We start from the raw sequence: 111,744 nt of genomic DNA on the forward strand, positions 1-111,744 counted from the left end.
CATGGTCGAGCCCGCGCTCAAGTGTCTGCAGTGCCAGGACGCTGGAGCCGAGCACCTTCTTGGCGATCGTCTCGATCGGATCGCTGGGCGAGACATCGCGGTGCACATAGGGAGTACCGGATACGATCGCCTGCCCGGTCATCAGCACGATCTGTAGGGGCGGGTTTGACAGATAACTTATAGCAACAAACCGATAAATTAACTAAACCCGCCCTGTTGTCGGGGTGGCTCACTGGATCAGGGCGGGTTTAGTTACATTGGTGTCAAACCAAAATGATTGTTGTAAAACCCGCCCCTACTGGTGGTTCGGGTTCCGGTGGTCGGGGGGGCTCACGGGATCGGGGCGGGTTTAGTTACATTGGGGTCAAATCAAAAGGATAGTAGTAAAACCCGCCCCTACAGGTGGTTAGGGTTCCGGTTGTCGGGGTTGATCACGCGATCGGGGCGGGTTTAGTTACATTGGGGTCAAACCAAAATGATAGTAGTAAAACCCGCCCCTACAGGTGGTTAGGGTTCCGGTTATCGGGGTTGATCACGGGATCAGGGCGGGTTTAGTTACATTGGGGTCAAACCAAAATGATAGTTGTAAAACCCGCCCCTACAGGTGGTTAGGGTTGGTTTTGAATAAAGGTGATTATTATGGCAACTGCTGAATTGAATTTTCTGGCAGAATTGAATTATTTTTTGCCTCCAAACAAGCGTCATGTTAGCTTTCCTCATGCGTTTAAAGGGCGAACCTCGATTAAGGATATGATTGAATCCTTGGGAGTACCTCATCCGGAAGTGGATGCGATTTTGGTTAATGGAGAATCTGTTGATTTTTCCTATATTGTCCAAGATCGCGATCGCGTCACGGTTTGTCCAATTTCAGTGTTAGATGACATCAATCCTAGCATTCGGGTGAGTACCCCTGAACCCCAGGAGTATCGATTTGTCTTGGATATTCATTTAGGGAAATTAGCCAATGCGTTGCGGTTGTTGGGGTTTGATACGCTTTACCGCAATGACTACGCTGATCCAGAGTTAGCCCAAGTTTCGGCGGATGAGCAACGGATTCTGTTAACTCGCGATACCCGCTTACTGATGCGTTCTCTGGTGAGGTATGGGTATTATGTGCGCTCCAAAAATCCAGATGAACAAATTGTGGAAGTCTTGCGTCGCTTCAATTTATTTGATGCTATTTTACCCTTTCATCGGTGTATCCGCTGTAATGGCGTATTAGAACCTGTTGAAAAAGACGCGATCGCGGATCAGTTACCGGAGAAAACGCGACAATCCATTGATGAATTTCATCGCTGTAAAACCTGTCAGCAGATTTATTGGCAAGGGTCACATTTTGAGCGAATGCAACAGTTTATTGAACAAGTTATTTCTGCACAACCTAAACCTGATAATTTCTGACAACAGATGAAGCTTAAAATATTACCCCATAAGGATTGCTACTGCAAAATTAGTGACTCTTTATTACTATGATTTTTATTAATCCTAAACACGATCAACGTAATGCGATTCGACGGGCATTGAGACAGGGGAAAGAAGAAACCCGTCGAGAAATTGCCAAGCAACTTCTGGATGTGTTAGATGAGGAAACAATTAGTCGGAAAACGGGGTTGAGTTTGGAAGAAGTGCGACCGTTCAAAATCGATGAATTAAATGATGAATAATAATTGGGTTTGTAGTAAGAAGCATCAACCCAACCTACTGGCGTGGGTTAAAAAATTGAATGACGCCCCATTGTCCATTAGTTAACCATTGCGGATCATCTTGATTCAATCGCTTAATTTGATCCGGTTTTAATCCAGCAGCGACTTCAGCTTTGAAGGTGCGTAGGGCGGCAAATGGTGCGGGAAAATAGCAAACAATATCCTTCCATGGCGTCGTATAATCCCATTCGCGATCGCCCAGTAAACGGCGATAATTGGCATCTCCTTTAATCATCACAAGTTGGGATTGATTCAATTCACTGCGCCATCGTTCTGGCATATCCCAAAAGGGAAGAGGTGCTGTCCAATAGGAATCCTCGCAGCAGATTATGTTCCCGTTGTCAATATAATTCTGGAGACGTTTTCCTAAAGATTGGACATCCTGATGGCTATGGTGACAGAGAACGTTGATCGTGTGCTGAACATCCTTAATCATGGCATCAGACACCAATACTGGGTGAGGCTTCAGATGTAAGTAAACAGGTTGAGCAATTCCACTGTTGACGAAAAAGTCAGCTACACATAAATCACAGAACAACTCAAACCCAGCATTATCCACAATTAAATCAATGCGAACGCCCTTAAGGTGAGAAATGTGATCAGCAATTTGGGGTGTATGATCAACTAAAAGATTTGCCTGTTCGCGATAGGCTTCAATATTCATCCGCTGACTTTCTCCCGCGTCAGTGGGGAACAAGCTTAAGTCGATGCGATTCCCCCAAAGGGCAAAATAAAAGAGGGCGATTAAATCGATGTGCTTCCATTGTCCTTGAGCATCAACAAAGGTGTTAATTTTGCCACTCATTGTCTCAATCGCGGACATTACCTTTGCCAAACTGCTGTGTTTTTGCGGTTCAAAGGGATCGACTCGATGCCATTTTCCCGGTTGAAAGTAGTGGGTGGCTTCTAAGATGCGACGGTAGAGATAGACTTCTGCGGGATACCAGGGGATGTCAATCCAGCGCTTTCCCTGGTAGGGTGACATATAGGTATTCCAAGCCTCTAAATCCGGTTGAGTTTCATCCTCAAGCGATCGCACGATTCCGTAAGGCAATTCCTGACGCAGATTCTCTAGATTTTGGGTAATCGAAGCGGGATAATGGTTGGATGCGATCGCACGTTCAATAATCGTCACCCAGCGTTGCGTCAGTGTCTGGTGAGCAAAAGAACCCTCCTCTGACATCATCAGGGGTGGTGGGATGGGGATACAGGGTTTAGTGGGGGACATAATGAGATGAGCGCGATCGCACCGGCTTGTAGTAGGGAACCTTAGTCCTATATTCCGTTACAGATTACCATAGGCGATCGTACAAAATAATTATCCCAGATTCCCCCATCACCGTAATTATGGGTATTCAACCGGACATGATATTACTACGAACCCAAGCTAATCTACCAAATTAGGCGTGCGCCCCTACAGTTGACATACCGCTACAACTTAGCCACCGCACCATCTCGACGGTTGTCGCCAGCACCGACAAGTAAATTATCAGACGTTTTCATCACCGTATGAACCCCGCCAAAAAACAAATTCTTTTCCCGCCAACGCACAACCTGTTGGTTCGTCAATAATGGATGAAGTACTTCCGCTTCCGTTAAACCGGGTTCGACATGAAACCGACCATTTTCTCCATGGGTTCTCGGACTATTCACTGCTTGCTCAACCGTCATATTAAAATCTAAAATATTAGAAATAACCTGTAAAATAGCCGTCCTAATTCGATTAGAACCCCCTGACCCTAAAACAACTTCTGCCTGATTAGGCTGCAAAACAATCGAGGGAGACATCATCGACGAAATCCGCACATTTTTTTGCCACTGATGAAAGCCTTGGGGATTTAAGTCTTCCTCTCCTAACATATTATTCACCATAATCCCTGTCCCCGGAATCACATAACCTGATCCTTCCCCGTTAGATGTGGTAACACTAGCGGCATTGCCTACCTCATCGATGACACTAATATGGGTGGTACTGCCCCATTTATTTACCGTTTCTGCTAAGTCTTGTTGATACTGGGCAATAGAATCGTCAGCTAAAAATTGCTCACCAATATGCTCTTGATACAAATAATTATTCAACCTCGTCTGTCTGGCTGCATTTGTCAACTGCATAACCTGTGCCAAAATTTCTAAATGACGCGCACTGCCAAAGCCCAGATTCGCTAAATCAACGGTAGATAATAATTTTAATGCCCAAGCTATCAATGTTCCACCGGAACTGGGAGGCGGGTTGGTGAATAAGGTATTACCTCGATAATTAACCGTTAAAGGTTGCCGTTCGATCACCCGATAATGCTTTAAATCTTCTAAGGTTAAATATCCGCCAAATTCCTGACAATCGTTGACTAATTGATGAGCAATATCTCCTTGATAAAATTCCCGAACCCCCTTTTTCGCTAAATACGCTAATGTATCGGCAAAGGCGGACATGATTATTGTTCCATTGGGTTCGATAGGTTTCCCGGTGAGAATAAAAACATTTTGTCCGTTTTGATTCGCCATAAGAATTGGCGTCAGAACTGAGGTTAAACAATAGTATTGAAATCGATTTAATTTAACCCCATGTTTCGCGTAGTGAATCGCTGGTTCGGCTATAACGTGGAAGGGTAAACTACCCAATCGTTGGTGAACGTGAAACACGCCCGCCATATTTCCGGGAACCGCCATAGAACCCAGCCCAATATGAAACTCTTGGATAGCACCCCCAAAATTAACATCAACGGGATAAAAATTAATTTCATCCTCAGGACGTTTTTGACGTGGGGTTTGGCTAAAAAAATCAAAGAGAATATTGTGATTCGTTTGGGTATGGGCTAAGAGGAAACCACCTCCCGCTGCTGAGGTGAGTCCCGGTTCCGTGACAAAGGAGGCAAGAATCGCTGCAACCGCCGCATCAAACGCATTACCACCAAGGCGAAACATTTCCCTACCCGCCTCAGCCGTTTTGTCATGTCCAGCCGCGATCGCGCCGCGTGTTTTTTGTGTCATAACGGTTAATGTCTAGTCCGAATAACCACCAGAAGCTTTTGAGTTATAGCAGTTATTCACATCATCATAACTAGCATCAGGATCAGCATAGGGTTGTGACAGTTACCAAATTGTCTGGTTTTTCAGCCATCAGAGTGAGGGTTCGAGTGGCTTGTAGTAACCGCTTTAGCGGTTCTAAGGTTAGACAGTCTCCCTGAGAGGAGAAATAGATTCAGTCGCCATTGACAACTTATAAAAGTGGCACATACCTTTGCGCGTGAATTCCATTCAAACGTTTAGCGTTGAATACAACATAAACTTAGCGCCACAGAGGGTCAAATGCTAACTACTCATCCCCGTAAAAAAGCATTTTTTGCGTTGCTACTGCTTGTATCTGCTGCCAGCCTAGGGATAACCATGGCATTATATATTGCACCAGGCTCTCTAGGACAGATGATATTTTCCCTGTGCAAAGTCTGGTTATTGGCACTCCCCCTAGTCTGGTTTATTTGGGTGGATCATGGCAAATTTAGACTATCCCTGAGGTATTGGTATCTGGGACAAAAGCCGTATTCTTGGCGGCGATGCTATTCACTCTCCATCACATTATTGCCTTAGCCGCTTATACTGCTGATTGGGGCGTCGTCCTATTAGGTTCCTTGGGCGTATTCATCGCTGGGGCAGTATGGTCATGGTGTTATCTCACCTATCGTACCTTATGGTCAAGTTACATCAGCCACATTCTGGCAGATTTAGCGATCGCAATTGTGGGTTGGCATCTGCTGTTTGGGTAGCTACGATGATAACAATGAGATTTCTAACTGTAAATTCTGCCTAGCGCGTTCCTCGAATTGATTGAACATCGGATTCGTTAAATAGAGTCGTTCCCGTTGGCAAAAGTTCTGTAAAATCTGTTTTCGTTTTGGACGATAAATTTGATCGGGAATCCAGGAATATTCTTGTCGAATAGCGTAAGCATAACTATAATAGTCTAACTCGGCTGCACCCAGAATGGCTAAATCAGCATCTAAGAGAATTTGGCAGTCCAGTTCATTCGCTGAAGCTTGATGAGTTTTCGTTTGCAAAATTAGAGTTTTGATTCGCCTTATTGGTGCAATTGGCAGTTTTAATTGGCTTAATGCCAATTCTGCGTAATTAGCGCTTTTTTCTTCATTGTCGTCTGACTTTGGGTGATAAATGATATCGTGAAACATAGCCGCAACACGAATGATCGAGAAATCCAGGGTAGTAAGTTGGGGTGCGAGCCTATGTTGACGGATGTCTTCAATCGTTGTTAAAACTTGTTGAACATGGTTGAGGTTGTGATAGAATCGTTTAGGATTAGAATAAGCAGCAACTAATTCAATAAATACGTTCTGGCTAAGGTGGGGATTAACTTGAAACGGTTTCATCGCTCTATCCCATTGAGATTTTAAAGCATGAATTGAGCCGGTAAAATGCTGCATAAATAGTGTTACTCTAACTTTTTAGACCAGAAGCACAGGAGTTACGATGAACAGATATCTGGATCAAATCTTGAAGCGGCGTCGCTGGTTACTGCTGAGTCTGTTTGTCGCTCTAGCTATTCTCACCTATTTTAGTCAACACGTTTAACAGAACTATTTCCTTTGTCTCTCTTGTCCCTTCTCAGAACGACTTTGGCAATGTAAGGGATGCACCCATTCCTTATTTTATTGCCTATTGCCGTGACCACTACTTATCGAGTTTGGCGCTTCCGCAGAGAAGGTCTACCCAAAACAGCCATCATCAGTAGACCTAACACTGAAGTAGATTCAGGAACAGGTTGAGGATCTGAGGATTCAAACTGATGGGGGATCTGATCATTCGCTAGAGTTTCAGATTCCAACGCTGGAGTTTCGGATTCCAAGCGGCGAGCAACCTCAAAATTCGCTCCAGTTTCCGGCTTGGTGGCTAGAAGAGTGCTGAAGAGTAATTCTCCCTGTTGTAGATTTGCTGTCGATTTTCCTGACCAGAAAAGTGAATCATCAACTCCAGTCGGTGTCCAGTCTGCTAAGACACTACCGTTAGGATAATTCTCATCTCTACCATATAGAGTTACGCCATTATGACTTCCCGTTGTGGTTTTGAAGCTAGAAATCCAGGGTGAAGAGTTGGCTAGATCCCCTATCCAATCGGTCAATGGACTGGATGAACCAGAAGGAGCATCTCCCAATACAATCCAACGCCATGATTGCTCAGGTTCATAGCTGCCATCATTGTTATCAACGGAAAGCTCAAAGTCATACTTGAACCATCCTTCATCTTCAGCTTCAACCGTATAATCCAACCGCAGAGGTGTGGCTTGGACACTAGAAGAAGTAAGACTAACGACTCCCAATGTCATTAAAGTGGCGCTAGCAGTAGCCATCGATAAAGTTTTCAGGACAGTTGCAGTGAACATGGTTGCTGGAAACTAAAGGTTTACAAGGACTCTTGTTGGAAGGGAGCCAGCTTGGGAAAGCTGAACTGGATACAAAATAGATGGCTTACATCAGATGAACTTTTCTGGCTTTATGTACGTCAATATTTGTATTTATCGATTAATTTAATCGTGTCATATACGTAGTTATACCGTCTACTTAAACTACGCAACTTTGCTAAATCTTTTAGGTTTATAGCTAAACATCTTGAGTGCTTTAAGCGCTGTGTTTCTTGCTATAGGGTTATTACAGCCGTTTTTGCTGATTTAATTTTATGTTTTTTTTATAAAGACAAAAGCAAAAAAATAGAATTATGAATTTATGAAAAGTTTATGTAATTGATAAAGTCTTTATGAAGACTTAACACAACGCTCACAATTGAAAAACAGCCTAGATTTCATTGAATAATGAAAATTAGGGGAACAGGTTCTTCATCAAAACTTTGTAAAGTGCAATTATTTTTTATCCGAAGAAAATTTAAGTGAAGTTAAGCGTTCTATTTTTGGCGCAACGCAGCAGGTCTTGTAGCTGATTAAATAGAAACAGCGAACCTATTCAACATGACCCGCTCCTCTATGTAGATACTGCTGGCGAATTGGAAAAACCTAACCCCCCCTGCTCCCCCAGCTCCCTCTGCTCCCCCAGCTCCCTCTGCTCACCACAACACTTATTCAGCAAGCCCTATGTATCACCTTGGCTTTGGGCAAGATGACCTCGGTTCACCGCCGCCTACCCTGACGCTGTTATCCGGTGATCCGCAACGCGCTTCTCAGATTGCTCAAGACTATTTGCAGGATGGGCGTCTGCTCTCGGAAAATCGGGGATTAAACAGTTATTTGGGCAAATTGTCCAATAATCGCCCAATTTTATCGGCGACGAGTGGCATGGGCGCACCGTCTCTGAGTATTGTGGTGAATGAGTTGGTGCAATTGGGGATTGAGACAATTATTCGCGTGGGGACTTGTGGCTCGATTCAAGAGTATGTTCCGGTGGGTAGTCTAGTGATTACTCGTGCGGCATTATGTCGCCAAGGTGCAGCTAATGATATTGCCCCAATTGAATATCCGGCGGCGGCTGATCCGTTTCTCACGGTGGCATTAGTTGAGGCGGCGCGGGAGTTAGGGATTGAGCATTATCTGGGGATTACCGCGTCGGTGGATACGTTTTATGAAGGGCAAGAACGTATCGATTCGGCGAATCCTTATTTAAGGCGTCGGCTTCAAGGCATTACTCAAGAATATCGTCGTTTGAATGTTCTCAACTATGAGATGGAATGCGGCACATTATTGAAAATGGCAGGGGTGTATGGATTTGCCGCCGCTTGTGTCTGTGGTGTTATTGCCCAGCGAACGGCGGGAGAGGGGGTGATTGTCGGGGAGAAAGAGGTAGCTGTGCAGCGTGCGATCGCGGTAGCAGTACGTGCAGCCGAAAATGTTGACAATAGGGCTTGCTGAATAAGTGTGGGTAGGGAACAGGGAACTGGCAACAGGGAACAGGGAATGGACAACACCTCACGGGGTGACAAGCTAGCTGAAGTTTTGAGCCATCCTGCTTTTAGCCCATTTCGTTTTTGTCACCATGAGATTCGATAACGCCAACGGGTGTTTTCTGGAGACGCGATCGCACGTTGGCATGACTCAAGCATACCGCCGTTTGAACAGTCGAGGGCGATGAGATGAAATCAGCAAGAGGTAGCTGTGCCGTCTGCGATCGCTTTTGCCTACACTGGAGAGATTAGTATAATTTCTGGCGGCAAAATTCCCAGGATGTTAAAGACTTTTAATCAAACCAAAACCTTTTATCCCTTTTTCCTATTCCTATTTACCTTATTCCTAACGCTCTCACTTGCTCTCCCTTGGGTTAGCGCTCAAGAACCGTCCAAGCCTAAGGCACAACCCTGGCATATTGATGGGATAATCGCTGCCCTCGACGATGGGCATGACAAAGTTAAAGACTATGCATTCTGGCAATTAATTCGATATGAGCCACAGGACTTACAAGCTGTCATTGAAAAACCAGATGATGAGGATATTGCTGAGAAAGCTGCCAACATCCTTCAGGATAAAACCGTTGATTCACACATTCGTCACCTGATGGTTTATGCATTAGTCAATCTGGGGGGAACGGGTGTCAACTATATCCCTGATATGCTCAACTTTCTCCAGGATGAAACCGTTGACTTATGGGTTCGTCGTTCGGCGGCTGATGCATTAGTCAATCTGGGGGAAGCGGGTGTCAACTATATCCCTGATATGCTCAACTTCCTCCAGGATGAAACCGTTGACGGGTTGGTTCGTGGCTCGGCGGCTGATGCATTAGTTAGACTCGGAGAAGCGGGCGCTATATACGCTCCTGAGATTGCCAACATCGTTCAGGATGAAACCGTTGACGAGTGGGTTCGTGGCTCGGCGGCTGATGTATTAGGCAATCTGGGAGAAGCTGGGGCTATATATGCCCCTGAGATTGCCAACATCGTTCAGGATGAAACCGCTGATTCAGGAGTTCGTAGTCGGGCGGCTAATGCATTAGTCAGACTGGGAGAAGTTGGGGTTGTATACATCCCGGACATTCTTAACTTCCTCCAGGATGAAACCGTTGATTCACTAGATCGAAGCTCGACGACTTATGCCTTGGCTTATGCCTTGGCTTATGCATTAAGGAATATGGGAGAAGCTGGGTTGGCATACATCCCTGAGATTTTCAAGGTTCTCAAGGATGAAACAGTTGATTCACTAGTTCGTAGCTGGGCGGTTGAGCAATTAGGTAAACTGGGCGAGACTGGCGCTGTATACATCCCAGAGATTCTCAACATCTTTAAGGATGAAACCGTTGATTTACGAGTTCGTGAATCGGCGGCTGATGCATTAAGGGATATGGGGAAAGTCGGCGCTGCCTACGCTCCTGATATTCTCAACATCTTTAAGGATGAAACCGCTGATGCAAAAGTTCGTGGCTTGGCGGCTGAGGTATTAGGCAAACTGGGGAAAGCTGGTGCTGCTTACGCCCCTGAACTTGTCAACATTCTCCAAGACAAAACCATTGACGCACAACTTCGCGAATCGTCGGCTTATGCATTAGGTGAACTGGGAAAATCCGGCGCTGCTTACGCCCCTGATATTGCCCAAATAGTCCAGAATGAGACCGTTAACTTGTGGATTCGTTCTTCGGCAGTTAAGGCATTAGGTAAACTAGGAAAAGCTGGCGCTGTATATATCCCGAAAATTCTTAACATTATCCAGGATCAAACTATTGATTCACACATTCGTAAATCGGCGGCTCAGGCATTAGGCAATCTGGGGGAAGCTAGCGCTCCATACATCCCGGAAATTCTCAAATTCCTCCAGGATGACACCGTTTCTTCAGATTATCGTGGCTCGGCAGTTGTTGCATTAATCAAACTGGGGAAAACTAGCATTCCATACATTCCTAAAATTTTCAACTTCCTCCAGGAAGACACCGTTGATCCAAGACTTAGTGGCTTCTTGGTGAGTGAGGTATTAGACAAACTGGGGGAAGATAGCGCTCAATACATTCCTGAAATTTTCAATTTCCTCAAGAATGAAACTGTTGATTATGATGTTCGTCGCTTCTTGGCGGTTGAGGCATTAGGTAAACTGGGTAAAGCTGGCGATCAATACATCCCGGAAATTCTTAGCTTCCTTCAGGATGAAACCGTTGACTCATACATTCGTAACTGGGTAGCTCTGGCATTAATTAATATCCGCAAACTGGAGTTAACTGAAATTTTTTTTATTTTGAATAATGTCTATGAACCTAATCAACCAGATTTTGAACAATGGCGGTTTGCCACCTATTTATTGAGTGGGGGTACTGATGAAGTAAAAATCCTGCTGAAATGGCTAGGCTATCCTCAATCAACTCCCACTGCACTCAACTACGAAGAGGGCAAAAAAACACTGGAACTGTTTCTCCAAGTCTGGGAAAATGCTCAGGATTTGCCACGACTACAAAAGGACTTAGCCGAAAAGATAGCTGTAGTTACATCCTTAGTTTCTTGGAAACCCCAGGATATTGATTTACTGCGACGCCACTACAATAACCTCAAAGCCGGAAACTTCTCTCAAGCTGATACTTTTGAGTCAGTTATTCTCAACCTGAAACGATAAGATGAGGCTCAAACCGTTAAGCTAAAAGCTGACATTCATCTCAAGTTGAGGAACTGTCTCTTGTCGGTGCTAATATAAATAAAACTTTTAGTTTCGAGGTTTAAGTTTTAATATTGTAAAGACAAGGGGACTTGGGGCGGGCAGAAAACGTCACCGATGAATCCTGATTTGACCTGGGTTTGAGGTTGTAGTATTCTATGATTTAAATAGTATATTTTGGTCATATTACGGTCAATTTTAAATAAAAAACGCTTCAACGCCTGAATTCGGCGTTATTTTATTCGGGCTAGCGTCGGAAAAATTCCAATAATACAAGTATGCTGCATCACCCAATTGTCTGGACTCACTCCGAGGCTGATTTGACAAAAAAACAGTTTAATGCATCTAGTGCCTAGTTAGGGTTTGCTGCAGGGAGTTTTGTGGTAAGGGTAGGTATTCGGTGTTAGGTGTTAGGTGTTATAAGCTGTTCGGCATTTAAACCATAATGTCAATAATGGAGAAATCCTTGCCGTAGTAGTGCGAGCATCTTGCTCGCTACCCATTCGCATCTTGCTCGCTACCCATTCGCATCTTGCTCGCTACCCATTCGCATCTTGCTCGCTACCCATTCGCATCTTGCTCGCTACCCATTCGCATCTTGCTCGCTACTCATTCGCATCTTGCTCGCTACCCATTCGCAATTTAAATGCATGACAGCTTACCAAGTTGCGTTCTAACGTGTCTAGGAAGAGCGAAGCTTAAGGCTGGTGGGCATTGCCCACCCTACGGTATATCAAGGGTTTCGGCGAATCATTTCCGGGTCAATTCCCAAGGCTTGAAGTTGTTCTGGAGTGAGGGATTGAAGCTGCTGTGCTAACTGCTGTCGTTTCTGTCGCTCTTGTTCCAACTCCTGCAGCGCTTGCTGCTTCTCTAGTGCAAGAAGGCAGAAATAACTGAACAGCTAATATCTCCCCCCGCTTCCCTTAACCGAACAGGATTGATCTGACGTCCTCCTCCCTCATCGGGATTTTAGTATAAAATGTTACTCAACTCGTTTCCCCTACTTTCTCCATTAGACGAAAATAAGAGAATAGGGATATAAGAGAAGAACGGGAACTCTTGAATGTACATCTATCGCACCTCTGGGTTTAATGAGAAAGCAGAACGCTATGGAATTCGCGATCGCATCGATGATCTGTGTACTCAACTGCAAACTCAACGACTCGATCAAGTGCAATCCCGGTTTGAGCGAGTTTATCCTTATCTGAAGCGCCGCATCCTCAACCGCCGCCTGATTGGTCGTATCCTGCATCTGGATAATCAGCAACTCTTGTGCTTCGTTGATATCTTTAAACGGGGTGATCACGACTATGAACAGTTTCTCGAATCCCCCCTTGATTATGGTCGCACCCATCTGGAATCCCAACTCGACTTGCAACAGATTCGCGATTGGCTAACCCAAGCCCAATCTCAGCAACAGGCGGTTGCACCCTTACCCCCACTCCCACAACGCTTGCGCCCTTGGCTTGAACCGCCGGGATGGGAACGGGATATTGTCCCCGATGATTGGGTGATCTATGAGAGTGAAGAATGGGTGAGACAGTTTACCACGGTGAAACGGCAACAAGCGTGGAAAACCTATTATCAGATTATTTCCCAGATTAATACCAATACGGCTACATCTACAGGAAATGGCAATGGTAATCGTACCGCCATCCCAACCGATAGCTTCGCCGAAACCCTGATCGTTTCCCGTAAACCCCAGCTTCCCGAAAATGTTAACCTGTGGGGGGAAAACAATTGTTATGTCCTCTACAGCCAGATTGAAACCACCGACGCCAGTGTTCGCGGTGTCCTATTTCTCTTAGCCGCCTTTGATCATCCCCCCTCCAGCGCCGAGATTCGGGAAGTGGGAGTGCGAACCACCCTATTTAATGGTGCAAACAGCCCCAACCGCTTATCCCAACCTCTAACCATCCACGAATTAACCCCCTTCGCCCGTCGTTCCTATCCCGCTTACCTCTTAGCCGATGACGAAAGTTGGCTGGCAATTGAACGGGGGAGAGAGGCAAATCTCGCCCTTTCCCCAGAAGAAGAGGAGATTCTCCAATCGGTGTCTTGCGCTACCCCCGAAACCGACTCACTCCCCCTCTTTATTAATGGACGGGCGGGTAGTGGCAAGTCCACGATGCTAATTTATCTGTTTGCCGACTACTGCTACCGTAAATATTACACCCCCCAAGGACATCGCCGTCCCGAACCGCTTCCGGGTAAACCCCTGTTTCTTACCTACAATGAACGGTTATTAGACATTGCCAGAGATGGAGTCAACCGACTCCTGCGTTCCCACCACCGCTTTGTCGCTGAACGCAGTCCCGGCGATCACATTCCCAATTGCGATCGCTATTTTCAACCCTTCGGTAAATTTCTGTTAAGCTTACTCCCCCCCCAGGAACGAGAACGGTTTAATCCAGACCACTATATTTCCTTCCATCGGTTCAAACAACTGTATCAGGGAACCAGTCTCGAACCCGCCCTTGCCAAACTGATCTTGCATCTTCCCCAATCCCGCCACTATTCCCCAGAAATTTGTTGGCACATTATCCGCAGTTTTATCAAAGGCTATGGTCAATCGGACGACATGACACCGGACGACTATCAGCAGGACGTTCCCCGCAAAGAACGCACGATTGATGGGGAGAAATTTCAGGGAATATATGAGACCATTTGGCAACATTGGTATCAGTATCTAACCACTGAACTGGGATATTGGGATGACCAAGATTTAATTGCCAGAGTCTTGGAATTGAAGTGTTATCATCCCCACTATACCGCTATCTTTTGCGATGAAGCCCAAGACTTTACTCGCCTAGAGTTACAGCTAATTATGCGGTTGTCTCTGTTTTCCCAGTACCATTTGGGATACCAACCGATTCCGAGTTTACCCTTTGCCTTTGCGGGTGATCCGTTTCAAACCTTAAACCCCACCGGATTCCATTGGTCTAGCACCCAAGCCGCGTTTAATGCCGAAGTGATTACCGCCCTTGATCCGGCGGATCAGTTAAAGTTGACGGTTAATTTTCAGGAATTATCTTATAATTATCGGTCGAGTCTATCTATTGTTCAATTCACCAATTTAATTCAGCTTTGGCGTCACGTTCTGTTTGAGATTCCCGAACTCCAACCCCAAACCGCATGGCATCCAGGTGATTTCCCTGAACCGCAACTGTTTATTCTCAATCAGACTATTAGTGCCGAGGAATTAATCACTTATATCAAAGATACGATTATCATTGTTCCCTGTGAGGAAGGGGAGGAATTGGCGTATGCCCAAACCGATGAAGTATTATCTCAAATCTTTGGGCAGTTGGATCAGAGGGAACAGGGAACAGGGAACAGGGAACAGGAAAGTTCTAGGGAACAGGGAACAGGGAACAGGGAACCGGGAACAGAGGAGATGAGGGAATTAACTCAACACTCCACACTATCCCCAGAACCCTTAAAAAATGTTTTAAGCGCTATTACTGCCAAGGGATTGGAATTTAAACGGGTAATTTTGTATAAATTTGGTGAAGAGTGTAGCGATAATGTCTGGAACCTACAAGGCGTTGATCAAAAAGTTAAGGTTGAATACTTTTTCAATAAACTCTACGTCGCCGCTAGTCGGGCAACGGATTATTTATTTATTGTCGATTCAGACACAGGAAACCGTCAACTGTGGAACTATGCCAGTGATGAAGCTTTGTTACAGGCAATGTTAGGACATGCTAAACAGAAAGCCTGTTGGCAAGATAATGTGAAAACCCTAGCACCGGGTATGCCGAATATGGTAGAGACAATGCGTGAGGATGACCCGGGTGCGATCGCGCAAGAATTTCAGCTTAAAGGATTACACGCAGAGAATCCCAGTTTACTACGCCGAGCCAAACAATTCTATCGGGATTTAGGGGATATCACTCAAGCCAACTCTTGTCAGGCGTGGGCGCTGAAGTTTGAGAGGCAGTATCGAGACGCGGGTCATTGTTTCCTGGAGTTAGGGGAATCGGATCAGGCGTGGGATTGCTTCTGGCAGGGGCTATGCTGGTCAGAATTGGTGGCTTGGTATGATTCGCACCCCCACCATCAATCAGCGCCTGAGGGCATTCTGGCGCGGTTTATGGTGACACCTGCTGATGATTTAGCCGCGCTGAATAGTTTTACTCGGTATATTATCAGTCATGAATCATGGGTTATTCAGGGAAATCAACAGGTTAATCAGCAAAAACAATGGCAGCAAGGAATTAAGGACTATGCCCGTCGCATTGAAATAATTTCCAATGATTCCTCAATACCCTCATCACAATGGCAGCAGTTTGGCGAAGCTTTAGCTATCTTAACCTCAATGGGTTATCCAGAACTAAAGGTGCAAGCAGGAACCTGTTTTTATCGCGCCCAAAATTATGATCAAGCGATACAGTATTGGGACGAAAGTAATGCAACTCAAACCCCAGACTATCATCGGGCAAAAGCCTTTACTGTCGGTATGCCAGAGGGATTAGCGCATTTGGCAAAAGCAGGGGAAGCTGATCAGATTATCCACCAATGGCGGCAAGCTAGCAAACCGCGCGATCGCAAATGGCTGCGCTATGTCGCCCAGGCGTTAGAAACGAAGCAGGAATACCAACAAGCCTGCGTGGTTTATGTGGGGTTGGATGACTTAGCCAAAGTCAAAGACTGTTTTCGACTGGCGACGCGGGATGGGATCAGAATCAAGCTACTACGGCTACTGTTCCGTTATTTCTTCCGCCAGAAATACTGGCAAGACGCCCTGGAATTGCTAGAAACCAATTTACCCAATGTCATTGGTTCAACCCAGGAAAAAGCCGCGTTAAATTTCGACATTGTTTATGAACTAGCAGGTTCAGAATTAATCCCCCAAAACTTGAGCAAAGAGCAACGCCAACACTATGAACAATTTATGAAAGAGGAGGTTTTATCCAATTCCGACTGGCAAGATTACCTGTTGATGCCACAGATAGGAATTGCTCTGGAAAAAATTGGAATATTGGTAGAAACATTAGCATTCTACGAGCAATTTGTCAATGACACTAACCTACAACAGCGTCAATTTGCCCGAGAACGTTGGATAGGGACGAAGAAAAAACAAGTGGATTATGTGACGAATCAGGGAAAGCTGAGGAAAGCAGCAAAATTGCAGTCAAATTTGATTAAAAAAGCACAGCAGTGGGTAATTAATCCCGATGGTATCTCTGTGATTCCCCCATTAGCGCCAAGAGAACGTCCTTTGAGAGATAAGGGAGTTAACTCAAAACCTAGTCAGGGCGGGTTTGGCACAAAGGTTACTATCAATAGCGAAAAGAAAGTTTCATTACCCGCCCCTACACACTCAATACTTCCCCAATCCCCTAAAACTGAGCAACTCACAATTACTGGATTCCCCCCGGAAATAAGAGTAGAGGAATTCGAGAATGGGGTAATCGGATTCACGGTGCGTCACTTGGCAATTAAGGTAATGAAATCAATCCATCACATCTTAATTACTGATATTCTCAGTAATCGAGAGGTACGTGTGGATTGGGAAAAATGCCAGGTAAATTTAGGAGACGCGACGGTGGAAGCTAGGGAGAGTCAACAGTTATCCTTTACGCTGGTTGCCAGTGGTTATCGGGGTGTTCTATTCTGTAATCAGCCAGAACCGCGACTGGAATTGGAGATTCAGGGGTGTGAGGATCGGATGGCGATCGGTTTGTAGTCAGCACTTTAGTGCTGGAAAATAGAGCATCTGAAGCCACTAAAGTGGCTACTACAAACGGACTGGGTTATAACGGGGGTAACAAATTAGCGGCAATTTTTGTGTCTGATTAAAATTGCAACCCCACGCCACCCTGCACCGAAACCGCTGTTCCGCCTCCGTTACGATAGGCATCAAAGGCAATAATCGCATTCCCAAAAAGCACTGTACTGCCCCCAGGAACAACATAATCAATCCCCGGTTGCAAAGCAAAGCTAGTTTTATCTCCCACCGGCGAGGGCGTATCACCACTGGCAAATGCCGCACCCGCCCCCAGATAAACATCTGTTTGCCAGTTGAGGGGAAAATCATAAGAAATGGTTGGCACCACCGCCGTACCTGCACCAATCAAGGCTTGGGCTCGCAGAGAGACAGGAAGTTCTAAGAGTTTGTACCGTGCCGCCAAAACTCCCCCAAATTGCCGCCCTTCACCGCGATCATCTTCTTCAATACCGAATGTACCACCAACTCCCACATAACTGCCGTAAGCGGCTTGAGCTGATGCTGATGTGGGCATAAAAGCAACACTCGTAAATACCGCTGTGGCAAGGGTTACGCTGATGCCAATCAAATGTCGCATATTCGGACTCCTCAGTACTGATGTCGCTGATTTTAGCTTGTGATCTACCTGACTTTCCATGGGGTGTCTTGAAACGCGAGCAAATCAAGGAGATTAAGGACTCTGGTTCAAGCGTTTGAATCACTTAAAACCCCACTAGGAGCCTATTAGGGAAAGTCGGGGGGGCTTTGATTCATTGGGGTGAGAGAAAAAACGAGAGTCGTAAAACCCGCTCTTATATCAGGTATATGGGAGAATGAAAAAATCCGAGAAGAGATTATTTTGCAGAGGATGAGTTAACATCAATGCCTGATATTGTCGATATTGCCGTTAGTGCGGATTCATTTCAAACCCTGGTAGCTGCTGTACAAGCGGCTGGTTTAGTGGACACTCTCAAAAGTCCTGGTCCTTTTACGGTTTTTGCACCCAATGATGCCGCTTTTGCTAAGTTGCCACCAGGAACCATACAAACGTTGCTCCAGAATATTCCCCAGCTTACGCGAATTCTGACATATCATGTCGTTTCCGGGAAATTGACTCAAGCTGATTTAGCCAAGGTCGATTCGGTAACTTCTGTTGAGGGTTCGTCTATCCGAATTGACTGTTCTGATGGTTTTGAAGTCAAAAATGCCACAGTTGTTGCCCCTGACATCGAAGCAGATAATGGTATTATCCATGTTATTGACACGGTAATTCTCATGGGGTGAAGTCACCATCAAAAGGAGGATCAGACCCCATTGAGTAAAGGGCGACCCGACCCGATTGAGTGGGCGGGTGTTGTTAATTGATGTAAGCGGGTCGCCCCTACAGGTTGTTAATTGATGTCCTATCGAATCAGGTTGATTGCACACAGAGGTAATCACCTCATAATGAGAGTTACAGCCATGTTTCGTGAGGTTGTTTAACCCGATTTGATGTCAGATTTAAATTTCAGGTGGGCAGTATTCAATTGACTATGTTAACCTGTTGATTTTGATGCTAGTTTAGAGTATTGAGCGCCTGTAAATCCGGCAACGTCCGAAGATATTGAGAAAAGATATTGAGAAAAATTCTATTTTGGCAGCAGCCTGTTGAATTATACCAGAATTTTGTGGACTAGACGACCCCCACGTTTCATTGGCGAAATGAAAATAAAAGTTAACCGTCATCCGGATTGTGCCGTTTCCCTAATGAAGACAAAAGGAAAGCCAAACTTGTAAGGTTGAAGCAGTCATGACAATGAAGAATGGTCAATGCCACTCCTGTGGATCTTATCAGATCAGAAGTAACAAAAACCGAAAATTTCCCGCACTGAATACGATGACGCTAGGATTAGGAAACTCCAGCGCTCGTTATGCTTCACTGGATACCTATGTTTGTGTCAATTGTGGCTATGTTGAAAGCTACGTGGCTTCGGCGGACGATCTAAACTACATTCAAGAGAACTGGGCAAAAGTTGAAGCGCCGTGTGAGAATGGAAAGCGATCGCCCAAAAAAGTTGAATCGCTTCCTTCTAGAGCGCACGAGGAGTTCAAGCGCCGAGCCATGCACGGTTAATCCTGTAGATGGCATAATTTGAGGATATCATTCTTGCCAATACCCTAGATGCTTACGAGCCGCGTCTGTAGCAACCCGCCCGCGAGGGGTTCGATGTAAGTAACCAATCTGTAATAAATACGGTTCATACACTTCCTCAATGGTTTGAGCATCTTCTCCAGTGGCGGCGGCTACGGCTTCTAAACCCACGGGTCCTCCCTGGAATTGTTCAATCATCACACTTAACACTAGCCGATCCGTCCAATCCAAACCCGCCGGATCAACATTAAAGACTTCCAAGGCTTCGGCGGCGACGTCTGGGTTAATCACACCCATCTTTTTCACCTGAGCATAATCCCGCACTCGCCTCAGTAAACGATTGGCGATGCGGGGAGTTCCCCGCGAACGACGGGCAATTTCTATCGCCCCTTCTTCGCTCATCGGCGTTTGTAATAATTGGGCGGTGCGTTGCACAATTAGACTCAATTCCTCGGGTTCGTAGAATCGTAAGCGCTGGATCAACCCGAAGCGATCGCGTAACGGGGAGGTGAGTGATCCTACCCGTGTCGTCGCGCCCACCAGGGTAAACTGAGGTAAAGGAATACTCCGAGTTCGCGCTGATTGCCCTTTGCCAATCGTAATATCTAACCGATAATCCTCCATCGCCGGATACAACAGTTCCTCACTCATACGTGTGAGGCGATGAATTTCATCGATAAACAAAATATCCCCCGGTTTCAGATTCACTAAAATCCCCACAATATCCCGAGGTCGTTCCAAAGCCGGAGCCGCTGTAATTTTACAATTCGTCCCCATCTCCGTCGCCAAAATTAGCGACATCGTGGTTTTCCCCAATCCTGGCGGTCCATACAAGAGCAAATGATCTAAAGCCTCATTTCGCGCCTTCGCCGCCGCGATCGCGATTTCTAAAACATCTTTGAGTTCTTTTTGCCCAATATAGTCGGCTAACCGATGGGGACGAATCCCTTCCTCTTGGTTCTCCGTTTCCTCGGCTGTCGCTGTCGCCAGTAACAAGTCTGTTTCCAGATCCTGCTGACGTTTCTTACGGCGACCCTTTTTTTTCTGACGGGATTGGGGTTGTGGGTCGGGTTCTTGAGATTGTCGAAAGGAGGTTATAGCCATGATTTCAGCCTATCATTTCGTCGGCGACCAAGACACTCAGGCGCAAAAGGTTTAGATTAGTTAAGGAACTCAGTATTCTCCCATCACACAGCGTAAGACATCTGACATGCTAGCTAAACGAATCTTACCGTGCCTGGATGTAAAGGCGGGGCGGGTAGTCAAGGGTATCAACTTTGTAAATTTGCAAGATGCGGGTGATCCGGTGGAATTGGCACAAGCTTACAATCAAGCCGGTGCCGATGAACTGGTGTTTTTGGATATCACTGCCACTCATGAAGACCGGGATATTATTATCGATGTTGTCTACCGTACCGCAGAACAGGTGTTTATTCCCTTAACCGTTGGCGGCGGTATCCAATCCTTAGAGACTGTTAAGTTATTGTTAAGGGCGGGTGCCGATAAAGTCAGTATTAATTCGGCGGCTGTCCGTAATCCAGATTTTATCAATCAAGCCAGCGATCGCTTTGGCAATCAATGTATTGTGGTGGCGATAGATGCCCGTCGCCGTGTAGATCCCAGCCATCCGGGTTGGGATGTTTTCGTGCGCGGCGGACGAGAAAATACCGGACTGGATGCGATCGCCTGGGCAAAAGAAGTCGAACGACGCGGTGCGGGAGAATTACTGGTGACCAGTATGGATGCGGATGGAACTCAAGCTGGGTATGACTTAGAGCTAACCCGCACCATTGCCGACCAGGTGGAAATTCCGGTGATTGCCTCAGGGGGTGCGGGAACCTGTGATCACATTTATCAAGCCCTGAGTGAGGGGAAAGCCGAAGCCGCCCTCTTAGCCTCTCTACTGCATTACGGGCAACTTAGCGTATCGGAAATTAAGCACTATTTGCAGGATCATCAGGTTCCCGTCCGGATGTCATGAGGGTTCTCAAATCCTTGCCGAGCTGCCGTAAACTTTTGTGACTAATATCACACAATTGGATCGTTTGCAGCTACATAGACCACTGCTAGAATAGACTAGATGTTACATTTCTTAAATTATGTTGATTGCTATTTTAATATTCGATATTGCTCTAGTTGCTTGGTCACTGCACTTAATGCAACAGGCGTTTGACACACGAGAGTTTTCTTTTATGCTGGCTGGCACTTTAGTGGCGATGTCTGCGGCTGCCATGTTAGTCGTGTATTTCTTGATGGACAGCTATTTGGGCTACTTGAGTCGGATTGCGGCGGTTTCGGGTTCGTTTTAGTCAGGCTTGGGTTTTATAACTCAATAATTTCTCACCAGGCAATAATTTAATCAGACTTGACGAAAGGACAGAATCAAGGCATGATGGAAGATGCTGCACGGGGCTATAGCTCAGCTGGTAGAGCACCTCAATGGCATTGAGGGGGTCAGCGGTTCGAGTCCGCTTAGCTCCATTAACACAGAATTAAGAGTTGCTGAATAACTCTTATGGTGATAACTCTTATGGTGAGGTTAGGAAATTCTTCACAGGGAAGAGGGAACAGTTTTCATAAATTCAAAAACGGCATTCATTTTTATCGTATCAAGGCTTATTCTGGGTATTTTATAAACCTTTAATTGTTCTGGAAACCCTTATTTTTAAGGGTTTTGCGAGTTTTCCAGCCAGCCCAATTTTGGGTGTTGGTGACGCGATCGCCGGACGACTCATCATGAGTACAATACAATTGATGTGATCATTGAAAGTCAACCCAACAGCTATGAATGCGACTGAACAAGCTCCTCTAGACGAACAAACCTTGAGCCGATGCTGTTTGGCACCACTATTTGCTGACATCATGTGTAAGGGTCAGATCAGTTTGTCTGACTGGCGTGAATTGATAACAGCGCCTTGGGATAATTCTTTCACAAGTAATGATGAAGCTATCTTAATGCGCCTGATCTATGGGGTGCATCGTGGACTCGTGAAAGTTGTTGAATGATGAACCCCGAAGTATGACGAATGACGTAGCTTGCTTCTCAAGGGAGCGAGTATGACGATCTCCACCTTTAACTTTAATTGTGTCCACCTATCATAAATTTCGTTTGGCTTCCTGAGCCACTTGCTCAACCGAGTCATTGGCTAACGCTTCTAAGGCGGATCGAGCCTCTGAAGTATCGAAGGGCTTGAGCGCCTGGGCGACTCGGTAACGCACTTGCCAGTCAGAGTCGGTGGCAAAGGGAACTAATAATGGCACAGCACGGGGATCACCCAGTTCTCCTAATGAACTAATCGCGGCGGTTTGAATCAAGCTGGTTTCGGAGGAGAGTGCTTCTTCTAAGAGGGGAAAAGCACGGGAGTCGCCTAGTTCGCCTAATGCGGCAACAATACTAAACTGTAATAACCATTCCGATGATTGGTGGTATAACTGTTTCATCTCCTCAAACGCCTCGGTCATCTTCAGGGCACCCAAAGCGTCAGCGGCGGCGGCTTGGACATCGGGTTCTGAGTCGTTCAAGAGGCGATCGCGCAACAGGGTTAAGGTGCGTGATAAATCCTGATCCCCAAGGGTATCAAGCTGGCTAACAGCGGCGTACCGAACCCGAGCATTGGCGTCAGTCACAATCGGCTGGATTAATTCATAAGCTACCGATGGTTCTAGCTGGCGTAGTAGATTTACCCCACTCAGGCGGTTGCCAAAGTCCTCGGAACTCAGCAACTGTTGAACAGACTCACGAGAAACAGTCATTGTAACGTATTAAGTAATCAGTAATCGGACAAAATTAAAATTGACGGTGGGTTGATTAGATTATGACTCTTCGAGTTCAGCAATCATTGCCCGTACAATATCTCCCGCCGTGAGGACACCAATCACTTTTCCTTGGTTGTCAGTCACCGCTAAACGGCGTAGGGATTTGTCCTGCATCAGTTTCGCGGCTTTGCGTAAGGGTTGATCGGGCTTGACAACTACGGGTGCGTGGGTCATAACTTCGCCAACGGTTTGCCCTAGAGCCTTGTGTAGTTCTTCTTCATACCGGGCTGGGTTTTCTAGATAAATCACACTGTCTAGAAATACGATGTAAACTGGGGGTTCGACTCCTGTCTGTTGCCACAACAAATCTGTTTCTGAAATAATGCCCACCAATTTGCCGGCATCATTGACCACCAGCAAACCACTGATACGGCGTTCGGCAAGAATTTTCATCGCCTCTCTGATGGGCGTTTGGGGAGTAACCGCGATCGGGTCACGGCTCATGACTTCGGCAACGGTTTTGGGCATACTCAGGCTTGGTGTTTTTTCGGATTTACTCATCCTATTGTAGGGGTAGAGGGAATGAGGGGGATCAATTTCTCTTGAATGGGGAGCTTTTAAGCGGGAATAGGGAACAGGACAAGGGATTGAGGATTTTTACAATTCTTAACTCCGCCCGACAGAATTTATAGTCAGGTACTTAGTGATAGGGATGAAATTTCACTTGCATAGGGCTTGGGTTACCATTGCGGCTACGAATATCGAGCCACTGGTTGAATTTTATAGTCAATTACTGGCTGAATCTCCCCATTGCCATAGTCCCAATACCTATGCTGAGTTTCAGCTACCTGGATTGCGACTCGGATTATTTAAGCCCAGGGATAATCATCGACAGGAATTTGAGCAGTCTGAGCAAAGTGGGTTGAGTTTGTGTTTAGACGTTGATGACTTAGACGCCGCGATCGCACAGTTGAGTAACATGGGATATCCGCCACCGGGCGAAATCATCGTCGCGTCCCATGGGCGGGAAATCTACGCTTACGACCCCAACGGCAATCGTTTAATTTTACACCAGCCGCCGTCTTAACTAATCGCTACGTCATAAGCAACATTGGCAAAGGCATAGACGCTATAGAGAAGCAAGACAGTAATCGCGACAACCATAACCAAACGGGGACGTGGTGACGGGACAAATGCTTCCCTAACCCACATGGATGCGGCTGCACCAATCGCAAAGCTAGAACTGAGGACAAGGTATTGCCAGTCCGGTTGAAAGACCCAATTTAAGCCCAAAGCCAGGGTTAACAATACCATCAAATGTTCGATAGACTCCGGTGGATTTTGCTGCGTGGAAAGCACCAAGGTGCGCCAACAGAATTGTAAATGTCTCGTGAAAAAACTCATTAGCTAGAACTATTGATTAAGAGAAGGAATTGGGCTACTGTTGGTAAGGAAGATGATTGTACTCTTGCAAATAAGCCAGTGCCTCATCCGTGTTGACCTGAGGAAATTCCTCATAGAAACGGCTGACACTGAGAAAATTATCCGGTGTTTCCAGGATAACCAAGCGATCGCAAAAACGACCGAGCCTCTTGATCAGTCCGCCTGGTGCGACGGGTGTACAAATCCAGATCTGGTGAGGATGATACTCTTTCAACGTTTGAGTCGCCGCGATTATGGTCATCCCCGTAGCAATTCCATCATCAACCAAAATGGCTAATTTTCCTTGGGGGTTAACCTGAGGACAACCTGGGGCAAATTCAGCAAGTTGAGCTTGAGCTTTATCTTGAGCATGACGCAGGGCGGTTTGTCGCAGGGTCTCCTTCAGTCGTCCCCATAATCGTTGTTGCGCCCACAAAACTTGTCCGTCTGAGGTGACAGCACCAATGGCTAATTCCGGATTTTGGGGCGTGGTAATTTTTTTAGCCACCACGATATCCAGAGGAGAATTTAACTGACGAGCAATTGGTACGGCGACAGGAATACCGCCACGGGGAAGTGCATACACCATTGGTGATACAGTCTCACCCGTCGTCATTTCCAGTGCAGCAATCTGGGTAAGCAGCGCTTGAGCTAGCTCCTCACCGGCATGAGTGCGATCGCTAAATAGCGGAGCCGATGGCATAGGTTCCTCCAGCTTTTAACGGGGCTGCCCTAATCATGCCTGATTTTGGTCATGGTTTCAGGTCAATCCCTTCTGATTCTTAACATAAGGTCATACGTCACCACTTATCCTTGGCTCTATGGATAAAAGGATCGTTAACTCATCCACCTACGGTGCTAATTTTATAATGGGAGTCCTACTTCGTCATTCTCTTTCCATGAACACCGTTTTAAGATTCCGCCGGGTAGCCATTGGCAGAATGTGCGAGAGGTGCCGACGAATGTGGGACGAGCGCTCAAGAATGCCCTCTACGCGATTCAGTCTGCCAACTATGACCATCTCTGGGGTGTGTTTGGGGATACGGAATGGACAAACAAAGACCGTTTACCCGATGCCCTCCTGAAAGATTTGCTTGAGCATTTTTCTCAATTGTCTCTGCGTCCGAGTCGCATTGAAAGCGATATTTTGGGGGATGCTTACGAGTACCTGATTAAGAATTTTGCGGATACCACCAAGAAGAAAGCTGGAGAATTTTACACCCCGCGTAGTGTAGTACGGCTGATGGTGGCGATGTTAGACCCCCAGGAAGGGGAAACGGTATATGACCCCGCTTGCGGGACAGGAGGAATGCTGTTGGCGGTGATTGATTATATTAAACGTAAGGAAGGAGATCCGCGATCGCTCTTCGGAAAACTCTATGGTCAAGAGAAGAATATTACCACCGCAGCCACCGCAAAGATGAATCTGCTGCTACATGGCATCGAAGACTTTACCATTGAGCAGGGCGATACTTTACGCGACCCTAAGTTCACCGATGCGGGGACAGGAAAACTAGCGACCTTTGATTTAGTTATTGCTAATCCCCCCTTTTCCTTAGAAAGATGGAGTCGTAGAGGGTAATTCCCTGCAATCGCTTTAAGACTAACGCCCCATCTTGGGCATACAGACACTCGGAAAAGGCGGGATGAGAGCCTAAGCGACGGTAAACCTCTACTTCTTCTTCAAAGCCAGGTCGTCCAGGGGCATAGATTTTAACTACGAAGTCGGGATGGTCTTGGTGATACACTACGGCAGCGTAGTTTCCTGTTCCCAAAAGTTGCCAGGGGTTAGGCAGATGAACTACCACTACTGGGTCGTGGGGATTGAGGCTTTCTAGATGAAGCTCAGGCAGTAGTTCAGTTTCAAGACTAGAAATCAACTGATTGATAGAGGATGTTTTTTTCTCGGTCATTTATCTTTGTTTGGAACCCCCTTGAGCTGGGTCAAATTAGGGAAGATAAGATTCTCCTTTTTGCGGACTCGCTCTTTGAGCTTAATCTGAATCAGTCCAAAAGTTCTCGAATTGATTCAGATTAAGCCGGGTATAGTTAACTCTAAGTCAAATCATGCACGATCTGTTTAAGAAAATATCACTGCTTCTTTTTCGTTCCGTCCCCAAATATTTACTGCCTGTACTTTTAACCATCAGGTTTTTAGGCTTTGTCTTAGCAGGGCTGGCGTTGTGGGGTTTTGCAGAAATTTCTGAAGATATTTTAGATCAAGAAAGTTTCGCTTTCGACCAGCAAATTCTTCTTACTCTCCAAGAGTGGCATACGCCTTTACTCGATCAAATTATGGTTGGGGTGACATTTCTAGGGAATACCAGTGTTCTAGCTGGCTTAATCATTGTCACCACTTCGGCTTTGATCTACTTAAAAAAACGCTCAGAAGCAACAGTTTTTGTTATTGCTGCCTTTGGTGCATCGGGACTGAATGTGTTGCTAAAAAAGATATTTGCACGGGATCGTCCTCAACTATGGGAGCAAATTGTGGATGTGCAATTTTATAGTTTTCCGAGTGGTAACGCCATGATTTCTCTAGTGATCTATAGCATGATTGCTTATATCTTGGCGATTAACTTTCCGAAATGGCGAGGGGTACTTTGGCTTCTTCTCGTTCCCTTGGTTCTCGCGATTGGTTTTAGTCGCTTATACTTAGGAGTCCACTACCCCACTGACATAATCGCTGGTTACGCAGCGGGGTTTGTGTGGTTAGCTGCTTGTATCTCCAGTTCGGAACTTTGGCAAGCCCGACGCTCTTTTAAAAGCTCTTTAAAACAATGGTTGAAAGCCGAATCGGAATCTTAACGGCACTCAAATAACTTGGTAAACCACTACACCATCAGACTCACGATTATGGGAGCGTACTAAATCTGAGTGTTCTAACTCCATCAGGGTTTCTTTGACTTGAGCGGGTGGTAACTCAGTGGCGACGACAAAATCAGTAACGGTCATCTCCCCTTGTTGCTTGCCAACTTTAATAATTTGGACTTGAGCCTGGGGAAAGGAGATAGGCGCAGTTGACAAAGGCGTTAATCCTGGTTTTCGGGTTAGTTCTCTGGCTTTGCGGACTGATAAAGAGTTTTCTACCGCAGCACTAACGGCAAATAAGCCATAGAGAGGACTAAGGACATCATCATCTACTATCTCCATCTCCTCTGCTGAAAAGAGAAACATCGTTGCTAAGAAGGTAAGAACCGCAGCCGTGTAACGGAGTGTGTAAATGTAACCGCCAAACGGGACAAATAGGGTCAATAGGGCGGTAATCCCTAGATTCTTATCAGCACGTTTCTGGATTCCCTGGGAGTTTGGGTGGGGGTTCAACATGATTGACTTCAGCTTTGCACTCAGGTTAGGGTTGGTTTAGTCATCGTCGGAATCAGGGACTTGGATGCTCCCTTGGGGTCGAGAAGCTTCAGAGATTTCATCCTCATCGTCTTCGTTTTCGGTATAAAGGACAGTTCCGTTACCTGCATCAATATATACTTCGGTCTGACCGATTTCAACTTCGTACACTAAGCTACCGTCTTCAGTTTCTAGCTCAACGCTGTTCGCCGTTCCTCCTACCGCAGATTCAGCAGCTTGCTGGGCTTCTTCGAGGGTAATTTTGGCTAAAGATTGTAAGCGTTCAGTTTCTTGTTGATTTTCGAGATTTTGGGCGAAAGCCACCGCAGCGATTCCGCCTGCTCCGATTACCGCTGTTAAGGTAGTAGCGAGGGCGATTTTGATTGAATTTTTCATGATTGTCAGTCTCCTATTCGTTGGATAACTCTAAGGTAAAAAGAAAATGTCAAGAACTCGATAAGATGCTTTTAGAATCAAGATAATGAGCTTAAGGTTAAGCACAAAAAAGTAGAGACAGCGAAGAAAAGAACTATACTCTGAGAATGAAAATTTTATTAGTGGAAGATGATGATCGCATTGCTAAACCTCTGGCAGAAGACTTACGACATCAACACCACGTTGTGGAAATTGCTCAGGATGGCGTTGAGGGATGGGAATATGCCCAGGCGACGGAATATGACCTAATTTTGTTAGATTTGATGTTACCGAGATTAGATGGCATTAGCCTCTGCAAAAAGCTACGGGCAGCTCAATCTCCAGCGTTGATTTTGATGCTGACTGCTAAAGATACGACCAGCGATAAAGTCATGGGGTTAGATGCGGGGGCAGATGACTATTTAGTGAAACCTTTTAAACTTCAGGAATTAGCTGCCCGAATTAGAGCCTTGGCTCGTCGAAGTTCTGAAACGAAGCCTGTGATTTTGAGCTATGGTGACTTAAAGCTTGATCCGAGTACCGCAGAAGTCACCTATGGAGACAATCTATTATCCCTAACCCCGAAAGAGTACCTAATTTTAGAATATTTTTTACGCCACCCCCGACAAGTGCTCACGCGATCGGTGATTCTTGAGCAACTCTGGGAGTTCGAGAACTCCTCAATGGAAGGAACAGTAAAGACCCATATTACTAACCTGCGACGTAAAATTAAAGAGGCTGGAGGTTCAGGCTCTGAGATTGAAACGGTTTATGGGATTGGTTATCGTTTAGGTTCAGCTTGAGAGTTTTTGTTTTTTGAATCCATGTACTCAAACCTTCCGAACTGGTTCACTGACAAAACTTTTGAAAGCTTGGTTCTATCGTAGGATGGGTTAGTGATCGCGTAACCCAACGAAACGCTTGCTGGTATTGAATTACTCTACGAGAAGGCTTCGCCTACGTTACCTCAATCCAACCTACGCGAAGATTTTTGGTCAGTCAACCAGCATTCCAAAAAACTCAACAGAAATGAAGGAGAAGTTTTTATCAGTTGTCTAACTTCAAACAAATTAGAATTCGGCTGCTTTTATCTAACCTACTGGTGTTTGCCATCGTCCTGACGGGGTTTGCTGTTGCTGTCAGATTCGTTTTTGTCCGCAACTTGAGGCAACAACTGACCAATCAATTGGTGACTTTGGGACTAGGAGCAGCAGCCGGGGCGGAATTAGAGGACGGAGAGATTGAGCTAGAAACAAACTTCTCAGAGGGAGCATTAGAGGAGCAAGACCAAACCTTACAGGTGTTTGACGTTCAGGGGCGTTTGCTTGAACAGCGAGGTGAGCCGATGAGAACTCTACGCTTTAGCCCTACCTTAACGGTACAGGTTCAAACCCAAGCTCGGTCAGTGCAAGCGGTTACTTTACCTGTTTTTGATAATGAGGATGAACAGTTGATTGGCTATATTCGAGTTAGCCAATCTCTCGAAGAGTTAAACGAAACTATCAACGAACTCGATTGGGGGTTTGGATTTGGGGCGTTCGTTGGGTTGCTTCTCTATGCTATTGGAGGAAGCTGGCTCAACCGTCAGGTGATGCAGCCCATTGAGGAAAGCTATGAGCGCTTAAAACAGTTTACTGCCGATGCCTCCCACGAATTACGCAGTCCGCTCATGGCAGTTAGCACGAATGCTGAAGTCGCTTTGACTTATGCTCAAGGTATGCGAGCTACTGATGAAGAAAAGTTTCGCGCGATCGCGTCGGCAGCGAATCAAATGTCTCAACTCACGGAGGATTTGTTGCTGTTAGCACGAACGGGTCAAGTTGCTGATTTTGAATACCAAACTATTGATCTGACGGCTTTGCTGGTGGATTTGGTTCGCTTATATCAGCCCCAGGCAGAAGCTAAAGAAATTGAATTGAAGCTAGAAGCTAGGAATCACTTGGAGTTAGTGGGTGATGAAGCGAAACTAATACGAGCTTTTACGAATTTGATTCAAAATGCGCTTCAGTACACTTTGCCAGGAGGGAAAGTAGAAATTATTGGGGTTGCGCTTAATCGGGAGATTCAGGTAACGGTGGCGGATACGGGAATTGGGATTGCTTCTGAAGATTTGAATAAGGTTTTTGAACGGTTGTGGCGGGGTGATAGCTCTCGCTCTTATGCTCAGGGTGGCTCTGGTTTAGGATTGGCGATTGCTCAAGCGATTATCCGTCAGCACGGTGGGGGAATCACTGTCACCAGTCAAGTCGGTATCGGTAGTTGTTTTCAGGTTTGCTTACCCGCTAGTTCCTGAAAATCCTCTGAAACTAAGCTCTGTACTTGGGCTAGATAAGTCTCTAAAGTTATCCCCTAGAAAACACGACTGATAGTATTCTTAAGGATTTGTTAGAGCATTTTTCCACTGTATAACTTTCCCTGGGGAATGTCCCAGAGGATGAGTTAGGGAATGCGTATGAGTATTTGGTGAAGAAGTTTGCTGATGATAGTGGACATACGGCGCAGGAGTTTTACACCAATCGCACGGTGTTTCACTGGATGGTGCAAATGCTAGAACCCCAGTCGGGAGAGAGTATCTATGACCCCACCTGCGGAACGGGGGGAATGTTGGTGTCGGCGTTGGCGGAGGTGAAGCGCAAGGGGGGAGAGTATCGTACCCTCAAACTCTTTTGAAGCCGGAACACCAGGAACGGATTTTAGCAGCCTATCGGGATTTTACCGATGAGGAAGGCTTTGCGAAGGTGGTGACGGTAGAGGAGGTGCGTCAGCAGGATTATAGTTTGTCAATTCCGCTTTATGTGCGTCGGGTATTAGAAAATGGGACGGAGACAGACAACCGTAGTTTACCGGAACTCTGGTCAGATTGGCAGGAGTCTGGGCGGGAGTTTTGGCGACAAATGGATGAGGTGGTTGAGATGTTAGATGGGTTGGTGCAAGGATAATGGCAGGAATTGCTTATGATTTAGCAGTAAAATTAGGGGGAGTTGGGGCTGCAAAGGGTTTACCTGGTGACCTTAGTTTTAACCTAGCTTATTTGAAGTATTTTGGAGGAAGTATGAGTCCACAATTAAAAGATTTTTTCACCCAAATTGACAGTTTGAATAAGGAGGAACGGCTTGAAGTTTTACATTATTTAGAACAGCGTGTTCAGGAAGATGATACGGTTGATAAAGGTCAAGGGATTGATGCAGATTATGAACATTTGCTGCAATATATTGCTGAAACCAAGAATACAGAATGTAGACGACCTTTACAAGAGTTTCGCGGGATTGCACCCAATTTATTAGCAGGTCAAGATGCTCAAGAATGGGTTAGTCAGATGCGGAGTGAATCAGACGAACGTGAGCAGGTGTGGAGGAAGTCAGAGTGACCTTAGATGAGGCGTTGCAAGGAGTCAAGATCATTTTCCTTGATACGGCTCCGGTGGTTTATTATGTAGAGAATCATCCCCTTTTTGCTGATGGGGTAGAAGGGGTTATCAAGAAATTAGATAGCGGAGAGTTACAAGGAACTATTTCTCCGGTAACGTTGGCAGAATGTTTGGTCTATCCTTTGAAGAATCAAGATAAAAAGTTGCAACAAGAGTTTGTGGATTTTCTTATGTGTCGTCAGTAAATCCAAATGATAGAGATTGATACGGTAATTGGTCTTTTATCTGCAAGGTTACGAGTCAAATATAACTTGAAACTGCTGGATGCTTTGCAGGTGGCGACAGCAATTAGAAGCGGGTGTGAGACGTTGTTAACCAATGATGACCAATTCCGACGGGTTTCTGAGTTACGGGTTTTGATGATTGAGGATTTTGTGGAAGGGGATGTGTCTTAATGGGTGAGGAGAAGCCGTTAAAGTCTGGGTGGCAAAAGGTTAAGTTTGGTGATGTGGTTCGCCTCAGTAAAGAACGCAGCAAAAACCCTGAAGCAGATGGTATTGAGCATTATATTGGACTTGAACATATTGACCCCGATGATTTAAAGATTCGCCGTTGGGGATTGGTTTGTGAGGGAATCACCTGTTGCACCGCCTCACCGCCTCGATAGAATGAAAAGCAAAGAAACATGAATAAACGCAAGGAGTCTTTAATCAGCTATGCGAATGCTACATACAATGCTGCGCGTCGGTGACTTAGATGAGTCTCTCAAATTCTACTGTGATGTGCTAGGCATGAAGTTACTGCGGAAAAAAGACTATCCCGGCGGGAAATTTACCTTAGCGTTTGTCGGCTATGGTGATGAGTCTGACCATACTGTGTTAGAACTCACCTACAACTGGGGTGTTGACCAATACGAGTTGGGTGATGCCTATGGTCACATTGCGATTGGCGTGGATGATATTTACGGCACCTGTGAGCAAATCAAGGAACGGGGTGGTAAAGTCGTGCGGGAACCTGGTCCAATGAAACATGGTTCCACTGTCATCGCTTTTGTCCAAGACCCGACTGGCTATAAGATTGAGTTAATCCAATTGGGGACTCAAGGCTCAGCCAAACCTCAAGAAAAAGCTACAGCGGCTAGTCATTAAATAGGGGCTGCTGAATAAGTGGTGAGGTGAGGGGGAGATGGGGGAGATGGGGGAGATGGGGAAGATGGGGGAGATGGGGAAGATGGGCGAGATGGGCTTTCATTTCGCGATTTAATGATCACCTAACATCAAACCCGCCCTGTCCGAGTGTGTAGGGGCTTCTTTTGACGACTATCGTTTCTTCCCTCACAAGAGATCTAAACCCGCCCCGACGTAGAGACGTAGCATGCTACGTCTCTACATCCCCCTGTTCCCCGTTCCTTACAAATTCTGTGAAATTTGAGCAATAATCTGATCCTCCTTCCCCATCACCCATTGGGCAAAGCGTTGGGCTAACGGTGGCACATATACCAGAGGGTTGGTAAATCCAGAGAAAATATAAACACCCTCTACGCCCTCAATTGCTCCCACTACAGGTAAATTATTACCACCAAACGCCACTAAACAGTGATGCCAAGTTCCTGGTAGTTTAGCTAAAGCAGGTAGGACATTCCCTACCTGAGTACGAATCCCAGACTCACTCGCGGCTGAGTTTATAGCGGCGAAGGGTTGAGTCAGAACACGACTAATTTGACCCATCCGTAAACTGCCATCTAGAAACTGAATCGCCCCAGCGTCTAAAATCGGCGGCATAGGTTCATAACCCCGTTGATCCCAAAAGGGTTCTACCTCCGCACTGCTGGCTTGCGCTTCAAGTGGAAAGCGTTGTGTATAGGCGGGCATGACTAATGTTCGCAGGTTCAGGTCAACCGTTGGCGTTTCAATCATTTCCGCATGGGTGAAGTATACGCGCACCTGAATCCCGGCGGCGTTGAGCAAGGCGCGGCTGAATCCACCGGCACAAATAACTGTATTGGCAGCATGATAGGTTTGATCATCGGAGGTTTTCACCCCCTGCACTCTATCCCCTTGGCGCAGGAGTTCCACCACTTGAGCTATCTGCTGTTCACCCCCAGCACGACAAAAGGCTTGGCGATAGCCTTGGGTGAGCTGTTCCGGATGAATATGACCATGACGAACCGTAAGAACGCCCGCGATCGCATTAGGATTGAGTAGGGGTTCTAACTCACAAGCCTCCTCGACTGAGAGTAATTTGGGTGGAATGGCACAATCAGCATAAGCCGCTGCCATTTTTTCTGGGTCTTGGTTGGCGGAAATAGTCAGGACTAAATCCAATTCCCGGAACTGGGTATCATGGTCTAATTCCGCTGATAAATGCCTGTGGCGTTCAATTCCCTCAGCACACATTACTCTCGTCAGGTCGGATTTCCCTGACCAATAGGCTAAACCGCCATAACTGTACCGAGTCGCGCCTTGAATTGCTGTGTCTGAATCGACCAACATAACCCTTAACCCTGCTTGGGCAAGTTCATAGGCGAGTGCTGCTCCGGTAATACCCCCACCAACAACAATCCAATCGTAGGTTTTCATGGTTTTTTGCTCATTCTCCACATCTTCCATTGTTATCGGGATTAACCCCTTAGTTAAGGGAATCAGGATTTACCAGTCTCCATCTGTAGGTGGGCATTGCCCACCCTACCACTTCCATTTTGATTGGGATTAACGTCTTAGTTAAGGTAATGTCTAACGACCGATAGCTGCATTATTTTTCAGATGTTTGGATGATGGAATAGAAAGCTTGTATAGTAAGACCTCTTGAATTGAATTTATGCTTAGCCGAATCAAAGACCTCGCCCAAGAACTCGCACCGCGTCTGATTGAAATTCGCCGCCATATCCATGGTCATCCGGAATTGAGCGGTCAGGAATACCAAACGGCGGCTTATGTCGCGGGTGTGCTGTCGTCCTGTGGCATTGTTGTCCAAGAAGGGATTGCCAAGACGGGCGTGATTGGTGAGTTAGTTGGGGGGACTAATGAACGCTTAGTGGCGATTCGCACGGATATGGATGCGTTACCGATTACCGAAGCCGTTCCTCTGGAATTTGCCTCCCGCAAGATGGGGATAATGCATGCCTGTGGTCATGATGTTCACACCACGGTTGGTTTAGGCACGGCGATGGTGTTGTCCGGATTAGGCGAACAATTACCGGGAAATGTGCGCTTCTTGTTTCAACCTGCTGAAGAAATTGCCCAAGGCGCGAACTGGATGGTGCAGGATGGGGCGATGAATGATGTCAGTGCCATTTTTGGGGTTCATGTGTTCCCGTCGATTCCGGGAGGTTCTATTGGTGTCCGGTATGGCGCACTTACGGCAGCGGCGGATGACTTGGAAATCTTTATTACCGGGGAATCGGGTCATGGTGCCCGTCCCCATGAAGCCGTGGATGCGATTTGGATTGCGGCTCAGGTGATTACCACTTTACAGCAAGCGATTAGCCGCACTCAGAATCCTTTACGTCCGATAGTCTTGACAATTGGACAGATTAATGGTGGACGCGCCCCGAATGTGATCGCCGATCAAGTCCATTTAGCCGGAACCGTGCGATCGCTCCACCCCGAAACGCACGCGAATCTGCCAGAATGGATTGAGTCAATTGTGGCAAATGTCTGCCAGATGTATGGCGCTCGCTATGAGGTAAGTTATCGCCGGGGTGTGCCTTCGGTGCAAAATGACTTAGCTTTAACTCAAATCTTAGAAGCATCTGCCAAAGAAGCCTGGGGAAGTGATCGAGTGCAAATTTTACCCGAATCCTCTATGGGAGCCGAGGATTTTTCCATGTATCTAGAACATGCTCCGGGTACGATGTTCCGCCTCGGCGTCGGGTTTAAGGATAAGCCTAATTATCCCTTACACCATCCCCAATTTGAAGTGAATGAATCGGCGATTATTACAGGTGTGGTAACCCTGGCTTATTCTGTCTACAAATATTGGCAACAGTCTGTTTTGTAGATAAGGGAGTTTTAAGTTTTATCGATTGTAGGGGCGGGTTTGACTATTACCGTTTATTGTTGCTCCAGATGCGACTAAACCCGCCCCATCCCAGTGGAATAATTTATCGATTGTAGGGGCGGGTTTGACTATTACCGTTTATTGTTGCTCCAGATGCGATTAAACCCGCCCCATCCCAGTTTCTGCAAATTTTGGGCGATTGAATTGGCATATAATCAAGGCTGGCAATTGCCAGGTCAGATGAGTGGGTCTTACAATGAATTTGCACAACGCTGGGGAAATCCTGGATTTACTGAGTATGTCACTTTGTTGGAAAAGCAAGCGAATCAGGTATTGCCAGAGGCGTCAGAATCCATTCAACAGCAAGCCGAGTCTGCATTTTTGCAAGTTGCAATTAGAAGCCGAGTTTTGGCAAATGGCGTTTAATGCTGAAACGGATTGTGCCGAATAATGGAACCCATTCCCCAGTTTCACTCAACCCTAACAACATATCACACGCAAGGAAAAAACTATGACCCGCGCCATTATGGAAACGGAAAAAGGTACAATTCATCTAGATTTATTCGAGCAAGATGCTCCGAATACGGTGAAAAACTTTGTCGATCTCAGTGAAAAAGGATTCTATGACGGACTGAATTTTCATCGCGTTATTCCCGATTTTATGATTCAAGGCGGTTGTCCTCTGGGAACGGGTACGGGGGGTCCTGGCTATACGATTAACTGTGAAATTAACCCCAATAAGCATTTAGCTGGGTCATTATCCATGGCACATGCAGGTCGCAATACGGGCGGAAGTCAATTTTTTATTTGCCACTCGTCTCAACCCCATTTAGATGGCGTCCATACTGTTTTTGGTAAAACCGAAGATATGGATGTGGTTAATGCGATTCAAAAAGGCGATAAAATTCTTTCGGTGAAGATTGAAGAGTAATTGCCTGCTCATTTAGTTGGAGGGCAACGCCAATTCAGAAAGGGGATTGATGGGGTGAATCACGATAACATTTTCATCCTGATCATCCCCATTGTTGTACAGATAGTCAAAGGCGGCGGTATCATTTAGTAGCCTTGAGCAATGGTGCGTTACACAACGCTTACGCACCCTACAATTTTGGGTTCATCTCATTAGAATTATTTTTTAGATTATCAAGTTTAATACACGACAATTTTTCTGGCGCAAGCCTGGCGCACCTACGGTGAAACGCTTAAATAATTGAAAAAGGCATTAGATTTTTACCTAATGCCTTTTTGGTCGATTATAGCTTCATATAGCTAACAGGTTAACCCACTGTCACTTGAGTCGTATCAACATCCTTGGCACCATTGACACCTCTAGCAACCTTCACCATCTTGTCTAAAATAGCCTGATTCGGAACCTTACCTTTCAACACCACAGTGGTACTCGTTTGGGCGACATAAAGCGTATTGATGTCATCTAAATCCGGATCTTCATCAAACGCTAAAGCGACCCGCTTCGCTAAACCACTTTGGTCATATTCTCCATGTAAACCAAGACGTTCGGGAGGAGTGGTGGACAGTTTCGTCGTGGCTGGGGCTTCATCTGTTTTTGGGCGACTGGCGGCGGATGAAGGTTGCTGCTGTGTTGGAGGGTTTACTTTTGCCTCTTTTGGCTTGTCCATGCCAAATAGTCGTTGTAACCAACCCATATTCTGTTAAACTCCTCTTATACTTTGATGATTGATCCAACTATTATCGATTAAAGCTAGGAGTTTGAACATCTATCAATAAGAATAGTTATGGGTTATCAGTGGATGATTCGCTTTTATTGCTCAGGGTTTAAATCTACACTTTAATTAATCTATTTGAATCGGGGGTAGCATGGTTGAAAAAATCGAGGCGTCGCACCCTATCAGTGACAGGGATAATCCGAATCATCATCAATCTTCTCTGGGACTATCCGCATTGACTCAGGATCAACTTAATACTTTAATCGCTAAGGCAAAAGTACAATGTAAAGGGGGACAATTGCCAACCTATATCCCCTTACTAGCGCAGGCAAATCCAAACTGGGTGGCGGTACAGGTACAAAGGATTCAGGGTGAGAGAGTAGCAGGGGGTGATATTAATCGCTCATTTCCCTTGATGAGTGTGATTAAGCCGTTTGTCTTGCTATTTTTGCTGGAACAATTGGGAACAGAGGCGGTATTTTCTCAGGTGGGGATGGAAGCGTCAGATCAGCCATTCAATTCCTTAGCGCAACTGCAAGCGGATCGGGGAAAGCCGCGTAACCCAATGATTAATAGTGGCGCGATCGCACTCGCTGGGCGTTTACCGGGTAAGGATGGGGCGTCTCGTTGTGAAAGCCTGCGCCAGTGGCTAAATCAGCGATCCCAGTCTCAGTTAGTTTTAGATGAGGCGATGTTACAGTCGGTGCGTTCTCTCCCCAATGAACGGAATCACGCGATCGCGAATCTATTAGCCACCTCTGGCTATCTGGATCATCCAGAAATTGCCCTGGATACCTACAATCACATCTGTTGTCTATCGGGAACGGTGACGGATTTAGCTCAACTGGGGATGCTGCTGGTGCAGGATAATAGCATGATATCACCTGAACACTGCCGCATGGTTAACGACATTCTGATCACCTGTGGATTGTATCAAGCCTCCAGTCGCTTCGCGGCGGATGTTGGATTACCAACCAAGTCAGGGGTGAGTGGGGCGATGGTTTCTATCGTACCGTCTCAGGGTGCGATCGCCTGTTATTCTCCGGCGTTAGATGAGATGGGGAATTCTCAAGCCGGGTTGTTTATTGTTCAGCAATTGGCGCAGGATTTAGAGTTGAGTGTTTTGGGTTAATTTTCAGCATCGGAATGATATTTTTTTAACGCAGAGAGACGCAGAGGGAAAGCGCAGAGGTTCGCAGAGGGGTTGTTTGATCAAGATTGTGTAGGGTTTTGAAATTGTTGGAAATACTAGGTTAGTCGTCTTTAGACGACTTTAGCTTTTAGCCTTGGGTTTTAACCTAAGGCGGGTTAATGGGACAGTGCAAAAAGTAATTATTAATACAATTCATATTTCAGGAATGTGCAAGAAATAGACCCGTTATACACCGGAATCCGTCGCGATGCTTTTAATCCTACTCGCTTTGCCAACTGCTTATTCCCAGTTAAAATAAATGCTGTCCAGCCTTTAAACCGTTGTTTAAAAATATCACCGAGTAATTTATATAACTCTCCCAGTTCCTGAGCATTCCCTAACCGTTCTCCGTAAGGAGGATTGCAGATAATTATTCCGCGATCGCCTGGCGGTTCTAGTTGGGAAAGGTCTTGTTGAAGAAAGGTAATCTGATCTAAAATGCCACAATCCTGGGCATTACTCCGGGCTTGGTTGAGGATATCCGCCTCGCGATCGCACCCTATAATCGGTGCGGCTAATTCCTGGTGCTGACAGGCTTTTGCCTGGTTGAGGAGTTGTTGCCAAAGGGTGGGATTAAAGTCTAACCAATGCTCAAATCCAAACTGTTCTCGAAACAAGCCAGGAGCAATATTTAAACTGATTAAACTAGCTTCTAAAGGTATCGTTCCTGAACCACACATGGGGTCTACTAACGGTAACTGGGGATGCCATTCTGCTAATTCTAACAATGCAGCCGCTAAGGTTTCTTTCAGGGGAGCAAGCCCCATGGCAGATCGATATCCGCGTCGATGTAGACTGGTTCCTGAACTATCTAAACTGAGAATACATCGATTTTGATGAAGATGAACATTAACTAACAAGTCAGGCTTGTCTATATTAACACTCGACCGCTTCCCAAACTGACTGCGTTGTTGATCAACGATCGCATTCTTTACCTGGAGGGCGGTAAAGTGGCTATGATTAAGCTGTTCCGTCTTTCCGGTTGCATTCACAGCCAAGGTTTGCTGCGGTTTCAGGTATTGTGCCCAGGGGATAGTTTGCACTCCCTGATACAGTTGTTTCGCATTCGCACAAGGAAATTCGGCTAAAACAACCAGTACCCGGAAAATCGTTCTCGCCCAGAGATTCACCCGATACATTAACGCCGTATCCCCCTGAAAATGCACTCCCGTAAAATCCGGATGCACCTCCTGCGCCCCTAGGTGTTCAAGTTCTTGCGCCGCAATGGGTTCTAATCCACGGGCGACTGTAGCAAAGTAATGGTTCACGTTTTATGCAGGTGGGGATTGTCATTGGTCATTGGTCATTGTAGGTACGAAGCGTGTCAGAAGCGCGAGTCATCAGAATCATCAAATAACTGGGTCATGTAGTCAAAGTTTCCTTCACCGACATTTTTTCGCAAGATGTTGATAATCGTTTCTGGGTTATCGTAAGGACCACTAATATAAAAGGGTTTACCATTGCGACCCATTTGAATTTTGGGTTGACCACTCCACTTACCTAAATGAAATCGCGATTGCTGAAAATCTTGATGGGGTTTAAATCCTAATTGTTCGGCATAGTCTACGGCACTATACACTAGGGCTTGGGCTTGTTCAAGGGTAATTTTTTGAGAACCTTCGGGAAAGCCTTGATAGGCATAGTCTAACATCTGTTTATATTCACTGGAATTGAATTGGCGCGGACCCATGGTATCTTTGACGCCGAGACACCATAAATCCAGTAAGTAAGTACAAACGGTGAATCGGTCATACTTGGCTTTGCGGGTAATACAGACTAGGGCTAACCCTCCGTCAAGATTGTCCTCAGTTTCTTCAATTGGCTCTGAATTGTCATGGAGATAATAGTCCGCACAGTTAGCGTTGACGAAGCATTCACAAACGGGTTCTAATTCCCCTGAAGCAACACGGGAAAGTGTTTTTTCCTCCGCCTGTTCTTTGATATAGGCGGTGACTTCAGCCGCCCGTAATCCTAATTTGCGAGCAATTTGTTTGGGTGTTAAGTTGCGATCGCGTAGTTCGGTGATTTCCTGTTTTTGTTCGGGTGTCATAGTTTTGTCTTATGTTATTCGTCATACTCGAAGAGTTTTGTCGAGCAGTGATCGGTGAGGTAGGGCGGGTTTTGTTTTTAGTCCCTAAACCCGCCCCTACAGATTCCCTAAACCCGCCCCTACAATTGTGGCTAAACCCCCTCCTACAGCTATAGGTTTCATTGTTCAATCAATCTCCAGAAGCGATCATCTTGAGCGATCGCGTCAAAATCCAAATCAGTTCTGGCTTCCTGACGATACGCCGGATTCAGGGCGATCGCTTTCTCTAAGTTGTCGATACTGAAGTGAGCCTGACGTTGGTGAGCATAGCCGATGGCTTTCTGATAAAAAGCCGGAGCATAATCGGGTTGAATGGCTAATGCCTGATCATAGCTCTCTAAGGCTTCCTGCTCTCGTTTTAACTTGAGTAACATATTACCCTTATATGTCCAAGCCTTATAAGAATCGGGTTTCAGTTCAATCGCCTTCTCAAACGAGGTTACCGCCTCTTCATACCGTTCCAATACCGCCAAGGCTAAGCCGCGATTAAACCAGGCGACGCCATCATCCGGTTGCACTTGCACGGCTTTGTCAAAGGAATTATACGCCTCTTCGTGTTGTTGGAGTGCGCCGAGTACCACGCCCCGATTCACCCAGGCTTCATGGTAATCGGGTTTGATTTCCAACGCCTGCTCAAAGGATGCGATCGCATCTTCCCGGCGTTTCAATCTCCCTAGCATCATTCCCCGATTTAGCCATGCTTTGTAATCATCAGGCTGGATTTGAATCACCTTATTGAACGCCACTAACGCCCCTTCATAGCGCTGTAATTCTCGCAAAGTTAATCCGCGATAGTACCAGGTATCCGGGGCTTCGGGGGCGAGTTCTAGTCCCCGATCCAAGGATGCGATCGCGTCTTGGTAGCGTTGTAATTCCCACAAGGCGACACCGCGCTGATGCCAGAGATTCGAGTTATCGGGTTGTAGTTCTAAGGCTTGATCATACCGGGCGATCGCCTCTTCATAGTCACCTTGGGTAAATAAATTATCTCCCTGATTAATATAGTCCTTGACATTCAAGAAAAACTCTGGATGATTCTCATTCAATCGTTCCAGTTGTTCAGTCAGGGGTTGGATTTGTTGCAGGACATCAGATAAGGCGGATTCGGCAATTTCCGTGGGCGTAATCTCTGCCAACTTTTGCAGGATTTCCTCTTTTTGTCGCTTAGCATCAGATTGGATATCTGTCAACTCATCGGTTAACATAGACTCCAGTTTTTCCAGGCTTTGGAATGCCTGATCTTTGCGTTCTTGAATCGCCGACTGGAATTGGGAAAATTGGCTGGTAAACTCGCTTTGGATTTGACTCAAGCGTTGCCGGGTTTGGTCGCGGTTTTCTTGTAACCCCGATTGCGTCGTTGAAAGTTGACTGGTTACCTCCTGTTCCAATTTTGTCAAATTGCCCAAGGTTTGATCAATCTCTCCTTGAATTTGCGATTGGGATTGTTCCAGTTGGCGTGTCACATCTTTGCGTAATCGTTCCACATCCTCAAACGCTGTCGCTTGTTGCTGTTGCGCCCGTTGTTCAGCTTCAGTTTTAATCTCCGTCAATTGGGGCGAGAACTCTGAGGCGAGGCGTTGCAGATTCTCTAGAATACTCTCCCGTTCTTGTTTCGTGGTGGTTTGCAGTTGGGTTAATTGCTGTTTAAACTCGGTTTCCGCCTGTTGCAAATTCTGTAAAATCGTCGCTTTTTGATTATCCAGTGACCCTTTCACTTGGTCAAGCTGGGGGGTAAACTCCTTCTGGAGTTTTTCTAAGTTCTGGAGAATCCTATCCCGTTGTTTTTGTGCCTGGTTTTGCAGTTGGGTTAATTGCTGACCAAACTCGGTTTCTGTTTTTTGCAAGCGCTGGATAATCGCCGCTTTTTCCCCTTGAGCCGCCTGTTGTAGTTTCGAGAGTTCTGGGGCAAATTCGGCACTCAGTTGTTCTAAACTCTGGAGAATTCCATCCCGTTGGCTTTGGGTTTGGTTAAACAGTTCCGCCAGTTGATTACTAAACGCCGTTTCTGAATTTTTCAGGTTTTCCACCACCCGATCTTTTTCGGTGTGGGTATCCTGTTGCAATTTCGCCAGTTCCGGGGGAAATTTAGCGCTTAATTGTTTCAGGTTCTCCAGGGTATCTGTTTGTTCCGATTCAACCTGAGAACGCAGTTGGGATAAATGATCAGAAAACTCGTTATCGGTTTTAGCCAGGGCTTTTTGGGCGTCTTTAATATGGGTATTTAAATCCCGCAGTGCTTGTTGTTGAGAGTCCGAGAGTTCACTCAGAAGCTGGGATGACTCCTTCTGCTTCATGCCAATATCTTCATAGAAGTCATCAGCTTCTCGATTCAAATCATTGGCTAAATCTTCGGTACGTTCCAGAATCGCTTGTACCTGTTGATTCGCTTGATTAATCTTCCCTTCCAAGTCGGTTAATTCATTCAGATGCGCCCGCACCAAATCCGCCACCTCACGAATTACCGCCCGTCGCAACAGGAATAAGCCAACAATCGCCGCAACTAACAGCAGCGCTAAAACCGCCAGGAGGACATTAAACAGGGTGGTGGTGCGACTAAAGGCGCGATTAGCTTCCGCCTGCACCTGTTCTTGGATACGTTGTTCCTCCCGCAACTGTTCCAACTCTTGTTCCTCAGAATCAGACAGCGCTTGAGATACTGGCGCATCTTGGGCGATGGATTGAGGCTGGATAACGCCAACAGACAATAGGATAGTCGAAAAGACGACCGTACTTAACGATAGGAATGCCAAAGTCACCGAATTTATGCGCTTCATCAGAACGTCCTTTGCCTATTGCTCTCCCGTTGCCATCTGATTTCTAACCTTACCTCAAAATCACTATCGCTGACTCAAGCTAGTGGCGTGGCACAGCTAAAATGGTGGAATAGATTTGACCATTGAATCGGGCGCACGTCTGTGCGCCCCTACATTTCCGGGCGTAATTCTAATTCAATTCACCCAATGACTTCACTCCCTCCCAACCGCGCTACCACCCTGAAAGCAGCTTTTCGGGCTTGTGATGTGGGTCCCCTGCTGGGTCCAGATGTGGAACGATATTATGTGGATTTGTCAGCAGTACGGAATACGGAAGCAATTGAAGGAGTTAGCGCCCGTTTAGACTTTCTTGAACCTGCTGAATTTAGCTCAATTTTATTTACAGGACATCGAGGATGTGGTAAAAGTACCGAACTGCGGCGGATTCAGCAAGGGATAATTAAAGTTAACCAGGGGGAATTTCAGGACGCGATCGCTCTTTTTCAGCAATCTTTAGACTTAACTCAACGCATTGGTGATGTTCAAAATAAAGCCGTCACCTTAGCCATGCTAGGACAACTATTAGCGGATGAAAAAGGAGAAGTTGAAACCGCCCTCAACTACTTACAGCAAGCCCTAGACATTTTGCAGCGCCTGCAATCTCCTGAAGCTGAAACAGTCTCTAGAATTCTGGATAGAGTAAAGCGTGATAGTTATCCTGTGGTGGGCAAGAACAACGAACGAGAATAAAAGCTTCAATGTTTATAAGACTTGCCCACCCTACATAAAAATATGGGTCTATAAAATTTTTGTCTAAATCCTCTAACGTCCTCTGCGTCCCTCTGCACTAACCTCTGCGTCCCTCTGCGTTAAAAAAATACTTCCAATGCCAAAGGATATAATATAACCCCCAATCAAACTACAAAACCTGCCGATATCGCCGCGAACGATTGTTCCTACCATATAAACGATACCATTGTTGAGAACTGCGAATCGCTAGCCACAATAGAATCAGCGCAATTAATCCCCCTTGTTGAGGCGCATCAAAGGCAAAGACAACCAACGCCACACACAAAACATCTTGACAAAAAACCACCCATAACGGTAAACCTCGCAATCGAAAAAACCAGCCAACTTGTACCAATTGCAGGACAAAAGCCAATAATCCACTAACTATCCCGACAATCCAAATAAATTCCCCAGGGGCATTAGCAAACTGGGCGACAGCAATACCCATAATTGCCCCAACCCCAGGACTCAACAAGAGTTGGACAATTTGCAAGACTCGCTGTCCCACCAGCTTCTTGGAGGCAAATAATTCAAATAACGAGAAGGTGGTCAAAATACCGACTAAAACCGAAGGGTGAATGCGAGACAGCAGGGGAATTTCATTCCAGAGGTTATCGCTTTGCAACAAGCCAATCACCAATAAAGGCAAAGCAATCCTCATTCCTACTGCTGCTGCTACCGAAAGTACGGCTAGGAGTTCAATCATTGTTATCTGATGCCTGAAAGAGAAATCAATTGGTTATACCCCTGTCCTCAGTTTAACGTTTGTAGACAATTTCACATTCTTTGATGCCCTTTCTCCGATAGGATGAAAACTGACCTAAAAACGTAAGCCACCTATGCCAACGGCAGCCTTTTTTCAAGGAATTCTGGGCGCGTCTAGTTTAGCCTTAGGCGCGTCAGTGGGAGTCTTTTGGCAACCGAGTCGCCACTTATCGGCGACGATTATGGCATTTGGGAGTGGTACACTACTGTCTGCGATCGCGTTTGAAATCACGATTCCGGTCTATCGTCACAGTGGCTTTGTCCCCCTATTAATTGGGTTTATGGCAGGAGGGATGTTATTTACCGGACTGACATCCTATATTGACCAACATGGCGGATTCTTGCGTAAACCAGCATCCAGTCGCCGCTACCTGGTTGAACATGGTGCTGATCAGGTGACAGATGTCCTCAATCGCATCGCCCATATTGAGGTGATGCAAAATTTACCCCCGAAAGAACGCCAAAGAGTCGCCCTGTTTCTGAATCCAATTCACGCCAACCCTGGAGACGTAATCTGTGAAGACGGAACCCCTGGTGATTATTTTTATATGATTGTTGACGGTGAAGCCGAAGTGCGAAAGGGTCAAAAAGTTCTCGGTACGATGAAACCAGGAGAAGTGTTTGGTGAGATGGCACTCCTGACAGGAGAACCGCGATCTGCCACCGTGGTTGCCCGCACCCAAATGGAATTGTATCAGTTACACCAGGAACATTTCAACACCATGCTAACCTGGTCGCCCCATCTGGCTTGGTCACTGAGTCGCGCCTTAGCCCGACGACTGCAAGTGGCAACAGAGTCACGCATGGTTGTGGAACATCGTTTAGATCGGTGGCGACAGCAGGTTATAAATCAAGTTGAACTGGATCTGTTACTCCGGGACGATCAAATGACCCTGGAAAATTTGGTGAAACAGTCTACATCGTTTGCCATTCTGGTGGGTACATTAATTGATAATATACCAGAAGCGGCGGTAATTGGCATGAATTCTGGCAATAGCGATTTGGGCTGGTCTTTTTTATTGGCGGTATTTATTTCTAATTTTCCAGAAGCCTTATCCAGCGCCACAGGAATGAAACAAGCGGGAACGAAAACGAGTCAGATTTTAGGATTATGGATAGGTGTGGTGATTCTCAGTGGTTTATGTGCCATTGGGGGTTATTTTTTACAAAATAATACATCTGAGGTCGTTGTCGCGATCGCACAGGCTATTTCGGGCGGCGCTATCTTAGCCATGGTTGCCAGTACAATGATGCCGGAAGCTTATGAACTGGGAGGCAGTTCCGTGGTTTTCTCCACAATTTTAGGATTCCTGATTGGGTTTTTTATCTCATCCGGTCATTTAGTATAGGTAGGGACAGTTAAAGTTAACGGTGGTGATCGTCATTTGTCATTTGTCATTCGTCATTTGTAAGGGTTTGAGGTTTATTTACATAACTTAATATAGATAGCTTTATTGACACCGACCTACTTAGAATACTGTTAGTCAATTGAGCGATCGCACGATTACCCTGGCTTATCCAGATCTGCCAATACCTCGGCGGTTTGTGAGGGTGTCACCAAGGTATTGGCGCAAAGAATACCCGAACCCGCCACGGCTGGAACACCTATTCCTGGCATTGTACTATCCCCCACCCGATACAATCCCGGAATCGGTGTGTGATAACTGGGAAACATGGCTTTACCAGCCGCGATCGCAGGACCATAGGTGCCTTGATAGCGACGTAAATAATAGGAATGAGTTAGTGGTGTACCAATCAGTTCTAAAGTAATCCGTTCTCGAATATCCGGAATCACCCGTTCTAACGCCCGGAATAAGGATTGCGATCGCGCTTTTTTCTTCTCTTTATAGGTATCATCACGCTGCCAACCCTGGTAGGGTTCTAAGGTATAGGCATGAATTACATGATGACCGATTGGGGCGAGATTAGCATCCCATACCGAAGGAATGGAAATCATACACGTATTACCCGGTTCGGTAATATCCCGATTGGCATCGTGAACCACAACATGATGTCCTGTCAACCCCTCTAATCCCTCCGCCCGAATCCCTAAATGTAGGTGCATAAAACTCTCGACGGCTGGGGTTTCTAGGGACTGTTCCCGGTACGCTGTCGGTAAATCTTCTGGGCGCAATAATTGGCTGTAGGTATCCCAAATTGTGGCATTAGAAATCACCACCGGGGCGTTTACCACCTCTCCCCGTTGTAACCGTACCCCAACGGCTTTACCCCCTTGGACTACAATTTGGTCAACATGGGCATTTAGGCGCAACTCACCCCCCCAGCGTTCTAACCCGCGCACCAACGCCTCCACAATCGCCCGACTTCCCCCGACTGGGTACTCCACACCCGCACGGGAACGTTCCCCTAACATAAAGGCTACCTCAGGCGCGATCGTTCCCTGTGCTTTTAATCCCGATAACAGAAAGCATTCCACATCAATCAGCCGCCGCACCCAAGGATCACGCACGGTTTCATCCATGACTTTACCCACAGAATTCTGGACAAGTCCCAGATGGGGCAGTAATTTTAAGAGTGAGGGTAAATAACGTCCCACTAAAACTGGAATCACTTGCCAATCGGATCGCAAAGCAATTGTGGGAATCTCTCGCAACCCTTCATAGAGAGAAAGCAGGCGTTTTTCAAACTCTGCCAATTCTTTCGCGCCTTGAGGTGTAATCTCGGCTACAGCTTCTCGATATCGTTGGGCGTCACTATACACGGGTAACGTCGCTTCGGGAAAATGGTAATGTCCTAGGGGGTCATAAGCAACCGTTTCTAACGACTCGCCCAGGACATCCAAAACTTGCCGTAAGGGGTTAAGACTGGGGCGTTGGTGACTTAATCCACAATAAAATGAAGGACCCGAATCAAACTCAAACCCCCGGCGGTGGAAACTATGCGCCGCACCGCCGGGAATAGCATGGCTTTCACAGACTAGCACCCGTTTGCCATAACGGGCGAGTAAAGCACCCGCCGTCAATCCACCAATTCCGCTACCAATAACAATTACGTCTAGACTCATCAGTTTACGCGATCGCTTGACTTAATTTTTGCACCATTTTCGACCAGGCGAGTTCGTCTATCATTGTTATTCTAAGCTGTAATATTGATCAGTAATGCCATGACATCAGGAGTAATTTATCCACATATTGAGAAAGTAGACGGTGAATCAGCACGGTTGCAGCGGATACCCCGCGTGCGTGTGGCTCAGATTGTCATGGATTACCTCGCTTACGGTTGGTCAGTTGAGAAAATATGCCGTCAACATCCTTATCTAAAGCGATCAGAAGCTCATGCAGCAATGATGTACTATTTCGATCACCAAAATGAAATCGATAGTGAGATTCGCCAAGAATGGGAGCAAGCACAACAGGCAAAATCTCAAGCCTCCCTTTCTCCTTTCTTTGTACGGATGAAGGCAAGAGGGATTTTATAAGTGACTGTCGCACTATACATGGATGTTCACGTTCCTCAAGCTATTACGGAGCAATTGCGTCGTCTCGTGGATGGTGTCATGATAGGTATGCATTTTTGGGTCTTCCGTATACACTTAGACTACATGAAATAAGTTTTAAGAGATTGCAAAATGCCAAGTCAAAATATAGATTCAATCAAAACTATCTTCCAAAGCCGTCTCACGACTCTCGAACACCTCCTAAAGTCAGCTCAGACTCATTTCAGTGATAGTGAGTCGTTTCTTCAGAAGCGTATTGCGACTGATATGCTTCCCTTCGGTACACAGGTTGCTTTCACCTGCAATCAACCACGCAACTTTGCTTTATGGTGTAACGGCAAACCGATGGATAATCTAGATCCAGAAGTCACATTTATTGCACAGGCATACGAACATATAGCGAATACCAAGGGACTTCTTTCGGGCGTTAACGTCGAAGATGAAAAGCTAAGTGAGTTGACGCGCATTGATCTCGACCAGGGTCTTTATATAGAAATGTCTGGTCGCGCCTACGTGAACGACTTTCTAATTCCAAACTTCTACTTCCATCTGGTTACGGCTTACGACATTCTTCGCATGGCTGGTGTACCCATTGGCAAACGGGATTACATGATGCACTTGGTTCCATTTCTCAAGAAGGCGTGAAGCCTAACTATTCAAATGCAGCGGGCGGATCGAGAGTCACTCGGAACGGTGTAATCATCCTTAGCATCCTCCACGTCGCGGGTTTTCGCCTGTCCCGAGGGGGATAAACGGGTTTACCTCGCTTACGGTTGGTCAGTTGAGGAAATGTGCCGTCAACATCCTTATCTGAAACGATCAGAAGCTCATGCAGCAATGGTGTACTATTTTGATCGCCAAGATGAAATCGATAGTGAGATTCGCCATTAGCTTGTCCCCGGTAGCTATAAGCATCAGCTAAATTGGGATCTCGTTCTATAGCAGTATTAAATCTTTTAATTGACCTTTGGTAATTATTTTCTCTATAGTGAATAATTCCTCGTTCTAAATATCTTTCTGCCGAAGTATTGTTGTTGGAATTTAAATAGTGTCTTATTTCGTCAATAGGATCATCAAAATTTGCCGTTAAAAATAGAATAAAAAGAGATTCAAAAGTCTGTTTAATCTGACTCGCTAATTGTTCGCTAGAATAAAGTAAAACTTCATTGGGTTCAAGATGCACACTAGCTTGAATATCCTTTGTACGACTGTTCTGCCGAGTCAGAAGCTTTAACCACTCTCCCAAAGGATTAATGGGATCAAGACTTTTACCAGAAGATGAAAAGTGTAACTCACAGTTATCAGGTAGAGAAGTATTCTGAAAAATAATTTCTTTATTAAAGCTCGTCTTCAAATTTTCAATAAATCGCTTTTTCCCATTGGTTTCATCAGGGATAAGCAATCCAAAAATTAGCCGATTTGAATCAATATATATAAACAATTGAGCAAAATCATTTTTCATCGAAAGCCTTGTTATTTCGTCATAAAAAATACCTAAACAGCAGATTTAATTATAAGAATTTTGAGATACCTCAACTTTCAGTTCTAGACGCTTAATAATCTGATTGGGTAGTTGAGCCGCCACTTGACGGCAAAGCTTTTGAACTGGCTGTTCAACATACTTTTTGAATTCTGCTTTATGCGGTATACAGAAATCTTGTTCCGGTGGTGCAAGAAGGTTAAATGTTTCTTCTGAAAAGGGGCATTCCGGGTGTACAGTAACATCTGCCATTTTTCCTTATAATAACCACTAAAGTTCTTACTGCGACTGATGGCAGCAAGCCTAACTAATGACTTGCTGGTGTTAAAGCGCGATCGCACTCTTCAATCCCACCCTAAACTCCATCTGGCTCTTACCCTAGCGTAACTGATGCCAGCTAGAAAAAAGCGCGATCGCACTCTCAATCCCATCCCTAAGCTTCATCTAGCTCCTTTTGTAGCGTAATTGATGACAATCGTCGATATCAGACCCTATACAGGTTATGCTGGGGTCTAGCATTGGTGTCGCGATCGCACGATTTTGGTAAAGCTGCTGTTTAATATCAGATGTTTAATACTGATTAACCGAAGTAATTTATTGGTGATTGTACTGGTTGTCTCCGATACCATGGAAATTTTCGGGGATAGCTATTTTAAATGAGTCGTGAAACCCAACAGATGTTAGTCCATTAAAATGGACTTGAGTTCTTAGCCCGGAGTTTGAACTCCGGGCAGATGCTATCGCCTTCTCTCCTGTAACTTGCGATAAACATCCCGCACATCAATCTGGTGATGCGCTAAGGCGACTAGGGTGTGATAAAACAAATCAGCCGCTTCTGAGGCGATCGCATCTTTCTGATCATCCTTACACGCCATTACCACCTCGGCGGCTTCTTCACCAATCTTTTTAAGAATCTTATTATCCCCACCGTCAAATAGCTTACAGGTATAGGATTCAGCAGTAGGATTATCTCTGCGATCGCAAATCACCTCAAACACCTGAGACAATGTATCAGCAGGCGGTGCAGCCTTTGTCCCATCCACCTGATGAAAACAACTACGTTCCCCCGTATGACAGGCAATATCCCCCACCTGTTCCACACCAATCAGCAGCGTATCACTATCACAGTCATAACGGAGCGATCGCACATATTGCAAATGACCCGATGTTGCACCTTTGTGCCATAATTCCTGACGCGATCGACTCCAGAACCAGGTTTCCCCCGTGTCCAAGGTTTTCTGCAAGGATTCCCGATTCATCCACGCCATCATCAATACCGTACCATCCAGATAATCCTGGACAATGGCGGGGACAAGCCCCTGATCGTTATAACGGATTTTCTCAACCGGAATCGCTTGGCTAGAAGTAGAGGATACAGTCGATGACATAGTGCAGTAACGAAAGCGAGCAATAATAACTAACTTACCAGTGTTCGCCAAGAACATGGATTTTGTTGAAGCCTTTTAGCCGCCATAACACCATTGATATCCCGTAGGGTGGGCATTGCCCACCAACCTTAAATTCATCAATGGCGAAATCATTGTAGTGCGTTTAGCGAAGCCATGCCGCAGGCTTTGCATCTTGCTCGCTACTCACACCCAATTTAAATACATGACAGCTTATCTTGCCCTATATATTATCTGGATCAATCCCTAATTCTCGCAACCGTTGCGCCAATTGCTGGGCGCGTTCCTCAGCCGCAAGTGCCTGTTCTTCAGCTAATTGTGCGCGTTGGGCTTCCTGTTGGGCGCGTTCTTGGGCTAATCGAGCAAGTTGGGCTTCCTGTTGGGCGCGTTCTTGGGCGGCGATTGCCCGTTGTTCAGCCAATACAGCCTGTTCATTATCCGTGGGAATCAACTCGCCTGAAGGGGTCATCCATCGCAACCAACGTCCGTTAATCTCCCGAAACCGTCCTGACCATAATCCTAAGCTTAACCCTAATTCGGGTATCACCAACCGATTATCGGTTAAATTCACCCGTTGATATTTCCCCTCAACTAAATGAAAGATTTGCAGTTCCAAGGTATAGCGGCTAAAAATCACATAGTACGGTACCCGCAAAATCTTTTCATAAACCTGCCATTTTGTCGGTGGACTTCCAACTTGGGGGTTCGTCCGTCCAAAATCCTCATCCTCCGTACCCGGAGATAGTAATTCCACTACCACAAAAGGACTAATTTGCTCTTGCCAAATCACATAACTTAAACGCAACTCTCGCTGTTCATACAAGCGAGGAATTCCCACAACGCCAAACCAATCGGGACGCTTGTACCAGTGAGTATGATTAACATCATAATAAAGATTCAAATCGCAGGCAGAAAACACCTCCTCCCAATTCCAATTAGTTGGTTGAAAGGTTAAAAGCAGTAGCAGGGGTTGAAAAAAGTGAAACTCATCGGGCAATCCAGGGTCCTCCGGATTATCACTGGGTAAATCATACATGGTCGGCAAGGTTTGCCGGGGAGAATCTGGGGGATTGGATTGGGTGGGCAGACGAATCATGATCAGAGGTGTTGATTACTGTAAATCTATTCCATCATTTTAGCGGCGTTACAGCGTTTTCAGGCTCGATGTGATACACCGTTTTAGAAGATGCTGTATCCGAGCCGTATTGGGACTGACGCTGGCTCTACTGTTAAACCTCCATCTGTAGGGGGAAAGTTTAGGTTAAGCTAGTATCATAGTCAACAGAAAACAGAGATTCACTGATCATAATGATTGCTCAAACAATGGTGCAACCCTCATCCTGGGTTGAAACTGGCATTAAGATTCAGCGAGTACGCAATTTATATCTGTTCAAATTCACAGATGCCCTTCAAGTTCGTTTGGATGAGCTTTCTGAACGCCAAAAAGAGGTAAGTCTTAATCAAGATGAACAAGCTGAACTCAGTGGGCTTTTGGAATTAGATCGTATCTTTACCCTGTTGAATGCCCGTATTATCGCTGAATCATGACGTTGAATGATAATGTTAAGCGACAGGTACGGAAAAGGGCAAACTATTTATGTGAATATTGCCACTCCTCAGAAGAAGCCAGTGCTGCTAATTTTGCGATTGACCATATTATGCCTCGTTCATTGGGAGGGGCTGATGATTTAGGAAATCTAGCCTTAGCTTGTCAGCGTTGTAATGGATATCGCTACAATTTCGTAACAGGGATCGATCCAATTACTCAAGAAGAAATTCAAATGACAAATGACAAATGACCAATGACTAATGACTAATGACCAATAACTTACCAGGTTGGATCACTATAGAGATTAATCGTAAGCTGTTCCTGACCCGGTGGTACAGCCGAGATACAGGCGCAAATTGTTTCCCCGTCGTTAATCTCAACCTCACAAGCATGACAGGAACCCATCAGACATCCTGTGGGAATGAAAACGCCAGCGCGTTGAGCCACTTGCAGTAGCGGTTCTCCCACTTCTGCATTAATCGTGACATCATCGGGTAAAAATCGAATGGTAACACTCATAAACAGGTTTGCTATTAACTCACGTCAAGTTAGGTATAATAGTGCTTAAATCCAAATGAGTCTCTACGCTATCAGCTAAGGAATTCAAAACCACTTCGCGCTGCTCTCGATAGTCGGGAATACCCGTTGGCAAAGACGCAAGTCCACGTTGATGTCGCAGTTGATTCAACCACGCCCGTCGCCAAGGACCATTATCAAATAAACCATGAAGGTAGGTTCCCCAAATGGACTGAGTGATATCGACTAACCCTAAACCAGGATCATCAAACAGGGGTTGATAGGCAGATTTATTATCCGTGGTTTCTGAGTCAATCAGTCGAGAACGCCCTTGATGGATTTCGTAACCCGAAACAGGTAAACCGACTTGGGGATAGTTAGAGGTTACGAGACGCTGACGTGCTACTTTTCTGGCGGTAATAATTGTTTTAATCGGTAATAATCCTAATCCTTGATATTGTCCCGGTTCATCTTCAATGCCATCGGGATCAAGCAGGGTTTGACCCAGCATTTGAAACCCACCACAAATCCCTAAAACGGTACCCCCCGCAGCGGCATAGTTTTTAATCTCTTCAAACATGCCTGTTTTGTGCAACACGAGTAAGTCGCTAATGGTGGTTTTTGTCCCCGGCAAAATCAGGGCGTCGGGATAGCCGAGGGATTGATTCGGTGTTAAATATTTGACACTGACCGTCGATTCAGCTTCTAGGGCGTCAAAGTCGGTAAAGTTAGAGATGCGGGGAAAACGAATGACCGCCACCGTTAATTCACTATCCCGTTTTCTCTTATTGTAGCGATCCAGTAATGCCAAAGAGTCTTCGGCAGGAAAGAGCTCATTGATCCAGGGAATCACCCCAATGACAGGAATTCCGGTGCGTTCTTCGAGCCAAGTGATCCCTGATTCCAACAGCGATCGCTGTCCTCTAAACTTATTAATCACGATACCTTTAATCAAGACTCGCTCATCCGGTTCCAAGAGCTCCAGAGTCCCAATAATATGAGCAAATGCGCCGCCGCGATCAATATCTACTACGAGTAACGTTGATGCATTTAAATGCTTCGCTACCCGCATATTGGTTAAGTCACGGTGCTTCAAATTAATTTCTGCTGGACTCCCTGCACCCTCACACACGACAAAATCAAACTCATGACTCAAACGCCGCAGCGACTCTTTAATCGCTTGCCAACCCCGATCAAAGTACTGTTCATAATAATCCGCCGCGCCGACTTTACCCGCCACTTGACCCATGAGAATGACTTGAGAGGTCATATCCCCCTGGGGTTTAAGTAAAATCGGGTTCATTTCGACACAGGGCGTCACATCAGCCGCCCAAGCTTGAACCGCTTGAGCATGTCCAATTTCGCCTCCATTGGTAGTGACATAGGCGTTGAGCGCCATGTTTTGTCCCTTAAATGGAGCCACACGCCAACCGCGCCGGGAAAGAATACGGCACAAGGCGGTAGTAATAAAGGATTTTCCTGCGTGGGAGGTTGTTCCCACCACCATCAGCGATTTCATAAAGCGGGTTAAGAGTTATCGGGTAATCAGAACGAATAGAAGCAACCCTCAGACTATGCACTTAGATTGAATGTCACTGACTTAAGCGTTTGTAGTGAGCGCTTTAGCGCTTGAGGCACGCTTCGTGCCGACTACGAACTCATATTATTTCAGTGCTATTCTACTTAGATTGGTAATCGCAACCAACGGTTCCAGGCGTGAGCGATGCGATTCCAAAGGGATGGCGGAGGTAATGACTCGCCTCGGCTTGCCCATTTTTCCACCAGTTGACGACCCAAGGGTGTGAGACGAAAACTGTCGGTAATACCTTGACCATCAACTTCTCGCCGCAAAACGCCGACTTGAATCAACCACAGTAAATCACGTTCGGCTGCCAACTCGGATAAGGGACTTTTAGTATAGCCCTGTTCTATCCCTTTTTGCGTCGCGATCGCGAGTAGGGAAACACTGGTTGAACGCATCTCCTTATACAAGGTTAACTGGAAGGGCAGACAGCGCAACGCTTGTTCAGCGCGTTTTATGGTGCGTTCTGGATAGTGAACCGACTGGGCTTTTTCAGAGGAAATAGATGTCATTGCAACTGGATTAGCTCCTGGAAACGCTGGTAAATCCTACGTTTAGACCTCTTTTTATCTTACCAGGGGGCTTGGGGAAGCCTACACCATAATCTTTGATTTGGTGTAGGAGGATGTCACCTTAACCTCACAGGAGAGGGCGACCCGAGTTTATTGAGTGGATTGGTGTTGTGAATTGGTGCCATGCGGGTTGCCCCTACACGGCATCTAGACTGAATAAAGCTTCCGAAGGTAGTAGGATGAAAAATAGTTAAGTAGTCAACACAGGGAAAAAGACTTATGGCTTTAAGCATTGGTGATAAAGCTCCGGCATTTACCGCCAAAGATGATGCAGGGAAGACCGTTTCCCTGTCCGACTTGGCGGGAAAAACAGTAGTTCTCTATTTTTATCCCAAAGACGATACCCCAGGTTGCACCAAGGAAGCTCAAAGCTTCCGGGACAACTATGCTGAATATCAAGGCAAAGATATGGTTGTTCTCGGTGTCAGCATGGATGATGAGACATCCCATAAGCAATTTAAGGAGAAGTATGGCTTGCCTTTCCAATTGCTCGCTGATCCGGATGGCACGCTTACCAAAGCTTACGATGTTGAAGGCGGTGGTTACTCCAAGCGCGTCACTTATGTGATTAACGGTGAAGGTACGATCACTTATGTTGATGAGAAGGTGAAAACCGATTCCCATGCTCAGGATATCCTAGCTAGCATGAGCTAGCCGCCTTGTTCCCAGGCAAAGCCTGGGAATGGTTTCAGGACGGTTCTACTTCCAGTTATCTAATGCCTCCCCCAGCCGGAGTAGACGAGTTATTGGGTTGAACGGGCTGTTGATTTCTTAACCGTTCTCGTTGTAGCTGTCGGAACTCTTGCGTGGCATTGTCTAAGTTTTGATCCAGTTCGCTGTTAAACGCCTCAGAATCAACGCCTAAACGGGAGCGATGGATAAAATCAAAGACATTAAAGCCACTGTTACCCGTTGTTCCCGTAAGTGAATCTCGCTCATTTTGGCGATTATCCATATCTTCGAGGGGATTTACCCGTTCAGTAGTCTGTGCGATCGCTCCTTCAGGGATAATGATTGAGGTCATGCTAACAACCACTCCTAACCCTAGGGAAGCGAACAGGGTTGAGGTGAGTGCCGGAGTCAATAGGGTGCTGATCTTCATGGCAATTAACCTGTTTATTTAGAAATACAATTAGATTTCCATAAGGACACGGCAGTGCCGTGACCCTACTATAGCGCCTCCAATTATTTTTATCTGGGATTTTTTCCCGATCGCTATCATCAGCCATCTCTTTCTTAACACGTTTCGAGAGCGATCGCTCTTTTAATTTCCGGTAGGGGCGACCCGCTTGCACAAATTGACAACTGTGTCCACTCAATTTTATCGGGTCGCCCTTTCTTTTAACAGGGAGTCTAGATACCTGAGTCGGGGCGGGTGTAGTGGCGTGACACAGCTAAAATTGTGGAATAGATTTGACGTTTAAACCGGGCGCACGCCATGCGCCCCTACAATTCTAATCCACCAAATAAGGTGTGCCACGCCAGTAGGGTGCGTTAGCGTTCGCGAAGCGTTCCCGCAGGGTAGCGTTCCCGAAGGGTAGGGTAGCGTAACGCACCTTTGCAACCCAAAAGATAGTCGTGAAACCCGCCCCTACACTAATTGTGCCAATTTTTTCTGGGCAAACTCTCTAACTTTATCATCAGGATCATTTTCGGCTCTGTCGCGCAGCAAGGGTAGAGTCTGGGGATTATCAGGATATTGTTTTATAATGATTTCAATGGCTAATTGCCGAGGATTTCTTTGCCTGTCTTTCTCGCGCACAAAGGGATCATTGAGAGCGCGATCGCGTAATAATTCAAATAGCCATGGCTCATATTTCCATCCTTTGGCTATTTCTTTCACCGCTACAAATCGTACATTATCGTCATCATCATATTGGGCTTTTTGTTTCAGCATAGGTAAGGTGTCTGGGTCATACTTCCAGCCTTTAGCTATTTCTTCCACCGCTGCACGTCGCACAAACTTATCGTCATCAGATTGGGCTTTTTGCTTCAGCCAAGGTAAGGTGTCTGGGTCATCTTTCCAGCCTTTGGCTATTTCTTCCACCGCTGCACTTCCCACAGCCGAATCGTCATTAGATTGGGCTTTTTGTTTGAGAATAGGTAAAGTGTCTGGGTCATTTTTCCAGCCTTTGGCTAATTCTTGCACCGCTGCATGTCGCACAGCCGAATCGTCATCAGATTGGGCTTTTTGTTTCAGCATAGGTAAGGTGTCTGGATCATTTTTCCAGCCTTTGGCTAATTCTTGCACTGCTGCACGTCGCACAAACTTATCGTCATCAGATTGGGCTTTTTGTTTCAGCATAGGTAAGGTGTCTGGAGAATCATGCCAGGTTGTCGCAATTGCCGCAACCGCTTGAATACGAATTTCTCGAACTAAAATGAATTCCCTGATAGATGATTTGTAATAGTCAGGTAAGTCATACTGAATTAACCCCTTAATCTGGTTCAGTAATTGATTCGCTGTCGATATGATAACCGAACGATTCCTCACCTCAGACAGGCAATCCGCCGCTAGAAACACATTAATAAACTTTTCCGCTTCTCCCGACTGATTCCTCAAATAATCTATAATCTCCCCAGCTAACCTGGGTTCAATCATCCCCACAATCAGCCGTAACACTTCATGCCAAGACTCATCCTGCCAATGCTTGCCAAAAACCTCTGTTTTCAACCCCTCCAGAGAAATTGTTCGTTCCTTCTCAAACCGCCAAACATATTCCCAAGCGCAGAAATACTCCAAAAACGTCCGATGCACAAAGGCATAATAATCCGCCCCCATGAAACATAAGATAAAATTCCGTTCCCGCAGTTGCTTAATCATCACCCTCGCCACCGCCCTGGAATTATTGATATCTAGCGTTTTCAGATACTTGGTCAAAATTCCTTCTAACTCATCCGCCGCAATCAGATTACCCGCTAAACCTTTCTCTGCTGCTTGCATCTGATAAGCTACCTGACGCAACATCTCCTGCTTATCTTTATAATCAATGGTTTGAATCTCTAACTGCTGATGTTCTACTAACGCCCGTTCCACATCCCATTGATGCAGCAATACCCGCGACGCTTGGTTGTATAATTCAGGTCTATCTCTGGGTAATTCCTGATTGCGATTTAATATTGCCATCATTGTCAGCAATAAGGGATTTCCAGCCAGTTCGCGAATCGCTTTTGAGGTATCAATTGCCCGTTGGAGTCGTTCCCGCTTCCTCTGTTTATCCACTTGATTGGTAAAGGTTAAATCATGCCAACGGGTAATAAACTCCTTAACCTGATTTGCCTCCAAATCTTGCAACATAAAATGATAAAACTCGGCATCTCGTAACCGCTGCGGTTTATAGCCAATCACGCGAGACGTAACAATTACCCGCACATCAGGATAGTCATTGGTGAAGCGATGAATATCGGTAATCACATCTTCCCGTTTTCCCGGATCAAATACCTCATCCAAGCCATCAAACATGACCAAAGCATTTCCGGCTTTTAACTGTTCCACCAGTTCACGCTGATTCAGATGACAGACAATCCCACTGCTATCATGAAAAAATTCCAGGAAATTCTTACATTGTCCCGCGTCGCGATTCCGCATATAGGTGCGTAATTCAATCAGCAGCGGTATCGGCTGAAAATTGGCGTCATTGGGGGTATAATTTGCCCAATCTAATGCCAAATATTGTAACAAGGTAGACTTGCCAGAACCCGGATCACCCAGAATTACCAGATAACGATAATTATCTTTATCGTTAATAATTTCATTGATGGGGCAGATTGGCTGTTGAGAATAAACCTGTTTATAGTCGGTTAACTCTTCCACAGACACATCCGCGTCAAGTAGATGACTCTCTCGCAGTCGCCGTTGATGTTCTTTGGGGAGTTCATAAACTTGGGGTAATACCTGATGAACTTGTCGCACATTTTGGGGAATAAAAACTTGCCCAAGTTTCAGTTCATTATAGGCGCAGCCTGTGGTGTCTAAACTGGATAGGTTTAAATGACTGTAGCGTTCCCGTAATCCTGTTTACTATTTAAATTAAAGTGGGTGGGACCCTGCCCACCCTACGGTATATCAAGGGTTTTAACGCTCCCAAACTGCCAAGTTTCAATGCCATTAAGCAAATCGACGCCGCAACAATGGACTAATTAGAACTAAGGCGATAGTGGCAAAGCCAAACAAGACTAAAACAGCCCCGCCAAATGTAATTGAAGCCCAAGGTGCTTCCATGACAACACTACCTAAAGACCAATCTCCGTGAAGGTAGAGATAGCGAATTGGTTCAATCGCATAACTCAAGGGATTGAGACTGGCGACAAACTGCAACCATTTTGGCATAAAGGATAGCGGCGCTAGGGCGGTGCTGGCAAATAAGAGGGGTAAGTTGGTGACAAAAATGACGGCAATTAGTTCAATATGACCCGGAAGCACAAATGCGAGTCCTAAACTTAATGCTGTCATCCCGATTACCAGCAAGAAAACAATTAACGCGATCGCACCCAGTCCGGCTATATTGGGAACACCCGCACCCATCACTGCACTAGCGGCGACAATCACCACGGCTTGGATAAAACTGAGGGCGACGATATAGATAGCGGATGCGGCGACAATGGAGAAGCGAGACGCCAAAGGTGCAACAAGTAAGCGATTAAGAAAGCCAAATTCCCGGTCAAACATCACGGGTAAGCCAGCATTGAGCGCACCAGCGAAGGCGGTAAATACAATTACACCAGCACTCAAGAATTGGGCGTATGATAAGCTTTCGCCAAAGAGTCCTTTTGGCGCATTTTGAAATAACGCCCCAAACAGAATCAGCCACATCAACGGCTGAATCACGCCAGCGATTAATGTAGATGGGCGTCGTTGCAATTGGATAAACAAGCGCTTAGTGAGTGCCAAGGTTTCTTGGACAAATTCACCCACACCCGCCTTATCGCTGACGGGGACTTGACTTACTACGTCAGGTTGCCAATTAATTTCCGGTTTTGATGGTGTTACAGTTCCACTCATAATGTTATTTGTTATTGGTTATTTGTCATTTGTCATTTGTCATTTGTCATTCGTCATTTAGTCGGGGCGGGTTTAGTTACATCTGGGTGTAACTAAAAAGATAGTAGTGAAACCCGCCCCTACATAATCTCCCCCATCTCCCTCATCTCCCTCATCTCCCTCATCTCCCTCATTTCCCCCAGCTCCCAGACGTAGCATGCTACGTCTCTACAAGCTCCCCCTGCTCCCTCATCATTCCTTCATCCGTTGCTTTTTCTCTGCCTTCACATCTCGTGTTCCCGCCGCCGCGAGTTCAGCATCCATTAAGGTTTGACCTGTGGCGGCTAAGTAGACATCATCTAAACTGGGTCGGGATTGGGCAATGCCAAAGATGGGTAATCCGGCGTCTTTTAAGGATTGCTGAATGTTGGTCAATGCGTCACTTTGGGGTTTGACGACCAAGTTGAGGGAATTTCCTTGCGCCGTATTAATAATCACTTCTTGGACAAAGGGTAACACCTCCAGCTTTTCCTTGGCATTTTCGGCTTCTTCCAGGGGTGAGAATTCCCGGATGCGGAGGGTTATGCGATCGCCTCCTACGTTATCCTTTAACTGAGAGGGCGTACCTTCGGCAATGACAACTCCTTTGTCGATAATTGCTACGCGATCGGCTAAAATATCTACTTCTTCCAAATAGTGGCTGGTAATAAATATGGTTGTGCCAGCGTTTTGCAATTGACGCAGGAAATTCCACACCACTACCCGACTCTCGATATCAAGCCCTACGGTGGGTTCATCGAGAACTAACACATCGGGTTTATGGAGTAAGCCGGAGGCTAAATCCAGACGCTTGCGGATTCCGCCGGAGTAGGTTCCTGTCTTTTTATCGGCATACTCCTGCAAGCCCAGCACCTCTATCATGGTATTGACGCGCTCTTTGGCAATGGTGCTGGGTAGGTGATATAAATCCGCTTGTAGTTGCAGTAACTCGCGACCCGTCAACACTTTGTCTAATGCTACTTCCTGGGCGACATAACCGATGCGGCGGCGGACGGCTCTAGGATTCGCGATCGCAGAAATTCCCGATACCTCAATCTTACCCGCGTCGGGTTTACTTAAGGTACACAGACAGCGAATCGTTGTGGTTTTCCCCGCCCCATTCGGACCAAGTAAGCCAAAAATCTCACCCGGTTCGACGTTCAGGGAGATGTCCTTCACGGCTTCGACATCCCCGTAGTATTTTTTTAGGTTCTCGATTAAAACGGCAGCAGCCATATATCGTTCTATACCTGAGTTGGCTATACAAATCTATACAATTAGCTGTTTTCACTATTGTAAGGGGTTTGTCGGCAGTGGGGGGAGAATTGGGAGAAATGCACATTTATTTCAAGTTGTCAACCTGCTAGGGCTTTAAATTTGTAGTTGAGGTTAACAAGGACAAGGGGAGAAAGGAAGAGAGCCAATTAGCTGTGTCACGCCACTACAATTTAGCTCAATTCGACTTATTCAGGTTTAACCGAAACAAAAGAAACTGTGTAATCTGTGCTTGATTAAAATTATCATCACTGACTAATACCAAACTCTGACTCCCATCTGGCAACCGTGAACCTAGAGTCATCCCTTCCAGATTATCTAAATAAATTCCCAAAGTACTTAAATCAAGGAGCAATTTTTTCTTCACCGGATCAAGGCGAGAAATATTCCCCTTGAGACTGGCAACATTAGATGTATCGGTTGCCCCACCTAGGGTTAGTTGATAAATTTGGGCGCTGAGTCCAAACAACCCATAACTCCGTTCTAAACTAAGAAAGTGACCTTCTGTATCTAATGCCACTAATTCAGACAAGCCATAATCAATTGTTCCTTTGGGGGCGGGAGCCAGTGGATACAAATGTTCCGCTACTAGCATGGGTGGTGCAATGTCGCTGATTAAATAATGCAGCAGCCGAATTCGGGGAACCTCGTCTGAATCTGGGGGTAAACTATCTTGAATTAACGCGGATTCCGTTGCTGTAAATAGGCGAAAAGGATCGCCACTAGCCGCCGCTAACGTAATTGGTTCTAAGGTTAACGCTTCAAAGCCTAGGTTCTCTTGTACGCCACGGGGAACTTGTTCCTCTTCTGTAGTATTATTCGCCAGAAAGCGGTCAGGAATTCGCAAGCGTTGCAACGGTTGTCCCGTTTGGCGGTCAAATTCTTGAATAAAGGGTTCAATTCCCTGACTGGGAACCCCTTCAGTGGAAATAAATACGCTACCTTTACCGGATAGGGCGATGCCTTCGGGGTCAATGGTTCCGGAAGCATAGGGTTTACCGTTTTCGTCTTTTAGAACGGTTACATCCTCCACGGTGACGGATTCAATCCCAATTTCTCCTGCCGAGTTGCGGTTAATCGTCAGCGCCAGGGTGTAAAATCGGGCGGGTGCGAGATTTGACCGATCATCGGACAGTGCCAAAAAACGATCGCGATCGCGATCATAGGAGAGGGCGGATAAGCCGCCAACGGGAGTATCCTCAAACCTCATCGGTTTGGGTAATTGATACTCCGCCAAAAAGTCCAAGGATAAATCCAGAAACGTGCGCTGTTCGGCGGTTCTAGCGGTAGAGGGACTACAGCTCGTCGTCAACAGAATCAATAGCGCGATCGCCACGACGAAGAGTCGAGATAATAGGGGGCGAAATCTATTGATTTTTAATGGATTTTGTGTTAATGGCTGAATCATAAAAAATGTCAAACGTCTTAGGGGAGGGGTTTCCTTGAAGAAACTCTAAGTTGATTTTAAACGTCAATGGTGATTACGTTGGCAGATAAGATAATAATTAATCAGACTTAAGCTCTGAACTAAAGTTCTCAAAGAGAAGCCACTTTGCGTCTATGGGCTAAAAGCTCACGTCCCGTTCAAACGGGTTAAAAGTCTTTAAGGTAGTAAGCTTTAGCTTACTTTAGCTTAAAGATAAGAAATTTATTTCCTGGTTCTCCTTAAAACAGTGTTGCATCTTATACATCTTAAATTAATGAGAAAAGTTCAACTCCTCTTTTGCATCGCGACACTCTGGTTAGGGTTAAGTAGTCCAACATTAGCCCAACCCGCCGACACAAATCCACCCAATCCCCTAGAACTGGATACCACTGGCGATCCCCTGCTTCCCAATCCCCCCGTAGAACGCCCTTTAAGCCCCTTAGAACGCCGCCGACTGAGGGAAGATCTCAATCAATTAAATAATCAAGCCGCCGCCGAATTGAGGGCGGGAAATCAAGAAGAGGCGTTTGATATCTGGTATCGAGAAATTCGGTTACGGCGAGTTTTGGGTGGACGATTAGAAGAAATAAAAACTTTAGGGCGCGTCGGTGAAATTGCCTGGAGTCGGAATGCGAAATCCCAAGTCCAGTTAATTACCAAACGCTTAGAAACGATTCAGCAAAACGCTGAGGAAGAAGGAGAGTTAGAGCCCGAACTTTTAGGTGCATTAGGTCAAGCTTATCGACAGGTACGAGTTCCCAGAAACGCCCTAGCTATCTATGAGAAAATTTTAGCGGATGCTCGTCAACAAGAAGATCTAGAAACTCAAGCCGAAACCTTAGAAACGATCGCCCAACTCCACTTAGCTTGGTTTGACTATCCCCAAGCCGCCGCCATTTATGAAGAATTACTAGCCATAGCCCAAGCAAGGCGCGATCGCGTGGCGGAGATTAACTATTTACAAGAATTGCTCAACATTTATAAACAATCCCAGAAACCCGAAAACGCCCTGCGGATCAAGGAACGGTTAGTGGACAGTTACCTCAACCAAGAAAACTACACGCAAATTCCCGCCCTAAAAATTGGGATTGGTGCCGACTACGAAGCCCTGAATCAACCCGAACAAGCTTCTCAAAGCTACCAAGAAGCTTATGCACTCGCTTGGTCATCACAACAGTTTGCTTATGCCAGTGATGCACTCGAAAAATTAGCCCAACTCTATTTATCTTACGACCAACCCGACTATGCACTCCAGGTGTATGAAACGTTGATTATTGTGGAACAACAGTCCTACAATTATTATGGGTTGATGCAAGCTTACGATCAAATGGGTCAGATTTATCTCACCCAAAACAACTATGATCAAGCCTTAGACGCTTTTCAAAAAGGTCTAGCCTTAGCCCAGTCGTTGCAGTATCGAGAAACTCATTTTGCCCGTCAAATTGAGAAAGTTAATCAGGAGGAAACCACTAATCAGTAAATTTTAGGGGCGGGTTTAGGAAATCTGTAGGGGCGGGTTTAGGGACTAAATTTCGCTATTCACCAATAAATGAACAACAAAACCCGCCCTCCCCACCGATAAATGAACAACAAAATCCGCCCTCCCCACCAATAAATGAACAACAAAACCCGCCCTCCCCACCGATAAATGAACAACAAAACCCGCCCTCCCCACCGATAAATGAACAACAAAATACGCCCTCCCTACCAATAAATGAACAACAAAACCCGCCCTCTTTCACAAGTAAGCTGATGTGCATTAAAATTGATTATTCCCTGTTCCCTGTTTTCCATTCCCTGTTCCCTTTATGTCTACCAAATGTATCCTAGTCATTGATGATGAACCCAATCTTTGTTTAGTGATCCAAGCTTGTCTGGAAACGATTGGCAACTGGCAAGTAATCACGGCTGAATCCGGCAAGAAAGGACTACAGTTAGCCCAAACTGAACAACCTGATGCGATTCTCTTGGATGTGATGATGCCGGATATGGATGGGTTAACCCTATTGAAAGAGTTGCAAAAGTCTCCCAGCACTCAAAAAATTCCCGTGATTTTACTCACAGCCAAAGTGTTTAACAACAACATCACTGAATTTGATCAGTTGGGTATTGCTGGAGTCATGGCTAAACCCTTTGACCCAATGACACTAACTAAGGAAGTGACTAAAGTTTTAGATTGGTCGTAACTTATGGGTGCATCCCCTGTTGACAGAAATTTCCTTGTCTTTTAGAGGAAGTACCCGATGCAATCTTGGACGCCATATTCCGAGAAACCGGGTTGATCATGAGGATAACAACAACTATCAAGATTTCACCCTAAGAAACCCGGTTTCTTAACCGATGTCCTAGTAGATCCCCGACTTCTAAATCAAATTTATTCAGCAATCAGGCTTTTAACCAAGAAGTCGGGGATCTTGAGCAATGTAAGATAATTTTCCGCTGAATGAGCGTGACTGTTCCCTGTTCCCTGTTCCCTTAGAAAAAGCCAGCTGATTCATAGAGACGCCGGAGAACAGCCATAATCCGATCGCCATAATTCAAGTCAGCCGACCACCGTCCGCTCAACTGCTGAACTAGGGGTGCAATTCCACGAGTGACAAAGCGAAATCGGGGACTGACCACTTCTTGTACCAAGGGTTCTAAACTGGCGTAGGCTTTTAATTGTTGAATATGAGCGCGAACGCCTAATCGAGCGCTGGGGAATGTCGCTCCTTCCGGATCACCCCCAACTGATCCTAAGCCGCCAAAGTTATTTTGACTAGGTTTCAAGTCGCCACCAAAACGGAGGAAGTTCGTTTCCACCATAGCTTGAGAAAAGGCAATATCATAATTTACCCCTTCAATGGCGGCTTCTTCCCGGTAAAGCTTGGGTAAGTCGGGAAACTGAGCCAAGGCGTCTTCATTATTGGCTTTGAGGAACATCATTAACTGCACTTCTGACGTATTCCCATGTGCCATAATTCGGTCAATTTGACCCGGACAAATTTGTAAAATTGAACGCAAAATTACCGTGCGCGTCGCTGCATCCCAACCGACTGAAATATTATAATCTCGCAATTCAATCGCTTTAACGTAAACCACTCCCCGATACTGGAGGCGGCGAATACCAGGAATCGTGGTTAAATCCACACCCAAGCGATCGGCTAAGTCAATGGGAATATAGGCATTGTTATTGACAATAATGCCTTGCTCTCCATAGGTTTGATTATTAATCTTGATATTAATCGAAGGATAGGTAACCTCCGTTCCATTTCCTCCCGGTTCCGTTCCCGAAACCGCTCGACTCCACGCCGCTAGTCCATCCGCAATTCCTAACGCCATCTCGCGACGGCGATTTTGAATAATAAACCGATCCTCTGGATTGGTGAGATAGCCAACCTCCATTAGCAGCGAAGGAAGGATGGTATCGCGGGTAAACGCCAGAAAACCCATCCCTGTCGCCGTATCCGTCTTCGCGCCTCGGTTGGGTAATTGGGGAAGGCGTCGCAGCAGGGCGAGGAGGATCAGTTCCGCATGATTTTTGCGTTCAGTGTTATTGGCGATGTAGTAAACCGCCGTTCCTCGGACACTGGGATTGGGGGAAGAACCCGCATGAATTTCCAGCGCCACATCGCCGGGACGATAACGAGCATTAATCCATTGAATCGATTCGGCTGAACTCAAGTCATCGGGGACAGAGAGAACCTCAAAGCCACGCGATCGCAACTCCGGGACAATCTGATCCCGCAGCAGAATCATCTGTTGAGCTTCCGTTGTACCGCCTGCGATCGCGCCCAGATCGCGTCCCCCTTGTTCAATTCCTCCGTGTCCGGCAGAAATAAAGATTCGTCCCATTAGTTACTTGTCCTCAGCACTGATCAGTCGCACTCACTGCCATTAATCCAGAATAAGGATTTCGGAGTCTTTCGGCTAGTGCCTAACCGTATCAGTTTTTGCTCGCCTCCATCCATGGAGAGAAATGGTGTAGAAACCTAGCCCACCCTCTCTGAGAACCAGAGATAGTGCTACCATCAATAATTAAATGTGGTTTTCATCTAGGCGATCGGCTATGGCTAAACGCAAAAAGCACAATCTCCAATGGATCAAGGAAACCCTAGAGCTAAAAGAAGACCACAACTGGACATCCAAGCCAGGACATCGGATCTTCGTAGCAGGGCGCGGAGCATTACGTTTTGATGTTCCCGAAGATTGGCATTTTGAACCGGATACCAAGTCATTTCGGTTTCTGGACAACAAGCCACCCAATGATGATTGTCGCTTAGAAGCCTCCTATAATCTACTCCCCCCAGGCGACTGGGCTGAATTTCCCTTAGTTTCTTTATTAAAGCGAGTCGTTCGAGATGATGAGCGGAATATAATCGAGCAGGGCGAAATTGTTGAACTGAAGCGCCAAACCGCCCGCATCGTTTGGACTCAATTCAAATTTATTGACCCTAACGAAAACCGCGACGCCTATTCCCGCATCTGTATTGGATTAGGTTCTGGCGTTCAATGTTTGATTACTTATGACTACTGGGTGGACGATGCAGAGCGTCTGAACCCTGTATGGGACACGGTGATGGACTCCTTAGTGCTGGGGTTATTTATCCGCGATCCCAGAACCGGATTCGCCTTCCCCGATTAGTTCCCGCTTTTGAGATCTTTGAGATCTCCGACTTCTTCAAGAAGTCGAGGATCTTAGCCAGGGATGTGCGAGCAAGATGCTCGCTATCCATTTCCAATTTAAATGCATGACAGCTTAGGTATCTTTAAGACTTGTAGCTCCATTCAGCGCCATTCACTCTAAGTCAGCATCATCATCTTCAGTTTATAAGTTATGATTAACGACGTTTTCTATAACCTCGCCCCCGCTCAATTTCATCTCTAAGTTCCTTGAGTTCTTTCAGGTTCAGCTTCTTGGTATAACAATTATGGTTATCCCCCAAAACCATCTTGCTATAACTCTGTAAGCTCTCAATCCAAGGAAACTCAGTCATCCGGAAACGCCACGACACTCCCGGAAGCGGCAGTAAATTCAACGCTTCTCGCACCACCAAACGACCAATCGTAAATGCACTGGTATTAGGGTCCCAGGTATCACCTTGGAGGTCAAGATCCCAGGTTCCAATCAAATGAAAAACCTTGCGGGAACTCTTCAACTTAATAATCCACTGCACGCTAAACCGATGAGTCCGAAAAATCTGGTCTTCCTGGGCTAACGATAGCTCCAAAATTGACGTATCCCTATCAGAAAATGAATTGGCATCCAGAGCTAATCGAATCGCCGCCAGGTTGTCAAGAGTAATCAGCAGATTATGACGGGGATTGTGTTGATTCAATAGATACCAGGTTCCGACAGCACCCGGCGCGTCTCGTTCGACGGACAAAAGCACGATGGATTCATCAGCCGAATAGGTACGCTCAAGAACCAGAAACGTTGGTTGGAACGTTTCTGGTTTCTGAAAGATGCGGCGAATCCACCGAGTCAGCCATCGAAACCATTGTCGTAAACTCTGTTGCTTCACTGGTGTCGCGTTCTCAGGGGGGATATGTTAAAACTTCTCATCGACAATGGCTTGATCCGAAGTGCTTGATCCGAAGTGCTAGTTTCATGATGGAGATAGGGACAGGATTTACGCACAGTCTTCTATATGTATGGTTTGCTGCATAAAGCCGAAACCATTAACTATCAATGCTTTGAGTAGCATTGATAGTTGCTCTTATTCAAGGAAAAAAGGTCAAACCCTTTCATCTCCTTGCACCACTATCAGGGAAAATGTACCATTGCTCCCCCAGCTCCCCCAGCTCCCTCTGCTCCCCCAGCTCCCCCAGCTCCCTCTGCTCCCCCAGCTCCCCCAGCTCCCCCAGCTCCCCCAGCTCCCCCAGCTCCCCCTGCTCCCCCATCATCCCTCAAATCCTAGCGCTGGGACATAAATCAGCCAGTACGCAAGCATTGCACTTCGGCTTCTTCGCCTGACAAATTGCCCGACCATGGTAAATTAGGCGAATTGACCAGTTTTCCCAGTCTTCCACAGGCAACAGTCGCATTAAATCACGTTCGATACGAATGGGGTCACTATGTTCCGTCAAACCCAGACGCTGAGTCAAGCGCTTGACATGAGTATCCACCGTCACTCCCTCGTGGATATCAAAAGCATTGGCTAGCACAACATTGGCAGTTTTGCGAGCTACACCGGGTAACTTGATCAGCAGTTCGATACGTCTCGGAATCTGACCGCCAAACTCGGCGACGATCATCCGACAAGCGCCTTGAATATTTTTCGCCTTATTGCGATAGAATCCAGTCGGGCGGACTAAAGCTTCTAACACCTCAATATCCGCTTGTGCGATCGCTCTAGCATTAGGAAATTGGCGAAACAATTCCGGTGTCACCTGATTCACTCGTTCATCCGTACATTGGGCTGAGAGAATCGTCGCCACCAGTAACTGTACAGGAGTGTCGTAGTTGAGCGTACAGTGAGCATCCGCATAAAGTCGCTTCAGGCGAAGCAAAATCTCCAATGCCCGTTGCTGTTTCGCTGACCATTTACGGGTGATGCTCATTCCAAACTCAGACGTAGCATACTATGTCTATTTATTTAACACTAAGTCAGGGCGGGTTTAGTCGCATCTGGGTGAGAAAAGAAACGATAATAGTGAAACCCGCCCCTACATACGCACCAGATTCCTTTGAGCCTAGTGTTGGGTCAAAACTATTTCATTGAAACAAATTTTGCACCCAACTTGAGGGAACTAAATTTGCCGTATCTCGCACAATCAAGAAAAGTCCTAACCCCAAAAGCAAGACCAATCCAGTTTGCATGATATTTTGCTGAACTTCTGTGGGGATGGGTTTACCGCGAATTCCCTCGATCGCTAAAAATGCCAGTTGACCCCCATCCAGCGCGGGTAAGGGCAAGATATTAATAATCGCCAAATTGATGCTAATCAACGCCGCAAACTGAAACAGATTTCCCGCATCAGAACGGGCAATATTCGCGCCAATTGCCACAATCGCTACCGGACCGGATACTTGTTCTGCTGTTTCACCAAAGTTGCTAATTAGTTGACCAAAACCCTTGGCAATTTCCGTACTCAGGCGCTGATATTGGTCAGCCGCAATCGTAAACATCTCGAAAAGTCCGTCAGCATAGTTGCGGACTATTTCACCATTGGGTGCCAGTTGTACGCCAATTCTACCTTTGCCATCGTCTCCGGGTTCTGGCGTCACGTCCAGGGACAAGGTTTGTTCACCCCGCTTAATCGACAGTTCTAGGGGTTGGTTGGGAGAGTTTTGAATTTCGGTCATTAGGGTAAGGATTGCATCCCGACTCGCTCCCAAGGGTTGATCCTCAACCGCTAAGATAACATCACCGGGTTTAATTCCCGCTTGTTTTGCCACTAAGCTACTTTCTGCGGCAATTTCTGGAACCTGTACTCCCGGCTGGTAATTGAAGTCAGTAATTCCGACTGTTCCCACCTGCACCACCAGTAAAAAGTAAGCAAAGATCAGGTTAGCAATGACTCCAGCACTAATTACAATCGCTCGGTCTAAAACGGGTCGATTGCGAAGTAAATTTGGGTCATCCGGCGGGATATCGCTATCGGGGTCATCATCGGGGAAACCCACAAATCCGCCCAAGGGGAAAGCGCGGATCGCATATTCCGTATCAGGTCCTTGGTATTTCCACAGAACTGGACCAAAACCCAGGGAAAAGCGATTAGCATAAATTCCCTGCAAACGAGCTGCCATAAAGTGACCCAGCTCATGCACCACAATCAAAACCGCCAAGACTGCGATCGCCGCCAAAATTGACATAAGAAGTAATGTAACGATTGCTTGCGTCCTTTCTATTGTACGTTGCCGTTTTCAATACTTGGGAAGATGTTAGCGTTAGCGTTAGCCAACCGGGGCAAAACTCCGAAGATAAAGGAGTTCTCTGGTTAATTGTTGCACTTAGGCTGGGCAGGTTTAGTCGCCTTTGGATGAACAAAGAACGATAAAAGTCAAACCTGCCCCTACAGAAAACATCTATCGCGTTCAAGCCAAGGTAGGTTAAGGCTCATAACACCTCCCGTCCCATATAGGAATGTAGAACCTCTGGTATTTTCACTGTACCGTTAGGTTGCTGATAATTCTCTAAAATTGCCGACATGGTGCGCCCAATGGCTAATCCCGATCCATTCAAGGTATGGACAAACTGAGTTCCTTTTTTGCCCGTTTCCTTAAAGCGTAGACTACCCCGTCGCGCTTGGAAATCACCGCAATTAGAACAACTCGAAATTTCACGGTATTTTCCCGAAGCAGGAAGCCACACTTCTAAGTCATAGCATTTTGTGGCAGAGAATCCCAAATCTCCAGTACAGAGTTCAATAACCCGATAAGGGAGTTTTAACGCCTCTAAAATTGCCGCCGCATCCTGCACCAGCTTTTCATGTTCAGCTTCCGAGGTACTCGGATGAACAATTTTGACCAGCTCAACTTTATTAAACTGGTGCAGTCGAATCAATCCTTTAGTATCTCGTCCATAACTCCCAGCTTCTCGGCGAAAGCAGGGTGTATAGGCGCAGTGATAAATAGGGAGTTGGGAGGCGTCTAAAATTTCGTCACGGTAAAGATTAGTTAAGGGGACTTCCGCTGTGGGCGAAAGCCATAGATCATCGCTATCACACTTGAAGCTTTCTTCGGCAAATTTGGGCAGTTGACCCGTTGCCGTTAATGAGCGGCTGTTGATCAGTATCGGTGGGCTCACTTCCACATAGCCTGCGGCAATTTGTCGATCTAGCATAAAACTAATCAACGCCCGCTCTAAGGCAGCACCGACACCGATTAGACTCACAAAACGACTTTGTGCCACTTTTACCGCCCGCTCAAAATTGAGAATACCGAGGGTTTCGCCAATTTCCCAATGGGGTAAAATCTTGTCATTCTGGGGAATATACTCGTCACCCCAACGGCGCACCTCGACATTTTCCGCTTCACTCTGACCAACGGGAGTTGAGGGACTGGCTAGATTGGGTAGGGAGAGTAATAGCGCCTCAATTTCTGCTTTAAGGTCTTTTTCTTGAGGTTCTAGTTCACTAATTTGGGTTTTAACCTGATTACCTTCCTCTCGCAGTTCTCGAATTTCCGGCGCATCAGGGGAACTCCCGGCTTTAATTTTTTGACCGATGAGTTTCCCAATTTCGTTACTACGGGCTTGCAGGCGACTACGAGAGGTTTCTAGTTCCCGTTGACGCTGATTCAAGTCCAAAATGGGCTGGAGGTCATACTGACCCGCCCCGCGTTTTTCTAGGCGTTCTTGGACGCTTTGGGGATTTTCTCGGATTTGCTTTAGGTCAAGCACAGATTTTTATGGATACTGGGCAAAAAGGACAAATGACGAAGAACGAAGGACGAATGACGAATGACGAATGACAAATCACCGATTAATGCGATTGAACAGCCAAATGGCAATGGCGATACCCGCAAAATGAGCCGTAATTGTGTTGATATTCGCCTGTACCAAGAATAAGTCTAAGGGTCGCACGAATCGGTTGGCGTCATACACTGTCAAGCCAGAGGGTTGGGAAATCGAGCGGATCACAATGCTGCCGATGATGGCTTGGGCACCCACAATCGTCAATAACATGCCCGCCATATTGACGATTAATCCTAGCCTAATGGTTTTAAGGGTATCGGCTTTGCTGGGTCGTGTTTCGGTATTGCCAACGAGTAACTGTTGGGAAATGCGAGTATAGCGCCATGCGATGTAGACACCCACACCCAATGTAACTAACCCACATATTGCTAAAAATATACCGAACCCAACACCCTGTTTATCTTCCGTCGGTCCAACGGTACGACCAGCGATTCCGGTGAGCAAGATCCCCAGCGACACAACTCCGAGGACTAATTGTACCCACAAAGCAATTCTGCCAAAGGTACGCAGCACCAAGGCGATGCGCTGGAGAGGGGTGGGTAGTGAGGACGTATCGGGCAATTCTCGCATTGGGACTCGAATCCGTGAGTGACACCTATTTCATATTTAACCAGGAGAACTAGAAAACTGTTGTTTGTGCAAGCGAAACGCTAACTCCGACGAATCTTTGCCACTGATTATAAATTTTCATAATCTTTCGCTTATTCCTCAGTGAACTTTTAATCGGGGTTGTGCGTCTGTTAGGTCAGGTATAAAGCCAAAGCCAAGCTTTAGCCCTACGGTGGGAACCTCATTGTCACGTCAGCTCATGGAGGAAGCGTATGGAACCGAATTGGAAACAACGTTTATCCTACGCCATCTGTGCCATCGCTTTAGTCTGGAGTTTGTCGTTGTACAAAAATCAGGTCAGCACGAATCCCCTATCTGCAGCTCAACAACACTGGCAGGCGATCGCAACGGCTAATCCCGATCTGTTAATCTATGGCTACAGTGATCATGCTGTTCTTAAGCGCTCCTACAATGTACCTGATGTGAATGAGACCTATCAGGGGCTCTCCATCTACTCAGCTTGGCAGGACTTTTTCCGCCAGTATGATATCAAAGACTTTCAGGTACTCGAGCAACAACGGCGCGATCGCACGGTTAAAGCTCAAATTCAGATCACCGCCAAATCTGATCAGGGACTGATGGTGGTTTGGTCAATGTCTTACCAGGCTGATTTCGATCAAACAGGTAAGATTATTAAAGAAGTTTGGCAGACGAATCCAGAACTGGGTGTTTAACTAACGTTTTCCAGACCCCTCCGGAAATAGGGTAGCATCTCCAAGTCGTGAAAAATAGACGGTCTGAAACCCCCTTAGGGAAAACGTTAAGGAATTGAAAACAAAATATTGCGGACTATTGCTCAATAAGCTAGTAGAAATTATTAATGCTAGCAATGCGATCACGCACTCAGGTTGCACACTAAGGGGACGATTTTCCCCAGATCTGGACTTGGACGCCTCGATTTTTTTGGAAAATTACTCCATTACTTAGCTAAAATTGATGGAGATTATTCAGTGCTGTTGCATCTGCCGTAACCAAACTAACGAGTGCATTAGACGACCTCAATACTTTGAGGTTATAAAGTACCAGAGGAATGAGCAAACCGAAATTGCTCATTGTTGATCGATACATTGCAGCAAAGATTTTCAGGGTGTTGAAACCATGGTTAGTTTTAGGAAAACTTTGCCATGCAAATCTGACTTACTGGGATATTCAGCGGACTATGCAGATGAAATTTGAGGATATCTATCAGTTTTTTCAAGACCCTCCTCCCAACTATCTCAACAAGGAATTAGCCGTATGTTATGTGTTGTCTGTCCTCATAGAAGGGGAATCCTATGGCACCCACCTGATCCAACAACTCGAACACGAATACCCAACCTATCGACTGTCTGATACAGTTCTTTACAGCGCCCTAAAGTTTCTGGAAGAAGCTGGGGCAATCACTGGGTATTGGAAAAAAGTGGAAGGACGAGGACGCCCCCGTCGTATGTATCAGATCTCTAGCGAGTGGCGGGATAAAGCCCGCGAACTAGCAGGGTTTTGGCGTCGCTATATTACTCAGGAGAAACAAGCAATATAGCACATTTCGGCAGAATTACACCATCAGTAAAAACCAGATCCAACTCAAGTTCGGTGCAAACACTGGTTTGTGGGGTGAACTGATGGTCAGTTTCTGCCGTCATGTACGGGTTCTTCGGCTAAATGAGTTATTATTGTCAACGACAGGGGAGCTGTTGAGTCTCTTACGACTCAACTGTTGAATCATGATCGGTTCACCCCAGTAAAGTGGTAAGCCAAGGATAACTGTTGTTGGTCAATATCTGTGAGTACACCAATTCTGTCTTCCACATTCCTGCTGACTTTGTTGTTAGCAGTAGGTTTGTTCTTTTTCATCCGTGCTTCGGTTAAAGACCGAACCCAAAAAGTTCAACTCATTGCCCAAGAACCCGAAGCCTCCCTCTTAGAACGGTTGCAGAACTATTTTGATCAAAGGGCATACCGGGTAGCTGCGGTTGACCCAGCCACGGGTCAAGTGACATTTCAGGGTTTTGTCCGACCCAGTTGGTTTATGGCTATCTTTTTAACCGCACTCGCTGCCTGTGGTATTCTTTGCCTATCATTGGTTCTATCCATACTGTACCCAAACCTATCCCAGGTTTTCCTGGGGCTAGTTGTTCTGGCTCCTGTGGCTGGCATTTTTTACTGGAAAGGTGCGGGACGCGATGAACAGGTGTTCCTAAAAGTTGAACCTTTGCCGAATCCCCAGACGGATATGCAAAGCTTAGTTACTGTTATCGCCCATCGCGATGAACTTGCCCAACTTCAGCAAGCATTGAAACTTCAACCCTCTCCGGAGGCGGGGGATTAAGGGAAGCTGGGGGAGTTATCAGTTATCAGTTATCAGTGAGCAGTTATCAGTTATCAGTTATCAGGAGCTGGGGAAGCTGGGGGAGCTGGGGAAGCTGGGGAAGCTGGGGGAGACAATTTCTATAGCTTATTACTCTTTGTCTATTGACTGTTGACTGTTGACTGTTGACTGTTGACTGTTGACTGTTGACTGTTGACTGTTCACTTCAATCGTCCTGACTTGAGGATGCTGACAATTAACCACAACCCTAAAAAACTGGCAACACCAAATAGTATATTACTCAATAGTGAAAGCTGACTCGTTTGCGCTCCTGTCGAGATAATCGCTGCGCCCATAATCAAGGAACCCACCAAAATACTAAATGAAAGCCGATTGGCTGAATCATCCAGACTGCGGCGCAGAGGATCAATATCTCGAATAGTAATATTCCACTTTAAAGTTTCTGAAGTTATCCGGTCAAGCAGTAACTCCATCTGACGGGGAGATTGCAACGAGAGACTTTTGACATCCAGAGCGGTTCTGAGAAAGGTTTGCAAGGGATTTGAACCCAAAAGCTGACGCCGAAACAAATCGGTCATCAAGGGTTTGATTTCGTCGAGGAGATTCACCTCTGGATTAAAAGTACGAGCCACCCCTTCTAGGTTGGCGAGACACTTGGAGTATAATCCCATATTGCTGGGTAAGCGGACTCGGTTATTTCGGGCAAGTTCCAAGATTTCATAAAAGATTTCACTGAAGTTGATTTGTGAGATGCTGAGGTTGTAGTATTTTCTCAACATGCGATCGTAGTCATTTTCCAACCTTGATAAGACAACGGGTTGACCTGACTCAGAGAGTTGCAGTGTTAACTGGGCGCACCGTTGAGCATCTAAATCCACGATCGCGAGTAACATTTCGGTTAAAATTTGTTGGGTACGCGGGTCTAAGCGCCCAACCATGCCGCAGTCCAAAAGCGCTATGCGACCATCCTGGAGATAGAATAAGTTGCCGGGATGAGGATCAGCATGGAAAAAACCATCTACATAGAGTTGCTGAAAAAAGGCACGAAATAAAAGTGTGGTAATCTCTTGGCGCTTTTTCTTTTCGTTACCGTTATCCTCGCCATTTTGCTCGGCAGAAAACTGGGCGTCTAGAATGGGTTTACCCTCTAACCATTCCATCACCATCAGTTTCTCCGTGGTCAACTCCCAATAAATAGCGGGAACCACGATTTGTGTTGGGTCAAACCAGCGACTCCTGGATAGATTGTGTCGCAATTGATCAGCATAGCTGGCTTCTTGGGTAAAATCGAGTTCGGCTTGTAGAGCGCTGGTAAACTCATCAGCTAATGCTACGACATCATAGTCTTGTCCAAATTCGGTACGTGAGACTAAATCTGCCAAGCCTTTAATTATCGCAATATCCTGAGGAACAACCTTATCAATTCCTGGACGCTGAACTTTCAGCGCCACTTCCTGACCATTTTTTAGGGTAGCTCGATGGGTTTGGGCAATAGAACCAGCAGCCACAGATCGAGGATCGATCTTAGCAAAGGTTTCTTCTAGCGGCTTTCGCAGTTGCTTTCGCAGCAATATTTCCACCTCACTCCACGCCACAGGTGGCACCTTAGCTTGGAGTTCCGAGAGAGCCTCAATGTAATCAGCAGGTAACAAATCGGGACGAGTACTCAGCAGTTGTCCTAGCTTCACATAAACGGGTCCCAATTCCGTTAGCACGTTACGCAGTACTTCTGGGGGAGGCAATTGGGGGTCGTCAGCCTTGCTACCTGTCAGCAGTTTTCGCATGTACTCCCAACCATTGCGGAAGACGACTTCTAGAATTTCGCGTTGTCGAGAGTTGCTTTGAGTTAAGGAGAACATAGTTTATACTGATGGGCTTGGAACAGAGGTTAGTCTAGGAGTCAGGTCAGTAGTACTCTAATCCCTCAACTGAAGGATACTGTATTTAATATAAGAAATAATTTAATCATTGCAGGAGTTTCGCTATCTGGCAATCCGTCTACTGGATTAAGTTGGGAATAGTAGGTTGGGTAGAGCGTAAGCGTTACCCAACAAAATCTTCTATGAGTTGGGTTTTTTCCTCAGATTTCAATTGACGTGCATTTTATCGGTTTCTCAACTTAGAGAGTCGTTTTCAGCTTGATGAGATATACTTAAAGACTGCATAGCCAACGTGATATAGATGCCAGTTGATTGTCATTCATTAAGTTAGCCGCATTTGTTGGGCTTAAGCTGTCATGCATTTAAATTGGGTATTAGTAGCGAGCAAGATGCAAAGCCTGCGGCATGGCTTCGCTTAACGCACTACAAGGATTTCGTCATTATTGACATTAAGGTTTAAATGCCGAACAGCTTATCCGTTACCATCAGCGTTTTCTCCACACATAAATACATTTCCGCAACGGTTCTCGCCCATGAGCGCCCATTTGTTGACTACTATTACCTTTACCATTGGGTAACACGAGGATAGTTTCCACAAAAAAGCCCAATTTTTCGGCTAAGTCGGAAAGAATAAGATCTACGGAAATACTCGCTCCAGCATAGCGAACATTATCATTTACCATGATCAAGGGAGCATTGGATTGCAACACTCGCGCACATTCAGCGATTGTACAAGCCATTTCATAGAAGTAACCGCGAACCATACGCGGAATTCCTTTGTTATTTAAACTTAAATTTTTCCTTTATTAAAAGTCTTTTTTCCGGCTTTCCGGTTTGAGCGATAGTCCCAGCGCAAATATTGACCGTCTTTGCGCGTGTAACTCACCGACTCTAAAATACAAAGTAAGGCAAAGCGTAAAATAGCCTGAACTCGTTTATTCTCACCTTGCCATGCGCTCATGTATTGTTCGATGGCGTTTCGAGTTGTTTCGGGATACGCTCCTTTAGTAATTCGTAATTCGGGAAGAGAGCAGATACTCTCAACCTTTTCCCAGGGTCGTTTGGTTGACCAATTGATTAAAGTAGTAATATCATCAGTGGTAATGTCTGAGGCTAATAGTTTCCGAATTGTAATGATTTCCTGACCAATCGGCAGTAATTCAATGCCTTGGGCATTGATACCCATTTCGCTAGCGACAAATAGGGCTGTACCACTCCCAGCGAATGGATCTAATATTGTACCGTTAGTAATCCCATAACGCTGCAATAGATAGTCCACTAAAGCAGCCGAAAAAGCCTCTTTATATTTGTACCAACGATATATTGCGCGAGTTTTATTGGCTTGGTAACTAACCAATGAACGATTAAGCTGATCATCAACAATTAACTTGCCATCGAAGTGTTTTAATAATTTAGAGTCTAGGTGTTCAATTTTACCTAAGCTGGGTTTAACTGATACCATTTACACTATGCACGGGTAAGCAAATTTTCATGTATAGAATTACGGGGATACGTTAGGACATCAGTTGCTCCCCTCTCCCCCGCGTGGGAGAGGGGCTGGGGGTGAGGGGTTTAGTTGACACCAATGACAGACGTGCGCCCGATTCCATCGTCAAATCTAATCCACAATTTTAGCTAAGCTGTCACGCATTTAAATTGGGAATGGGTAGCGAGCAAGATGCTCAATCTAGCGAGCAAGATGCTCAATCTAGCGAGCAAGATGCTCAATCTAGCGAGCAAGATGCTCGCACTACTACGGCAAAGATTTCGTCATTATTGACATTACGGTTTAAATGCAAAACAGCTTATACCACGCCAGTCATTAATTTAGCTGACTAATTCTTTTTGTCTCACTTCAGCAGAAAGCTTGGCTTTTTCGGCTAAATACTCCGCTAATTGTGCTTCAATATTATTCCGGACAATTTGACGGTACTCCAGAAAATGCTCAAGATGAGCGCAATTGACAATATAACGCTCAAAGATGCGGGGATTTTTCCGTAAAATTGAGAATAATTGACGCCAAAATTGGAAACGAGTGTCACGCTTAACTCCCTGTCGCCACATAATAATTAATAGCGCCCGCAGAGTCATCCAGTCAGGTATCTTAAATTTACGCTTGTGCGGCGTGGGTTGCATCTGGAGGAAATGGCGATGCACTCGCCCCAAATAGCGGTGGGGTTCGTACAGTTCCCAGAAACAACTGACATATTCGCGAGCCATTTCTTCCACAGGACGAGTGGGGATAAAATTAATTAGAGTTCCTTGGTGAATATTGGCTTCCTTATCTTCTTCTAACAGACGCCCCTCTCGTTTAAGTCGATGCCATAACGCCGTATTGGGTAACGCCTGAAGCATACTCACCATCGCTTGAGGAATCGCTGTGGCTTCTACAAACTGGATAATGCGATCGCCTGCTCCGGGTTTTTCCCCATCAAAGCCAATAATAAACCCTGCCATCACCCGCAGTCCAGTCTTATTTATCGTTTGTACGGCTTCCATCAGGGAGTTGCGAGTATTCTGGAATTTTTGAGTCAGGGATAAACTCTCCGTATCCGGTGTCTCAATTCCCAAAAACACACCCGTAAAGTTAGCCGCTATCATCAAATCCAGTAATTCCTGATCCTGTGCTAAATCGACGGAAGCTTCTGTGCTTAAGCGGAACGGATAGCCGTGTTCCGCCATCCAAGGACCCATTTCTCGCAGTAATAGCTTGACATTTCGCTTATTGCCAATAAAATTATCATCCACTAAGAAAATCGAACGCCGCCACCCCAAATCATAGAGTCGTTGTAATTCGGCGAGCAGTTGTTCTGGGCTTTTCGTGCGAGGCTTGCGCCCATACAGAACAATAATGTCACAAAACTCACACTGAAACGGACAGCCTCTAGAAAACTGTACCGACATATCACTGTAGTCACTTAAATTCAGTAAGTCATAGCGAGGAATCGGGGTATTGGTAACATCCGGCTTTTCTCCATCAGAACGGAGTATACCAGAGGTTTCTCCTCGTTCTAGCGCTTCGACAAACTTGGGTAAGGTAATTTCCCCCTCATCCAAAATGAGAAAATCGACCCCAGCTTGTAATGCTGTCTCGGGTACAGAGGTAAAGTAGGGACCTCCGGCTGCGACAGTCTTCCCGCGCCGCTTGGCTTCCCGAATGATATGCAGTAAATCTGGTTTCTGGACAATCATCCCGGATACAATCACTAAATCTGCCCAATCCCAATCGGCTTGAGTTTCTAACCTCGCATTCCGGTCTACCAGACGAAATTCCCACGTCTGAGGCAATATCGCTGCTACAGTAATCATACCCAAAGGCGGCAGAGTCACCTTGCGTCCTACCAGTTCTATGGCTTTGTCAAAAGACCAGAACGATTTGGGAAACTGGGGATAGAGGAGTAAAACGCGCATGGCAGTTTAGGTAGTGGACAATGGGAATGAGGGAATTCTCCTGTGTTTAGGGTCTTCCAATTCCCAATTCCCCATAGTATACGCCTTTGCTTGCGATCGCGAGTTCTTCCAGTGGGGGTAAAATTGCCAAAATACTGATTGTTACCCTGGGTATGGGTAACTTAATTGGCAAGGACGGTTAAGTTTGATTAACAGCATCTACTCAATCTACTATTTTCATTGCATCGGCTCTAAAAATGTCTCAACTTGACCATTCGGATTCAGGACAACCCGAATGGTAGGATTCCTATCTCCTTCAACGGGTGAAACAAAGGGTTCACCAACTAAGGGAATACCGGTTTGTTCAATGTGAACTTGTGAGGCTTGTCCCAGAGGAATAATCCGTTCAATGGAACCATCGGGGGCGATAAATAGCCGATACTCTAGCGCTTTTGTCACGTCCTCTGGCGGTTGCCATCGCTGTTGCAAGTAGGTTCTTGCTTGGGCAACTTGGGGAATTGTATCAAAGAGTCTACCTCTGGCGGCATCATTGGTATCACCTAACTCGGTTGGCTCTATCTCCGTATCTGTAGGCAAAGAAGGGCGACGGGCGGTTACTGAGGGACTACTCATCACGTCTGGGAGTTCCGGTGTAGCTGGAGTGACATCAAGAGGGGGAAATACGGGCAGTGGTGGAGGTGTCGCGGGTACTTGGGTAGAACTAGGGGACTTCGGGACATTCCCAGTCGGCGCTGGAGGGCGACTAGGCTGGGTAGGGGGTGGAGTTGACGGGGATGCTGGTATACTACTCGGCACAGGTTGAGCCGGAGGGCGTTGGGGTGGAGGCGTGATGGCAATCTCTTGACGTTGGGGTGCTGGTGCTGATGGCAAGGCGCGAGTCGATGGTGCTGGGGGTGTAACGGGTTTGGGGGGAGGTACTGTGGGCGCGTTGGCTAACGAGGGTGGTACCGTTGGCGTCGGAAGGGGTGAGGGCGGCGAAGGTAAGGGGGATGGTGTTGGTGTCGGCAGTTCTTGAGCCAGGTTTGAGGGAACTTCTTCGGCTGAATCCGAACCTGAACTGAGGCTGGCGGTTTCCTGAGTCAATTGGGAGTGATTGAACCATCTCACTCCTGCTGTTGTGACTCCTACAGCTAAGACGACAGCGGCGGCGGCTTTTGTCCACAGGGGTAAGACTTTAGCAGTATCAGTACGATTGAGATTAGGTAAGGCTAAAATTTCTGCGGCATAATCATCTAAGGCTGTGGCTAAGTCGAACAGTTGGAGGACGCTTAAGTCAACCCCTGATCCAGAGTCTTCGTTTGCCAGTTGACCGAGAACTAATTCATGGGTAACTAACCCTTTAGGGTGTAGCGTAACGCCTAATGGCAGTGTCCATTGTTTTAAGGGTTGTAATTTTGTAGCGGGTAGTTCAGACTCTTGATTGTCTGGGGGTTGATCGGGGGTAATTAATGAAACAGGAGAGGTGGGTTCTTGAGGGGTAGATTCAGAGTTTTCTGCATGATCCGGTTGTGCAGAAGGTGTTGGTTTCATCCAGGGTAAGGGTTGGGGAGAGGTGTTGAGGAAATTTTGGACGTAGTGACTGACTGCCTCATATAAGACATCCAGTTCTGCGCGATCGCCTTTTATCGTCACTAGCTTTTCCTCAGGCTGTCGCGGATCGTCAAAATGTAATTCAAACCGTAAGTCTTTCACCACAGATTTCCCTATCCAGCGCGATAGGGGCGAGGTTTTTGCCACAATTTCCAGAGTACAGGTGGGTGGCGTATAGCGGCGTAGAACTGAGCTAGATAAGGGCATAGTAATTGGTCATTGGTCATTGGTCATTGGTCATTTGTCATTGGTCATTCGTCATTTGTAATAAAATGTTCGCACTTAGTCGGGGCGGGTTTAGTGACATCTAGGTGCAAAGGAAAAGATAGTAGTGAAACCCGCCCCTACACGGTCAAAATTCAGGCAGACGCAGAACCTAATAAGGCTAACCAGAGACGCCGATGACCGTGGGTATCACTGTAGAAGAGTAAATCAATGAGTAATTTGAATGCCAGTTGATTGAGTACATCCATAGATACCTCGTCTCCTTGCTCCATCCGTTCCTGATAGGTGTTGGTGAATGTATCGAGATAATCGCCTAACAATGCAGTCCGATGGGGTTCACTATTTTGTTCGGTCATTTGTTCTAATAGGGCTACAGCCCGACGGATGAGTTCCTGATGCTGTTTAGCTAAATAGCAAATAATCAAAACCAGCGATCGCGCTTCTTCCACATCCAATTTTTTACGCCCCCCTGAACTTTTCCGTTGAGGGTTAGACTGACGCAGACGCCATAACCCGACGCGATCGGACACCACTGACTCTAAATTCAAGTCAGCCGCCGCTTGCAGCATTGCCTCAGAACCAATCCCCGCCAAGGCTTCCAGCGCTAGCAAGATTAAGTCCAACTGGGTTTTAATGTTATCCAGTTGCAGAGAGTCTGGCACTTGCGCCAGGGGTAAATCCTGCCAAGCGTGAGACGAGGTTGGCGTCTTTAGGGTAGAGCGCATAACGTTAGAGTAAGAAATTTAATCAGGCGGGTGGATGTAGTTACCAATAGAGAAACACGACTTTTAAAGTTTACATCAACTTTTTGGCGACCAACTCAAACCAGGACAGTGCTAGAGAACTATCTGTTCCCTTCCCTCGTCTCAATGTCCCGCTTTAGATGGGTAGCAAAATATGCTATTGTTCGTCAACAAGCTGTAAAACTTTGTTATATATAGCAATTCTATTTAGGTTGTGGCAATTTTCAAAACTGAAACCCTTGCTATACCTGAGTTTCAATCTTTTCACTTGTTGCATCCTAATTGCAGGCGTAGCCACCTACATTTTTTATCATTAATTGTTCCAATTCCCCTTCTCCCTTGATGGGAGAAGGGGTTAGGGGATGAGGGTGAAACGTGCCCTCTGGATTAATTTGCACCTTAAGTTGACACCAGATGTATCGCTAACAATAATCAAAGTCTGCCCATCTCCCGTAAGTTATGGATATCTTGTTCAAAATCCTCTGCACTGTAATGCACTGGGATTTGCCGACTAGCGAGAAGGTGTTGAAAGGCAATGCGATGCATCCCAGCAAATCGACGGGCTTGGGCAAGGGTGAACTTTTCCTTCTGAAACAGCATGATCGCGATTTCTTGCCTCATTTCAGCTTCAGTCATTCGGGTTGCTGTCAGTATTTCGTCAGTGATGATAATGCTCATATCGCTCTAGTCCTCTCTAATTGCAAATTATCGTAGCGTTTCTTAATGTCATTCTAATTCCCAAAATTAACTGTGTTACACCTTATTTATGGCTTAGTACAGCGGCAATAATTTATGTCCAGGTTCTTACCTTAACAATTTGTCAATCTCCTCCTCTGTGAAAGGATTCTTCCCTGCCTTGAGGGCATCAATCCAGCCTTGCCGTTGTTTTATCTGCTCCTCATATAAGGCTTTCAAGGTTTATATTGCTTGCCTACCCTACAGCTATTTAAGATAAGCTACTGTTACCCCCGATCCGCCTTCCGCTTGCTTGGCTAATTCAAACCGATCAACGAGGGGATGGCGTTCTAAGAATTCATGTACCCCAGCCCTTAATTTTCCAGTTCCCTTACCATGAATAATCCACAATACCCCAGAGGCTATAGCTTTAGAAATAGCTTGTTCTAATTCGACTTCAGCATCGGCGATACGAGATCCGCGTAGATCAATCGTATTTTTCTCGGTGCGAATCGGGGGAGTCGGCGGGGATGAGGGGGCTGGTGCGGGGGTAGATGGGGGTTTGGATTTGACAGGGATATGTGCCTTTTCACCCTCTAGGGATTCGATATCTGCTAGGGATACTGTCATTTTCATTAAGCCAAAGCGCACTGTGAGATCCCCATCTTCATCCGCAGGCGTCAAAACTTCCGCCGTTTGATTTAGGCGAGGAATGCGGATGCGATCGCCTACTTTGGGTTGAAAGGCTGGTTTGGCTTTAGCAGGTGTTTTAGGGATGTGACGCTGCTCAATTTCCTTCAGCGCATTGGTGGCTTTTTGAGCGTTTTGAGCAATTTGGGGTCCTTGCTGTAATTTGCGAATCACCTGGGCAATTTCTGCTTTGGCTTGGGCGATCGCCTCTTGTACCGCCTGTTCTTGGGATAGTTTCAATTCCCGTTCTCTCTCCTGCAAGAGTTTAGCTTTACTGGAGACTTCTTGATGCAAACGTTCGGTTTGCTGGAGGAGTTGGTTCGCTTCTTTGGCTTTGGTTTCCTGATCACGCCGTTGGGCTTCGAGTCCAGAAATTACCTGGTTCACCTCTTGTGAACTGCTTCCGACTAAGGTTTGAGCCAGGGATACCACGTCTGACTTTAATCCTAACCGTTCGGCAATGGTTAACGCATTGGATCGACCCGGAATTCCCCAGAGTAGGCGATAAGTGGGAGAAAGGGTGACATCATCAAACTCCACTGAGGCGTTCTCAAATCGTTCATCTTGATATTTCAGCGCCTTGAGTTCGCCATAGTGCGTCGTGGCTACAGTAAGCTGGGCATGATCGGCAAGATAGTTGAGGAGTGCGATCGCTAAAGCACTTCCTTCGGCTGGATCGGTTCCCGCACCAATTTCATCCAGTAATACGAGGGCGGATGTAGGATGTGGGGTGTCTGGTTCCCTTTGGGCTAAATCATCTTCTCCCCCATCTGTAGAGACGTTGCATGCAACGTCTCTACAATTTTCTAATTCATCTAAAATCCGACTAATCCGGCGAATATGACCGGAAAATGTGGATAAACTCTGTTCTAAAGACTGTTCATCGCCAATATCTGCCAGAATTTGCTCAAACCACGGCAGTTCTACGGGTTCCTTGGCGGGGACAAATAAACCCACTTTTGCCATGAGTGCGGCTAATCCCAATGTTTTTAAGGTAACGGTTTTACCGCCTGTATTGGGACCCGTAATCGCCACGACTTTTATTTGGGGCTGAATCTGGATAGTAATCGGTACAACTGGCGCATCTTCTTCATGCTGATGCTGCCAGACTAACAGAGGATGTCGCAATTGGCGCAGGGTAATCGATTCTCGTTCATTCGGATCAATGAAGCGCGGCGGATTTGCCTGTAACCAGAGGCTATATCGGGCTTTGGCTGTGGCTAAATCTAACCGAGTGGCGACGGCTAATACTTCTTCTAGATCCGGCTTAACGGCGGCGACTTGTTCGGTTAACACCCGGCGCACGGCTTCGGCTTCGGCTTGTTCCCGGCGTTGATAGGTTTTGAGTTGATTCCCCAATCCGACGATCGCATGGGGTTCGATGTAGAGAGTAGCACCTGTACTGGAAGCGTCATGAACGATACCCGGAACCGAGTCTTTCTGGGGGGCTTTCACCGGGAGAACAAAGCGATCGCCCCGTTGGGTGATTAAGGGTTGCTGGAGTGCGCCGCCTTGACGCTGTACAATGTTTTGGAGCGTTTGATAAATGCGATCGCGTAAGGATTTACTCTGTTGGCGAATGTCTGCTAGTTTCGGACTCGCGCGATCGGTGACATCGCCGCGTTCGTCGATACAACGGTGAATTTCTTGTTCTAATTCGGGATAGGTACGGATATCAGCCACGAGTTGGTTGAGAACGGGGATATCCTCTTGATCATCAATGAGACGCCGTAAACGCCGGACACCGAAGAGAGTGGTTGCGATCGCGAGTAAGTCTTCTCCGGATAATATCCCTTGTCGTTCAGCGCGTTCTAGCGCATCACCAATATCCTGAATCCCCTCAAACGTCCAGCCATTGGTCAACTGACATTCCAGGTGATAGACTTCTTTCGTCTGCGCCAATAGGTGCAGACTTTCTTTCAAAGTAGCGGGAGGATGGAGATGGCGAGACGCGATCGCGCCTAGTTTGGTGGCGGCGAAGGTTGCCAGGTGTTGGCACAGGCGTTGCCATTCGAGTAGTTCTAACGTTTCAGATTGAATCAAAGCCCAATATTAAAGGTTACCCTTATGTTTATTATTAGACAATTTTCCAGCAGAGGCGAGTGAGCCTAACCGTACTCTATCGGAGAAATCCTGTGGAGTTGTTCTCTGGTGGAAGGAAATAGTCGATCAGTTCTACCAAAAGGAGAAGTAATTTATATACACCCAGTCTACCCGTTAACTATGCCGTCGCTTCCCTGGGGATAGATAGGGAGCTATTAATCACCCAGCCTTGTTCTTCCCAGGGTTCAAGCGGAGTGATGGAATAGTAGGATGTCATTTGCTCAAGCTGACGCAAATCCTCAACCTGTACGCTCTGAAAGAGTTTGTCTAAGGCGTCGCGATCGGCTGAGATTAGCGGAACCCTGGGATATATACGAGTTTGTGTCTGTTTTGCCATAGTTTAATCCTGAATCAATTTCTCAATGGAGCTGTTATGAATAAATATTACAGAAGCTTTACATAAATACATCCGCCATTTTACGGAGATTATCTGATCCGAGATTCTGACTAGAGAGGCAGTTCATAGATTGCGTCTTTTGTCAATATATTTATGAACTGTATAAAATTTAACTAAAAGGCTGTTTTAAAAGTTGTTTGTCGGGTGTGTCGGGATGGGTTTAGGCACAAACGCCATAAATTTAACTGATAATTGGAGGACACAACTCACCCTGATTGAGATGCAGCGAAAGTATAACATTTTCCTGCTTATTCTATCGATTCAGTAAATCGATGTCACCTTGAATCAAAGCCTGAAATCGATTATCTCCTCGAAGGTTATCAAAATCTGAATCGGTTTTTGCAATCTCTCGGTATTTCTCCGGATTCAAGTTTATGGCTTTTTGCAAGCTTTCAATTGCTAGGTCAATTTTATTTTGCCAAGCATAACAGCTAGCCTTACCACAAAAAGCGTTAGCATCATTTGGTTGAAATGTTAGGGCTTTGTCGAAGCTAGCGATAGCCTCTTCAAATCGTTCTAAGTTTACCAGTGCAATACCCCGGTGACTCCAAACTTCATCAAAGTCTGATTGGGATTGGAGGATCGTGTCGAAGCTAGCAATTGCTGCTTCCAATCTTCCTAATTTTGCTAGTGCAATTCCTTTTTTGTTGAGATCTCTTAGTGCTTTATTCCGGTTTTCCCAAGCCTTACCATACTCCGGATCGAGCCTCAGAGCTTCATCGTAGCTAGTAATCGCTTCTTCATAGCGGTTTGAGTGGTACAGCGCAATACCTCTAATATTCCAGGCACTGGGGTTGTCAGATTTGATTTCCAGAGCTTTGTCACAGCTAACAATTGCTTCCTGATAACGTTGTAAATCATCTAACACACTACCACGATTGACCCAGGCTAAGTGAAATTCAGAATCAAATTCTAGAGTGAAGTCAGGTTCACATTCTAAAGCTTTGTCGTAACTGGCAAGTGCCTCTTCAGGGCAGTCTAATTTAACCAGTATATTACCCCGGTTTATCCAAGCTTGGTAATAGTCTGGTTTAAGCTTAATTACTTGATCGTAACTGGCAAGTGCCTCTTCAGGGCGATCTAAATCAGCTAGCGTAATACCCAGGTTGTACCAAGCATAAGGATCGTCAGGTTTGAAATCAATAGCCTTTTGGTAGTTAGTAATGGCTTCTTCGTGACGACCTAAATAAGACAGTACGACACCTCTGTCGCGCCAGATATTGTAGCTGTTTGGTTGAATTGTTAAGGCTTTGTTGACGCTAGTGAGTGCATCCAACCACTCACCCCGCTTCAGGTGGAGAATTGTCCAGCCTTCGGTATTCAGTCTCTGTGCTACATTTGCCGCTTCCCGTGTTTTCCCGATTCCTGTCGGTGCGAGAATCAAAACCCAGCGCGATTCGTCCAGCTTTTGTTTCAATTCGTCGTGAATGCTACGCCCGGAAATTCGCTCCTGATATGGGATTTTGTAATCAGCTAGCGGATCATTCTCATCGCCGCCGAGAATAGCCTGCAATACATGGTTTTGTGGTTTGATGGCATCAAAAGGAAAAGTGTCAGGAAGAATTTGCCGCTGGCGACGTTGCTGGAGCATCCACCAGAGGAAACGCACAGCTAAAGGTACAATCCCAACGCCAAGGATAACGATGAAAATATCCTTGTTTTCACTGATTAATGTCAGACTGGTTTCCAGTAAGCCTTGCACCTGTTGTAGCCAAACGTAGAGAACCTGGTTAATCATGGCAGGAGTCAAATAATTAAGAAGCGCTCCTTAGCATCGCACTCTTTCCCACATTTTATCCGAGGAACTTTAAGTTGGCAGGCGTACTGTTGCTGAGTTTAGCTCAATGAACTACACTCTACCTCAAAGGTCTTTAAACGGTAGAGCTATTACAACCCGATAAGCAGCCACCGCGCACCCATCCTTTCTCTTCCCAATGATCTAAGGGCGCTACAGCATAGTAAGAACTAATCGTTTCTATTTGATTAACGAACTCACCATCTAATCCTGAAAATATTTTATCTAGCGCCGCTGTGTCTTTGTGATTTAACGGCATTTTTGAATTTCCCCGATTTCTTGGCATCGTTTTTCCCCTATAATCTCAATCCACTTAGATGTTCTTTTTTTAGTTTATTAAGAAAAAGCAATAATGATCAATTTTTTCTATAGAGATAGCTTATCACTCCTATTGCCATCTTTAGCTCTGATCGGCAACTGATGATGATTCTCGGTGATTGTTGATCCGCTCTAAGTTAAACCAGTAGATATACTTAAGTAAGTCTACTCAAACCTTGGGAACCGGGAACGGGGAACAGTAAGGATTTGAGGCTAGTTAACATGGCTTATACCAAGTTGCAGTCTAAGGTAGAATCTGTCATGATCCTTGTATGTAGTGCGAGCATCTTGCTCGCTACTAAGCATCTTGCTCGCTACTAAGCATCTTGCTCGCTACTAAGCATCTTGCTCGCTACTAAGCATCTTGCTCGCTACTAATACCCAATTTAAATGCATGACAGCTTATTTAATCTTCCCCCCAAGAAAATAAGTCGTCATCTTCCCTTTGCCTTTAACCTGAATAGTGCCTCGTTCCTCAAACAGATAGTTATCCTGCAACTTTTTATACGTAAACTCAGTAACCTGAATTTTATCAGGAAGCCCTTGGGATTCCATCCGTGAGGCAATATTAACCGTATCTCCCCACAAATCATAACTAAACTTTTTAATGCCAATGACTCCAGCAACAACGGGTCCGGTATTGATGCCAATCCGAATACTTAAGGTTTGATTATTCTGGTTATTAAATTTGGTAATTACCTGTTGCATATCTAGCGCCATATTCGCGGTAGCTTCAGCATGATCGGGGCGAGGAGTGGGGAGTCCCCCTACCACCATATAGGCATCCCCAATTGTTTTAATTTTCTCTAATCCATAATAATCACTCAATTCATCAAACGCCGAAAAAATTCGGTTAAGTAATTCAACAACTTGGGCAGGAGGGAAGCGAGCCGATAATTCGGTAAAGCCAACAATATCGGCAAACAAAACTGTGACTTCCTCAAAGTTATCTGCGATTGTACTTTCGAGTTGTTTCAACCGTTGAGCAATTACTTTGGGTAAAATATTTAGCAGTAAGCGTTCGCCTTGCTCTTGTTCATAGTGCAGTGCTTCTTGCCATGCTTTACGTACCGTAATATCTTCTACGGTTCCTTCATAGTAAATAAAATTACCATGGTTATCGCGGACAGCTCTTGCCTTCTCCTCAATCCAGATTTTTGTGCCATTTTTTCGGTAAACTTGCGATTCAAAATCCGAAACTGATCCATATTTCTCTAGAATACGGATTAATTCATCGTGACGGTTTGGCTGAACGTAAAGCTGACGATTAAGATTAATTAAATTGTTACACATTTCTTCCGCCGAAGCATAACCATAAATCGTTGCTAATGTAGTATTTGCTGTTAAAAAACGTCCACTTGGAGTAACTTTAAAAATCCCTTCTACTGAATCATCAAAACTAATCCGATATTTTTCCTCACATTTTTGCAGATTTTTGGTTAACTGTTTGGTTTTTAGGATAAGCACAATGAATAAGGTTGCCGCTATTAAACCAGAAACGGCATAAAATAAAATCCGATAAATTTTAGTTTTCTTTAAAAATACTTGATAAGAATGCTGATAAATGTCCAGAATCTGTTCACTTTGTTGCTCCGTGGGTAATTCCAGAATTTGCATCACCAGACTATCCACCTGAGATTCATGGGTCACAATAATTTCGGCATAGATTAGGGCGGCATCGAGTTCAGAAAGACTCAGGGTAGACGATGCTGTCAATACATCGACACGTTGCCGAATTGCTGCCATTTGCTTCTGGATTTTGAGAATTAATTCATCACTGGGAGATAGTGTATAAATTAAAACATCGTTCAACAGAGTATTCAACTGATTGATTAACTGATCAGCGTCTGGTTCCGTTGCGGCTTGACTCGATAATTTTTGGATCGTATTAGGCAGAGATTTTAAAGATTGATTGAGAATAGTTTCTTGTGCAATCACTTCTTCGATTAAATCCTGCTTGTCTTGAAATAGTGAGCGATTCTGTTGTAAGGCTGACTTGATTTCTGGATAATACTCTCTATTAACAAAATCAGGTATATTTTCTAAGTTATGGTGTAAATCGTCAATCTGGTTTAAATCATTAAGAATAGTTTCAGGATCATTGAACGACTCCTGTTGAGCCTGCAAGATATCTGTATTTAAAGTTGCGTCAGTTTCCTGAAGTTGGTGTAAGTTTGACAGATACTGATGGTGTTGACTAAAATTGATAGTCTGAGCTTTAATGAATAATATAACCCATAAAAAAGTTCCGCCTGCAGCAATTCCTATATTTCGCATAGCGGAGAACTTCATAATCAGCTCAGGTTCAATCGATTTAACAGACCTTACACCTAAACAGGCGACTCGATCGGGATAGATATCCTATCCACTCTTTTCAGGGCGTGAAAGGGCTAACAAAGACATCCTTTGCAAAACTTTGCGAACATGATCATCCATCAGCCGGAAAACTGCTCCAGCTAGGATGTTGGCTCGGTTTAGGTTATGTCTTGTTGGATACCTTCAACCTAGAGTCGGCAAAATGGACTTCTCCGTCACCTTTGGGTGAAGACGTTTTACTCTCAACCAGATAATATAGAAACACGCTGCACTGGGGTGTAAGTTCTACTTAAAATAACTTCCGGTTCCAATTCAGTCCGGAAGAGTTACCCCATACAACAGCGTTAAGTTTTATTGAGAAATTATTAATCGGTCGCGGATTTCTGGTTACCAGATGCCAAGGAATTATCAGGTGATGCTGACAAAGGTTTCCTGAGACAAGAGGTGCGATCGCGCACCAACCTCAGATACTCTTTCTGATTTAACGATTCTCGAGGGTGAGGAGATTCTCGGGTCTGATTGTTGGGATCGGGAGCAGCATCTCGATCACTACCCTCTCGATTTTCCCCATGACGAAGACGTTGGTGAATCGTCCTCAAGCGATCCTGAGTATTGATCGGTTCTCGCGGCTTGGGTAAATCCGTATTGGGCCAATTGGATAAATCGCTACAGGCGCAAGACTCTGGCGGTAATCCCACGTTGAACATAGGAACAGGCATATCGCATCGGGAACAGGGTTCAAGATCCCACTTGGATGTCAACAACTCAGAAATCGTCTGGCTAGTTCCGGTGAGATAACAATCCCCGCTTTCTGGTGACAGCAGATATTGCCAGAGTTCCTCAAACTCCTGACTATAGCGATCGCCTGCAATGATTCGCTGTGGTTGCAGCACTTTTTCACCATTGTGGACGACCATTGTTTTGCCAACCTGAAACCAATAGGCTAGGTAGCGTTTGACTTGCTCTTCAGATGCCATAGAATATATAAAACCTCAGCAGCAAAAGCTGCTTTATTGTTACCGTCTGTATTTCTATGGTAGCGATTCCCGCGATAGCGGTGATCCCAGGGTGCTGAGATTAAGTACATGACCACCCGTAACCAAATACACGGGATTGGCAATTATACCGAACTGACGCACGATTTGACCGAGGCGATCGCGAAAAGTTCTGCCTAGGGGATAAGCCGGAACTACACCCCAACCCGTTTCTTCAGCCACCAAAATTAGGGTAGCTGAGGTCTGGTTAACAGTCTGCAAGAGGGTGTCTGTGGTATCCTGCCAAATCCCATCCTCTTGATCGAGGCAATTCGCCACCCAGGTTCCCAAGGAGTCAATTAACAGACAATAATCCGGTTGATCCCACTCCAGAATCGTCTCGACTAATTCTATCGGCGTCCACACCAAAGTCCACTCGGCGGGGCGTCTCTGTTGGTGCTTCTCAATCCGGGCAACCCACTCCAAATCATTGGGATCAACCTGTGCCGTTGCCACATAAACAACCTGCTTATCTGTCTTATCGGCTAATTGTTCTGCCCATTCACTTTTTCCAGAACGGGCTGGACCCGTGACCAGGATAAGCTGACCCATGGATAGTATGGTTCCCGCGATCGCTTTCATCTGCCGTGATCAAGTTTAATGGACAATGACCAAAAATTAGCGATTTGCCGAATCTCTTCCCAGATTGGGTAAAAATTGAATAGGTAGGTGGTCATGTCCCCAAACCCAACCCTACGGACTGCATCTGCTGTAATCAGCGTGATTTTTGCCCTATGAAACCAGAATTGCAACGGATCGAAAGCACTTTATCTCAGTTAGCCCAGGATGACTCCACCCCATCCACGGCTGTGGCGTCTCCAGTGGACTCAACTGGGGATCAGTCTAGCGACTCCGCCCAAGGGAAAGAACCTTCATTTTCGATTAGTGTGACGCCATTCCCGGCTCAAAAGCAGCAAGATAAAACCCCAACACTGCCGAAACTCAAATCGGCTAGCTTCAGTGAACATCGCCATAGCGCCAATCCCGCCTTGGCAATGAATCTGCTCAAAGAAATTGAAGAGATTGTCTCCGGTTGGCAGAAACAACTACATACCATAGTCCGCCAAATTCAAGATATTTATATGGATGGACCAATCGTTGAGGGGTGGTTAGAATCTCATACCCGTCAACCGGAAGCGGATCACTCAGGAGTACGTCGTGCTGAAGTGGATCGACTCATGGACTACGTAACCCAACCGTGGCATCAATCCCAGGGCGATGAGAATGTTACCTGTGAATCCCCCCGTGCAGGTTATCGCCTTTGTGGATTAAATGCAGACGGTCAGTTTTGGGTGCGTACCTGTCCAGCCGATCAAGTCCCTAGTGTCAGTTTAGCGATCGCACGTTATCAGAAGCTACGACAACTACTGAGTCGCAAAGATGATCTGGAAACGCGCCTCAGCCAGCTTGCAGAAACCCTAGCGGTATTGCACGCTCATCTGGGTAACGACTGAACCTTCAACTGAAAGTTGGCAGGTTAGTGAGTTAGGAAGTTATAACATTGATGGAACGTAATGGCATTTATGTGGCTATTTCCCATCCCTTATCCCGTTCAAATTCTTTAATTGAGAATGGCACTGTAGCCTATCCCACCAGAATAAAGACGCTCAAAACGCTAAACTATGAATTGGAGCATCTAGCCAAACGTTTGTTTAACCAGTAGAAATGGTATGGTCAAAGTGACAAAATTTCATAATCCTCTCCAGGAATCGAGGGAATGCTAAAATTTGCGCTATTTATCACAGTTCCGCCTGCCCCAACTCGAACCCATTTTGAATCGTATTCATTACAAGCGTTCAAACTACAAGTAAACCGTTCCCGTTCTCACCAATTAAATCTTTTTAAAGTATGACTAATCTTGATTCTAAAGTTCCCGTTTCGGTTCTAATTCCGGCAAAAAACGAAGAAGCTAACCTTCCGGCTTGTCTGGCTAGTGTGGCTAGAGCCGATGAAGTATTTGTAGTGGATTCCCAAAGTAGCGATCGCTCTATCGAAATTGCCGAAAAAACGGGTGCGAAAGTCGTGCAATTTTATTTCAATGGACATTGGCCCAAAAAGAAAAACTGGAGTTTAGAAAATCTGCCCTTTCGTAATGAATGGGTGTTGATTGTGGATTGCGATGAACGTATTCCCCCAGCGCTTTGGGAGGAAATTGCTACGGCGATTAAAAATCCCAACTATGAAGGGTACTATCTCAATCGCCGCGTTTATTTCTTAGGTAAGTGGATTCGCCACGGGGGAAAATATCCAGACTGGAATCTGCGCTTGTTTAAACATCAAAAAGGTCGCTATGAAAATCTGGGAACTGAAGGAATTCCCAATACAGGAGATAATGAAGTTCACGAACACGTTATCCTGCAAGGTTTAGTCGGTTATCTCAAAGCAGATATGGATCATATCGACTTCCGAGATATCTACCATTGGCTGGCACGACACAATCGCTATTCCAACTGGGAAGCCCGGGTCTACCTTAATATGCTCACGGGTCATGATGAATCAGGAACGATTGGTGCTAATTTATTTGGAGATGCGGTACAGCGTAAGCGTTTTTTGAGAAAGGTTTGGGTGTGGATGCCATTTAAACCCACCTTGCGGTTCATTATCTTTTACTTTATCCAATTTGGTTTTCTGGATGGTAAAGCAGGTTATATTTACGGACGCTTGTTGAGTCAATACGAATATCAAATTGGTGTCAAACTCTACGAATTACGTAAATTTGGCGGTCATCTAAATCCAGAGGCGAAAACATCAACCGTATCATCGGAGAAATCTCCGGCTACTTCTGTGGTTTCTCCCAATTCCTAATCGGCTGTTACATTGTTCTAATATTGTGAATTCTACATCTAAAATAAAAACGCTATAAGTGAGCTGTCATGCCTTTCAATTGGGTATTAGTAGCGAGCAAGATGCTTAGTAGCGAGCAAGATGCTTAGTAGCGAGCAAGATGCTCGCACTACATACAATGATTTCGCCATTATTGATATTAAGGTTTAAATGCCGAACAGCTTATCTATGAGCCGAGACTTAAACACCAACGTTCCAGATTTCACCGAACCTCCTGTTTTGGATGACACCCCATTAGTTGATTTGCGAAATTATGACCAGTCCAATTTTGACCGGGGGCGTCCAAGCTGGTTCATTTTACTCTGGTGGTTGGTGCAAGCTATTGCTTTTCCAATCAGTCCCCATAATTTTAATGGCTTTCGCCGCTTTATCCTGAGGCTATTTGGTGCCAAAATTGGTCAAGGGGTACTCATCCGTCCAACTGCTCGCTTTACCTATCCTTGGAAGGTAGAAATTGGCGACTATAGCTGGATTGGGGATGATGTTGTTTTATACAGCTTAGAGCAGATTCACATCGGATGCCATTGTGTGATTTCTCAAAAAAGCTATCTTTGCACCGGAAGTCATGATATCCAAGATGCGGCTTTTAGTCTGAAAACGGCAGAAATTAGCGTTGGGAATGGAGTTTGGATTGCGACGGATTGCTTTATTGCTCCTGGTGTCCAAATTGGAGCGAATGCCGTTATTGGCTCCCGCAGTAGTGTTTTTAGTAATATTCCGGCTCAACAGGTGTGTTGGGGAACACCCGCCCGTGCCCGTTATCTACGGAAAATTTAGGTGATCTGATATAACTAGGTCAAATGAATCCATTTTATACAGCTATTCCAACTCATCGGGATCAACTCCTAACTCTCGCAATCGTGCCGCCAATCGTTCTGCTCTTTCCTGTTCCGCCGCTGCCTGTTCCTGTGCCTCAACAGCCTGTTCTCTTGCCTCAACAGCGTCCTCCTCTGGCGTTAAAATTAACTCACCCTCAATAGTCATCCAGCGCAACCACAGACGATTAATTCCCCGAAAACTCCCCTGCCATAATCCTAAACTTAGCTCTAATTCCGGCATCAATAACCGATTATCAATCAGATTCATCGGTTCATAATGACCCCCGACTAAATGAAACCCCTGCACTTCATTAGTATACCGACTAAAAACAATCGAGTAAGGAATCCGCAAAATCTGCTCGTAAACTTGCCACTTTGTTGGCGGATTTCCTGGTATTTGTACCGTGTTACCCAAATCTTCCTCTTGTGTACCGGGCGATAATAATTCGACAACGACAAAGGGATTTACCTCTTCTTGCCAAACCACGTAACTTAATCGTAAATCCCGCCCTTCATACAACCGAGGTACACCTACCACCCCAAACCAATCTGGACGTTTGTACCACTGAGGATGGGTAACACTATAGTAAAGATTCAAATCACAAGCCGAAAATACTAACTCTCGATTCCAGTTAGCCGGTTGAAATGTCAGAAACAACAATAAGGGTTGGAAAAAATGAAACTCGTCTGGCAATCCAGGTTCCTCCAGGTTATCAGAAGGTAAATCATACATCGTCGGTAAGGTTTGCCGAGGTGAAAAGGGTGGATCTGATTGAGTTGGAAGGTGAACCATGGTGATTTATTGCGGTTTTCTTATCGGAAATTAGTTTTAGGGTAACACCTAGAATGAGACAAACTGGACTAGGCTATAGCGAAAGCTTCACGCAACGCTGTTCCTAGACATGATAGAACGCAACTTGGTATTACTATTTGATGTAGATTACAAAGAAGGCAACGGTTACGTAGGCGGCAATAGGTGAGGGGAAGCGGCAAATCCCCAACCCGCGATCGCGAACTCTACCGGAGAAAACCATGCAAGTCCAACTCAAGCAAATAATTCTTCCCCCCGGTCAACAACTGCTAATGACCGATGTCAGTTGGCAAATGTATGAACAACTGCTAGAGGAGTTCGGTGAACAAAGGGGTTCGCGGATTAATTACAGTCAAGGATTATTAGAAATCATGGTACCTTTACCCGAACATGAAGATGATAAAGTAATGATTGCCGACTTTGTAAAGGTACTCCTGGAAGAACTAGACATAGAATTTAGAAGCTTGGGTTCAACAACCTTTAAAAGTGAAGATGTTTACCGTTAACTTATATTGTCCCTACTTACTTAGATTATCTATCCGACCAACTTTCCTCAATTTTATTCAAAACACTATCCACATCTTCTCCACCCACATAATCTACAATACCTGTCCAAAACGTACCTGTTCCCACGGCTCCTGGCATCATATCTGAACCATCAAAGCGCACCACTTTTGCCTTCGATAAAATCTCAACTTGTCGTTTTGTTACCTCATCCGGATACGCCTCTAAACTCACCTGTTGATGTGGAGAGAGATAACCGCCAATACCTGCCAAGATTTCATGAGGCTTTGATGTTGCTAAATACTCCATTAACTTTTGCGCTTCTGGAGTATCATTAAACATGGCAACGATTTCTCCTGAAACTAACACAGGAGCATCAATGTCTTGATTCATTGTGGGAAAGGGAAAAACATCAACATCCTTACCCATCACCACATCATCGGGGAAAAACGATGTAATAAAGCTACCCTGATGATGCATATAGCAACTGGGTGATTGTTCAAAAAGACCCTTCGGTGAGTCTCCAAATGGGGTACTCAGTACACCCGTTGTACCCCCAAGGACATATTTAGGGTTAAGGGCAATTGTGCCAAATTTTTCAAAAGCTGCCTCAACAGTGGGATGATTGAAGGGGATTTCATGAGTAATCCACTGATCATAAACCTCTGCCCCAGCCTGATGCAGCATGATATCTTCTACCCAATCTGTCCCCACCCAACCTGTAGCACTACCATTTTCCATACCGATACACCAAGGAACACCGCCATCGGCTACAATTTTGTCTGACAATGCGATCATTTCATCCCATGTTTTCGGGATTTCATAACCCTTGGCTGCAAAGGCGGTTGGGTTATACCAAACTAAGCTTTTAACAAATGCCCGATACCAGATACCATAGATTTGGTCATCAACGCTAGCTAGATTCAACCAATCCTGAGCATAAGCATCAGATAGCTGCGTCATATCCATAAAGGAATCAATCGCCACCAGCTTTCCTTCGCGGGCAAAGTCAGCCATCAAACCCGGTTGGGGAAACATGGCAATATCCGGCGCATTACCTGAATCAACCCGCACGGGTAATAGAGTGGCGAACTCACTCGTGCCTTCGTAAACTACTTTAATTCCTGTTTCTTCAGTAAATGGTGCTAGGGCTTTTTTAAGTTCCTCCTCACCCTTACCTGTAACGACTCCCATAATGGTCACGGTATTGCTTTGAGCAGACTGATTTTGAGCCGGACTACAAGCGGCTAAAAGTATTGGTAAGCTCAATAGTAAAGTCAGTGTTTGACCAACTTTTGCTCTCAACATTTCTATTTTCTACCAAAGGGGAATAAATTTAATCTCATGATGCACCCCACTGGTTGACTTTTAACAATTAGTATTCGTATTGATGCTGAAAAATCAACATCAAGTTCTGGTATCATAGCTTTTCCAAGATAACCTTGATTTTGGCGATCGGCAATAGCTGATGACTGATGAATTTTTAATAATTAATTATGAATTTCCTGTTCCCCGTTCCCCGTTCCCCGTTCCCCGTTCCCTGATCAATGACTCTAAGGCGATAAACGTTGTATCATCCAGCTACCCTCTTCTGTACGTTGATAGAGCAACCGATCATGTAACCGACTTGGACGCCCCTGCCAAAACTCAATGGCGACAGGAATTAATCGAAATCCTCCCCAGTGAGGTGGACGTGGTATAGTTTTATTCTCATACTCTTTTTTAAGCTGTTGTAATCGTTGCTCTAGTACCTCGCGGCTGTCAATCACCTGACTTTGCTCAGATGCCCAAGCCCCCAGTTGAGAGTCTTGGGGACGGCTATGAAAATAAGCATCCGACTCCTCAGGCGACACCTGTTCAATCTGTCCCTCAATCCGTACTTGTCGTTCTAGCTGAGTCCACCAAAACGCGATCGCGCCCCAAGGATTTGCCAATAACTGTTGTCCCTTGTGACTTTTGTAGTTGGTATAGAAGACAAACCCCCGCTGATCGTATCCTTTAAGCAGTACCATTCGCGCAGACGGTTTCCCATCAGGTGTTGCCGTCGCCAGAGTCATCGCATTGGGTTCTGGCAACTTCGTGGCTACCGCTTGGTCAAACCATAAGGTAAATTGCTCGAATGGATTGGGATGAGCCTCTGTTTTATTTAACCGTTGTAGGCTGTACTCTTGCCGCAAATCGGCGATGCTTTTACTCATTTTCTCAATTGTTGCTCCAGACAAAAGGTTTTGAAGTCTCTTGCTAAAATTGTTAAGAAACTGTAAACTATAGGACTAAACTAATGCGACAACTAAACTTTCTGCTCATATTTGCTGTGTGTTTAGCGTTGGTTTTGTTTAGCTTGCAAAACACGCAGCCCACGTCGATTCAAATTATTGAAGGCATTGATGTTGAGGCTCCTCTAGCCCTAGAACTGATTATAGCCATGGGACTAGGTTCTGTATTAGCATGGCTTTTTGGTGTTTGGGCGCAGCTACAGCGACAGCTAGAGTCCTGGAAAGCCGCTCGCCAGATCCGGGCGAAAGAGGAACGCATTGAAGAATTAGAGCAAGACATGGAACGCTATAAGGCAGAAGTCGAAGAACACCAATTACCCGCACTATCGGCATCTGAAACGGTAACAGAAGGTACCATCGTTGAGCAAAGGTGAATAGATTTTGGGGCAATGTGAGAGTGTTGAATGTTTAGTCAACTCCCCCAGCTCCCCCAGCTCCCCCAGCTTCCCCTGCTTCCTCTGCTTCCCCAGCTCCCCCAGCTCCCCCAGCTCCCCCAGCTTCCTCTGCTTCCCCAGCTCCCCCAGCTCCCCCAGCTCCCCCAGCTCCCCCAGCTCCCCCTGCTCCCCCTGCTCCCCCTGCTTCCCCTATCTCTGATGAGACAAACACCTGCGACCGAAGCGATCGCGCTATTAATTGACCTAGCCCAACGGGGAGAAATCGATCCCTGGGATGTTCAGGTGATTGAAGTGATTGATCGCTATCTCAGTAGCCTCCCTTGGGGGGATGATGCCCAAATGAGTCCGCGTGACACCGACTTGTCCCAATCCGGACAAGCTTTTTTATGGGCGTCAATGCTTGTTTTACTCAAAGCCGACACGCTACAGCGTTTAGAGGAACCCGATGAACCCGAAGACAGCGATACCTCCTCGGAAATCGATCCCACGAATGAACCGCGCTTACCCTTGTATTTGGAACGCCATATCCGTCGTCGCACGGCTGCACCCCCGCCCAAAAAACGCCCCGTCACCCTAAACGAGTTGATCGAGCAATTGCAGCAAATGGCAGATCAACTCGAAGCCACCCCCACACCCATTCGCTCTACCCGCCGACAATCTCTATCACGAGGACAAGCAGCACAAGCTATCACCCAGCTAGCTCACGATGAAAATCTAACCGACATTGCTAAACGCCTAGAACAGTTTATTTCCGGTCATTGGCATGAAATAGCAGCAGGAAAAGATTGGCTGAATCTAGAGCAATTGCTAGAGTGGTGGACGGTATCACCAACAGTATCGACGAATGACAATCGCCCAAGGGCTGTTGATACCACTAAACCCCTAGTCAGCGATCGAGTCGGTGTGTTTTGGGCGCTGCTCCTGTTATCGGCTCAGTCTAAGGTGGAATTATCCCAAGAGGAATTCTACCAAGACTTAAAAATCCGGACGCTGGGGTAAATCAATCAGGGGTGTTATCTGCGATTCCGATTGGCAGCTTAATCGGCTGTTCAACACTTGACAGAATGCACCAATACCAGTCCAACGAACCGCATCTTGCCGTTTTGCCTCCTGGCTTCAGGCAAGAGCATTCAGATACTCATGTATACGGTATGTAGCCTTCTACGTACTTACCCAGGTTAGTGGTGCATAGTGATTGATTAGGTATCGGTAGTCACTCAAACTTTTGTGAACCTACCCCTTTGTCACCTGATCTCTGTCATTTTTCCCGGTATATAGGATGAGTCTTGACAACGGTTCAACGTCCTTAAGGGCAACCACTGAGCATCAGACTCAATTGACCAACTTGAACATTTGTGGCATAGCTTGAGGAAGATAATTTTATGAAAGCCATGATTCTGGCAGCCGGTAAGGGGACTCGGGTTCGCCCCATTACCTACACCATTCCCAAACCATTGATTCCCATCCTGCAAAAACCTGTGATGGAGTTTTTATTAGAACTTCTAAGGCAGCATGGTTTTGAGCAAGTTGTGGTTAACGTCTCTCACTTAGCTCATGAAATTGAAGGCTACTTCCGGGACGGTCAACGATTTGGTGTCGAAATTACCTATTCATTTGAAGGTCGAATTATCGATGGTCAACTGGTGGGAGAAGCCTTGGGTTCTGCCGGTGGCATGCGTAAGATCCAAGACTTTTATCCCTTTTTTGACGACACCTTTGTTGTCCTTTGCGGGGATGCTCTCATTGATCTCGATCTGTCTGCTGCTGTCAAGTGGCATAAAGAAAAAGGTTCTGTGGCTACGATTGTGACCAAACCCGTGCCGCGAGAGCGAGTCTCTAGCTACGGTGTGGTGGTGACTGACGAAAGCGGTCGGATTAAAACTTTCCAGGAAAAACCCTCGGTAGAAGAAGCTCTCAGCACCAATATCAATACGGGCATTTATATTTTTGAACCCGAAGTCTTAGATTATATTCCATCTGGTCAGGAATATGACATCGGTGGCGATTTATTTCCCAAATTAGTGGAAATGGATGCGCCCTTTTATGCCGTATCAATGGATTTCCAGTGGGTGGACATTGGCAAAGTTCCCGACTATTGGCATGCGGTTCGGGGTGTTTTGACGGGAGACATCAAAAATGTCTCGATTCCCGGTAAACAAGTTGCTCCCGGTGTTTACACCGGATTAAATGTGGCGGTCAATTGGGACAAAGTGGATATCACCGGACCGGTTTACATTGGCGGTATGACCCATATTGAAGATGGAGCGAAAATTATTGGTCCATCGATGATTGGTCCGAATTGCTGGATTTGTAAAGGCGCAACGGTTGATAACAGCGTTATTTTTGAATATTCCCGCTTGGGTGCAGGCGTTCGCTTAGTCGATAAGCTGGTCTTTGGACGTTACTGCGTTGATAAGACGGGTGCAACAATTGACGTGCAAGCGGCTGCCCTCGATTGGCTGATTACGGATACCCGCCAGACACTTCCATCCCAAGACCCCGAAGAAAAGCAAGCGATTGATGAAATTCTTCTGGGTCAAAATGGTTAGCTCATTTGGCAAGAAGCCTCACGTCCTACCCGATAGGGAGGCGTGAGATGAATTGCCAGTCTCTAGAAGCTTGTTTTGATTTTTTCTGACAACAAGTTCAGCATAAGGTATAATTCGCTGATGAGGACAAATTCTTTCAATTCTCATTTACAAAGCTGCGAATGCTGGTAAGTTGACAGTGAAAGTCAAACCTCATATCGTCAAAGTTTCTCTTGCGATAAGCAAAAAGTGGGGCTGGGCGTATTCCCCACTATAAAACGCCGGAAGCGTCGTTCTACAACGGCGACAAAGGAAGCCTACAACTGTACCCGTAGGGTCGGTGTAGGAGGACGTCACTCCATAACCTCTGAGTTGCTCACCCAACCATTCATGTTGCTGGTTGGGTGCGCAATTTAACCATAAACACAAGTACCGAAGAACCAGACCCTAACTAAGAAGACAGATAAGTATAACTACTCAGACTTTTCTGGTAGTTTTGCAGCAACCGTTGGGATTCTGCCAAGGTAATGCTATTGTCTCGTAGAGCTTGTTCGGTGCGACGACGAATGCTTTCAACTAAGTCCTCAGCATCGTACTGAACATAACTCAATACTTCTGTTATGGTATCTCCCTTAACCAGATGCTCAATTTCATAGCCTCTGGGTGTGAGTCGAATATGGACAGTATTGGTGTTGCCAAACAGGTTGTGTAAATTGCCCATAATTTCTTGGTAAGCTCCGACTAAAAATAAGCCGAGGTAATAGGGTTCTCTGGTTTGAGGATGAGAGGTTTTTCCCGATTCCTCTAGAGGAGTCGGTTGAGTTACCTGATCCGTAAACTCCCCGCCGCTACTCTGGTTTTCCTGTACTTTCGCTTTTCTTAACGGATGCAGTTCCAGCACGGATTTAACATCTCGCAGATCGATAAACTGGTTAATTTTGCCGTCACTGTCACAGGTCAAATCGGCTAAGATACCGCGACGGGTTGGTTCCTCATCCAGCCGATGGATGGGCATAATCGGAAAGAGTTGGTTCATTGCCCAGGAATCAGGAACCGATTGAAAGACTGATAAGTTGACATAATAAATTGACGCCATTGTTTTTTCTAAGTCTTCCAGATCACTAGGCACATAGTCCTGAGTTCTAACAATATTGAGAATTTTCTCACAGCACGCCCAGTACAATTGTTCGGCTCTAGCCCGTTGAGTCAGGCTGAGATAACCGAGATTGAAGAGGCTTTTGGCTTCTTCATTAAATTGAATAGCGTCGTGGTAAGCTTCTTGGTAATTTTCGACAGTGATATTTCCGTAAGTTTCCCAGAGGTTACGGATAATCAGATGTTCGTTCTGGTGAGCAGGTGCAGGTTCTCCAGAGAGAACATCGCTGGTATTGAGGACATCAAAGATGAGTACGGATTGATGAGAGGCGATCGCACGACCACTTTCACTAATTAACACCGGGGCGGGAATATGACGTGCTTCACAGGCTTCCTTCACCTCGGCAACGATATCGTTGGCATAATTCTGCATGTTGTAATTTTTCGAGGCGTGGAAGTTGGTTTTAGAGCCGTCATAGTCAATGGCTAAACCACCCCCCACATCCAGATAGTTCATATTAGCGCCCAAGGCACGCAACTCGACATAGATTTGACTGGCTTCTCGAATCGCATCTTTAATCACGCTAATCGCAGAGGTTTGAGAGCCAATATGAAAGTGCAATAACTGCAAGGCGTTGAGCAATCCAGCATCCCGGAGTTGATTGACACACGAAAGGATCTCCGGAAGCGTCAGACCAAACTTAGCGCGATCGCCTGTGGATTCTCCCCAACGCCCAATCCCTTTTGTACTCAGTTTGGCTCGTACACCGACTATCGGCTCAATGCCTAGTTTTGCCGAAATGTCAATAACAAGCTGGACTTCTTCGAGTTGCTCAATCACAATAATCGGTTTTTGTCCCAACCGCATGGATAGCAGTGCCGTTTCGATATATTCTCGGTCTTTGTGACCATTGCATATAAGGAGAGCGCCATCAGTTTTTAAGGTGGCTAGTGCAATCATCAGTTCCGGTTTAGACCCCGCTTCTAAGCCAAACTGATAGGGGTGTCCAACCTGTACCAACTCTTCAACGAGATGTCGGTGCTGATTGCACTTGACTGGATAAACCCCCTGGTAACAACCTGGGTAGTTATAGCGAGCGATCGCCTTAGCAAAACAAGCATTTAAGCGCTCAATGCGATCGGCAAGGATATCGGAAAAGCGAATTAATAACGGGAGTTCCAGATTACGTCCTTTGAGCGCTTCGACTAATTCAAACAAATCCAGGGAACCGCCGCGATCGCCTTTGGGGGAAACCGTCACATGACCGACGGCGTTAATCGAAAAGTAGGGTTCTCCCCATCCCTGAATCCGATAAAGTTTCTCACTCTCCTCAATCGTCCAAGTTGGGCGTGATGATCTGCCATGAGGTAGGTGAGTGTGAGCAGGACTATCCGGGTGATGCGGTTGCTGCTTTTGCTCGCGAATGCTAATTGTAGATGTTAGCTCTCCTGTCATATCTGTTCGATCACCCTTTAATTACGCCTTGCGATTGTTAATGCTAGCGCATCTCGGTAATGGCATTGAGAGGATTTTTGTCATGTTATCCAAGAAACCATGTTAAAATTCCTTCAGCATAGTGGTTTCTCTACTCTCAAGGCGCAAAGCGTCGCGTTTTCAAGTTGATCCTGACTGTAAAGGGCGTCAATGCTCAATTCATCTGACCATTCTTCCGAACAGCACAATTACCCACAGGTATTACAGCAGCTCGTTAACAGGTATCCCTTTGTCTTGTGGGGAACAATCTGGGGCTTTCTCGTCTTGATTGGCACTGTGGCAGCAGTTGGTTTACTCGATCCTGGGCGGATTGAGTCAGATAAATCTGTGCCGAAACCTTTGGTCTCAACGATTTTGGAATCAACCGCAAGACAGACACCCTTATCGAACTCTCCGATAACCTCCTCGACAGAAAACTCTTCACCAAAAGAAGGTTTACCCCTTGCTTTATTTTTGGGTCTAGCCTTTGGTTGTGCTGCCGGTTCTTGGTTAGTCACTCAGGCGTTTAGGCAATCTACTCAACGTCGTCAAGTTATCAAACCGTCTAAACCAAGTCGGCGTAAAAAACGGAGACGCCCCGTAAATCACCGTCAAGTTTCCCAACCGCCGCAATCGCTGGCTAAGACACAAGCAATCCAGACGCTGGACTCTTCCCAGACAGTTGCTTATGATTCAGACACTGAAGTAACCGTCGTACCTGATCAAGAAAAAAATCCATTGGATAAGGATGAGCAGAGTCTTGCCGAAATGCTGGACTTACGCAAACGTGAGTCTCTGGCGTCGATAATGCGGAGAAGGTTGTCTACAGGGCGAGACATTTCTCTGAGTCAAACATCAAGTTATTTAAATAACAAGTGACATCCTCGGTCAAGACGCACCAGATTGATTGGTTGCTTCCGTTCCTACAGCAACCCGCCTATCCATCCCAGCACCAAGCGGAGTACCGCTATGGTGTGGGGCTTCATGCGTTGAAAGCTAAACTCCAATCGGGTCGTAAGTTTTTTGCTTGGCGCAGATAAGGGTGATAAATCTCGGTTTGGCTCACAGGGGTATTAATATGGATGAGGCACCGGATGCAGCGTTCCAGGCTTCCTTCTACATACATTTGCTGGAGATCGAGTAATGCTACATTTTCCCAATGAGGACGTTCGCGTGCGATCGCGGCAGGAAAAATCGTATCCAAATCCCGTGTCGTTGTAAAGATTACACTGATCATTTCCTCGTGGTCGATCTGATTATGGGTTTCTATCTCATCTAAAAGTTCTGTTACAGCCTCTCGAATTGCTGCAACCGTATTTTCTGACACCGTTGTTGCCCCACGAATCGCTCGAACACGCCACTCCACTGTTGATATCCTCCTAAAAAGTTTTGAGTTTTGACCCAACGCGCTTGCTCAAGGGAATCTGGTTTGTAGGGGCGGGTTTAGGGATTTTCGCGCCAGCTATTGATGGTAACATTTGTACAAAACCCGCCCTGACTAGGTTTTGAGCTTTGACCCTTCACAACCTTCGAGGGCATGGTGCATGAGTTAACTCTTTTGTTTCCCCTGCACCCCGGCTCTCCTGCTCCCCTGTTCCTGGAGCAAACCCCTAAGGTCGATAGAGCCAAAGCGGTTGACCACTGGTCGATAGTTCAAATTCTAACCAATTTATCCCTGCCGATAACCCAGAGTTCATCCGACCCGTATTGCCAGGAATCAAACGACTCAAGAGGCGCTTAGGTTCTTCAATCGTCTCACATTTTGTTTTCTCTGGGTCAAGACCCACCAGTTCGGCTGCCCAGCGACGGGCATCTTCCTCAGTGCCGAGGCGATCAACCACCCCTAAATCCAAGGCTTGCTGACCCGTAAAAATTCGACCATCAGCAAAGCTTCTCACCGTTTCCACCGCCAGGTTTCGTGCTTCAGCAACGGTTTGCACGAACTGCTGATAACTCGTATCAATCATCTCTTGCAGAATCGTCTTTTCTGGCTCAGTGAGTTCGCGGTCAAACCCCAGAATATCTTTGTAGGGACCCGATTTAACAACTTTGAAGGAAACCCCAACCTTATCCAAGAGGCGTTCTAGATTATTGCCGCGCAGGATAACGCCAATGCTTCCTGTAATCGTACCAGGGTTGGTCACGATATGTTCAGCTCCCATACCAACGTAAACTCCCCCAGAGGCGGAGATATTCCCAAAACTGGCAATAATTTTCACCTTCTCCCGCAGGCGCATCAAGGCGCTGTAGATTTCCTGAGAGTCACCAACGGTGCCACCAGGACTGTCAATTCGCAACAGTAAGGCAGGAAATTTCTTTTCTTCCACGGTTTTGAGTGCGTCTAGTACCCGTTGGCGAGTATTACCAGCAATCAAACCCGTGATTTCGATGCGAGCAATTTGTTTACGCGATTTAGGCTTAAAGGGCCAGGGCATATCGTTTCAAAAATGAGGGATGTAGACACGAAGCGGTGTCCCGCCACGTTAAATACGTTAGCCAGCGTGAGAACCGCTATATTACTTTACCAGTTTGCACGATCTCAGACTTTTTGTCCGAATCATGTTTTCAGCACAGACCTGTCGAATGACGAAGGACGAAGGACAAAGGACAATAACCCATGACATTTTTGTCTCGTATGCTTAACATAAAGTAAAAATTTAGTACAATCTATGTAAAGAATCGTAAAAAAATATATCGGGTTGATCCCCAGCGTTGATAATAAACACGATCTCATGCAGCTCAAAATAACCAACCAATCCCCTTTTGCCCCCTTAAAGGGCGCACGCCGTGCGCCCCTACTGTTGATTGCACTGATTGCACCGTTTTTCCTGTGGGGGACGGCGATGGTCGCGATGAAAGGCGTCATTCCCGATACAACTCCTCTATTTATGGCAGGAGTGCGTTTAGTCCCGGCTGGAGTGCTTATTCTAATTGCAGCGTCGATAATGGGGCGTCCTCAGCCCAAAGGATGGGCAGCTTGGTTATGGATTAGCCTGTTTGCGTTGATAGACGGTGCTTTGTTTCAAGGCTTTTTAGCCGAGGGCTTAGTGCGAACCGGGGCTGGCTTGGGTTCAGTGATGATTGATTCTCAGCCTTTAGCTGTCGCCTTACTGTCAGGTTGGCTTTTTGGTGAAATTATTGGTCTGTGGGGTGGCATAGGACTGGCAATTGGTATTGTGGGCATCAGTTTGATTGGGTTGCCCGATGCCTGGATTGTGAGCCTGCTCCATGGCAATATGGCAACAGTGGAATTGAGTTGGCAGCATCTGTTTCAAAATGGGGAATGGCTGATGTTACTGGCGTCCCTGTCGATGGCTGTGGGAACGGTACTCATTGGCTTTATCTGTCGATATGCCGATCCGGTTGTGGCGACAGGTTGGCATCTGATTTTAGGCGGATTACCCTTGTTTGCGCTGTCGGGTATGTGGGAATCTCAACAGTGGGTGAACATTGACTTAAGTGGTTGGATGGCACTGGCTTACTCAACAATATTTGGTAGTGCGATCGCCTATGGGTTATTCTTCTATTTTGCCTCTAAGGGGAATCTTACCAGTCTCAGTGCTTTGACGTTTCTGACTCCTGTGTTTGCTCTGCTATTTGGCAATCTGTTTTTAGGGGAAGTCTTAAGTTCCCTGCAATGGGTAGGCGTCAGTTTGACGTTAGTGAGTATCTATTTAATTAATCAGCGTCAGGAAATTGCTCAGGGATTAACATCATTCCGCCAAGCTTGGACGAGTGTCAATCAAACCGTTACCGCCGAACCCTTAACGACGAGCGATCGCCTTATCCTCAGCTTGAAGGCGATGGGGTTAATTGCTTTACCGATCAAACTCCAGGATTCTGAAGTAGAAGGATTACCCCGCTAACCTATTTCAGCTTAACTTGATTCGGCGAGAAGTCCCACGCTGTACTTTTATGTCAGCGTCGGGATAAATCGCCCGTGAGGAAAAACTTGTTTTTATAAACATTTGCTTTTTCATGCCTTACCATAAATTACTCTCATCTGTTAAAATTAAAGTTATCGGCTAGAACTATAGCCACTTTCCCGCGAAAACCAAGCGGCGAAAAAATAGTATTCTGCCTTGGGAACCAGGGCTGCTGCGTGGGTTCTCCTGCTAGGAGATAAAGGTTAGATAACTAACCAGAGACGCTGAGTCAGACCAATGTACTTTCGGGTATTGAGGCATTGGCGGATGAGATGCGAAGCTTACATCATAATCTTAGATTTGATGTAGGTAGTTCACTATAGGAGTACGTCACGAGTAAGAATTTGAGCTATCTTGGAGTGAGACTAAATAGGCAAACTATCATGGCAAACCCTTCAAGTTCCTAATTTCCCTATGACTTGCCATCGCTCCCCCGTACTTCTAGCTGCCTACATGACCTGCCTGGGCGGGTTTATGGGCATTGGTTCTTTTGTGGGATTAAATCCTGCGATCGCCCATCCTTCGGTTAACCTATCCCAACCCCTACTCCTCGCCCAATCCCCAAGTCCTAAAGGCATTGAGGAATTACCCCTGCAAGTGGGTAGTCGAGGCGAAACAGTGCAAGCCTTACAGACTCGACTGAAAAAGCTAGGCTACTATGAGGGTGAACCTGATGGCGTCTATGGAGACACTACCCGGCTTGCCGTTATTGAATTTCAAGAGTCAATCGATCTCAACGCTGATGGTGTTGTTGGTTTAACAACATGGACTAAGCTGCAAGCAGCGGCGGCGGAAGTTCCTGAACCTGATAATTCTCCGGCGGAAGTAGAAAACGCTGAGGAGGACAACCAAAATGCTGAAAAAGCTCAATCCAACAGCCAGCGCAAGCAACTCTTGTGGATACTCGCAGGTTTGTCTGGAACCTTAGTCGTATTTGGTGGAGGCTTATTCTTTTTAATCAAGGTATTGGATAGTCCCAAAAAAGGGCAAGCCTCTGCAAAAGCCGAGGATTCTCCGCCCTCTTCCCCTCCAGAGGAACCGGAACCGCCCATGGTAATGTCGAGTAACAATAGGCTAGACTCATCACCCGCCGAATCGGTTGACACCCCAATTCCTCCCTCTGAATCCTATACCAACGGGTACAGTCCTTTAACGTTGAGTGTTACTGATTCCCCATCGATTAAACCGCCATCCCATGTTGAATCCTCAACTAACGCCGCACTCACGAAACCGAAGCATCGGCTGGCGAAGAAAAATGGGATTAACCAATTAATTAAAGACATACAAGACTCTGATCCAGCCAAACGACGCAAAGCGATTTGGGAACTAGCACAACGGGGGGATTCTAGGGCGGTACAACCTTTGGTGAATCTAATGCTAGAGTCTGATTCTCAACAGCGCAGTTTAATTGTAGAAGCGCTATCCCAAATTGGCATGAAGACACTCAAACCGATGAATCGGGCATTAGCGCTTTCCCTACAGGATGATAATCCCCAGGTGCGTAAAAACGCGATCCGAGATGTGACGTTGATGTATGAATTAGTCGCACAAATGAGTCAGTTATTATCCTATGCCTTAGATGATCCGGAGGCTGATGTTCAGGAAACAGCGCGTTGGGCATTGAGTCAGCTAGAACGAATTCGCACACCTGCGACAGTGAATAGTTTACCCCCTTCCCATAGTCCCCTCAGTTTTTCGGAAAATCAGCTACAAGAACCGCCCATGTTTGAATAGGATTTTCGAGGAGCGATCGCGTTGGTATTAGAGCAAGAGGAGGCGATTGAAATCGCTGCTACACAAACATAGGCGAAGCCTTCCCGAAGGGTAGTCCGCCTGCGCGGACTGGGTGATAACGGGGGGAGTTAACCCGAATTTAGTATAAGCAAGATGAATTAGAATTACGGAAAAGAAACCGTAGGGGCGCATGGCGTGCGCCCAATTCAATGGTAAAATTTACTCCACAATTTTAGCTGTGCCACGCCAGTAGGTTGGGTTGAACGGAGTGAAACCCAACAGATTTTTATTGGGGTTCGTCTCTCGACCAAAATTTCTAAGCAAGATCCCCGACAACTCCTACGAAGTCGGGGATCTGTCTGTGTACCTCACTTATTACCAAAAGCGCTGTATGAAGCTTATGTGAAGTAACGTCCTCACCTGACGCGGAACTCTATGATAAGTTTTATTGATAGTTAAAACGTATTTAGGGCTTGCTGACCAACGGGGTTCTGGCTTTAACCGGACTTCGGGTAGTCAAACTGACATTGGCGCGTTTGAGGTGCAGCAACCGCCATCAACTTCTGTTCCTGAACCCTCGTCAATGCTGGGGTTAATTGGTTTAGTGATTCTTGGCACTGGTTCATTGCTGAGGCGAAAACGGCAAAATAAATCGTGATGCTGCTTCCCTTTTATTAAGGTTTTCTGTCTCCAAGCATTGTCACAGGTTTGTTTCTGAGTTATCTATAGGTCAGCCGGGAAATAAATTTCCGGCTGATAGCTAAAGTCAGCTAAAGCTGACTAGACATTTTAACCCGTTTTAACGGGACGCGAGCTTTGAGCCGGAACTTGAGTTCACGGCTTAGTGCTGTCTCAAAGCATTGT

103 protein-coding genes, 1 tRNA gene and 12 pseudogenes are annotated in these 111,744 nt (G+C 46.0%); 55 read left to right on the forward strand and 61 right to left on the reverse strand.

Going from position 1 to position 111,744, the window contains the following annotated elements; translation table 11 throughout:
• Positions 1 to 639: 639 nt before the first annotated feature.
• Complete coding sequence (locus RIB93_RS02975) at positions 640 to 1,401, forward strand: Mut7-C RNAse domain-containing protein (RefSeq protein ID WP_446370150.1); 762 nt, start codon at positions 640 to 642, stop codon at positions 1,399 to 1,401.
• A gap of 68 nt (positions 1,402 to 1,469) precedes the next feature.
• Positions 1,470 to 1,664: a hypothetical protein gene (locus RIB93_RS02980; RefSeq protein ID WP_446370152.1), complete on the forward strand. Its 195-nt coding sequence runs from the start codon at positions 1,470 to 1,472 to the stop codon at positions 1,662 to 1,664.
• Positions 1,665 to 1,698: 34 nt separating this feature from the next.
• Here the strand turns inward: RIB93_RS02980 and RIB93_RS02985 are convergent, their stop codons facing one another.
• Complete coding sequence (locus RIB93_RS02985; protein ID WP_446370154.1) at positions 1,699 to 2,931, reverse strand: damage-control phosphatase ARMT1 family protein; 1,233 nt, start codon at positions 2,929 to 2,931, stop codon at positions 1,699 to 1,701.
• Between the two features lie 203 nt (positions 2,932 to 3,134).
• Positions 3,135 to 4,691 (reverse strand): gamma-glutamyltransferase, encoded by a 1,557-nt coding sequence (gene ggt, locus RIB93_RS02990; protein WP_446370156.1) that lies wholly within the window; start codon positions 4,689 to 4,691, stop codon positions 3,135 to 3,137.
• Positions 4,692 to 5,218: 527 nt separating this feature from the next.
• Between ggt and RIB93_RS02995 the strand changes: the two genes are divergently transcribed.
• Complete coding sequence (locus RIB93_RS02995) at positions 5,219 to 5,464, forward strand: CPBP family glutamic-type intramembrane protease (RefSeq protein WP_446370159.1); 246 nt, start codon at positions 5,219 to 5,221, stop codon at positions 5,462 to 5,464.
• Here the strand turns inward: RIB93_RS02995 and RIB93_RS03000 are convergent, their stop codons facing one another.
• Positions 5,465 to 6,136: an HD domain-containing protein gene (locus RIB93_RS03000; protein WP_446370161.1), complete on the reverse strand. Its 672-nt coding sequence runs from the start codon at positions 6,134 to 6,136 to the stop codon at positions 5,465 to 5,467. It abuts the gene before it with no gap.
• A 251-nt stretch (positions 6,137 to 6,387) separates the two neighbouring features.
• A complete protein-coding gene (locus tag RIB93_RS03005; RefSeq protein ID WP_446370163.1) occupies positions 6,388 to 7,092 on the reverse strand; it encodes a hypothetical protein in 705 nt (234 codons plus the stop codon).
• A 702-nt stretch (positions 7,093 to 7,794) separates the two neighbouring features.
• Between RIB93_RS03005 and RIB93_RS03010 the strand changes: the two genes are divergently transcribed.
• The 3 genes from RIB93_RS03010 to RIB93_RS03020 all read left to right on the forward strand — a co-directional run bounded on the left by RIB93_RS03010 (position 7,795) and on the right by RIB93_RS03020 (position 16,969).
• Positions 7,795 to 8,565 carry a nucleoside phosphorylase gene (locus RIB93_RS03010; protein WP_446370165.1) on the forward strand — a complete coding sequence of 257 codons (771 nt, stop codon included), beginning with the start codon at positions 7,795 to 7,797 and terminating at the stop codon, positions 8,563 to 8,565.
• Positions 8,566 to 8,808: 243 nt separating this feature from the next.
• Positions 8,809 to 11,238, forward strand: a complete 2,430-nt coding sequence (locus RIB93_RS03015; RefSeq protein WP_446370167.1) for a hypothetical protein — start codon at positions 8,809 to 8,811, stop codon at positions 11,236 to 11,238.
• A 1,102-nt stretch (positions 11,239 to 12,340) separates the two neighbouring features.
• Positions 12,341 to 16,969, forward strand: coding sequence for a hypothetical protein (locus RIB93_RS03020; RefSeq protein ID WP_446370169.1), 4,629 nt, complete (start codon positions 12,341 to 12,343; stop codon positions 16,967 to 16,969).
• A gap of 109 nt (positions 16,970 to 17,078) precedes the next feature.
• Here the strand turns inward: RIB93_RS03020 and RIB93_RS03025 are convergent, their stop codons facing one another.
• Complete coding sequence (locus RIB93_RS03025; protein WP_446370171.1) at positions 17,079 to 17,588, reverse strand: hypothetical protein; 510 nt, start codon at positions 17,586 to 17,588, stop codon at positions 17,079 to 17,081.
• Between the two features lie 284 nt (positions 17,589 to 17,872).
• Here RIB93_RS03025 and RIB93_RS03030 point away from each other — a divergent pair, with 284 nt between their 5' ends.
• A complete protein-coding gene (locus RIB93_RS03030; protein WP_006098369.1) occupies positions 17,873 to 18,274 on the forward strand; it encodes a fasciclin domain-containing protein in 402 nt (133 codons plus the stop codon).
• A 505-nt stretch (positions 18,275 to 18,779) separates the two neighbouring features.
• Positions 18,780 to 19,103 carry a hypothetical protein gene (locus RIB93_RS03035; RefSeq protein ID WP_446340677.1) on the forward strand — a complete coding sequence of 108 codons (324 nt, stop codon included), beginning with the start codon at positions 18,780 to 18,782 and terminating at the stop codon, positions 19,101 to 19,103.
• A gap of 27 nt (positions 19,104 to 19,130) precedes the next feature.
• Here the strand turns inward: RIB93_RS03035 and ruvB are convergent, their stop codons facing one another.
• A complete protein-coding gene (gene ruvB / locus RIB93_RS03040) occupies positions 19,131 to 20,225 on the reverse strand; it encodes a Holliday junction branch migration DNA helicase RuvB (protein WP_446370173.1) in 1,095 nt (364 codons plus the stop codon).
• Between the two features lie 106 nt (positions 20,226 to 20,331).
• Between ruvB and hisF the strand changes: the two genes are divergently transcribed.
• From hisF to RIB93_RS03055, 3 genes are all read left to right on the forward strand, one after another.
• Positions 20,332 to 21,102, forward strand: a complete 771-nt coding sequence (gene hisF / locus RIB93_RS03045; RefSeq protein ID WP_446370175.1) for an imidazole glycerol phosphate synthase subunit HisF — start codon at positions 20,332 to 20,334, stop codon at positions 21,100 to 21,102.
• Between the two features lie 118 nt (positions 21,103 to 21,220).
• The gene (locus RIB93_RS03050; RefSeq protein WP_006098571.1) at positions 21,221 to 21,430 is read left to right on the forward strand and encodes a hypothetical protein; all 210 of its coding nucleotides are present in this window, start codon (positions 21,221 to 21,223) and stop codon (positions 21,428 to 21,430) included.
• 99 nt (positions 21,431 to 21,529) lie between these two features.
• Positions 21,530 to 21,602 (forward strand) — tRNA-Ala (locus tag RIB93_RS03055).
• A gap of 615 nt (positions 21,603 to 22,217) precedes the next feature.
• Here the strand turns inward: RIB93_RS03055 and nblB are convergent.
• Positions 22,218 to 22,874 carry a phycobilisome degradation protein NblB gene (nblB, locus tag RIB93_RS03060; RefSeq protein ID WP_446370177.1) on the reverse strand — a complete coding sequence of 219 codons (657 nt, stop codon included), beginning with the start codon at positions 22,872 to 22,874 and terminating at the stop codon, positions 22,218 to 22,220.
• A 60-nt stretch (positions 22,875 to 22,934) separates the two neighbouring features.
• The gene (locus RIB93_RS03065; protein ID WP_446370344.1) at positions 22,935 to 23,405 is read right to left on the reverse strand and encodes a CBS domain-containing protein; all 471 of its coding nucleotides are present in this window, start codon (positions 23,403 to 23,405) and stop codon (positions 22,935 to 22,937) included.
• A 184-nt stretch (positions 23,406 to 23,589) separates the two neighbouring features.
• On the opposite strand from RIB93_RS03065, the gene RIB93_RS03070 reads away from it, so the two are divergent.
• Positions 23,590 to 23,964, forward strand: a complete 375-nt coding sequence (locus RIB93_RS03070; protein WP_446370179.1) for a VOC family protein — start codon at positions 23,590 to 23,592, stop codon at positions 23,962 to 23,964.
• Here RIB93_RS03070 and RIB93_RS03075 read toward each other — a convergent pair.
• Positions 23,961 to 24,281: a hypothetical protein gene (locus RIB93_RS03075; RefSeq protein ID WP_446370181.1), complete on the reverse strand. Its 321-nt coding sequence runs from the start codon at positions 24,279 to 24,281 to the stop codon at positions 23,961 to 23,963. The two genes, RIB93_RS03070 and RIB93_RS03075, sit on opposite strands and share 4 nt — an antisense overlap.
• Positions 24,282 to 24,315: 34 nt before the next feature.
• On the reverse strand, positions 24,316 to 25,002 hold the full coding sequence (locus RIB93_RS03080; RefSeq protein WP_446370183.1) for a phosphoribosyltransferase: 687 nt from the start codon (positions 25,000 to 25,002) through the stop codon (positions 24,316 to 24,318).
• A gap of 201 nt (positions 25,003 to 25,203) precedes the next feature.
• On the opposite strand from RIB93_RS03080, the pseudogene RIB93_RS03085 reads away from it, so the two are divergent.
• Positions 25,204 to 25,866, forward strand: a pseudogene (locus tag RIB93_RS03085) (HsdM family class I SAM-dependent methyltransferase); the annotation flags it as partial.
• Here RIB93_RS03085 and RIB93_RS03090 read toward each other — a convergent pair.
• Positions 25,862 to 26,212, reverse strand: a pseudogene (locus RIB93_RS03090) (serine/threonine protein kinase); the annotation flags it as partial. The pseudogenes RIB93_RS03085 and RIB93_RS03090 overlap by 5 nt on opposite strands.
• 154 nt (positions 26,213 to 26,366) lie before the next feature.
• Here RIB93_RS03090 and RIB93_RS03095 point away from each other — a divergent pair.
• Positions 26,367 to 27,107 (forward strand): phosphatase PAP2 family protein, encoded by a 741-nt coding sequence (locus RIB93_RS03095; protein WP_446370185.1) that lies wholly within the window; start codon positions 26,367 to 26,369, stop codon positions 27,105 to 27,107.
• A gap of 6 nt (positions 27,108 to 27,113) precedes the next feature.
• Here RIB93_RS03095 and RIB93_RS03100 read toward each other — a convergent pair whose 3' ends face one another.
• The gene (locus tag RIB93_RS03100) at positions 27,114 to 27,626 is read right to left on the reverse strand and encodes a hypothetical protein (protein ID WP_446370187.1); all 513 of its coding nucleotides are present in this window, start codon (positions 27,624 to 27,626) and stop codon (positions 27,114 to 27,116) included.
• A 36-nt stretch (positions 27,627 to 27,662) separates the two neighbouring features.
• Positions 27,663 to 28,040 (reverse strand): PepSY domain-containing protein, encoded by a 378-nt coding sequence (locus RIB93_RS03105; protein ID WP_446370189.1) that lies wholly within the window; start codon positions 28,038 to 28,040, stop codon positions 27,663 to 27,665.
• 146 nt (positions 28,041 to 28,186) lie between these two features.
• Here RIB93_RS03105 and RIB93_RS03110 point away from each other — a divergent pair, with 146 nt between their 5' ends.
• The 9 genes and pseudogenes from RIB93_RS03110 to gloA all read left to right on the forward strand — a co-directional run bounded on the left by RIB93_RS03110 (position 28,187) and on the right by gloA (position 32,573).
• Positions 28,187 to 28,861 (forward strand): response regulator transcription factor, encoded by a 675-nt coding sequence (locus tag RIB93_RS03110; RefSeq protein WP_446370192.1) that lies wholly within the window; start codon positions 28,187 to 28,189, stop codon positions 28,859 to 28,861.
• Positions 28,862 to 29,109: 248 nt separating this feature from the next.
• Complete coding sequence (locus RIB93_RS03115; RefSeq protein WP_446370194.1) at positions 29,110 to 30,351, forward strand: sensor histidine kinase; 1,242 nt, start codon at positions 29,110 to 29,112, stop codon at positions 30,349 to 30,351.
• Positions 30,352 to 30,422: 71 nt separating this feature from the next.
• Positions 30,423 to 30,725, forward strand: a pseudogene (locus RIB93_RS03120) (HsdM family class I SAM-dependent methyltransferase); the annotation flags it as partial.
• Positions 30,725 to 30,997 (forward strand): N-6 DNA methylase, encoded by a 273-nt coding sequence (locus RIB93_RS03125; RefSeq protein WP_446370196.1) that lies wholly within the window; start codon positions 30,725 to 30,727, stop codon positions 30,995 to 30,997. The pseudogene RIB93_RS03120 and the gene RIB93_RS03125, both read left to right, overlap by 1 nt.
• A 113-nt stretch (positions 30,998 to 31,110) precedes the next feature.
• Positions 31,111 to 31,425, forward strand: a complete 315-nt coding sequence (locus tag RIB93_RS03130; protein ID WP_446370198.1) for a hypothetical protein — start codon at positions 31,111 to 31,113, stop codon at positions 31,423 to 31,425.
• Positions 31,422 to 31,670 carry a type II toxin-antitoxin system VapC family toxin gene (locus RIB93_RS03135; RefSeq protein WP_446370200.1) on the forward strand — a complete coding sequence of 83 codons (249 nt, stop codon included), beginning with the start codon at positions 31,422 to 31,424 and terminating at the stop codon, positions 31,668 to 31,670. Before RIB93_RS03130 ends, RIB93_RS03135 begins: the two co-directional genes overlap by 4 nt.
• Positions 31,671 to 31,676: 6 nt before the next feature.
• Positions 31,677 to 31,880: a type II toxin-antitoxin system VapC family toxin gene (locus tag RIB93_RS03140; RefSeq protein WP_446370202.1), complete on the forward strand. Its 204-nt coding sequence runs from the start codon at positions 31,677 to 31,679 to the stop codon at positions 31,878 to 31,880.
• On the forward strand, positions 31,880 to 32,092 hold the full coding sequence (locus RIB93_RS03145) for a hypothetical protein (protein WP_446370204.1): 213 nt from the start codon (positions 31,880 to 31,882) through the stop codon (positions 32,090 to 32,092). Before RIB93_RS03140 ends, RIB93_RS03145 begins: the two co-directional genes overlap by 1 nt.
• A gap of 49 nt (positions 32,093 to 32,141) precedes the next feature.
• A complete protein-coding gene (gene gloA / locus RIB93_RS03150) occupies positions 32,142 to 32,573 on the forward strand; it encodes a lactoylglutathione lyase (RefSeq protein WP_006098088.1) in 432 nt (143 codons plus the stop codon).
• 261 nt (positions 32,574 to 32,834) lie between these two features.
• Here gloA and RIB93_RS03155 read toward each other — a convergent pair whose 3' ends face one another.
• The gene (locus RIB93_RS03155; RefSeq protein WP_446370206.1) at positions 32,835 to 34,004 is read right to left on the reverse strand and encodes an NAD(P)/FAD-dependent oxidoreductase; all 1,170 of its coding nucleotides are present in this window, start codon (positions 34,002 to 34,004) and stop codon (positions 32,835 to 32,837) included.
• Positions 34,005 to 34,242: 238 nt separating this feature from the next.
• On the opposite strand from RIB93_RS03155, the gene RIB93_RS03160 reads away from it, so the two are divergent.
• The 3 genes and pseudogenes from RIB93_RS03160 to RIB93_RS03170 all read left to right on the forward strand — a co-directional run bounded on the left by RIB93_RS03160 (position 34,243) and on the right by RIB93_RS03170 (position 36,355).
• Positions 34,243 to 35,424 carry a M20 family metallopeptidase gene (locus RIB93_RS03160; protein WP_446370208.1) on the forward strand — a complete coding sequence of 394 codons (1,182 nt, stop codon included), beginning with the start codon at positions 34,243 to 34,245 and terminating at the stop codon, positions 35,422 to 35,424.
• A 192-nt stretch (positions 35,425 to 35,616) separates the two neighbouring features.
• Positions 35,617 to 35,875, forward strand: a pseudogene (locus RIB93_RS03165) (TenA family transcriptional regulator); the annotation flags it as partial.
• Positions 35,876 to 35,935: 60 nt separating this feature from the next.
• Complete coding sequence (locus RIB93_RS03170; protein WP_446370210.1) at positions 35,936 to 36,355, forward strand: peptidylprolyl isomerase; 420 nt, start codon at positions 35,936 to 35,938, stop codon at positions 36,353 to 36,355.
• A gap of 346 nt (positions 36,356 to 36,701) precedes the next feature.
• On the opposite strand, the gene RIB93_RS03175 is transcribed toward RIB93_RS03170, so the two are convergent.
• The gene (locus RIB93_RS03175) at positions 36,702 to 37,088 is read right to left on the reverse strand and encodes a BON domain-containing protein (RefSeq protein ID WP_446370212.1); all 387 of its coding nucleotides are present in this window, start codon (positions 37,086 to 37,088) and stop codon (positions 36,702 to 36,704) included.
• 172 nt (positions 37,089 to 37,260) lie between these two features.
• On the opposite strand from RIB93_RS03175, the gene glsA reads away from it, so the two are divergent.
• Positions 37,261 to 38,241, forward strand: coding sequence for a glutaminase A (gene glsA / locus RIB93_RS03180; RefSeq protein ID WP_446370214.1), 981 nt, complete (start codon positions 37,261 to 37,263; stop codon positions 38,239 to 38,241).
• A 203-nt stretch (positions 38,242 to 38,444) separates the two neighbouring features.
• Here the strand turns inward: glsA and RIB93_RS03185 are convergent, their stop codons facing one another.
• The 3 genes from RIB93_RS03185 to RIB93_RS03195 form a co-directional block, all read right to left on the reverse strand.
• Complete coding sequence (locus RIB93_RS03185; protein WP_446370216.1) at positions 38,445 to 39,569, reverse strand: THUMP domain-containing class I SAM-dependent RNA methyltransferase; 1,125 nt, start codon at positions 39,567 to 39,569, stop codon at positions 38,445 to 38,447.
• A 56-nt stretch (positions 39,570 to 39,625) separates the two neighbouring features.
• The gene (locus RIB93_RS03190) at positions 39,626 to 40,351 is read right to left on the reverse strand and encodes a DNA-binding response regulator (RefSeq protein WP_446370218.1); all 726 of its coding nucleotides are present in this window, start codon (positions 40,349 to 40,351) and stop codon (positions 39,626 to 39,628) included.
• A gap of 158 nt (positions 40,352 to 40,509) precedes the next feature.
• The gene (locus RIB93_RS03195; RefSeq protein WP_446370220.1) at positions 40,510 to 43,164 is read right to left on the reverse strand and encodes a tetratricopeptide repeat protein; all 2,655 of its coding nucleotides are present in this window, start codon (positions 43,162 to 43,164) and stop codon (positions 40,510 to 40,512) included.
• Positions 43,165 to 43,350: 186 nt separating this feature from the next.
• On the opposite strand from RIB93_RS03195, the pseudogene RIB93_RS03200 reads away from it, so the two are divergent.
• Both RIB93_RS03200 and RIB93_RS03205 read left to right on the forward strand, forming a co-directional pair.
• Positions 43,351 to 43,596 (forward strand): annotated as a pseudogene (locus RIB93_RS03200) (ATP-binding protein); the annotation flags it as partial.
• Positions 43,597 to 43,602: 6 nt separating this feature from the next.
• The gene (locus tag RIB93_RS03205; RefSeq protein WP_446370346.1) at positions 43,603 to 43,893 is read left to right on the forward strand and encodes a tetratricopeptide repeat protein; all 291 of its coding nucleotides are present in this window, start codon (positions 43,603 to 43,605) and stop codon (positions 43,891 to 43,893) included.
• A 169-nt stretch (positions 43,894 to 44,062) separates the two neighbouring features.
• Here RIB93_RS03205 and RIB93_RS03210 read toward each other — a convergent pair whose 3' ends face one another.
• Positions 44,063 to 44,638, reverse strand: a complete 576-nt coding sequence (locus RIB93_RS03210) for a DUF4126 domain-containing protein (protein WP_446370222.1) — start codon at positions 44,636 to 44,638, stop codon at positions 44,063 to 44,065.
• A 133-nt stretch (positions 44,639 to 44,771) separates the two neighbouring features.
• Between RIB93_RS03210 and RIB93_RS03215 the strand changes: the two genes are divergently transcribed.
• Complete coding sequence (locus RIB93_RS03215; RefSeq protein WP_446370224.1) at positions 44,772 to 46,046, forward strand: cyclic nucleotide-binding domain-containing protein; 1,275 nt, start codon at positions 44,772 to 44,774, stop codon at positions 46,044 to 46,046.
• Between the two features lie 155 nt (positions 46,047 to 46,201).
• Here the strand turns inward: RIB93_RS03215 and RIB93_RS03220 are convergent, their stop codons facing one another.
• A complete protein-coding gene (locus RIB93_RS03220; protein ID WP_446370226.1) occupies positions 46,202 to 47,722 on the reverse strand; it encodes a phytoene desaturase family protein in 1,521 nt (506 codons plus the stop codon).
• A 99-nt stretch (positions 47,723 to 47,821) separates the two neighbouring features.
• Between RIB93_RS03220 and RIB93_RS03225 the strand changes: the two genes are divergently transcribed.
• From RIB93_RS03225 to RIB93_RS03235, 3 genes and pseudogenes are all read left to right on the forward strand, one after another.
• On the forward strand, positions 47,822 to 48,136 hold the full coding sequence (locus RIB93_RS03225; protein ID WP_446370228.1) for a DUF433 domain-containing protein: 315 nt from the start codon (positions 47,822 to 47,824) through the stop codon (positions 48,134 to 48,136).
• A gap of 150 nt (positions 48,137 to 48,286) precedes the next feature.
• Entirely contained in the window at positions 48,287 to 48,799 is a 513-nt protein-coding gene (locus RIB93_RS03230; protein WP_446370230.1) for a DUF1993 domain-containing protein, read from the forward strand.
• Between the two features lie 114 nt (positions 48,800 to 48,913).
• Positions 48,914 to 49,039: pseudogene (locus tag RIB93_RS03235) on the forward strand (DUF433 domain-containing protein); the annotation flags it as partial.
• Between the two features lie 622 nt (positions 49,040 to 49,661).
• On the opposite strand, the gene RIB93_RS03240 reads toward RIB93_RS03235, so the two are convergent.
• The 3 genes from RIB93_RS03240 to RIB93_RS03250 all read right to left on the reverse strand — a co-directional run bounded on the left by RIB93_RS03240 (position 49,662) and on the right by RIB93_RS03250 (position 52,136).
• On the reverse strand, positions 49,662 to 49,886 hold the full coding sequence (locus tag RIB93_RS03240) for a hypothetical protein (RefSeq protein WP_446370232.1): 225 nt from the start codon (positions 49,884 to 49,886) through the stop codon (positions 49,662 to 49,664).
• A 485-nt stretch (positions 49,887 to 50,371) separates the two neighbouring features.
• Positions 50,372 to 51,022 (reverse strand): bifunctional phosphoribosyl-AMP cyclohydrolase/phosphoribosyl-ATP diphosphatase HisIE, encoded by a 651-nt coding sequence (hisIE, locus tag RIB93_RS03245; RefSeq protein WP_446370234.1) that lies wholly within the window; start codon positions 51,020 to 51,022, stop codon positions 50,372 to 50,374.
• Positions 51,023 to 51,263: 241 nt separating this feature from the next.
• The gene (locus RIB93_RS03250; protein ID WP_446370236.1) at positions 51,264 to 52,136 is read right to left on the reverse strand and encodes a Uma2 family endonuclease; all 873 of its coding nucleotides are present in this window, start codon (positions 52,134 to 52,136) and stop codon (positions 51,264 to 51,266) included.
• A 212-nt stretch (positions 52,137 to 52,348) separates the two neighbouring features.
• On the opposite strand from RIB93_RS03250, the gene RIB93_RS03255 reads away from it, so the two are divergent.
• Both RIB93_RS03255 and RIB93_RS03260 read left to right on the forward strand, forming a co-directional pair.
• On the forward strand, positions 52,349 to 52,588 hold the full coding sequence (locus RIB93_RS03255) for a hypothetical protein (RefSeq protein WP_446370238.1): 240 nt from the start codon (positions 52,349 to 52,351) through the stop codon (positions 52,586 to 52,588).
• Positions 52,585 to 52,836, forward strand: a pseudogene (locus RIB93_RS03260) (HNH endonuclease); the annotation flags it as partial. The gene RIB93_RS03255 and the pseudogene RIB93_RS03260, both read left to right, overlap by 4 nt.
• Positions 52,837 to 52,868: 32 nt before the next feature.
• On the opposite strand, the gene RIB93_RS03265 reads toward RIB93_RS03260, so the two are convergent.
• From RIB93_RS03265 to RIB93_RS03275, 3 genes are all read right to left on the reverse strand, one after another.
• Positions 52,869 to 53,108, reverse strand: a complete 240-nt coding sequence (locus RIB93_RS03265) for a 2Fe-2S iron-sulfur cluster-binding protein (RefSeq protein ID WP_446370240.1) — start codon at positions 53,106 to 53,108, stop codon at positions 52,869 to 52,871.
• Between the two features lie 19 nt (positions 53,109 to 53,127).
• Positions 53,128 to 54,624, reverse strand: coding sequence for a cobyric acid synthase CobQ (gene cobQ / locus RIB93_RS03270; protein ID WP_446370242.1), 1,497 nt, complete (start codon positions 54,622 to 54,624; stop codon positions 53,128 to 53,130).
• A gap of 164 nt (positions 54,625 to 54,788) precedes the next feature.
• Complete coding sequence (locus RIB93_RS03275; protein ID WP_446370244.1) at positions 54,789 to 55,199, reverse strand: Npun_F0494 family protein; 411 nt, start codon at positions 55,197 to 55,199, stop codon at positions 54,789 to 54,791.
• A gap of 279 nt (positions 55,200 to 55,478) precedes the next feature.
• Here RIB93_RS03275 and RIB93_RS03280 point away from each other — a divergent pair, with 279 nt between their 5' ends.
• Positions 55,479 to 55,913 carry a peroxiredoxin gene (locus tag RIB93_RS03280; protein ID WP_446370246.1) on the forward strand — a complete coding sequence of 145 codons (435 nt, stop codon included), beginning with the start codon at positions 55,479 to 55,481 and terminating at the stop codon, positions 55,911 to 55,913.
• A 55-nt stretch (positions 55,914 to 55,968) separates the two neighbouring features.
• Here RIB93_RS03280 and RIB93_RS03285 read toward each other — a convergent pair whose 3' ends face one another.
• The 6 genes and pseudogenes from RIB93_RS03285 to RIB93_RS03310 all read right to left on the reverse strand — a co-directional run bounded on the left by RIB93_RS03285 (position 55,969) and on the right by RIB93_RS03310 (position 62,962).
• Complete coding sequence (locus RIB93_RS03285; protein WP_446370248.1) at positions 55,969 to 56,361, reverse strand: hypothetical protein; 393 nt, start codon at positions 56,359 to 56,361, stop codon at positions 55,969 to 55,971.
• A 489-nt stretch (positions 56,362 to 56,850) separates the two neighbouring features.
• A pseudogene (locus RIB93_RS03290) lies at positions 56,851 to 59,274 on the reverse strand (HEAT repeat domain-containing protein); the annotation flags it as partial.
• 93 nt (positions 59,275 to 59,367) lie between these two features.
• Positions 59,368 to 60,261 carry an ABC transporter permease gene (locus tag RIB93_RS03295; protein ID WP_446370250.1) on the reverse strand — a complete coding sequence of 298 codons (894 nt, stop codon included), beginning with the start codon at positions 60,259 to 60,261 and terminating at the stop codon, positions 59,368 to 59,370.
• A gap of 72 nt (positions 60,262 to 60,333) precedes the next feature.
• Positions 60,334 to 60,459, reverse strand: a complete 126-nt coding sequence (locus tag RIB93_RS03300) for a hypothetical protein (protein WP_446370252.1) — start codon at positions 60,457 to 60,459, stop codon at positions 60,334 to 60,336.
• A gap of 33 nt (positions 60,460 to 60,492) precedes the next feature.
• Positions 60,493 to 61,515 (reverse strand): ATP-binding cassette domain-containing protein, encoded by a 1,023-nt coding sequence (locus RIB93_RS03305; protein ID WP_446370254.1) that lies wholly within the window; start codon positions 61,513 to 61,515, stop codon positions 60,493 to 60,495.
• A gap of 217 nt (positions 61,516 to 61,732) precedes the next feature.
• Positions 61,733 to 62,962 carry an esterase-like activity of phytase family protein gene (locus tag RIB93_RS03310; RefSeq protein WP_446370256.1) on the reverse strand — a complete coding sequence of 410 codons (1,230 nt, stop codon included), beginning with the start codon at positions 62,960 to 62,962 and terminating at the stop codon, positions 61,733 to 61,735.
• Between the two features lie 292 nt (positions 62,963 to 63,254).
• Between RIB93_RS03310 and RIB93_RS03315 the strand changes: the two genes are divergently transcribed.
• Both RIB93_RS03315 and RIB93_RS03320 read left to right on the forward strand, forming a co-directional pair.
• Positions 63,255 to 64,460: a tetratricopeptide repeat protein gene (locus RIB93_RS03315; protein ID WP_446370258.1), complete on the forward strand. Its 1,206-nt coding sequence runs from the start codon at positions 63,255 to 63,257 to the stop codon at positions 64,458 to 64,460.
• A 328-nt stretch (positions 64,461 to 64,788) separates the two neighbouring features.
• Positions 64,789 to 65,166 carry a response regulator gene (locus tag RIB93_RS03320; protein WP_446370260.1) on the forward strand — a complete coding sequence of 126 codons (378 nt, stop codon included), beginning with the start codon at positions 64,789 to 64,791 and terminating at the stop codon, positions 65,164 to 65,166.
• 289 nt (positions 65,167 to 65,455) lie between these two features.
• On the opposite strand, the gene tftA is transcribed toward RIB93_RS03320, so the two are convergent.
• Complete coding sequence (tftA, locus tag RIB93_RS03325) at positions 65,456 to 66,814, reverse strand: hormogonium tapered terminus morphoprotein TftA (RefSeq protein ID WP_446370262.1); 1,359 nt, start codon at positions 66,812 to 66,814, stop codon at positions 65,456 to 65,458.
• A 214-nt stretch (positions 66,815 to 67,028) separates the two neighbouring features.
• Between tftA and RIB93_RS03330 the strand changes: the two genes are divergently transcribed.
• A complete protein-coding gene (locus tag RIB93_RS03330) occupies positions 67,029 to 67,604 on the forward strand; it encodes a hypothetical protein (protein ID WP_446370264.1) in 576 nt (191 codons plus the stop codon).
• Between the two features lie 196 nt (positions 67,605 to 67,800).
• On the opposite strand, the gene RIB93_RS03335 is transcribed toward RIB93_RS03330, so the two are convergent.
• The 6 genes from RIB93_RS03335 to RIB93_RS03360 form a co-directional block, all read right to left on the reverse strand.
• On the reverse strand, positions 67,801 to 68,484 hold the full coding sequence (locus RIB93_RS03335) for a hypothetical protein (RefSeq protein WP_446370266.1): 684 nt from the start codon (positions 68,482 to 68,484) through the stop codon (positions 67,801 to 67,803).
• Between the two features lie 242 nt (positions 68,485 to 68,726).
• The gene (locus tag RIB93_RS03340; RefSeq protein ID WP_446370268.1) at positions 68,727 to 68,873 is read right to left on the reverse strand and encodes a hypothetical protein; all 147 of its coding nucleotides are present in this window, start codon (positions 68,871 to 68,873) and stop codon (positions 68,727 to 68,729) included.
• Complete coding sequence (nth, locus tag RIB93_RS03345; RefSeq protein WP_446370270.1) at positions 68,870 to 69,523, reverse strand: endonuclease III; 654 nt, start codon at positions 69,521 to 69,523, stop codon at positions 68,870 to 68,872. The genes RIB93_RS03340 and nth overlap by 4 nt, the downstream gene beginning before the upstream one ends.
• 154 nt (positions 69,524 to 69,677) lie before the next feature.
• Complete coding sequence (gene rseP, locus RIB93_RS03350) at positions 69,678 to 70,778, reverse strand: RIP metalloprotease RseP (RefSeq protein WP_446370272.1); 1,101 nt, start codon at positions 70,776 to 70,778, stop codon at positions 69,678 to 69,680.
• A 244-nt stretch (positions 70,779 to 71,022) separates the two neighbouring features.
• Positions 71,023 to 72,306 carry a serine--tRNA ligase gene (gene serS / locus RIB93_RS03355; protein ID WP_446370274.1) on the reverse strand — a complete coding sequence of 428 codons (1,284 nt, stop codon included), beginning with the start codon at positions 72,304 to 72,306 and terminating at the stop codon, positions 71,023 to 71,025.
• A gap of 75 nt (positions 72,307 to 72,381) precedes the next feature.
• Entirely contained in the window at positions 72,382 to 72,951 is a 570-nt protein-coding gene (locus tag RIB93_RS03360) for a DUF3611 family protein (RefSeq protein WP_446370276.1), read from the reverse strand.
• 251 nt (positions 72,952 to 73,202) lie between these two features.
• Between RIB93_RS03360 and RIB93_RS03365 the strand changes: the two genes are divergently transcribed.
• From RIB93_RS03365 to RIB93_RS03375, 3 genes are all read left to right on the forward strand, one after another.
• The gene (locus RIB93_RS03365; protein ID WP_446370278.1) at positions 73,203 to 73,664 is read left to right on the forward strand and encodes a hypothetical protein; all 462 of its coding nucleotides are present in this window, start codon (positions 73,203 to 73,205) and stop codon (positions 73,662 to 73,664) included.
• Positions 73,665 to 74,155: 491 nt separating this feature from the next.
• Positions 74,156 to 74,509 (forward strand): PadR family transcriptional regulator, encoded by a 354-nt coding sequence (locus RIB93_RS03370; RefSeq protein ID WP_446370348.1) that lies wholly within the window; start codon positions 74,156 to 74,158, stop codon positions 74,507 to 74,509.
• 243 nt (positions 74,510 to 74,752) lie between these two features.
• Positions 74,753 to 75,298: a cofactor assembly of complex C subunit B gene (locus RIB93_RS03375; protein WP_446370280.1), complete on the forward strand. Its 546-nt coding sequence runs from the start codon at positions 74,753 to 74,755 to the stop codon at positions 75,296 to 75,298.
• Positions 75,299 to 75,498: 200 nt separating this feature from the next.
• On the opposite strand, the gene RIB93_RS03380 is transcribed toward RIB93_RS03375, so the two are convergent.
• From RIB93_RS03380 to RIB93_RS03390, 3 genes and pseudogenes are all read right to left on the reverse strand, one after another.
• Complete coding sequence (locus RIB93_RS03380; protein WP_446370282.1) at positions 75,499 to 77,157, reverse strand: ABC1 kinase family protein; 1,659 nt, start codon at positions 77,155 to 77,157, stop codon at positions 75,499 to 75,501.
• A 293-nt stretch (positions 77,158 to 77,450) separates the two neighbouring features.
• The gene (locus RIB93_RS03385) at positions 77,451 to 77,540 is read right to left on the reverse strand and encodes an AvaI/BsoBI family type II restriction endonuclease (RefSeq protein WP_446370284.1); all 90 of its coding nucleotides are present in this window, start codon (positions 77,538 to 77,540) and stop codon (positions 77,451 to 77,453) included.
• A 123-nt stretch (positions 77,541 to 77,663) separates the two neighbouring features.
• A pseudogene (locus RIB93_RS03390) lies at positions 77,664 to 78,640 on the reverse strand (DNA methyltransferase).
• 200 nt (positions 78,641 to 78,840) lie between these two features.
• On the opposite strand from RIB93_RS03390, the gene RIB93_RS03395 reads away from it, so the two are divergent.
• Positions 78,841 to 79,017, forward strand: a complete 177-nt coding sequence (locus RIB93_RS03395) for a hypothetical protein (protein WP_446370286.1) — start codon at positions 78,841 to 78,843, stop codon at positions 79,015 to 79,017.
• On the opposite strand, the gene RIB93_RS03400 is transcribed toward RIB93_RS03395, so the two are convergent.
• The 12 genes and pseudogenes from RIB93_RS03400 to cobU form a co-directional block, all read right to left on the reverse strand.
• Positions 79,006 to 80,589 (reverse strand): B12-binding domain-containing radical SAM protein, encoded by a 1,584-nt coding sequence (locus RIB93_RS03400; RefSeq protein WP_446370288.1) that lies wholly within the window; start codon positions 80,587 to 80,589, stop codon positions 79,006 to 79,008. The two genes, RIB93_RS03395 and RIB93_RS03400, sit on opposite strands and share 12 nt — an antisense overlap.
• A 216-nt stretch (positions 80,590 to 80,805) precedes the next feature.
• Positions 80,806 to 82,386 (reverse strand): DUF4335 domain-containing protein, encoded by a 1,581-nt coding sequence (locus RIB93_RS03405; protein ID WP_446370290.1) that lies wholly within the window; start codon positions 82,384 to 82,386, stop codon positions 80,806 to 80,808.
• Between the two features lie 152 nt (positions 82,387 to 82,538).
• On the reverse strand, positions 82,539 to 83,129 hold the full coding sequence (locus RIB93_RS03410) for a DUF3038 domain-containing protein (RefSeq protein ID WP_446370292.1): 591 nt from the start codon (positions 83,127 to 83,129) through the stop codon (positions 82,539 to 82,541).
• Between the two features lie 450 nt (positions 83,130 to 83,579).
• On the reverse strand, positions 83,580 to 83,825 hold the full coding sequence (locus tag RIB93_RS03415; RefSeq protein ID WP_446370294.1) for a UPF0175 family protein: 246 nt from the start codon (positions 83,823 to 83,825) through the stop codon (positions 83,580 to 83,582).
• A gap of 264 nt (positions 83,826 to 84,089) precedes the next feature.
• Complete coding sequence (locus RIB93_RS03420) at positions 84,090 to 86,555, reverse strand: endonuclease MutS2 (RefSeq protein ID WP_446370296.1); 2,466 nt, start codon at positions 86,553 to 86,555, stop codon at positions 84,090 to 84,092.
• A gap of 178 nt (positions 86,556 to 86,733) precedes the next feature.
• Positions 86,734 to 86,952: a hypothetical protein gene (locus RIB93_RS03425; protein ID WP_446370298.1), complete on the reverse strand. Its 219-nt coding sequence runs from the start codon at positions 86,950 to 86,952 to the stop codon at positions 86,734 to 86,736.
• Positions 86,953 to 87,265: 313 nt separating this feature from the next.
• A complete protein-coding gene (locus RIB93_RS03430) occupies positions 87,266 to 88,750 on the reverse strand; it encodes a tetratricopeptide repeat protein (protein WP_446370300.1) in 1,485 nt (494 codons plus the stop codon).
• Between the two features lie 133 nt (positions 88,751 to 88,883).
• Positions 88,884 to 89,093: a hypothetical protein gene (locus RIB93_RS03435; protein WP_446370302.1), complete on the reverse strand. Its 210-nt coding sequence runs from the start codon at positions 89,091 to 89,093 to the stop codon at positions 88,884 to 88,886.
• Positions 89,094 to 89,527: 434 nt separating this feature from the next.
• Positions 89,528 to 90,556 (reverse strand): annotated as a pseudogene (locus tag RIB93_RS03440) (adenylate/guanylate cyclase domain-containing protein); the annotation flags it as partial.
• A 96-nt stretch (positions 90,557 to 90,652) separates the two neighbouring features.
• A pseudogene (locus RIB93_RS03445) lies at positions 90,653 to 91,417 on the reverse strand (DAHL domain-containing protein); the annotation flags it as partial.
• Positions 91,418 to 91,806: 389 nt separating this feature from the next.
• Positions 91,807 to 92,418 (reverse strand): hypothetical protein, encoded by a 612-nt coding sequence (locus tag RIB93_RS03450; protein ID WP_446370304.1) that lies wholly within the window; start codon positions 92,416 to 92,418, stop codon positions 91,807 to 91,809.
• A gap of 54 nt (positions 92,419 to 92,472) precedes the next feature.
• Positions 92,473 to 93,057 (reverse strand): bifunctional adenosylcobinamide kinase/adenosylcobinamide-phosphate guanylyltransferase, encoded by a 585-nt coding sequence (cobU, locus tag RIB93_RS03455; RefSeq protein ID WP_446370306.1) that lies wholly within the window; start codon positions 93,055 to 93,057, stop codon positions 92,473 to 92,475.
• Positions 93,058 to 93,209: 152 nt separating this feature from the next.
• On the opposite strand from cobU, the gene RIB93_RS03460 reads away from it, so the two are divergent.
• The 4 genes from RIB93_RS03460 to hpsU all read left to right on the forward strand — a co-directional run bounded on the left by RIB93_RS03460 (position 93,210) and on the right by hpsU (position 96,096).
• Positions 93,210 to 93,929 (forward strand): hypothetical protein, encoded by a 720-nt coding sequence (locus RIB93_RS03460; protein ID WP_446370308.1) that lies wholly within the window; start codon positions 93,210 to 93,212, stop codon positions 93,927 to 93,929.
• A 50-nt stretch (positions 93,930 to 93,979) separates the two neighbouring features.
• Complete coding sequence (locus tag RIB93_RS03465; RefSeq protein ID WP_446370310.1) at positions 93,980 to 94,138, forward strand: hypothetical protein; 159 nt, start codon at positions 93,980 to 93,982, stop codon at positions 94,136 to 94,138.
• A 185-nt stretch (positions 94,139 to 94,323) separates the two neighbouring features.
• Complete coding sequence (locus RIB93_RS03470; RefSeq protein ID WP_446370312.1) at positions 94,324 to 95,280, forward strand: glycosyltransferase family 2 protein; 957 nt, start codon at positions 94,324 to 94,326, stop codon at positions 95,278 to 95,280.
• Between the two features lie 207 nt (positions 95,281 to 95,487).
• Positions 95,488 to 96,096, forward strand: coding sequence for a hormogonium polysaccharide biosynthesis acetyltransferase HpsU (gene hpsU / locus RIB93_RS03475; protein WP_446370314.1), 609 nt, complete (start codon positions 95,488 to 95,490; stop codon positions 96,094 to 96,096).
• A gap of 42 nt (positions 96,097 to 96,138) precedes the next feature.
• Here hpsU and RIB93_RS03480 read toward each other — a convergent pair whose 3' ends face one another.
• Entirely contained in the window at positions 96,139 to 96,930 is a 792-nt protein-coding gene (locus RIB93_RS03480; protein ID WP_446370316.1) for a Uma2 family endonuclease, read from the reverse strand.
• Positions 96,931 to 97,169: 239 nt separating this feature from the next.
• Between RIB93_RS03480 and RIB93_RS03485 the strand changes: the two are divergent.
• A pseudogene (locus RIB93_RS03485) lies at positions 97,170 to 97,439 on the forward strand (Uma2 family endonuclease); the annotation flags it as partial.
• Positions 97,440 to 97,479: 40 nt separating this feature from the next.
• Here the strand turns inward: RIB93_RS03485 and RIB93_RS03490 are convergent.
• Positions 97,480 to 98,760, reverse strand: coding sequence for an ABC transporter substrate-binding protein (locus RIB93_RS03490; protein WP_446370318.1), 1,281 nt, complete (start codon positions 98,758 to 98,760; stop codon positions 97,480 to 97,482).
• Between the two features lie 245 nt (positions 98,761 to 99,005).
• On the reverse strand, positions 99,006 to 99,650 hold the full coding sequence (pdxH, locus tag RIB93_RS03495) for a pyridoxamine 5'-phosphate oxidase (protein WP_446370320.1): 645 nt from the start codon (positions 99,648 to 99,650) through the stop codon (positions 99,006 to 99,008).
• 83 nt (positions 99,651 to 99,733) lie between these two features.
• Here pdxH and RIB93_RS03500 point away from each other — a divergent pair, with 83 nt between their 5' ends.
• A complete protein-coding gene (locus RIB93_RS03500; RefSeq protein WP_446370322.1) occupies positions 99,734 to 100,102 on the forward strand; it encodes a lipopolysaccharide assembly protein LapA domain-containing protein in 369 nt (122 codons plus the stop codon).
• 34 nt (positions 100,103 to 100,136) lie between these two features.
• Here the strand turns inward: RIB93_RS03500 and RIB93_RS03505 are convergent, their stop codons facing one another.
• Positions 100,137 to 100,334, reverse strand: coding sequence for a hypothetical protein (locus RIB93_RS03505; protein WP_446370324.1), 198 nt, complete (start codon positions 100,332 to 100,334; stop codon positions 100,137 to 100,139).
• On the opposite strand from RIB93_RS03505, the gene RIB93_RS03510 reads away from it, so the two are divergent.
• Positions 100,322 to 101,122, forward strand: a complete 801-nt coding sequence (locus tag RIB93_RS03510) for a segregation/condensation protein A (RefSeq protein ID WP_446370326.1) — start codon at positions 100,322 to 100,324, stop codon at positions 101,120 to 101,122. The genes RIB93_RS03505 and RIB93_RS03510 overlap by 13 nt on opposite strands.
• Before the next feature lie 383 nt (positions 101,123 to 101,505).
• Positions 101,506 to 102,672 (forward strand): sugar phosphate nucleotidyltransferase, encoded by a 1,167-nt coding sequence (locus tag RIB93_RS03515; RefSeq protein WP_446370328.1) that lies wholly within the window; start codon positions 101,506 to 101,508, stop codon positions 102,670 to 102,672.
• 430 nt (positions 102,673 to 103,102) lie between these two features.
• On the opposite strand, the gene speA is transcribed toward RIB93_RS03515, so the two are convergent.
• On the reverse strand, positions 103,103 to 105,202 hold the full coding sequence (speA, locus tag RIB93_RS03520) for a biosynthetic arginine decarboxylase (protein ID WP_446370330.1): 2,100 nt from the start codon (positions 105,200 to 105,202) through the stop codon (positions 103,103 to 103,105).
• A 189-nt stretch (positions 105,203 to 105,391) separates the two neighbouring features.
• On the opposite strand from speA, the gene RIB93_RS03525 reads away from it, so the two are divergent.
• Positions 105,392 to 106,099, forward strand: coding sequence for a hypothetical protein (locus RIB93_RS03525; protein ID WP_446370332.1), 708 nt, complete (start codon positions 105,392 to 105,394; stop codon positions 106,097 to 106,099).
• Positions 106,100 to 106,202: 103 nt separating this feature from the next.
• Here the strand turns inward: RIB93_RS03525 and aroH are convergent, their stop codons facing one another.
• Positions 106,203 to 106,586, reverse strand: a complete 384-nt coding sequence (gene aroH, locus RIB93_RS03530; RefSeq protein WP_446370334.1) for a chorismate mutase — start codon at positions 106,584 to 106,586, stop codon at positions 106,203 to 106,205.
• Between the two features lie 244 nt (positions 106,587 to 106,830).
• Complete coding sequence (gene sppA / locus RIB93_RS03535) at positions 106,831 to 107,655, reverse strand: signal peptide peptidase SppA (RefSeq protein ID WP_446370336.1); 825 nt, start codon at positions 107,653 to 107,655, stop codon at positions 106,831 to 106,833.
• Between the two features lie 297 nt (positions 107,656 to 107,952).
• Here sppA and RIB93_RS03540 point away from each other — a divergent pair, with 297 nt between their 5' ends.
• The 3 genes from RIB93_RS03540 (at position 107,953) to RIB93_RS03550 (ending at position 111,538) form a co-directional block, all read left to right on the forward strand.
• Positions 107,953 to 109,086, forward strand: a complete 1,134-nt coding sequence (locus tag RIB93_RS03540; protein WP_446370338.1) for a DMT family transporter — start codon at positions 107,953 to 107,955, stop codon at positions 109,084 to 109,086.
• 513 nt (positions 109,087 to 109,599) lie between these two features.
• Positions 109,600 to 110,880, forward strand: coding sequence for a peptidoglycan-binding protein (locus tag RIB93_RS03545; RefSeq protein WP_446370340.1), 1,281 nt, complete (start codon positions 109,600 to 109,602; stop codon positions 110,878 to 110,880).
• Positions 110,881 to 111,328: 448 nt separating this feature from the next.
• Positions 111,329 to 111,538 (forward strand): PEP-CTERM sorting domain-containing protein, encoded by a 210-nt coding sequence (locus RIB93_RS03550; RefSeq protein ID WP_446370342.1) that lies wholly within the window; start codon positions 111,329 to 111,331, stop codon positions 111,536 to 111,538.
• Positions 111,539 to 111,744 lie beyond the last annotated feature (206 nt).

Source organism: Coleofasciculus sp. D1-CHI-01 (genome assembly GCF_040218875.1).
In the GTDB taxonomy this organism is placed as follows: Bacteria; Cyanobacteriota; Cyanobacteriia; order Cyanobacteriales; family Coleofasciculaceae; genus Coleofasciculus.

Bases quoted from the DNA above. Each gene is read 5' to 3' on its own strand.
- RIB93_RS02975 (WP_446370150.1), top strand. From the start codon at position 640: ATGGCAACTGCTGAATTGAATTTTCTGGCAGAATTGAATTATTTTTTG.
- RIB93_RS02980 (WP_446370152.1), top strand. From the start codon at position 1,470: ATGATTTTTATTAATCCTAAACACGATCAACGTAATGCGATTCGACGG.
- RIB93_RS02985 (WP_446370154.1), bottom strand. From the start codon at position 2,931: ATGTCCCCCACTAAACCCTGTATCCCCATCCCACCACCCCTGATGATG.
- ggt (WP_446370156.1), bottom strand. From the start codon at position 4,691: ATGACACAAAAAACACGCGGCGCGATCGCGGCTGGACATGACAAAACG.
- RIB93_RS03000 (WP_446370161.1), bottom strand. From the start codon at position 6,136: ATGCAGCATTTTACCGGCTCAATTCATGCTTTAAAATCTCAATGGGAT.
- RIB93_RS03005 (WP_446370163.1), bottom strand. From the start codon at position 7,092: ATGTTCACTGCAACTGTCCTGAAAACTTTATCGATGGCTACTGCTAGC.
- RIB93_RS03010 (WP_446370165.1), top strand. From the start codon at position 7,795: ATGTATCACCTTGGCTTTGGGCAAGATGACCTCGGTTCACCGCCGCCT.
- RIB93_RS03020 (WP_446370169.1), top strand. From the start codon at position 12,341: ATGTACATCTATCGCACCTCTGGGTTTAATGAGAAAGCAGAACGCTAT.
- RIB93_RS03025 (WP_446370171.1), bottom strand. From the start codon at position 17,588: ATGCGACATTTGATTGGCATCAGCGTAACCCTTGCCACAGCGGTATTT.
- RIB93_RS03030 (WP_006098369.1), top strand. From the start codon at position 17,873: ATGCCTGATATTGTCGATATTGCCGTTAGTGCGGATTCATTTCAAACC.
- RIB93_RS03035 (WP_446340677.1), top strand. From the start codon at position 18,780: ATGACAATGAAGAATGGTCAATGCCACTCCTGTGGATCTTATCAGATC.
- ruvB (WP_446370173.1), bottom strand. From the start codon at position 20,225: ATGGCTATAACCTCCTTTCGACAATCTCAAGAACCCGACCCACAACCC.
- hisF (WP_446370175.1), top strand. From the start codon at position 20,332: ATGCTAGCTAAACGAATCTTACCGTGCCTGGATGTAAAGGCGGGGCGG.
- RIB93_RS03050 (WP_006098571.1), top strand. From the start codon at position 21,221: ATGTTGATTGCTATTTTAATATTCGATATTGCTCTAGTTGCTTGGTCA.
- nblB (WP_446370177.1), bottom strand. From the start codon at position 22,874: ATGACTGTTTCTCGTGAGTCTGTTCAACAGTTGCTGAGTTCCGAGGAC.
- RIB93_RS03065 (WP_446370344.1), bottom strand. From the start codon at position 23,405: ATGCCCAAAACCGTTGCCGAAGTCATGAGCCGTGACCCGATCGCGGTT.
- RIB93_RS03070 (WP_446370179.1), top strand. From the start codon at position 23,590: ATGAAATTTCACTTGCATAGGGCTTGGGTTACCATTGCGGCTACGAAT.
- RIB93_RS03075 (WP_446370181.1), bottom strand. From the start codon at position 24,281: ATGAGTTTTTTCACGAGACATTTACAATTCTGTTGGCGCACCTTGGTG.
- RIB93_RS03080 (WP_446370183.1), bottom strand. From the start codon at position 25,002: ATGCCATCGGCTCCGCTATTTAGCGATCGCACTCATGCCGGTGAGGAG.
- RIB93_RS03095 (WP_446370185.1), top strand. From the start codon at position 26,367: ATGCACGATCTGTTTAAGAAAATATCACTGCTTCTTTTTCGTTCCGTC.
- RIB93_RS03100 (WP_446370187.1), bottom strand. From the start codon at position 27,626: ATGTTGAACCCCCACCCAAACTCCCAGGGAATCCAGAAACGTGCTGAT.
- RIB93_RS03105 (WP_446370189.1), bottom strand. From the start codon at position 28,040: ATGAAAAATTCAATCAAAATCGCCCTCGCTACTACCTTAACAGCGGTA.
- RIB93_RS03110 (WP_446370192.1), top strand. From the start codon at position 28,187: ATGAAAATTTTATTAGTGGAAGATGATGATCGCATTGCTAAACCTCTG.
- RIB93_RS03130 (WP_446370198.1), top strand. From the start codon at position 31,111: ATGAGTCCACAATTAAAAGATTTTTTCACCCAAATTGACAGTTTGAAT.
- RIB93_RS03140 (WP_446370202.1), top strand. From the start codon at position 31,677: ATGATAGAGATTGATACGGTAATTGGTCTTTTATCTGCAAGGTTACGA.
- RIB93_RS03145 (WP_446370204.1), top strand. From the start codon at position 31,880: ATGGGTGAGGAGAAGCCGTTAAAGTCTGGGTGGCAAAAGGTTAAGTTT.
- gloA (WP_006098088.1), top strand. From the start codon at position 32,142: ATGCGAATGCTACATACAATGCTGCGCGTCGGTGACTTAGATGAGTCT.
- RIB93_RS03155 (WP_446370206.1), bottom strand. From the start codon at position 34,004: ATGAAAACCTACGATTGGATTGTTGTTGGTGGGGGTATTACCGGAGCA.
- RIB93_RS03160 (WP_446370208.1), top strand. From the start codon at position 34,243: ATGCTTAGCCGAATCAAAGACCTCGCCCAAGAACTCGCACCGCGTCTG.
- RIB93_RS03170 (WP_446370210.1), top strand. From the start codon at position 35,936: ATGACCCGCGCCATTATGGAAACGGAAAAAGGTACAATTCATCTAGAT.
- RIB93_RS03175 (WP_446370212.1), bottom strand. From the start codon at position 37,088: ATGGGTTGGTTACAACGACTATTTGGCATGGACAAGCCAAAAGAGGCA.
- glsA (WP_446370214.1), top strand. From the start codon at position 37,261: ATGGTTGAAAAAATCGAGGCGTCGCACCCTATCAGTGACAGGGATAAT.
- RIB93_RS03190 (WP_446370218.1), bottom strand. From the start codon at position 40,351: ATGACACCCGAACAAAAACAGGAAATCACCGAACTACGCGATCGCAAC.
- RIB93_RS03195 (WP_446370220.1), bottom strand. From the start codon at position 43,164: ATGAAGCGCATAAATTCGGTGACTTTGGCATTCCTATCGTTAAGTACG.
- RIB93_RS03210 (WP_446370222.1), bottom strand. From the start codon at position 44,638: ATGATTGAACTCCTAGCCGTACTTTCGGTAGCAGCAGCAGTAGGAATG.
- RIB93_RS03215 (WP_446370224.1), top strand. From the start codon at position 44,772: ATGCCAACGGCAGCCTTTTTTCAAGGAATTCTGGGCGCGTCTAGTTTA.
- RIB93_RS03220 (WP_446370226.1), bottom strand. From the start codon at position 47,722: ATGAGTCTAGACGTAATTGTTATTGGTAGCGGAATTGGTGGATTGACG.
- RIB93_RS03225 (WP_446370228.1), top strand. From the start codon at position 47,822: ATGACATCAGGAGTAATTTATCCACATATTGAGAAAGTAGACGGTGAA.
- RIB93_RS03230 (WP_446370230.1), top strand. From the start codon at position 48,287: ATGCCAAGTCAAAATATAGATTCAATCAAAACTATCTTCCAAAGCCGT.
- RIB93_RS03240 (WP_446370232.1), bottom strand. From the start codon at position 49,886: ATGGCAGATGTTACTGTACACCCGGAATGCCCCTTTTCAGAAGAAACA.
- hisIE (WP_446370234.1), bottom strand. From the start codon at position 51,022: ATGTCATCGACTGTATCCTCTACTTCTAGCCAAGCGATTCCGGTTGAG.
- RIB93_RS03250 (WP_446370236.1), bottom strand. From the start codon at position 52,136: ATGATTCGTCTGCCCACCCAATCCAATCCCCCAGATTCTCCCCGGCAA.
- RIB93_RS03255 (WP_446370238.1), top strand. From the start codon at position 52,349: ATGATTGCTCAAACAATGGTGCAACCCTCATCCTGGGTTGAAACTGGC.
- RIB93_RS03265 (WP_446370240.1), bottom strand. From the start codon at position 53,108: ATGAGTGTTACCATTCGATTTTTACCCGATGATGTCACGATTAATGCA.
- cobQ (WP_446370242.1), bottom strand. From the start codon at position 54,624: ATGAAATCGCTGATGGTGGTGGGAACAACCTCCCACGCAGGAAAATCC.
- RIB93_RS03275 (WP_446370244.1), bottom strand. From the start codon at position 55,199: ATGACATCTATTTCCTCTGAAAAAGCCCAGTCGGTTCACTATCCAGAA.
- RIB93_RS03280 (WP_446370246.1), top strand. From the start codon at position 55,479: ATGGCTTTAAGCATTGGTGATAAAGCTCCGGCATTTACCGCCAAAGAT.
- RIB93_RS03285 (WP_446370248.1), bottom strand. From the start codon at position 56,361: ATGAAGATCAGCACCCTATTGACTCCGGCACTCACCTCAACCCTGTTC.
- RIB93_RS03295 (WP_446370250.1), bottom strand. From the start codon at position 60,261: ATGAGTGGAACTGTAACACCATCAAAACCGGAAATTAATTGGCAACCT.
- RIB93_RS03300 (WP_446370252.1), bottom strand. From the start codon at position 60,459: ATGCTACGTCTGGGAGCTGGGGGAAATGAGGGAGATGAGGGAGATGAG.
- RIB93_RS03305 (WP_446370254.1), bottom strand. From the start codon at position 61,515: ATGGCTGCTGCCGTTTTAATCGAGAACCTAAAAAAATACTACGGGGAT.
- RIB93_RS03310 (WP_446370256.1), bottom strand. From the start codon at position 62,962: ATGATTCAGCCATTAACACAAAATCCATTAAAAATCAATAGATTTCGC.
- RIB93_RS03315 (WP_446370258.1), top strand. From the start codon at position 63,255: ATGAGAAAAGTTCAACTCCTCTTTTGCATCGCGACACTCTGGTTAGGG.
- RIB93_RS03320 (WP_446370260.1), top strand. From the start codon at position 64,789: ATGTCTACCAAATGTATCCTAGTCATTGATGATGAACCCAATCTTTGT.
- tftA (WP_446370262.1), bottom strand. From the start codon at position 66,814: ATGGGACGAATCTTTATTTCTGCCGGACACGGAGGAATTGAACAAGGG.
- RIB93_RS03330 (WP_446370264.1), top strand. From the start codon at position 67,029: ATGGCTAAACGCAAAAAGCACAATCTCCAATGGATCAAGGAAACCCTA.
- nth (WP_446370270.1), bottom strand. From the start codon at position 69,523: ATGAGCATCACCCGTAAATGGTCAGCGAAACAGCAACGGGCATTGGAG.
- rseP (WP_446370272.1), bottom strand. From the start codon at position 70,778: ATGTCAATTTTGGCGGCGATCGCAGTCTTGGCGGTTTTGATTGTGGTG.
- RIB93_RS03360 (WP_446370276.1), bottom strand. From the start codon at position 72,951: ATGCGAGAATTGCCCGATACGTCCTCACTACCCACCCCTCTCCAGCGC.
- RIB93_RS03365 (WP_446370278.1), top strand. From the start codon at position 73,203: ATGGAACCGAATTGGAAACAACGTTTATCCTACGCCATCTGTGCCATC.
- RIB93_RS03370 (WP_446370348.1), top strand. From the start codon at position 74,156: ATGAAATTTGAGGATATCTATCAGTTTTTTCAAGACCCTCCTCCCAAC.
- RIB93_RS03380 (WP_446370282.1), bottom strand. From the start codon at position 77,157: ATGTTCTCCTTAACTCAAAGCAACTCTCGACAACGCGAAATTCTAGAA.
- RIB93_RS03385 (WP_446370284.1), bottom strand. From the start codon at position 77,540: ATGCATGACAGCTTAAGCCCAACAAATGCGGCTAACTTAATGAATGAC.
- RIB93_RS03395 (WP_446370286.1), top strand. From the start codon at position 78,841: ATGGGTAGCGAGCAAGATGCTCAATCTAGCGAGCAAGATGCTCAATCT.
- RIB93_RS03400 (WP_446370288.1), bottom strand. From the start codon at position 80,589: ATGCGCGTTTTACTCCTCTATCCCCAGTTTCCCAAATCGTTCTGGTCT.
- RIB93_RS03405 (WP_446370290.1), bottom strand. From the start codon at position 82,386: ATGCCCTTATCTAGCTCAGTTCTACGCCGCTATACGCCACCCACCTGT.
- RIB93_RS03410 (WP_446370292.1), bottom strand. From the start codon at position 83,129: ATGCGCTCTACCCTAAAGACGCCAACCTCGTCTCACGCTTGGCAGGAT.
- RIB93_RS03415 (WP_446370294.1), bottom strand. From the start codon at position 83,825: ATGAGCATTATCATCACTGACGAAATACTGACAGCAACCCGAATGACT.
- RIB93_RS03425 (WP_446370298.1), bottom strand. From the start codon at position 86,952: ATGGCAAAACAGACACAAACTCGTATATATCCCAGGGTTCCGCTAATC.
- RIB93_RS03430 (WP_446370300.1), bottom strand. From the start codon at position 88,750: ATGATTAACCAGGTTCTCTACGTTTGGCTACAACAGGTGCAAGGCTTA.
- RIB93_RS03435 (WP_446370302.1), bottom strand. From the start codon at position 89,093: ATGCCAAGAAATCGGGGAAATTCAAAAATGCCGTTAAATCACAAAGAC.
- RIB93_RS03450 (WP_446370304.1), bottom strand. From the start codon at position 92,418: ATGGCATCTGAAGAGCAAGTCAAACGCTACCTAGCCTATTGGTTTCAG.
- cobU (WP_446370306.1), bottom strand. From the start codon at position 93,057: ATGAAAGCGATCGCGGGAACCATACTATCCATGGGTCAGCTTATCCTG.
- RIB93_RS03460 (WP_446370308.1), top strand. From the start codon at position 93,210: ATGAAACCAGAATTGCAACGGATCGAAAGCACTTTATCTCAGTTAGCC.
- RIB93_RS03465 (WP_446370310.1), top strand. From the start codon at position 93,980: ATGGAACGTAATGGCATTTATGTGGCTATTTCCCATCCCTTATCCCGT.
- RIB93_RS03470 (WP_446370312.1), top strand. From the start codon at position 94,324: ATGACTAATCTTGATTCTAAAGTTCCCGTTTCGGTTCTAATTCCGGCA.
- hpsU (WP_446370314.1), top strand. From the start codon at position 95,488: ATGAGCCGAGACTTAAACACCAACGTTCCAGATTTCACCGAACCTCCT.
- RIB93_RS03480 (WP_446370316.1), bottom strand. From the start codon at position 96,930: ATGGTTCACCTTCCAACTCAATCAGATCCACCCTTTTCACCTCGGCAA.
- RIB93_RS03490 (WP_446370318.1), bottom strand. From the start codon at position 98,760: ATGTTGAGAGCAAAAGTTGGTCAAACACTGACTTTACTATTGAGCTTA.
- pdxH (WP_446370320.1), bottom strand. From the start codon at position 99,650: ATGAGTAAAAGCATCGCCGATTTGCGGCAAGAGTACAGCCTACAACGG.
- RIB93_RS03500 (WP_446370322.1), top strand. From the start codon at position 99,734: ATGCGACAACTAAACTTTCTGCTCATATTTGCTGTGTGTTTAGCGTTG.
- RIB93_RS03510 (WP_446370326.1), top strand. From the start codon at position 100,322: ATGAGACAAACACCTGCGACCGAAGCGATCGCGCTATTAATTGACCTA.
- RIB93_RS03515 (WP_446370328.1), top strand. From the start codon at position 101,506: ATGAAAGCCATGATTCTGGCAGCCGGTAAGGGGACTCGGGTTCGCCCC.
- speA (WP_446370330.1), bottom strand. From the start codon at position 105,202: ATGACAGGAGAGCTAACATCTACAATTAGCATTCGCGAGCAAAAGCAG.
- RIB93_RS03525 (WP_446370332.1), top strand. From the start codon at position 105,392: ATGCTCAATTCATCTGACCATTCTTCCGAACAGCACAATTACCCACAG.
- sppA (WP_446370336.1), bottom strand. From the start codon at position 107,655: ATGCCCTGGCCCTTTAAGCCTAAATCGCGTAAACAAATTGCTCGCATC.
- RIB93_RS03540 (WP_446370338.1), top strand. From the start codon at position 107,953: ATGCAGCTCAAAATAACCAACCAATCCCCTTTTGCCCCCTTAAAGGGC.
- RIB93_RS03545 (WP_446370340.1), top strand. From the start codon at position 109,600: ATGACCTGCCTGGGCGGGTTTATGGGCATTGGTTCTTTTGTGGGATTA.